Annotated in this window: 98 protein-coding genes, 3 tRNA genes and 1 other RNA gene (2 of these 102 only partly in view); 37 read left to right on the top strand and 65 right to left on the bottom strand. The window is 73.1% G+C overall.

Features of this window, described 5'->3' with window-relative positions:
• Nucleotides 1-1861 carry the 5' portion of a chromosome segregation protein SMC gene (gene smc, locus ABZK10_RS15475; RefSeq protein ID WP_353810181.1) on the bottom strand. 1643 nt of this gene lie to the left of the window's left edge, so 1861 of the gene's 3504 nt are visible here — the first part of the coding sequence; its start codon is at nt 1859-1861; its stop codon lies off the left edge, out of view.
• Between the two features lie 137 nt (nt 1862-1998).
• On the opposite strand from smc, the gene ABZK10_RS15480 reads away from it, so the two are divergent.
• Nucleotides 1999-3063 carry a GNAT family N-acetyltransferase gene (locus tag ABZK10_RS15480; protein WP_353810182.1) on the top strand — a complete coding sequence of 355 codons (1065 nt, stop codon included), beginning with the start codon at nt 1999-2001 and terminating at the stop codon, nt 3061-3063.
• On the opposite strand, the gene ABZK10_RS15485 is transcribed toward ABZK10_RS15480, so the two are convergent.
• The 12 genes from ABZK10_RS15485 to ABZK10_RS15540 form a co-directional block, all read right to left on the bottom strand.
• On the bottom strand, nt 3058-3864 hold the full coding sequence (locus ABZK10_RS15485; protein ID WP_353810183.1) for a hypothetical protein: 807 nt from the start codon (nt 3862-3864) through the stop codon (nt 3058-3060). The two genes, ABZK10_RS15480 and ABZK10_RS15485, sit on opposite strands and share 6 nt — an antisense overlap.
• 21 nt (nt 3865-3885) lie before the next feature.
• On the bottom strand, nt 3886-4896 hold the full coding sequence (locus tag ABZK10_RS15490; RefSeq protein ID WP_353810184.1) for an SDR family NAD(P)-dependent oxidoreductase: 1011 nt from the start codon (nt 4894-4896) through the stop codon (nt 3886-3888).
• Nucleotides 4897-4966: 70 nt separating this feature from the next.
• A complete protein-coding gene (mutM, locus tag ABZK10_RS15495; protein WP_353810185.1) occupies nt 4967-5881 on the bottom strand; it encodes a bifunctional DNA-formamidopyrimidine glycosylase/DNA-(apurinic or apyrimidinic site) lyase in 915 nt (304 codons plus the stop codon).
• A 2-nt stretch (nt 5882-5883) separates the two neighbouring features.
• Nucleotides 5884-6588: a ribonuclease III gene (rnc, locus tag ABZK10_RS15500; protein WP_353810186.1), complete on the bottom strand. Its 705-nt coding sequence runs from the start codon at nt 6586-6588 to the stop codon at nt 5884-5886.
• A gap of 34 nt (nt 6589-6622) precedes the next feature.
• Nucleotides 6623-6826 (bottom strand): 50S ribosomal protein L32, encoded by a 204-nt coding sequence (gene rpmF, locus ABZK10_RS15505; protein WP_281886190.1) that lies wholly within the window; start codon nt 6824-6826, stop codon nt 6623-6625.
• 9 nt (nt 6827-6835) lie between these two features.
• Nucleotides 6836-7399 carry a YceD family protein gene (locus ABZK10_RS15510; protein WP_353810187.1) on the bottom strand — a complete coding sequence of 188 codons (564 nt, stop codon included), beginning with the start codon at nt 7397-7399 and terminating at the stop codon, nt 6836-6838.
• Nucleotides 7400-7410: 11 nt separating this feature from the next.
• Nucleotides 7411-9741, bottom strand: coding sequence for a transglutaminase TgpA family protein (locus tag ABZK10_RS15515; RefSeq protein WP_353810188.1), 2331 nt, complete (start codon nt 9739-9741; stop codon nt 7411-7413).
• Nucleotides 9731-11080, bottom strand: coding sequence for a DUF58 domain-containing protein (locus tag ABZK10_RS15520; RefSeq protein WP_353810189.1), 1350 nt, complete (start codon nt 11078-11080; stop codon nt 9731-9733). Before ABZK10_RS15520 ends, ABZK10_RS15515 begins: the two co-directional genes overlap by 11 nt.
• 4 nt (nt 11081-11084) lie before the next feature.
• Nucleotides 11085-12059 (bottom strand): AAA family ATPase, encoded by a 975-nt coding sequence (locus ABZK10_RS15525; protein ID WP_353810562.1) that lies wholly within the window; start codon nt 12057-12059, stop codon nt 11085-11087.
• Nucleotides 12060-12097: 38 nt separating this feature from the next.
• The gene (gene coaD, locus ABZK10_RS15530) at nt 12098-12589 is read right to left on the bottom strand and encodes a pantetheine-phosphate adenylyltransferase (RefSeq protein ID WP_353810190.1); all 492 of its coding nucleotides are present in this window, start codon (nt 12587-12589) and stop codon (nt 12098-12100) included.
• A 52-nt stretch (nt 12590-12641) separates the two neighbouring features.
• On the bottom strand, nt 12642-14831 hold the full coding sequence (locus tag ABZK10_RS15535; protein WP_353810191.1) for an ATP-dependent DNA helicase RecG: 2190 nt from the start codon (nt 14829-14831) through the stop codon (nt 12642-12644).
• Nucleotides 14828-15754, bottom strand: coding sequence for a hypothetical protein (locus ABZK10_RS15540; RefSeq protein WP_353810192.1), 927 nt, complete (start codon nt 15752-15754; stop codon nt 14828-14830). The genes ABZK10_RS15535 and ABZK10_RS15540 overlap by 4 nt, the downstream gene beginning before the upstream one ends.
• Nucleotides 15755-15801: 47 nt before the next feature.
• Between ABZK10_RS15540 and rsmD the strand changes: the two genes are divergently transcribed.
• Nucleotides 15802-16428 carry a 16S rRNA (guanine(966)-N(2))-methyltransferase RsmD gene (gene rsmD, locus ABZK10_RS15545; RefSeq protein ID WP_353810193.1) on the top strand — a complete coding sequence of 209 codons (627 nt, stop codon included), beginning with the start codon at nt 15802-15804 and terminating at the stop codon, nt 16426-16428.
• Here rsmD and thiL read toward each other — a convergent pair.
• Entirely contained in the window at nt 16398-17408 is a 1011-nt protein-coding gene (gene thiL, locus ABZK10_RS15550; RefSeq protein ID WP_353810194.1) for a thiamine-phosphate kinase, read from the bottom strand. The two genes, rsmD and thiL, sit on opposite strands and share 31 nt — an antisense overlap.
• 23 nt (nt 17409-17431) lie before the next feature.
• Here thiL and ABZK10_RS15555 point away from each other — a divergent pair, with 23 nt between their 5' ends.
• Nucleotides 17432-17923, top strand: a complete 492-nt coding sequence (locus tag ABZK10_RS15555; RefSeq protein ID WP_353810195.1) for a DUF3515 family protein — start codon at nt 17432-17434, stop codon at nt 17921-17923.
• Between the two features lie 10 nt (nt 17924-17933).
• On the opposite strand, the gene ABZK10_RS15560 is transcribed toward ABZK10_RS15555, so the two are convergent.
• The 19 genes from ABZK10_RS15560 to ABZK10_RS15650 all read right to left on the bottom strand — a co-directional run bounded on the left by ABZK10_RS15560 (nt 17934) and on the right by ABZK10_RS15650 (nt 44646).
• Nucleotides 17934-18365, bottom strand: coding sequence for a pyridoxamine 5'-phosphate oxidase family protein (locus ABZK10_RS15560; protein WP_353810196.1), 432 nt, complete (start codon nt 18363-18365; stop codon nt 17934-17936).
• 60 nt (nt 18366-18425) lie between these two features.
• A complete protein-coding gene (locus tag ABZK10_RS15565) occupies nt 18426-19517 on the bottom strand; it encodes a D-alanine--D-alanine ligase family protein (protein WP_353810197.1) in 1092 nt (363 codons plus the stop codon).
• Nucleotides 19417-20559: an NAD(P)H-dependent glycerol-3-phosphate dehydrogenase gene (locus ABZK10_RS15570; protein ID WP_353810198.1), complete on the bottom strand. Its 1143-nt coding sequence runs from the start codon at nt 20557-20559 to the stop codon at nt 19417-19419. The genes ABZK10_RS15565 and ABZK10_RS15570 overlap by 101 nt, the downstream gene beginning before the upstream one ends.
• Nucleotides 20552-21223: a lysophospholipid acyltransferase family protein gene (locus ABZK10_RS15575; RefSeq protein WP_353810563.1), complete on the bottom strand. Its 672-nt coding sequence runs from the start codon at nt 21221-21223 to the stop codon at nt 20552-20554. Before ABZK10_RS15575 ends, ABZK10_RS15570 begins: the two co-directional genes overlap by 8 nt.
• 148 nt (nt 21224-21371) lie before the next feature.
• Complete coding sequence (gene murA / locus ABZK10_RS15580) at nt 21372-22742, bottom strand: UDP-N-acetylglucosamine 1-carboxyvinyltransferase (RefSeq protein ID WP_353810199.1); 1371 nt, start codon at nt 22740-22742, stop codon at nt 21372-21374.
• Nucleotides 22739-23359 carry a 3-isopropylmalate dehydratase small subunit gene (leuD, locus tag ABZK10_RS15585; protein WP_353810200.1) on the bottom strand — a complete coding sequence of 207 codons (621 nt, stop codon included), beginning with the start codon at nt 23357-23359 and terminating at the stop codon, nt 22739-22741. Before leuD ends, murA begins: the two co-directional genes overlap by 4 nt.
• Nucleotides 23360-23362: 3 nt before the next feature.
• Complete coding sequence (leuC, locus tag ABZK10_RS15590; protein ID WP_353810201.1) at nt 23363-24805, bottom strand: 3-isopropylmalate dehydratase large subunit; 1443 nt, start codon at nt 24803-24805, stop codon at nt 23363-23365.
• Between the two features lie 111 nt (nt 24806-24916).
• Nucleotides 24917-27274 (bottom strand): transglutaminase domain-containing protein, encoded by a 2358-nt coding sequence (locus ABZK10_RS15595; protein ID WP_353810202.1) that lies wholly within the window; start codon nt 27272-27274, stop codon nt 24917-24919.
• Entirely contained in the window at nt 27271-28566 is a 1296-nt protein-coding gene (locus tag ABZK10_RS15600) for a DUF58 domain-containing protein (RefSeq protein WP_353810203.1), read from the bottom strand. Before ABZK10_RS15600 ends, ABZK10_RS15595 begins: the two co-directional genes overlap by 4 nt.
• On the bottom strand, nt 28563-29531 hold the full coding sequence (locus tag ABZK10_RS15605; RefSeq protein ID WP_353810204.1) for an AAA family ATPase: 969 nt from the start codon (nt 29529-29531) through the stop codon (nt 28563-28565). The genes ABZK10_RS15600 and ABZK10_RS15605 overlap by 4 nt, the downstream gene beginning before the upstream one ends.
• Before the next feature lie 22 nt (nt 29532-29553).
• A complete protein-coding gene (locus ABZK10_RS15610) occupies nt 29554-34860 on the bottom strand; it encodes an Ig-like domain-containing protein (RefSeq protein WP_353810205.1) in 5307 nt (1768 codons plus the stop codon).
• 121 nt (nt 34861-34981) lie between these two features.
• On the bottom strand, nt 34982-35707 hold the full coding sequence (locus ABZK10_RS15615) for a hypothetical protein (RefSeq protein WP_436408538.1): 726 nt from the start codon (nt 35705-35707) through the stop codon (nt 34982-34984).
• Nucleotides 35695-37461 carry a serine/threonine-protein kinase gene (locus ABZK10_RS15620; RefSeq protein ID WP_353810207.1) on the bottom strand — a complete coding sequence of 589 codons (1767 nt, stop codon included), beginning with the start codon at nt 37459-37461 and terminating at the stop codon, nt 35695-35697. The genes ABZK10_RS15615 and ABZK10_RS15620 overlap by 13 nt, the downstream gene beginning before the upstream one ends.
• A complete protein-coding gene (locus ABZK10_RS15625; RefSeq protein ID WP_353810208.1) occupies nt 37458-38912 on the bottom strand; it encodes an FHA domain-containing protein in 1455 nt (484 codons plus the stop codon). The genes ABZK10_RS15620 and ABZK10_RS15625 overlap by 4 nt, the downstream gene beginning before the upstream one ends.
• Nucleotides 38893-39795, bottom strand: coding sequence for a PP2C family protein-serine/threonine phosphatase (locus ABZK10_RS15630; RefSeq protein WP_353810209.1), 903 nt, complete (start codon nt 39793-39795; stop codon nt 38893-38895). The genes ABZK10_RS15625 and ABZK10_RS15630 overlap by 20 nt, the downstream gene beginning before the upstream one ends.
• Before the next feature lie 51 nt (nt 39796-39846).
• Nucleotides 39847-40884, bottom strand: coding sequence for a TerC family protein (locus ABZK10_RS15635; RefSeq protein ID WP_353810210.1), 1038 nt, complete (start codon nt 40882-40884; stop codon nt 39847-39849).
• Nucleotides 40885-41142: 258 nt separating this feature from the next.
• Nucleotides 41143-41215: transfer RNA gene (locus ABZK10_RS15640), tRNA-Glu, on the bottom strand.
• A 127-nt stretch (nt 41216-41342) separates the two neighbouring features.
• On the bottom strand, nt 41343-42245 hold the full coding sequence (locus ABZK10_RS15645; RefSeq protein ID WP_353810211.1) for a diacylglycerol/lipid kinase family protein: 903 nt from the start codon (nt 42243-42245) through the stop codon (nt 41343-41345).
• 85 nt (nt 42246-42330) lie between these two features.
• The gene (locus tag ABZK10_RS15650) at nt 42331-44646 is read right to left on the bottom strand and encodes a transglycosylase domain-containing protein (RefSeq protein ID WP_353810212.1); all 2316 of its coding nucleotides are present in this window, start codon (nt 44644-44646) and stop codon (nt 42331-42333) included.
• Nucleotides 44647-44821: 175 nt separating this feature from the next.
• Between ABZK10_RS15650 and ABZK10_RS15655 the strand changes: the two genes are divergently transcribed.
• Nucleotides 44822-45460 carry an MBL fold metallo-hydrolase gene (locus ABZK10_RS15655; RefSeq protein WP_353810213.1) on the top strand — a complete coding sequence of 213 codons (639 nt, stop codon included), beginning with the start codon at nt 44822-44824 and terminating at the stop codon, nt 45458-45460.
• Between the two features lie 70 nt (nt 45461-45530).
• A complete protein-coding gene (locus tag ABZK10_RS15660) occupies nt 45531-46892 on the top strand; it encodes an MBL fold metallo-hydrolase RNA specificity domain-containing protein (protein WP_353810214.1) in 1362 nt (453 codons plus the stop codon).
• Nucleotides 46893-46925: 33 nt separating this feature from the next.
• On the opposite strand, the gene ABZK10_RS15665 is transcribed toward ABZK10_RS15660, so the two are convergent.
• Nucleotides 46926-47567, bottom strand: coding sequence for a response regulator (locus ABZK10_RS15665; protein ID WP_353810215.1), 642 nt, complete (start codon nt 47565-47567; stop codon nt 46926-46928).
• 13 nt (nt 47568-47580) lie between these two features.
• On the bottom strand, nt 47581-49302 hold the full coding sequence (locus ABZK10_RS15670; RefSeq protein ID WP_353810216.1) for a sensor histidine kinase: 1722 nt from the start codon (nt 49300-49302) through the stop codon (nt 47581-47583).
• A 157-nt stretch (nt 49303-49459) separates the two neighbouring features.
• Here ABZK10_RS15670 and ABZK10_RS15675 point away from each other — a divergent pair, with 157 nt between their 5' ends.
• The 13 genes from ABZK10_RS15675 (at nt 49460) to ABZK10_RS15735 (ending at nt 61607) form a co-directional block, all read left to right on the top strand.
• Nucleotides 49460-50311 carry a universal stress protein gene (locus tag ABZK10_RS15675; protein ID WP_353810217.1) on the top strand — a complete coding sequence of 284 codons (852 nt, stop codon included), beginning with the start codon at nt 49460-49462 and terminating at the stop codon, nt 50309-50311.
• Nucleotides 50312-50395: 84 nt separating this feature from the next.
• Nucleotides 50396-50836, top strand: a complete 441-nt coding sequence (locus tag ABZK10_RS15680) for a universal stress protein (protein ID WP_353810218.1) — start codon at nt 50396-50398, stop codon at nt 50834-50836.
• A 24-nt stretch (nt 50837-50860) separates the two neighbouring features.
• Nucleotides 50861-51607 (top strand): SDR family NAD(P)-dependent oxidoreductase, encoded by a 747-nt coding sequence (locus ABZK10_RS15685; protein ID WP_353810219.1) that lies wholly within the window; start codon nt 50861-50863, stop codon nt 51605-51607.
• 100 nt (nt 51608-51707) lie between these two features.
• Nucleotides 51708-52271: a universal stress protein gene (locus ABZK10_RS15690; RefSeq protein WP_353810220.1), complete on the top strand. Its 564-nt coding sequence runs from the start codon at nt 51708-51710 to the stop codon at nt 52269-52271.
• Entirely contained in the window at nt 52268-52951 is a 684-nt protein-coding gene (locus tag ABZK10_RS15695) for a BON domain-containing protein (RefSeq protein WP_353810221.1), read from the top strand. Before ABZK10_RS15690 ends, ABZK10_RS15695 begins: the two co-directional genes overlap by 4 nt.
• Complete coding sequence (locus ABZK10_RS15700; protein WP_353810222.1) at nt 52948-53382, top strand: Hsp20/alpha crystallin family protein; 435 nt, start codon at nt 52948-52950, stop codon at nt 53380-53382. The genes ABZK10_RS15695 and ABZK10_RS15700 overlap by 4 nt, the downstream gene beginning before the upstream one ends.
• Before the next feature lie 64 nt (nt 53383-53446).
• On the top strand, nt 53447-54778 hold the full coding sequence (locus ABZK10_RS15705; protein ID WP_353810223.1) for a phosphoribosyltransferase family protein: 1332 nt from the start codon (nt 53447-53449) through the stop codon (nt 54776-54778).
• Entirely contained in the window at nt 54775-56085 is a 1311-nt protein-coding gene (locus tag ABZK10_RS15710; RefSeq protein WP_353810224.1) for an erythromycin esterase family protein, read from the top strand. The genes ABZK10_RS15705 and ABZK10_RS15710 overlap by 4 nt, the downstream gene beginning before the upstream one ends.
• 4 nt (nt 56086-56089) lie before the next feature.
• On the top strand, nt 56090-57895 hold the full coding sequence (gene acsA, locus ABZK10_RS15715; protein WP_353810225.1) for an acetate--CoA ligase: 1806 nt from the start codon (nt 56090-56092) through the stop codon (nt 57893-57895).
• Complete coding sequence (gene pdhA / locus ABZK10_RS15720; protein WP_353810226.1) at nt 57892-58893, top strand: pyruvate dehydrogenase (acetyl-transferring) E1 component subunit alpha; 1002 nt, start codon at nt 57892-57894, stop codon at nt 58891-58893. The genes acsA and pdhA overlap by 4 nt, the downstream gene beginning before the upstream one ends.
• A complete protein-coding gene (locus ABZK10_RS15725) occupies nt 58890-59870 on the top strand; it encodes an alpha-ketoacid dehydrogenase subunit beta (protein ID WP_353810227.1) in 981 nt (326 codons plus the stop codon). Before pdhA ends, ABZK10_RS15725 begins: the two co-directional genes overlap by 4 nt.
• Nucleotides 59863-61368, top strand: coding sequence for a dihydrolipoamide acetyltransferase family protein (locus tag ABZK10_RS15730; RefSeq protein ID WP_353810228.1), 1506 nt, complete (start codon nt 59863-59865; stop codon nt 61366-61368). The genes ABZK10_RS15725 and ABZK10_RS15730 overlap by 8 nt, the downstream gene beginning before the upstream one ends.
• A complete protein-coding gene (locus tag ABZK10_RS15735; protein ID WP_353810229.1) occupies nt 61365-61607 on the top strand; it encodes a phosphopantetheine-binding protein in 243 nt (80 codons plus the stop codon). The genes ABZK10_RS15730 and ABZK10_RS15735 overlap by 4 nt, the downstream gene beginning before the upstream one ends.
• Nucleotides 61608-61841: 234 nt before the next feature.
• On the opposite strand, the gene ABZK10_RS15740 is transcribed toward ABZK10_RS15735, so the two are convergent.
• The 3 genes from ABZK10_RS15740 to ABZK10_RS15750 all read right to left on the bottom strand — a co-directional run bounded on the left by ABZK10_RS15740 (nt 61842) and on the right by ABZK10_RS15750 (nt 63238).
• The gene (locus ABZK10_RS15740; protein ID WP_353810230.1) at nt 61842-62219 is read right to left on the bottom strand and encodes a hypothetical protein; all 378 of its coding nucleotides are present in this window, start codon (nt 62217-62219) and stop codon (nt 61842-61844) included.
• 285 nt (nt 62220-62504) lie between these two features.
• On the bottom strand, nt 62505-62801 hold the full coding sequence (locus tag ABZK10_RS15745) for an antibiotic biosynthesis monooxygenase family protein (RefSeq protein WP_353810231.1): 297 nt from the start codon (nt 62799-62801) through the stop codon (nt 62505-62507).
• Nucleotides 62802-62872: 71 nt separating this feature from the next.
• Complete coding sequence (locus ABZK10_RS15750) at nt 62873-63238, bottom strand: hypothetical protein (protein WP_353810232.1); 366 nt, start codon at nt 63236-63238, stop codon at nt 62873-62875.
• 275 nt (nt 63239-63513) lie between these two features.
• Here ABZK10_RS15750 and ABZK10_RS15755 point away from each other — a divergent pair, with 275 nt between their 5' ends.
• Nucleotides 63514-63783 (top strand): hypothetical protein, encoded by a 270-nt coding sequence (locus tag ABZK10_RS15755; protein WP_353810233.1) that lies wholly within the window; start codon nt 63514-63516, stop codon nt 63781-63783.
• 109 nt (nt 63784-63892) lie between these two features.
• Here ABZK10_RS15755 and ABZK10_RS15760 read toward each other — a convergent pair.
• The 5 genes from ABZK10_RS15760 to ABZK10_RS15780 form a co-directional block, all read right to left on the bottom strand.
• Nucleotides 63893-63964: transfer RNA gene (locus ABZK10_RS15760), tRNA-Gln, on the bottom strand.
• Between the two features lie 144 nt (nt 63965-64108).
• Complete coding sequence (gltX, locus tag ABZK10_RS15765; RefSeq protein ID WP_353810234.1) at nt 64109-65626, bottom strand: glutamate--tRNA ligase; 1518 nt, start codon at nt 65624-65626, stop codon at nt 64109-64111.
• A gap of 64 nt (nt 65627-65690) precedes the next feature.
• Nucleotides 65691-66464 (bottom strand): fumarylacetoacetate hydrolase family protein, encoded by a 774-nt coding sequence (locus ABZK10_RS15770; RefSeq protein WP_353810235.1) that lies wholly within the window; start codon nt 66462-66464, stop codon nt 65691-65693.
• Between the two features lie 68 nt (nt 66465-66532).
• Nucleotides 66533-67654, bottom strand: coding sequence for a branched-chain amino acid aminotransferase (locus tag ABZK10_RS15775; RefSeq protein ID WP_353810236.1), 1122 nt, complete (start codon nt 67652-67654; stop codon nt 66533-66535).
• A gap of 30 nt (nt 67655-67684) precedes the next feature.
• Complete coding sequence (locus ABZK10_RS15780) at nt 67685-68743, bottom strand: 3-isopropylmalate dehydrogenase (protein WP_353810237.1); 1059 nt, start codon at nt 68741-68743, stop codon at nt 67685-67687.
• Nucleotides 68744-68892: 149 nt separating this feature from the next.
• Between ABZK10_RS15780 and ABZK10_RS15785 the strand changes: the two genes are divergently transcribed.
• Nucleotides 68893-69153, top strand: coding sequence for a DUF6458 family protein (locus tag ABZK10_RS15785; RefSeq protein ID WP_353810238.1), 261 nt, complete (start codon nt 68893-68895; stop codon nt 69151-69153).
• Nucleotides 69154-69228: 75 nt separating this feature from the next.
• On the opposite strand, the gene ABZK10_RS15790 is transcribed toward ABZK10_RS15785, so the two are convergent.
• Nucleotides 69229-70815, bottom strand: a complete 1587-nt coding sequence (locus ABZK10_RS15790; RefSeq protein WP_353810239.1) for an MFS transporter — start codon at nt 70813-70815, stop codon at nt 69229-69231.
• Nucleotides 70816-70895: 80 nt separating this feature from the next.
• On the opposite strand from ABZK10_RS15790, the gene ABZK10_RS15795 reads away from it, so the two are divergent.
• Nucleotides 70896-71438: a TetR/AcrR family transcriptional regulator gene (locus ABZK10_RS15795; protein ID WP_353810240.1), complete on the top strand. Its 543-nt coding sequence runs from the start codon at nt 70896-70898 to the stop codon at nt 71436-71438.
• 64 nt (nt 71439-71502) lie between these two features.
• On the opposite strand, the gene serA is transcribed toward ABZK10_RS15795, so the two are convergent.
• The 4 genes from serA to ABZK10_RS15815 form a co-directional block, all read right to left on the bottom strand.
• Nucleotides 71503-73092: a phosphoglycerate dehydrogenase gene (gene serA, locus ABZK10_RS15800; protein WP_353810241.1), complete on the bottom strand. Its 1590-nt coding sequence runs from the start codon at nt 73090-73092 to the stop codon at nt 71503-71505.
• 190 nt (nt 73093-73282) lie between these two features.
• Nucleotides 73283-73735 carry a hypothetical protein gene (locus tag ABZK10_RS15805; RefSeq protein WP_353810242.1) on the bottom strand — a complete coding sequence of 151 codons (453 nt, stop codon included), beginning with the start codon at nt 73733-73735 and terminating at the stop codon, nt 73283-73285.
• Complete coding sequence (locus ABZK10_RS15810) at nt 73732-74142, bottom strand: hypothetical protein (protein WP_353810243.1); 411 nt, start codon at nt 74140-74142, stop codon at nt 73732-73734. The genes ABZK10_RS15805 and ABZK10_RS15810 overlap by 4 nt, the downstream gene beginning before the upstream one ends.
• A gap of 114 nt (nt 74143-74256) precedes the next feature.
• Nucleotides 74257-74526 carry a hypothetical protein gene (locus ABZK10_RS15815; RefSeq protein WP_353810244.1) on the bottom strand — a complete coding sequence of 90 codons (270 nt, stop codon included), beginning with the start codon at nt 74524-74526 and terminating at the stop codon, nt 74257-74259.
• Nucleotides 74527-74658: 132 nt separating this feature from the next.
• On the opposite strand from ABZK10_RS15815, the gene ABZK10_RS15820 reads away from it, so the two are divergent.
• A complete protein-coding gene (locus ABZK10_RS15820) occupies nt 74659-78918 on the top strand; it encodes an nSTAND1 domain-containing NTPase (RefSeq protein WP_353810245.1) in 4260 nt (1419 codons plus the stop codon).
• Between the two features lie 77 nt (nt 78919-78995).
• On the opposite strand, the gene ABZK10_RS15825 is transcribed toward ABZK10_RS15820, so the two are convergent.
• Complete coding sequence (locus ABZK10_RS15825) at nt 78996-79418, bottom strand: hypothetical protein (RefSeq protein ID WP_353810247.1); 423 nt, start codon at nt 79416-79418, stop codon at nt 78996-78998.
• Nucleotides 79419-79564: 146 nt separating this feature from the next.
• Here ABZK10_RS15825 and ABZK10_RS15830 point away from each other — a divergent pair, with 146 nt between their 5' ends.
• The gene (locus tag ABZK10_RS15830; protein WP_353810248.1) at nt 79565-83812 is read left to right on the top strand and encodes an nSTAND1 domain-containing NTPase; all 4248 of its coding nucleotides are present in this window, start codon (nt 79565-79567) and stop codon (nt 83810-83812) included.
• A 7-nt stretch (nt 83813-83819) separates the two neighbouring features.
• On the opposite strand, the gene ABZK10_RS15835 is transcribed toward ABZK10_RS15830, so the two are convergent.
• The 7 genes from ABZK10_RS15835 to ABZK10_RS15865 form a co-directional block, all read right to left on the bottom strand.
• The gene (locus ABZK10_RS15835; protein WP_353810249.1) at nt 83820-84092 is read right to left on the bottom strand and encodes a hypothetical protein; all 273 of its coding nucleotides are present in this window, start codon (nt 84090-84092) and stop codon (nt 83820-83822) included.
• A 108-nt stretch (nt 84093-84200) separates the two neighbouring features.
• Nucleotides 84201-84530 (bottom strand): hypothetical protein, encoded by a 330-nt coding sequence (locus ABZK10_RS15840; RefSeq protein WP_353810250.1) that lies wholly within the window; start codon nt 84528-84530, stop codon nt 84201-84203.
• Nucleotides 84531-84632: 102 nt separating this feature from the next.
• Entirely contained in the window at nt 84633-85661 is a 1029-nt protein-coding gene (gene ilvC, locus ABZK10_RS15845) for a ketol-acid reductoisomerase (RefSeq protein ID WP_353810251.1), read from the bottom strand.
• Nucleotides 85662-85715: 54 nt separating this feature from the next.
• Nucleotides 85716-86222 (bottom strand): acetolactate synthase small subunit, encoded by a 507-nt coding sequence (gene ilvN, locus ABZK10_RS15850; protein ID WP_353810252.1) that lies wholly within the window; start codon nt 86220-86222, stop codon nt 85716-85718.
• Nucleotides 86223-86225: 3 nt separating this feature from the next.
• The gene (locus tag ABZK10_RS15855; protein ID WP_353810253.1) at nt 86226-88022 is read right to left on the bottom strand and encodes an acetolactate synthase large subunit; all 1797 of its coding nucleotides are present in this window, start codon (nt 88020-88022) and stop codon (nt 86226-86228) included.
• 44 nt (nt 88023-88066) lie between these two features.
• Nucleotides 88067-89761 (bottom strand): dihydroxy-acid dehydratase, encoded by a 1695-nt coding sequence (ilvD, locus tag ABZK10_RS15860; protein ID WP_353810254.1) that lies wholly within the window; start codon nt 89759-89761, stop codon nt 88067-88069.
• Between the two features lie 98 nt (nt 89762-89859).
• The gene (locus ABZK10_RS15865; protein WP_436408544.1) at nt 89860-92028 is read right to left on the bottom strand and encodes a bifunctional alpha,alpha-trehalose-phosphate synthase (UDP-forming)/trehalose-phosphatase; all 2169 of its coding nucleotides are present in this window, start codon (nt 92026-92028) and stop codon (nt 89860-89862) included.
• Between the two features lie 186 nt (nt 92029-92214).
• Between ABZK10_RS15865 and ABZK10_RS15870 the strand changes: the two genes are divergently transcribed.
• Entirely contained in the window at nt 92215-93042 is an 828-nt protein-coding gene (locus ABZK10_RS15870) for a sugar phosphate isomerase/epimerase family protein (protein WP_353810256.1), read from the top strand.
• Between the two features lie 35 nt (nt 93043-93077).
• Here ABZK10_RS15870 and ABZK10_RS15875 read toward each other — a convergent pair whose 3' ends face one another.
• From ABZK10_RS15875 to ABZK10_RS15885, 3 genes are read right to left on the bottom strand one after another with little or no spacing between them, the layout of a single operon-like run.
• Nucleotides 93078-95306 carry a YhgE/Pip family protein gene (locus ABZK10_RS15875; protein WP_353810257.1) on the bottom strand — a complete coding sequence of 743 codons (2229 nt, stop codon included), beginning with the start codon at nt 95304-95306 and terminating at the stop codon, nt 93078-93080.
• Complete coding sequence (locus ABZK10_RS15880; protein ID WP_353810258.1) at nt 95303-98176, bottom strand: MMPL family transporter; 2874 nt, start codon at nt 98174-98176, stop codon at nt 95303-95305. Before ABZK10_RS15880 ends, ABZK10_RS15875 begins: the two co-directional genes overlap by 4 nt.
• Before the next feature lie 9 nt (nt 98177-98185).
• The gene (locus ABZK10_RS15885) at nt 98186-98776 is read right to left on the bottom strand and encodes a TetR/AcrR family transcriptional regulator (protein ID WP_353810259.1); all 591 of its coding nucleotides are present in this window, start codon (nt 98774-98776) and stop codon (nt 98186-98188) included.
• A gap of 99 nt (nt 98777-98875) precedes the next feature.
• Between ABZK10_RS15885 and ABZK10_RS15890 the strand changes: the two genes are divergently transcribed.
• From ABZK10_RS15890 to ABZK10_RS15920, 7 genes are all read left to right on the top strand, one after another.
• Nucleotides 98876-99064 (top strand): hypothetical protein, encoded by a 189-nt coding sequence (locus ABZK10_RS15890; RefSeq protein ID WP_353810260.1) that lies wholly within the window; start codon nt 98876-98878, stop codon nt 99062-99064.
• A gap of 106 nt (nt 99065-99170) precedes the next feature.
• On the top strand, nt 99171-99596 hold the full coding sequence (locus tag ABZK10_RS15895; RefSeq protein WP_353810261.1) for a hypothetical protein: 426 nt from the start codon (nt 99171-99173) through the stop codon (nt 99594-99596).
• A 123-nt stretch (nt 99597-99719) separates the two neighbouring features.
• Nucleotides 99720-100400 carry a biotin transporter BioY gene (locus ABZK10_RS15900; RefSeq protein WP_353810262.1) on the top strand — a complete coding sequence of 227 codons (681 nt, stop codon included), beginning with the start codon at nt 99720-99722 and terminating at the stop codon, nt 100398-100400.
• Complete coding sequence (locus ABZK10_RS15905; RefSeq protein ID WP_353810263.1) at nt 100397-101077, top strand: energy-coupling factor ABC transporter ATP-binding protein; 681 nt, start codon at nt 100397-100399, stop codon at nt 101075-101077. Before ABZK10_RS15900 ends, ABZK10_RS15905 begins: the two co-directional genes overlap by 4 nt.
• Nucleotides 101074-101664, top strand: a complete 591-nt coding sequence (locus ABZK10_RS15910) for an energy-coupling factor transporter transmembrane component T family protein (protein ID WP_353810264.1) — start codon at nt 101074-101076, stop codon at nt 101662-101664. The genes ABZK10_RS15905 and ABZK10_RS15910 overlap by 4 nt, the downstream gene beginning before the upstream one ends.
• 137 nt (nt 101665-101801) lie before the next feature.
• On the top strand, nt 101802-102209 hold the full coding sequence (locus tag ABZK10_RS15915; RefSeq protein ID WP_353810265.1) for a YciI family protein: 408 nt from the start codon (nt 101802-101804) through the stop codon (nt 102207-102209).
• Entirely contained in the window at nt 102206-103372 is a 1167-nt protein-coding gene (locus ABZK10_RS15920) for an RNA polymerase sigma factor (RefSeq protein WP_353810266.1), read from the top strand. Before ABZK10_RS15915 ends, ABZK10_RS15920 begins: the two co-directional genes overlap by 4 nt.
• Here ABZK10_RS15920 and ABZK10_RS15925 read toward each other — a convergent pair.
• The gene (locus ABZK10_RS15925; RefSeq protein ID WP_353810267.1) at nt 103369-105201 is read right to left on the bottom strand and encodes a DEAD/DEAH box helicase; all 1833 of its coding nucleotides are present in this window, start codon (nt 105199-105201) and stop codon (nt 103369-103371) included. The two genes, ABZK10_RS15920 and ABZK10_RS15925, sit on opposite strands and share 4 nt — an antisense overlap.
• Before the next feature lie 227 nt (nt 105202-105428).
• Between ABZK10_RS15925 and ABZK10_RS15930 the strand changes: the two genes are divergently transcribed.
• Complete coding sequence (locus ABZK10_RS15930) at nt 105429-105947, top strand: hypothetical protein (RefSeq protein ID WP_353810268.1); 519 nt, start codon at nt 105429-105431, stop codon at nt 105945-105947.
• A 78-nt stretch (nt 105948-106025) separates the two neighbouring features.
• Here the strand turns inward: ABZK10_RS15930 and ABZK10_RS15935 are convergent.
• Nucleotides 106026-106101: transfer RNA gene (locus tag ABZK10_RS15935), tRNA-Lys, on the bottom strand.
• Nucleotides 106102-106240: 139 nt separating this feature from the next.
• On the opposite strand from ABZK10_RS15935, the gene ABZK10_RS15940 reads away from it, so the two are divergent.
• Both ABZK10_RS15940 and ABZK10_RS15945 read left to right on the top strand, forming a co-directional pair.
• The gene (locus ABZK10_RS15940; RefSeq protein WP_353810269.1) at nt 106241-107083 is read left to right on the top strand and encodes an inositol monophosphatase family protein; all 843 of its coding nucleotides are present in this window, start codon (nt 106241-106243) and stop codon (nt 107081-107083) included.
• A 70-nt stretch (nt 107084-107153) separates the two neighbouring features.
• Entirely contained in the window at nt 107154-108077 is a 924-nt protein-coding gene (locus ABZK10_RS15945) for an LLM class F420-dependent oxidoreductase (protein ID WP_353810270.1), read from the top strand.
• A 66-nt stretch (nt 108078-108143) separates the two neighbouring features.
• Here the strand turns inward: ABZK10_RS15945 and ABZK10_RS15950 are convergent, their stop codons facing one another.
• Nucleotides 108144-109934 (bottom strand): pyruvate kinase, encoded by a 1791-nt coding sequence (locus ABZK10_RS15950; RefSeq protein ID WP_353810271.1) that lies wholly within the window; start codon nt 109932-109934, stop codon nt 108144-108146.
• A 64-nt stretch (nt 109935-109998) separates the two neighbouring features.
• Nucleotides 109999-110193 carry a hypothetical protein gene (locus ABZK10_RS15955; protein ID WP_353810272.1) on the bottom strand — a complete coding sequence of 65 codons (195 nt, stop codon included), beginning with the start codon at nt 110191-110193 and terminating at the stop codon, nt 109999-110001.
• 387 nt (nt 110194-110580) lie between these two features.
• On the opposite strand from ABZK10_RS15955, the gene ABZK10_RS15960 reads away from it, so the two are divergent.
• A complete protein-coding gene (locus ABZK10_RS15960; RefSeq protein WP_353810273.1) occupies nt 110581-110727 on the top strand; it encodes a hypothetical protein in 147 nt (48 codons plus the stop codon).
• Nucleotides 110728-110779: 52 nt separating this feature from the next.
• On the opposite strand, the gene ssrA is transcribed toward ABZK10_RS15960, so the two are convergent.
• Nucleotides 110780-111148, bottom strand: a transfer-messenger RNA (tmRNA) gene (gene ssrA, locus ABZK10_RS15965).
• 211 nt (nt 111149-111359) lie between these two features.
• Here ssrA and ABZK10_RS15970 point away from each other — a divergent pair.
• Nucleotides 111360-113618, top strand: coding sequence for a glycoside hydrolase domain-containing protein (locus tag ABZK10_RS15970; RefSeq protein ID WP_353810274.1), 2259 nt, complete (start codon nt 111360-111362; stop codon nt 113616-113618).
• Between the two features lie 101 nt (nt 113619-113719).
• On the top strand, nt 113720-115012 hold the full coding sequence (locus ABZK10_RS15975; RefSeq protein ID WP_353810275.1) for a glycosyltransferase: 1293 nt from the start codon (nt 113720-113722) through the stop codon (nt 115010-115012).
• Between the two features lie 66 nt (nt 115013-115078).
• On the opposite strand, the gene ABZK10_RS15980 is transcribed toward ABZK10_RS15975, so the two are convergent.
• Nucleotides 115079-115343, bottom strand: the 3' portion of a protein-coding gene (locus ABZK10_RS15980; RefSeq protein ID WP_353810276.1) for a tyrosine-protein phosphatase. It continues 473 nt past the right edge of the window; the window shows 265 of its 738 coding nt (coding positions 474-738); its start codon lies beyond the right edge, outside the window — the gene reads right to left on this strand; it ends in the stop codon at nt 115079-115081.

The raw sequence follows: 115343 nt of genomic DNA on the forward strand, positions 1-115343 counted from the left end.
TGACGTCGTCGGCGTCGAGGGCCGCCGACGCCGCCCGCACCGCGTCGACGTCGTCGGCGATGACCGTGCGGGCGAGCAGCGCCGCGACGCCGGGCGGGCCGGTGACGACGGATGCCGCGGGGGTGAGCCCGTCCACGTCGGCGACCGCGGGCGCCGTGGTCGCCTCGGCGAGCGCGAGCTCGACGCGCCCGAGGTCGTTGCCGCGCGCGTGGGCGAGGGCGTCCAGCGCCGCATCGCGATCGTCGACGAGCACCGCGTCGGTGAGGGTGCCGAGCGCGGCGGCGATCGCCGCCTCGAAGCCGGGTTGCACCTGCACGTGCTCGGCGAGGAGGCCGCGCACGCCGGGCCGGCCCGCCGCCACCAGCGCCGCCGAGCCGTCGCGCTGGTCGAGCGCCAGCGAGAGCGCGCCGACCTTCGCGGTCAGCGCGTCGCGCTCGCGCTCGCGCACGTGCAGTGCCTCGCGGATGCGCTCGATCTCGCCCTCGGCCTCGAACACGGCCGCCTGGGCCAGCTCGTACGCCTCGTCGAGGTCGGTCTCGCCGTCCTGGCTGAGTGGGGCGTTCTGCTCCAGCTCGGCGAGCGCGGTCGTCGCGATCGCGGCGCGGTCGGACGCCGCGGCGAGCGCGTTCTCCTGGCGGAGCACCTCGCCGCGCACGGTCGCGAGACGCGAGGCGGCGGTGTCGGCGCGCCCCGAGAGGGCCGCGAGCTCGAGGTCGTAGCGGGAGACGGCGGCGCTCTGCGCGGCGACGTCCTCGTCGGTGGCGTCCAGTGCGTGGCGCGCCGCGACGGTGGCGCGCTGGGCGTCCTCGAGGCCGGTCGCCGCGGCCTGGACGGCGGCGCGCACCTGCTCGAGCTCGGCCCGCGCGTCGTCGATGGCCGCCTGCGAGACGGTCGGGGCGGCATCCGGCTCCTCGGCGTCGCGGCCGAGCAGGGCGAGGCGCTGGTTCGCCAGCGTGTGCAGCCCGCGCAGGCGCTCCTGCGCCGACTCGAGCGTGAACCCGACGCGGCGCGCGTCGTCGACGGCGACCGACTGCTGCGCCTGCTCCAGGCGGGCGACGCGCGCCTGCCGCTGCTCGAGCTGGTCCTGCAGCACGAGCCGCTCCGAGTGCCGCTCCGCCTCGGTGCGGGAGTGGGCGTCGAGGGTGCGGCGGAGGCCCACCACCTCGTCGGCGAGCAGCCGCGCACGGGCGTCGCGCACGATCGCCGCGATCGATTGCGCCTGGCGCGCCACCTCGGCCTGACGTCCGAGCGGCTTCAGCTGCCGGCGGATCTCGCCCGCCAGGTCGGAGAGGCGGGTCAGGTTCGCCTGCATCGCATCGAGCTTGCGGAGCGTCTTCTCCTTGCGCCGCCGGTGCTTCAGGATGCCGGCGGCCTCCTCGATGAAGCCGCGCCGGTCGTCCGCGCTCGCGTGCAGCACGTTGTCGAGCTGGCCCTGGCCGACGATGACGTGCATCTCGCGGCCGAGCCCGGAGTCGCTGAGGAGCTCCTGCACGTCGAGCAGGCGGCACGCCTCGCCGTTGATGGCGTACTCGCTCGTGCCGTTGCGGAACAGGGTGCGGCTGATCTGCACCTCGGTGTACTCGATCGGCAGCGCGCCGTCGCTGTTGTCGATCGTGAGCGACACCTCGGCACGCCCGAGCGGCCCGCGGCTGGAGGTGCCGGCGAAGATGACGTCCTCCATCTTGCCGCCGCGGAGGGTCTTGGCGCCCTGCTCGCCCATGACCCAGGCGAGGGCGTCGACGACGTTCGACTTGCCGGAGCCGTTCGGGCCCACGACGCAGGTCACGCCGGGCTCGAAGGCGAAGACGGTGGGCTGTGCGAAGGACTTGAACCCCTTGAGGGTCAGGCTCTTCAGGTACACGTGCTTCCCCCGGTTGACGAACCGCGACCCGTCCGGCCGGCGGATCGCCCGCGACTACGGTACCGGACTCTTCCCCGCGATCCGCGCAGGCGATAAGCTCGTCGGCTGCGCGGTCGCGCGGCGGGACGGAGCGGTCGATGCGGATCGAGCGGGTGCACGTGCCCGAGCGGCTGGGCACGGCGGATGCGGCGGGCTTCGAGCGGTACGTCGCGCTGATGCGCGACGTCGAGGCCGAGCTCTGGGGGCACGACGACCTCACGCAGGACGCGCGCACGGTACTCCCCCGCTATCGCTCCGAGTACGTGCGGCGCGTGCCGCTGCTCGCGCTCGACGGCGACGACGCACTCGGTGCCGCCGTCGTGGAGTGGGAGCCGGGCGAGGACGCCGAGACAGCGATCCTCTACGGCCTGGTTCCGTCGGCGGAGCGGCGCCGGGGCATCGGCTCCTGGTTGCTCGCCGAGTGCGAGCGCATCGCGCTGGAGGCGGGTCGCCGCGTGCTCATCAGCTGGAGCGACCACCCCGCCGCCACGCTCGACGTGGACGGGCCGCGCCTCGGGGCATCCGTCGGCGACGCGGTCGTGCCCGCCGCCGACCCGCGCGCGGCCTTCTTCACCCGCCACGGCTACAAGCTGGGGCAGGTCGAGCGCATGAGCGTGCTCGACGTCGGGGCCGGCGACGTGCCGGAACCCGAGCCCGCCGCGGGGTACCGCCTGGTCACGTGGTCGGGGCACGCGCCCGACGAGCTCGTCGACGCGTACGCGGCGGCGAAGACCCGGATGGCGCTCGACGTGCCTGCAGCGGACCTCACGATCGACCCCGAGCACTGGGACGCCGACCGGGTGCGCACCTTCGAGGGCCAGCGCGCCGAGAGCGGCGACGGGCTGCTGGTCGCGGCCGCGGTGGCCGAGGACGGCGCGGTCGCCGGGTACACCGAGCTCGAGCTGCCCCACGACAAGTCCTGCGCCTACCAGGGCGACACGCTCGTGGTCGCCGCCCACCGCGGCCGAGGCCTCGGCCTGCGGGTCAAGCAGGCGAACCATCGCGCGCTGGCCGAGACCGCGCCGGAGCGGACGCGCGTCTACACCTGGAACGCCGACGAGAACGCGCACATGCTCGCCATCAACATCGCGCTCGGGTTCCGCACGGCCGCGTACTCGGCGGCGTGGCAGCGTCGGGTCGACGACGGGGCCCCGGGGCTATGACCCGGAGAACATCCAGCGGGCACTGCTCCGCTCCGCGACCGCGCGAAGCGACGCTCCGAGGGTGCCGACGACCGTGACCTCGGCGTCCGAGATGCGGGCCAGCGGATCGATCTCGTCCATTCCACGGCAGTGGAGGATCCCCAACTCGCGGATCGGCAGCGCCGGCAGCGTCGCGACGCCCTGGACCAGTCCGACCCGCGCGAGCGACACGATCCGCAGTTCGGACAGGTCGCGGAGCGAACCGAGATCGAAGCGCCGAGCGCCCTCGATCACGAGTTCCGACAGGCGGGATTCGGGGCCGTCGACTGCGATGGACGACACGTTGCGGGCAGCGGTCAGGGTCAACGACGTGAGCGAGGCAGGAAGCCTGGGGAGGGAGCCGCGCCAGGTCTCGGCGAACGACGCGTGCGCGAGCGCCGGGGCGTCGAGCACGGACTCGAAGCCCTGCAGGAGCCCCGAGTAGCGCTCCAAGTGCGGCAACGACGACAGATCGGTCTCGGGCGCTCCCGGCACGGTGAGTTCGAGATCGCGCAGCGAACCGAGACCGGAGACCGACCGGGTGTCGAGATCCACGCCGACGATGCCGAGGCTCGTGAGGCCATGGAAGTCGCGGAGGAACTCCAGCCCCGCGGCTTCGCGGGGAACCGAGACGAGGTGCACTCCGAGTCCCGTCGCGAGGATCTGTCTCCGCTCCCGCGACGTGGGAACGCGGCCCTCGAACACCGCGACGGGAACGCGATCCGCGGGAGCCTCGCGGATGACGAGGTCGCCGCGGCGGTGGAAGAAGGGCAGACCGAGCACGTCGACGGGATCCCGGAGCCGTCAGGCGACCCTGTCGCCGCCGAAGAAGTCCGCCACGCCGGTGGTGCTCGAGCTGACGTCCCAGAGGAGCCGCTCGCCGTCGGGGTCGCGCTCCGGCGGCAGCAGGACGGCGGGGCCGGGCTCGCCCCGCCCGGCGGGACCGAAGAACTGCCCGCCATCGACGCCCGGTTCGAAGGACGCGCGGAGGATGCCCATCGTGCCGTCCTCGACCGAGTGGGCGACCCGGAGCGTGCGTCGCAGGATCGCGCGGTCGAGGAGGCGCGTGCCGCCCGCGCCAGCGGCCTTCGCCTGCAGGCCCGAGTCCGTCGGCCCCGGATGGGCGCAGACCGACTTCATGCCACGCAGGCGGTCGGCCTCGGGCATGCGGTCGGAGAGCGCGTAGGTGAAGAGCAGGTTCGCGAGCTTCGACTGCTGGTACCTCCGCCACTTCCCGAACCCGGGGAACCCGTCGCCGCCGAGGTCACCGCCCCGGGGTTCCAGGTACTCGGCGCGCAGCGGCGCCCCGCGGCGTGCACCGCTCGAGTGGTTGACGACGCGGGCCTCCCCCCGTGCCTCGGCCGCCGCGGCGAGCAGCGGCCAGAGCAGGGACGTCAGCAGGAAGTGCGAGAGGTGGTTGGTCTGCATCTGCACGTCGCATCCGTCTGCCGTGGCGACGTCGGCGAGCCCCATCACGCCGGCGTTGTTGCAGAGCACGTCGATGCCGTCGGGCACCGACTCCGCCACCTCGGCGGCGGCCCGGCGCACGCTCTCGAAACGCTGCAGGTCGCACGCGATCGGCACGACCTCCGCACCGGCCACCTCCAGCGACGCGGCGGACGCGGCCGCCCGCGGCGACGGGCGGTTCAGCAGCACCACGCGCGCGCCGAGGGACGCCGCCGTCGACGCGAAGACCGCGCCCGTACCGCTCGTGGTACCGGTGACCGCCACGGTGCGGCCCTCCAGGCGTGGGAGCCCGGCCACGACGTCCGCGAAGTGCTCGGGCTCGTGAGTCGGGTGCTCGGGTGGGGTCATCTCGGTTCCGTCCCGGTGGTGTGCGGAGCGCTGCAGGGTCGAACGCCTGCGATGCTACCCGCTGCCGCGGTCAGCGCCTGCGCTGGCAGCGCGGGCAGCGGTGCGACGACCGGTTCATGAACTGCTCGCGCACGATCGGGGTGCCGCAGCGCGGGCACGGGCGGCCCTGCTGCCCGTAGGCGTTCAGCGAGTGGGCGAAGTAGCCGGATGCCCCGTTGACGTTGACGTACTGGGCGTCGAAGCTCGTGCCGCCCTCGGCCAGCGCGCGCTCGAACACCTCGCGCACGGCCGCGAGCAGGCGTCGTGAACGCACCGGCCCGACGGCCGATGCCTGCTCGTCGTAGTGCACGCGCGCCGACCAGAGCGCCTCGTCGGCGTAGATGTTGCCGATGCCGCTGACCAGGTTCTGGTCGAGCAGCGCGCGCTTGACACCCGTGCGCCGCGTGGCGAGGGCGGCGAGGAACCTGCGGTCGTCGAACGCCGGATCGAGCGGGTCGCGGGCGATGTGGGCGACGGGCACCGGGAGGCGCGTGCGCCACGCGGCATCCGCCTCGCCCGCATCACCCGAGTACCCGGCCGGAGCACCGTCGTCGGTCTCCACGAGGCGCTCGACCGCGAGGGAGCCGAAGATGCGCTGGTCGACGAAGTCGATCGCGAGGTCGCCGTGCCGCGGGGACGAGACGTGCAGGCGCGCGCGCAGCAGGGGCACGAGCGGCGCATCGGGCGTGCGCAGCAGCAGTTGGCCGCTCATGCCGAGGTGCGCGAGCAGGGCACGGCCGGTGTCGAGGGGCATCCAGAGGAACTTGCCGCGCCGCACGGCCGCCTCGATGCGGGCGCCGGTGAGCAGCTCGTCGAAGGGGCCCGACGCCGGGTCGTGGCGCCGCAGCGACCGGGGTTCGAACACCTCGACGCCGAGGACTCGTGAGCCGGTGACGGCCGGCGCGAGGCCCGCCCGGACGACCTCGACCTCGGGCAGCTCCGGCATGCTCAGTCGGCCGTGATGCGCGTCCAGGCGTCGAGCGCGGCGGCCATCTCGGCCTGCTTCTTGCTCGTGCCCGACCCGGTGCCGGTGACCAGGTCGCCGACGGCGACCGTCGCGGCGAAGACCTTGTTGTGGTCGGGGCCCGACTCGGTGACCGTGTACGCCGGCGCCGTGGCGCCGCGGCGTGCCGCGATCTCCTGCAGGCTCGTCTTGGGGTCCATGGCCGCGCCGAAGCGATCGGGATCGGCCATCAACGGGCCGACGAGCCGGAGCACCAGGTCGGTGGCCGCATCCGGACCCGCGTCGAGGAAGGTCGCGCCGATGATCGCCTCCACCGTGTCGGCCAGGATCGACGCCTTGTCGTGGCCGCCGGTCATCGATTCCCCGCGACCGAGTCGGATGTGCGGGCCGAGGCCGATGGTGCGCGCCACCTCCGCGAGCGCGACGCTCGAGACGAGGCTGGCGCGACGCTTCGCGAGGTCGCCCTCGTCGAGGTCGGGGTGATCGCGGTAGAGCGACACCGTGACGGCCTGCCCGAGGATCGAGTCGCCCAGGAACTCCAGGCGCTCGTTCGTCGGGATGCCGCCGTGCTCGTACGCGAACGACCGGTGCGTGAGGGCGAGCAGCAGGAGATCGGGGTCGAGCTCGACCTGCAGCGTGCGCTGCAGCGCGTCGAGACTCGCCGTCTCCTCGGGGCTCCGCTCCGTCACCACCGGTCGTTCGTCGTCAGCGAGCAGTTGCCGATCAGACGTCGGCGACCTTGCGGCCCTTGTACTCCAGGAACAGCGGCGTACCGGCCGAGTCCTCCACGACCTTCGCGCGGTGCGGGAGGCTGTAGGTGACCTTGCCGTTCTCGACGGTCTTCACGAGCGCAGGGGCCTGCGCCTTCCACTGCGAGCGGCGCGCGTGGGTGTTGGCGCGCGACTTCTTCCGCTTGGGAACAGCCATGACTCTCTCTCAATCTCTCTGCTGGTCGGCATCGGAGGACGTGTCCGTGCCAGGGTCCGTGGAAGCCTCGAAGTCCGCGAGCGCGTCCCACCGCGGGTCGCGGTGTTCTCTCGCGGCGAGTTCCGGGTGTTCCTCCAGCCGAAGCCCGGTCTCTGGGTCGAGACCCGGGCAATCCGGCCGGCACACCGGCTGGAACGGCAGTGCAAGGACCACCGCATCGCGGATGAGCGGTTCAAGATCCACGTGGTCGTCTTGAACCTCATACTCGAAAGCTTCACCGGAATGATACGCGAAAAGCTCCTGGAACTCGACTTCGACCGGCAGGGAGATGTCGCGCAGGCATCGTCCGCACTGTCCGGTGGCCGTCGTGTCGACCTCCGCGGTCGCGAGGATGCCCTCGTGGACGGACTCCAGCCGCGCGTCGATCGTGATCGGATCGCCCGCCCCGACCGAGACCAGGCCCTCGCCCAGCGCCTCCGGCGCGAACGCCTCGATGCGCTGCTCGCGCATCTGGCCGGGACGCCCGGTCAGGTCGCGGATGTCGATGCGGTAGGGGGTGCTCGTGGATGCCACGAGCCCAGAGTCTACGCGTCCGCCGGGCGCTCGCGGCCGCGCATCGGCGATTCGCGGCGCTGCATCAGGGAGACGGGCACGGCGGCGGCGCGGAACCGCTCGGCGGGCTGCACGCCGTGCTCGAGGGCGCGCACCACGGTGTCGAGGTCGCGCGTGAGCGGATGGTCCGGCCGGACCGCCTGCCGCCCGAACCGGTGCCGCTCGACCGCCCCGAGGAGCGTCTCGAGCGCCGCACGCGCCTGCGCGTCGTCGCGGAGTCCGTCGCGAGCGGCCAGGCGCGCCGCGAACCCGCGCGGCGACTCCGTGACGAGCGGTGGGTCGCCGAGGTCGGTCGCGGTCGCCTCCACCTCGGACCACGCCGCCGCAGCGGCATCCGTGCCGTCCCAGGCCCGACGACGACGCCACGCGCGCACCGCACGTCGGGCGACCGCCGGGATCGAGAGCAGGAGCGCCACGATGAGCACGCCGAGGCCCAGTCGCGCGAGGGGCGCGGCGCGATCGGCCGCCGCGCCCGCCGCGGAGCCGTTCGTCGGGTCGTCGGGGATCGCCGGGCCGGCCTCGGTCGCGGGTGCGGACGCGCCCGGCGTCGGCGCCGTCGTCGCCCCGGGATCGCCGAGCACCGAGACGCGCGAGTAGTCCGGCACGGAGCCGCGCCCGGGCGTCGGCTCGAACGGCATCCACCCGATGCCCTCGAAGTACAGCTCGGGCCACGCGTGCAGGTCGTGGGTGTCGACGTCGTAGCGCGCCTCGCCGGCCAGCGCGCCGGTGCCGCGCGTGCCGCCCGTGTACCCGAGCGAGATGCGCGACGGGATGCCGGCCTCCCGGGCCATCACCGCCATCGTCGAGGCGAAGTGCACGCAGTAGCCCTCCTTGACCTCGAGGAACTCGGCGATGACGTCGAAGCTGCCGCCGTCGTAGCCCTCCTCGACCGGCGACTCGGTGGAGTACGAGAACTCCGAGCTGCGCAGGTAGCGCTGGATGAGCACGGCCGCGTCGTACGGCGATCCCGCCGACGCGGTCACCTCGGCGGTCGTCTCGCCGATGATGTCGGGCACCCCGCCGGGCAGCTCGAGGAACCGCTCCATCTCGTCGGGCAGCGCCCGGCTGGCCGTGCGGAGCTGTTCGGGCGTCGGGTCGAGGTCGAGGTGGGTCACGACGTAGCGCTGGCCTGCGGTGTCGTCGTCGGCGCTCGCCACCGCGAGCGACTCCGCGTCCCAGAACCAGGAGCCCTGCAGTCCCTGCACGGAGCGCGCCGGGTAGGGCACGGGGAGCCAGGTCGTCACGACCGAGTCGACGACGACCGTGGTGCGCACGAGGCTGCGCGCCACCCCGAGGTCGAGGCCGGGCGGGGACGGGAAGTCGTCGACCGTCTGGTCCTCCACGAGCGGCGCCTGGGTCGCCGACCACACGTCGCCCTCGAACCGGTCGAGCGTGAGCAGGGTGAAGTACGGCCGCTCGCCGCCCGTCGTCGAGTAGTGCAGCGCGGCGAGCGGCTCCGGCCGGCGCAGGTCCTGCCCGAGGTCGATGAACGGGTTCACGCCGCGGGAGAACAGCGGCCCCCGGTCGCCGGTGCCGAACAGGTACGGGTTGGTGATGCTCGGGGTGGCCTGGGCGAGCACGGCCGCGACCAGGAGGCCGACGCCCGCCAGCCCGAGGGTGGCGCCGACGGTCGACGAGCCCGGGGTGCGGTGCGGTGCGGTGACGCGCGGCGCGGCGACGTCGTCGGGGTCGACCGCGAGCTCGCCCCGGCGCCGCACCGCCACGTCGACGCGCAGCAGCAGCAGGTAGGTCGCACCGGTGAGCAGCACGGTCCAGAAGTCGGTACCGCCCTCGACGATGAATCCGGGCACCGCGACCGGCAGCAGCGCGGGGATCGCGGCCATCGCCGGGACGCGGAGGGAGATGACGACGATGTCCGCGACGACCGCCACCAGTCCCGTGGCGAGCGACAGCACGAACAGGATGCCCGGCACGGCGATCGCGGGCGTCGACTGCTGCACGATCGAGGCCTGCCCGGCGGACGCGAGTTCGCCGAAGTGCGCGAAGGTCGCGCCCGTGGGCACGATGCCCGCGATGGCGGTGCCGGCGCCGAAGAGCACCGTGAGCACCACCACGAGCACCACGATCTGCAGCACCGGCACGAGCGACGCGGGGGTGCGGAGGATGCGCAGGCCGAGCCCCGAGGCGAACACGCTCGCCGCGACGAGTGCGCAGAGCCACCACCAGGCGCTCCCGGCCAGCAGCGGTCCGAGCGCGGTCAGCGCGACCGCGGTCAGCCCGAAGGCCGACGCGACCAGTGCCGCGGACTGCAGCACGGTCAGGGGCGGGGTCTCAGGCCGCATCGCCCGCTCCCTGCTCGGGGGCCACCGCATGCCACGCCGTGGGGATGTCCTGCGCCGAGCGGACCGGGATGCAGCGCCACCCGGCGTCCTCGAGGTCGCCGACGAGGGTGCCCCGGACCGTCTCCAGCACGAACGCCACGGCAGGCTCGAACGCCGGGCGCATGACGGCGAGCGCGGCGGCCTCGTCGGGGGCGATGTCGACCAGCACGGCGAACGCGGGTCGCCGGGCCCGGCCGCCGACGCGACGCGGGTCGTCGTGGGGCGCGCCGGACCGGTCCCCCGTCGCCGTGCGCGTGCCCGGGCTCGCGAGGTGCGCGAGCCCCTCCAGCAGCGCCCGTTCGCCGGTGCCGCCCTGGTACTCGACGGGCGCGTCCCCGAACAGCCCGCCCGCGCGACGACGCGGGCCGGGCTCCAGCTGGCTCGGCCCGGTCTCCGAGACGGTGACGCGGAATCCGCCGCGGAGCAGGTGGACGCCCACCGACGCGGCGATCTCCACCCCGAGCTCGAACGGGTGGTGGTACCGGTCCTCGCCGACCGCGAACGACGTGCGGCCGCGGCCGTGCAGGGCGGTGTCGACGATGATCCGGGCATCCGGATCGCTGCGCTGCTCCTCCTGGCGCACCATGATCTCGCCGTGACGGGCCGTCGCCGGCCAGTTCACGCGTCGCAGCGGGTCGCCGTGGCGGTACTCGCGCGCGATGAGCTCGTCGGCGTTCGGGTGGGACTGCCGCTGGAGCTCGAGGAGCACCCCGTCGAGGCTGGCGGGGCCGCCGGCGGATGCACCGAGCGAGGTCACCCGGGGGGTCGCGACGAGGTCGTGGGAGCGCCCGTAGCCGCGCTCGATGCGGGCGAGGCCGAACGGATCGGACAGCGACACCCGCAACGGACCGGCCGCGAACACGCCGCGCCGCGGCAGCCGCAGCGTGTACTCCAGCCGCACGGTGTCGCCGCCGCCCGCCGGTCCGCCCTCCCAGCGTCCGAGCGGCGGCAGCACCGACTCGGCCGGCGTCTCCAGGTGCGCCGCCTGGTCGCGCCAGCGGGCGCCGTCGAGGGTGCGCCGCCCGCGGTTGCGCACCGTCGCCGACGCGGTCGTCGTGCCGCCCGCCGCGACCACCCCGGGCACGAAGCTGCGGGTGACGTCGAGCCGCGGCACGCGCCAGGCCACGAAGGCGAGCGCGACCGCCGGGACGGCGATGCCGATGAGGCCGAACAGGATGAAGTCGCGCCGATCGAGCACGAGCGCGTTCAGGAAGACGATGACGCCGGCCGCGATCAGCACGGCTCCGCGGCGGGTGGGCCTCGGCCAGTCGGCCAGGCGCGCTCCGGAACCGCCCGTCATGGGGTCACTTCCCCGCGGACGCCCCGAGGGGGATCGGGGTCGCCTGCACGATGCGCTCGACGATCTCCGCGACCAGCAGCTCGGCGTCGTTGTGGTGCTGGCCGAGCGCCCGGCTCGTCGGCACGAGGCGGTGCCCCAGCACGGGCCCGGCCAGCGCATCGACGTCGTCGGGCAGTGCGAAGTCGCGCCCGTGCATCGCCGCACGCGCCTTGGCCGCGCGCACCAGCTGGAGGGTCGCGCGCGGGCTCGCCCCGAGCCGCAGCTCGCGGTCGTCGCGGGTCGCTCGTACGATCGCGACGGCGTACTCCTTGACGGGCATCGACACGAACACGTTGCGCACCGCGACGATCATCGCCCGGAGGTCGGCGTCGGACACCACGGCCTCGACCGCGTCCAGCGGGCTGGAGGTCTCGCGCGTGCCGAGCATCTCGAGCTCGCTCGCGTGGTCGGGGTAGCCCATCGAGATGCGCGCCATGAACCGGTCGCGCTGCGCCTCGGGCAGGGCGTACGTGCCCTCCATCTCGATCGGGTTCTGGGTGGCGACCACGGTGAACGGCTCGGGCAGCGGATAGGTCACGCCGTCGACCGTGACCTGGTGCTCCTCCATGCACTCCAGCAGCGCCGACTGGGTCTTCGGGCTCGCCCGGTTGATCTCGTCGCCGATGACGATGTTCGCGAACACCGGCCCCGGCTTGAAGGCGAACTCGCGGTTCGCCTGGTCGAACACGGAGACGCCCGTGACATCGGACGGCAGCAGGTCGGGCGTGAACTGGACGCGGCTCACCGAGCAGTCCACCGACCGCGCCAGCGCCTTCGCGAGCACGGTCTTGCCCACGCCGGGCACGTCCTCGATGAGGAGGTGCCCCTCGGCCAGCAGCACCGTGAGCGCCTGGGTGACGGCCTCGTGCTTGCCGTCGATGACGGCCTCGACGTTGGCGACGATGCGCTGGGCGGACTCGCCGACCGAGTCGGCCGGCATCCGGGGGCCGGCGACCGTCGCGTGCATCCCGTCGCCGCTCATGCCCGCGACGCTCCCTGGAGGTACTCCGCCACCACCGGCGGCACGTACGGCGCGACGTCGCCGCCGAGCGCGGAGACCTGGCGCACGAGCGAGCTCGAGACGTGCGCGTTGCCGGGGTCGGGCAGCAGGAACACGGTCTCGACCGCCGCGAGATTGCGGTTCACGATCGCCATCGGCGTCTCGTAGGCCACGTCGACCTGCGAGCGGATGCCCTTGACGAGCACCGAGGCGCCCACGTCGGTGCAGTAGTCGACGAGCAGGCCCACGCTCCAGGACGCCACGACGACCTCGCCGGCGATGTCGGCGTCGGCGATGGCCTGCTCGAGCAGCGACACGCGCTGCGCGATCGGCAGCAGGGCGGACTTGTCGGGGTTGTGCACCACGACGACGTGCACCTCGTCCCAGAGCCCGGCGGCCCGTTCGATCACGTCGAGGTGGCCGAGCGTGATGGGATCGAACGACCCGGGAACCACGGCGATCCTGCGCATGTCCTCCACACTAATGCGCGCCGGGCCGCCGCGAAGGGCCCCGTGGACAGGTTCAGGCCTTGTTCAGGAACTCCGACTCCGCGGCGTCGAGCCGATGGCGCACGGCCGCCGCGAGTTCCGGGTGCGCCGCGAGCGTCGGGTCGTCGTCGAGCACCTCCTGCGCGAGGCCGCGCGCCTCGACGATGAGGTCGCCGTCGCGGGCCACGCGCAGCAGCTTCAGCGACGACCGCCCGCCGGACTGGCTGCTGCCGAGCACGTCGCCCTCCTGGCGGAGCTCGAGGTCGATGCGGGCCAGCTCGAAGCCGTCCGTCGTGCCGGCGACCGCGTCGACGCGCTCCCTGGCGACGGTGCCCTCCGGTGCGTTGGTCACGAGCAGGCAGAGCCCCGGCACCGTGCCGCGGCCCACGCGCCCGCGCAGCTGGTGCAGCTGCGAGACGCCGAACCGCTCCGCGTCGAGCACCACCATCGTGGAGGCGTCCGGCACGTCGACGCCCACCTCGATCACCGTCGTCGCGACGACGACGTCGAGCCGCCCCTCGGCGAAGTCGCGCATGGTGGCCTCCTTCTCGTCGGCCGAGAGCCGCCCGTGCAGGGGCGCGATGCGCAGGCCGGCGACCTCCGGCGCCTCCCCGAGTCGCCGGACGACGTCGAGCACCGAGGCCAGCGGCACCGGTGCGGCGCCCTCGGGGACCGGTGCGTCCCCGGCATCCACCCCGTCGTCCTCCTCGACCTGCTTCGCCTCGATCGCCGGGCACACGACGAACGCCCGGTGGCCCTTCCCGACCTCCTCCGCGACCCGCGCCCAGACCCGTCCGAACCAGCCCGGCCGCTCGGCGAGCGGGACCACGAACGAGGAGATGCCCGGCCGCCCCGCGGGCAGCTCGCGGATGGTGCTCACGTCGAGGTCGCCGAACACGGTCATCGCGACCGTGCGCGGGATCGGCGTCGCCGTGAGCACGAGCACGTGCGGCGGCGCGGTGCCCTTCACCCGCAGCGCCTCCCGCTGGTCGACGCCGAAGCGGTGCTGCTCGTCGACCACGACCAGGCCCAGGTCGGCGAACGTGACGGTGTCGCCCAGCAGCGCGTGGGTGCCCACGACGATGCGGGCCTGGCCCGACGCCGCACGCAGGAGCGCCCGCTTGCGGTCGGCGGCCGGGAGCTGGCCCGTGACGAGCGTCGGCATGAGCTCGGCCGAGAGCTCGGGGCCGAGCGCGCGCGAGATGGAGCGCAGGTGCTGCGCGGCGAGCACCTCGGTCGGGGCCAGCAGCGCGGTCTGCCCGCCGGACTCCGCGACCGCGACCATGGCGCGCAGTGCGACGAGGGTCTTGCCGGAGCCGACCTCGCCCTGCACCAGCCGGTTCATCGGGACGCCCGAGTCGAGGTCGGCGGTGATCTCCGCGCCGACGGATCGCTGGTCGCCCGTGAGCGCGAACGGCAGCGCCGCGTCGAAGCGCTCGAGCAGGCCGCCCGCGTGCGCCTCGCGGCGCACCGTCTCGTGCGCGCGGCGCTCGGCACGCGTGGCGAGCAGCGCCGACTGCAGCACGAACGCCTCCTGGAACCGCAGCGCCGCGCGGGCGCGCGACCAGTCGCGCTCGTGCTCCGGACGGTGGATCGCCTCGAGCGCGGCGCGATGGCCGAGCAGCCCGCGTCGCTCGCGCACGTCCGGCGGCACGGGGTCGGCCACCTCCCCGAGTGCGTCGAGCACCAGGCCGATCGCCTTCTGCACCTGCCAGCTCGCGACCGTCGACGTCGCCGGGTAGATGGGGATGGGCGTCTCGGCCCAGCGCTTCGCGTCGGGGTCCTCGCCCGACGCCTCGAAGAGCTCGTAGTCGGGATGCGCGAGCTGGCGCGCACCGCGATACGACGTCACCTTCCCGGCGAACACGCCGCGCGCGCCCGGCACCAGCTCGGCGGCCCGCCACTTCTGGTTGAAGAACGTCAGCGTCAGCACCCCCGTACCGTCGGAGATCGTCACCTCGACGATGCTCCCCCGACGCTGGCGCATGCTCCGCTCGCGCACCTCGAGCACCTGCGCGACGATCGTGACGTTCTCCTCGAGCGGCAGCTCGGCGAGAGCCGTGAGCTCGCCGCGCCGGGCGTAGCGCCGCGGGTAGTGCCCGAGCAGGTCACCCGCGGTGACGTGCCCGAAGGCGCGCCGCAGTGCCCCCGACGTGCGGCCCCCGAGCAACCCGTCGAGCTTCGTGTCGAGACCGGCCCGCCCCGGGGCATCCGCTGCGCTCATGCCCCGGCCGTCGGCTCCGTCCCGGTGAGCGCGGCGATCTCGTCCTGCACGAACGTGTCGTCGGGGCGCTGCTCGGCGAGCTCCCGCTGGATCTGCAGCGCCTCGTCGGTGCGGCCGAGCGTGCGCAGGCACCGGCCGACGGCCCATCGGGCCACGTGCCGCTGCTCGGCCGACCCGTAGGCGTTGGCGAACTCCAGCGCCGACGCGAACTGCGCGAGCGCCCCGTCGGCGTCGCCCGCCTCGTGCAGCGTCCAGCCCAGGTTGTTGTGCAGGGCCACGCCCCAGCGCTTCAGGCGTCGGTCGCCGCTGCGGTCGACGAGCGCGAGCCCCTCCTCGGCCCACTCGCGCTCATGGCCCGTGTCGGCGATCGCGAGCATGTGCAGCGCGTCGAGCACCAGGAACGTGGTGTCGGCGGCGGCGGCCTCGCGCACCGCGCGGGTGAAGTGCCCGATCGCGTCGGCCGGGGCGCCGCGGGTGACCCGGAGCCGACCGCGCTCGAGCGCGATGCGTGCGCGGATCTCGCCCGCCTCGCGCGCGCGCCGCGCGGCCGTCGCCGCCTCGTCGTCATGGGGCTCGCCGTCAGGCCCGCCCTGCGGCTCGACGTCCGGCTCGACGTCCGGCTCGTCGCCAGTGTCGCCCGTGTCGCCCCCGGCGTCCGCCACGGCGGCGTGCGCGCCGCCGGCGGGCTCGACACCGGTCTCCGCCAGCGCGTCGAGCACGGCGTCGGCCTCGTCGAACTTCGACTGCAGTCCCAGCGCGCGGGCGAGCTGGGTCGCCATCACGGCACGCTGGTGCGCGTCGTACGAGTCGTCGTCCGACGCATCGCGGAACCGTTCCTCCGACACCTCCGGCGAACCGAAGTCCCACATCGCATCGAGCAGCTGCTGGTCCGCGGCACGGGTCCGGGCGGTCTCGTCATCCACGCCTCCATCATGGCAGCGCGCGGGCGCCGATCGGTAAGCTCGCCGCGATGACGCGCATCGTCGCCGGGTTCGCCGGCTCCCTCTCACTCACGGTTCCCCGGTCGGGCACCCGGCCGACGAGCGACCGCGTGCGCGAGGCGATCTTCTCCGCCCTCGAGGCCCGCGACGCGCTCGACGGCGCGCACGTGCTCGACCTCTACGCCGGTTCCGGGGCCCTCGGCCTCGAGGCGGCCAGCCGGGGCGCGGCGTCCGTCGTGCTGGTCGAGCGCGACCGGCAGGCCGCCGGCGTCTGCCGTCGCAACGCCGACGCGCTGCTCCGTGCGGCACGCGACCGCCGCCCGCCTCGGGTGTCGGTCGTCACCCGCGCGGTGCGCGGCCACCTGGAGCACGACACGACGGGCGGGTACGACGTTGTCTTCTCCGACCCGCCGTACGACCTCGGCGAACGGGAGCTGGCCGACGACCTCGCGGCGCTCGCCCCGCTGCTCGCGCCGGGCGCGATCGTGGTCGTCGAGCGCAGCGCGCGCAGCCCGGAGCCCGCGTGGCCGTTCGGCATCGAGCGCGACCGGCGCCGCGACTACGGCGAGACGACGGTCTGGTGGGCGGATGCCGCGGGCGATCCTCCCGCGGTCGACGTCGACGCTCAGCCGGCGCCGCCGTCCCAGTCCTCGTAGGGGTCCCAGCCCACCGGCTCGATGGGCCCGCCGTCGACGGACACCGTGCCCGCGGCAGCCGTCACCCGCCCGATCACGTCGAACGCGTCGGGCAGGTCGGCATCGGCCGGGAACGTCGCGAGCAGGCCGTGGTCCTCGGCGCCGAAGACGACCGGGCCGCCGGTGGCCCCGAGCGCGGCGGCGTCGAGGTCGATGCCCACGCCGCTCGCGTCCGCGATGCGCGCGGCGTCGCGCGCCAGCCCGTCGGAGACGTCGAGCATGGCCGTCGCCCCGGCCAGCGCGGCCGCGACGCCCGCGGCGACCGGCGGCTCGGGGCGCAGCTGCGCGGCCACGAGCGCCGGGTGCGCGGCCCGCACGGCCTCGGCGCGCCCGGGCTCCGGCTCGCCGTCGTCGTCGACCCCCTCGGCGAACAGCAGGGCGAGGCCCCGCGCCGCCTCGCCGCGACGGCCCGCGTGCGCGACCAGGTCGCCGGGGCGCGCTCCCGAGCGCAGCACCGGTGCGCGGCCGCCCAGGTCGCCGAACGCGGTCACCGCGATCGTGAGCGTCGCCGACACCGACAGGTCGCCGCCGACCACCCCGCACCCGGGCGCGAGCGCCGCGCACGCCTCGCGGAGCCCGTCGGCGATGCCCTCGAGCACCGACACCGGCGTATCGGCGGGAGCGGCGAGCGCCACGACCAGGGCCGTGGGCCGCGCCCCCATGGCCGCCACGTCCGAGAGGTTGGTCGCGGCCGCCTTCCAGCCGAGGTCGGCCGGGCGCGACCACGCGAGCCGGAAGTCGGGCCCGTGCACCATGAGGTCGGTCGTCACGACGAAGCGGCCGTCGGGGCTCGCGACCACCGCCGCGTCGTCGCCCGGACCCACGTGCGCCGCGTCGACCGCGGGCAGGCGCGCGACGACGCGCGCGAGCACCGCCGCCTCGGCGAGCTCGCCGACCGTCAAGGCGCCCGCGCCGGACGAGGGCTGGGAGGTCTGCGGCATGCACTCACGGTAGCCTGAACGGGATGCCTTCCTCCCCCTCGAGGCCCGCCGCGGCCCTCGTCGCCGCGCTGCTCGGGCTCCCCCTCGCCCTCGCCCTCGCGGGGTGCACCCGCACCGTCGCGCTGGAGCCCGCGGACGACGCGATCGACACCGGATGCGCCGACATCGTCGTGCGCCTGCCCGACGAGGTGGCGGGCCAGCCGCAGCGCCCGACCGACGCGCAGGGAACCGGCGCCTGGGGCGACCCCGCCGCGGTGCTGCTGCGCTGCGGGGTGGAGCCGCCCGCTCCGACGACGCTCGAGTGCGTCGACGTCAACGGCGTCGACTGGATCATCGACGACGCCGACGCGCCGCGCTACGTGTTCACCACCTACGGGCGGGTCCCGGCGACCGAGGTGATCGTCGACTCCGACCTCGCGTCGGGCACGTCGGCGCTGACCGACCTGGCGCTGGCGGTCTCGTCCGTGCCGGCCGAGCGCGCATGCGTCGGGGCGGACGAACTGCTCGACGAGTGACCCGCGCCGCTCAGATCGTGTAGTCGGGCTCCGGCTCGGCGCCGAAGCGCACCCGGCGCCCCGTGAGCTCGTCGATCTCGATGCGCACGAAGTTGCGCTTGACGGTCGCGATCCACGGCGTGAGCGGTTCCTGCTCCGCCGCGGCGATCTCGTCCTCGTGCTCGAGCGTGCGGGCGTTGCCCTTCGCGACCACGCTCCACCCCTCGTGCTCGCTGCGATCGTCGATCTCGAAGGCGACCCGGTGGTTGACCGTCACCCCGAACAGCTTCGTGCCCTCGGCGGTGCGGATCAGGATGCCGCCGTCGGCGGCGGCGTAGTTCACCGGGAAGATCTCGGGCTGGTCGGCGATCGACACCGCCAATCGCCCGAGTTCGTTCTCGACCAGGAGCGCCCAGCACTCCTCGGCGCTCAGTTCGACGATCGGTCCTCCGTTGTCGGCCATACCCCAATCTTGGCACGCGGGGCAGGGCGGGTCGAGTGACCTCCGGCATGTCCTGCGGGGCTAGCGCGGACCGCGCTCCGCACCGGTCTCGATGAGCTCCGTGATCAGCTCGGGGTAGGTCATGCCGGTGTGCTGCCAGCAGGTCGGGAACATCGAGATCGGCGTGAAGCCGGGCATCGTGTTCACCTCGTTGACGACGTACCCCTCGCCGGTCAGGAACACGTCGACGCGCGCGAGCCCCTCGCCGCCGATCGCCGCGAACGCGCGCTGCGCCACGCGCTGCAGCTCGTCGGACTCCCCCTCGCCGAGATCGGCGGGACAGACCAGGTCGATGCCCGGCGCGTCCAGGTACTTCGCCTCGAAGTCGTAGAACTCGCGGCCGGTGACGACGATCTCGCCCGCGACGCTCACGCGCGCCGGCTGCCCGTCGCGGCCCTCGAGCACGCCGCACTCGATCTCGCGGCCGGTCATCGCCTCCTCGACCAGCACGGTGCGGTCTTCCGCGAACGCCACGTCGAGCGCCGCGTCGAGCGCGGACCAGTCGGAGACCTTCGTCACGCCCACCGACGAGCCGGCACGCGCGGGCTTGACGAAGGCCGGGAGCCCGAGCGCGCGGATGCGCCGCTCCCACAGTCCGCGATCGGCCGCGAGAGCGGCGCGGGTCACGGTCACCCACGGCGCCACCGGGATGCCGGCGCCCTCGAGCACGGTCTTCGCGACGTGCTTGTCCATGGCGATGGCCGACGCGAGCACGCCGTTGCCCACGTACGGCACACCGCACAGCTCGAGCAGGCCCTGCACGGTGCCGTCCTCGCCGAACCGCCCATGCAGGATCGGGAATACGACGTCGACCTCGCCGAGCGAACGCTCGCCGGAGGCATCCGTCACCCGCAGTTCGCGCGACGACGTGCTCTCGGGCCAACGCACCCGGGTGCCGTTGTCGACCACCTCGGGCAGGTGGGCGGGGTCGAGGGCGAACCGGTCGGGATCGTCGGCCTCCAGCACGAACGCGCCGTCCCGCGTGATCCCCACCGGGATCACGTCGTAGCGGTCACGATCGATCGCCCGGAGCACGCCTCCCGCCGTCGCGCAGCTGATCGAGTGCTCGCTGGAACGTCCTCCGAAGAGCACCGCCACCCTGCGCCTGTCCATGCGTGTTCCTTTCGCCCTTCGGGTCGTCGTCGGGGTCGGTCGTCAGGTGCGGCGCGATGTCCTTGGGCTCGAGTTCGCCCGCGAGCACCTGGCGCACCTGCTCGACGATGGGCATCTCCACGCCGCGCGCCGCCGCCAGTTCGAGCACCGGCCCGACCGAGGCGAGACCCTCCGTGGTCTGCTGCATCTGCTTGACCACGTCGGCGAGCCGATACCCCTGACCGAGGAGCCTACCGGCCGTATTGTTACGGGAAAGTGGCGACTGACAGGTCGCGATGAGGTCGCCCAGTCCCGCGAGGCCCGACAGCGTCTCCGCCTGGGCACCGGATGCCACGGCGAAGTCGGTCATCTCGACCAGCCCGCGCGTGATGATCGAGGCCTTCGTGTTCTCGCCGTAGCCGACGCCGTCGACGATGCCGATCGCCACGGCGATGAGGTTCTTCAGCACGCCGCCGAACTCGGTGCCGATCACGTCGGTGTTCACGAACGAGCGGAAGTAGCGGTTGCTCGCGATGCGGGCGACCGCCTGCGCGGTCTCCAGGCTCGCCGAGGAGACGACGGCGGCGGTCGGCTGCTCCTTCGCGATCTCGAGCGCGAGGTTCGGCCCGGAGATGACGGCGATCTGCTCCGGGGGCAGTCGCAGCACGTCGGCGACGACCTCGCTCATGCGCAGGCCGGTGGTCTTCTCGACGCCCTTCATGAGCGACACCACGGTGGCGCGCGAGCCGAGGTGGGGCTGGGCGGCGACGAGGTTCTCGCGCAGCGCCTGGCTTGGCACCGACACGAACACGTGCTCGGCGCCCGCGAGCGCGAGGTCGAGGCGCGACGTCGCGCGCAGCGAGTTCGGCAGCTCGACGCCGGGCAGGTAGGCGGAGTTGCGGTGCTCGTCCTGGATCTCCTTCGCGAGCTCGGGGCGACGGGCCCAGAGCATCACGTCGGCCCCGCCGTCGGCGAGGATCTTGGCGAAGGTCGTGCCCCAGTTCCCCGCGCCGAGCACGGCGACGCGGGTGCGGTGGCGGAAGGCGCGTCGGTCCCTAGCCATCGAAGCGCCCCGTCTCGTTCTGGCGGTGCGCGGCCGGGTCCCAGCGCGCGACCGGCGCGGGCTCGCCGCGCAGGCCGGCGAGCAGTTCGGCGATCTCGTCCATCACGACGGCGGTCGCCGCGGTGAGCGTCGCCTGGTCGAGCGGGCCCTCGGCGTAGGCGGACAGGTCGAGCGGCTTCCCGACGGCGACGTGGATCGTCTTGCGCGGGAACGGGTGCAGCCGCTTGCCGTATCGCGGCATGAGCTCCTGCGTGCCCCAGTGGGCGACGGGGATCAGCGGGATGCCGCGCTCGAGCGCGAGGCGCACCGCGCCGGTCTTGCCGCGCATCGGCCAGAGGTCGGGATCGCGCGTGAGGGAGCCCTCGGGGTAGACGATGACCATGCGGCCCTTGTCGACCAGGTCCTGGGCGGCGCGCAGCGCGGCATGGCTGCGGGAGCCCGCGCGCTCGACGGGGATCTGGCCGCTGGTGCGGAGGAACCAGCCGACCACGGGCACCGTGAACAGCGACGCCTTCGCGAGGAAGCGCGGCAGCCGCCCGAGGTGCCAGGTGGCGACGCCCATGACGACCGGGTCGATCTCGCTGTAGTGGTTCGGCGCGAGCACGAACGCGCCCTGGGCCGGCAGCTTCTCGCCGTGGAAGCGGAGCCGCATCATCGCCGACATCGGCGGGAGGAGGAGCCCGGCGAGCAGCCAGAAGAACGAGGGCCTGCTGCGCTCCGAACGCTCGTTCGCACCGGAGTCGGGGGTCGACGCTTGCTGTTGCACCGACCCATTATCCCTGACGGTGCATGCCGGCCCCCGCACCCGGTGGCTAGGCGAGCAGGCGGAAGTCCGCGCCGAGCTGGCGCAGCTTGCCGATGAAGTCCTCGTACCCGCGGGAGATGATGCCCACGTTGCTGACCGTCGACCGGCCCTCGGCGCTCAGCGCGGCGATGAGGTGGCTGAACCCGCCGCGCAGGTCGGGCACCTCGATGTCGGCGCCGCGCAGGTGCGAGGGGCCGGAGATGACCGCCGAGTGCTTGAAGTTGCGCTGGCCGAAGCGGCAGCGCAGGCCGCCGAGGCACTCCTTGTGCACCTCGATGGACGCGCCCATCTCGACGAGCGCGTCGACGAAGCCGAAACGCTGCTCGTAGACGGTCTCGTGCACGATCGAGACGCCGTTGGCCTTCGTCAGGGCGACCACCAGCGGCTGCTGCCAGTCGGTCATGAAGCCCGGGTGCACGTCGGTCTCGATGATCGCCGGCTTCAGCTCGCCGCCGGGGTGGTAGAACCGGATCGCGTCGTCCTGGATCTCGAATGCGCCGCCGACCTTGCGGAAGACGTTGAGGAACGTGAGCATCTCCGACTGGTGGGCGCCGCCGACGACGATGTCGCCGTCGGTCGCGAGCGCGGCCGCGGCCCAGCTCGCCGCCTCGTTGCGGTCGAAGAGGGCGCGGTGGGTGTACCCGTCGAGCCGCTCGACCCCCTCGATGCGGATGACCCGGTCGGTGTCGACCGAGATGATCGCGCCCATCTTCTGGAGGATGTTGATGAGATCCATGATCTCGGGCTCGATCGCCGCACCGGAGAGCTCGGTGATGCCGTCTGCGCGCACGGCCGTCAGTAGCACCTGCTCGGTCGCGCCCACGCTCGGGTACGGCAGCGACACCTTGGCGCCGCGCAGCCCGTCGGGCGCCGACATGCGGATGCCGCTCGGGAGCTTCTCGACGAGCGCACCGAAGTTGCGCAGCACCTCGAGGTGGTAGTCGATCGGACGGTCGCCGATGCGGCAGCCGCCGAGGTCGGGGATGAACGCCTCGCCGAGGCGGTGCAGCAGCGGTCCGCAGAAGAGGATCGGGATGCGGCTGGAGCCGGCGTGCGCGTCGATGTCGGCGAAGTGCGCCGACTCGACGTCGGCCGGGTCGAGCAGCAGCCCGTCGCCGTCCTCCGCCTCGCGCACGCGCACGCCGTGGACCTCGAGGAGGCCGCGCACGATGCGCACGTCGGAGATGTCGGGCACGTTCCGCAGCAGGCTCGGCGTGTCGCCGAGGATGGCCGCGACCATCGCCTTGGTGACGAGGTTCTTGGCGCCCTTCAGCTCGATGCGCCCGCGGAGCGGCTTGCCCCCGTCGATCTCGATCCGGTCGCCGGTGAGCCCGACGGCCGTGCCATGCTGCTTCGCGTCGTCCACGAGTGTGTTCACGGTGTTCCTGATCCTGCCGGCTCCCGAGCTGGGAGCGTCTTCGGCTTCCATGCCGGCCGAGTCTCCTCGAACCGGGCGATGGCCCCCTCGTCCCGAAGGGTCAACGAGATGTCGTCGAGCCCCTCGAGCAGTCGCCACCGAGTGTAGTCGTCGATGTCGAAGGGCACGGTGAGGTCGGCGACGCTCACCGTACGGGCAACGAGGTCGACCGTCACCGGTATTCCCGGCTCGGCCTCGATGGCCTCCCAGATGCGCTCGATGTCCTCGTACGCGACCTGCGCGGCGAGCAGCCCCTGCTTGCCCGAGTTGCCGCGGAAGATGTCGCCGAACCGCGACGAGATGACCACCTTGAACCCGTAGTCGCGCAGCGCCCAGACGGCGTGCTCGCGACTGGAGCCGGTGCCGAAGTCGGGCCCGGCGACCAGCACGCTGCCCTCCTTGTAGTGCGGGTGGTGCAGCACGAACTCGGGGTCCTTGCGCCACTCGGCGAAGAGCGCGTCGTGGAAGCCGGTCTTCGTGACCCGCTTCAGGTACACGGCGGGGATGATCTGGTCGGTGTCGACGTTGGAGCGCCGCAGCGGGACGCCGACGCCGATCACGGTGTCGAACTTCTCCATGGCCTAGGCCCCTTCCTGCTCGAGGTCCCACGGGCTCGAGAGCGTGCCGCGCACCGCCGTGGCGGCCGCGACGAGCGGCGAGACGAGGTGGGTGCGCCCGCCCTTGCCCTGCCGGCCCTCGAAGTTGCGGTTGGAGGTGGACGCGCAGCGCTCCCCCGGCGCGAGCTGGTCGGGGTTCATGCCGAGGCACATCGAGCACCCCGCGAAGCGCCACTCCGCGCCGAAGTCGGTGAAGACCTTGTCGAGCCCCTCGGCCTCGGCCTCGAGCCGCACGCGGGCGGAGCCGGGCACGACCATGACGCGCACGCCGTCGGCCTTCGTTCGGCCCTGGATGATCGACGCGAAGGCGCGCAGGTCCTCGATGCGGCTGTTCGTGCACGAGCCCATGAACACCGCGTCGACCGCGATGTCCTTCAGCGGCGTGCCCGCCTCGAGGTCCATGTACTGCAGGGCGCGCTCGGCCGCGGCGCGGTCGTGCTGGTCGGCGATCGACGCCGGGTCGGGCACGCGATCGCTGAGCGACACGCCCTGGCCCGGGTTGGTGCCCCAGGTGACGAACGGCTCGAGCGCGTCCGCGTCGATGAACACCTCGGCGTCGAACCGGGCGCCCTCGTCGGTCGGCAGGGTCTTCCAGTACTCGACCGCCGCGTCCCAGTCCTCGCCCCGCGGGGCGTGGGCGCGACCTTCGAGGTAGGCGAACGTCGTCTCGTCGGGGGCGACCATGCCGGCGCGCGCACCGGCCTCGATCGACATGTTGCAGATCGTCATGCGGCCGTCCATCGACAGTGCGCGGATGGCACTGCCGCGGTACTCGAGCACGTAGCCCTGGCCGCCGCCGGTGCCGATCTTCGCGATGACGGCGAGGATGATGTCCTTGGCGGTCACGCCCGGTCGCAGCGTGCCCTCGACGTTGATCGCCATCGTCTTGAACGGCTTGAGCGGCAGGGTCTGGGTCGCCAGCACGTGCTCGACCTCGCTCGTGCCGATGCCGAACGCCATGGCGCCGAACGCGCCGTGGGTCGAGGTGTGCGAGTCGCCGCAGACGACGGTGATGCCCGGCATGGTGAGGCCGAGCTGCGGACCCACGACGTGCACGATGCCCTGCTCGACGTCGCCGAGCGAATGCAGGCGGATGCCGAACTCCTTCGCGTTCGTGCGCAGGGTCTCGATCTGGGTGCGGCTCGTGAGGTCGGCGATGGGCTTGTCGATCGCGAGCGTCGGGGTGTTGTGGTCCTCGGTCGCGATCGTGAGGTCGGGCCGGCGCACGGGGCGGCCGGCCATGCGGAGCCCGTCGAAGGCCTGCGGGCTGGTGACCTCGTGCACCAGGTGCAGGTCGATGTAGATCAGGTCGGGCGAGTCGCCCTCGCCCTGCTGCACCAGGTGCGCGGCCCAGACCTTCTCGGCCAGGGTGCGCGGGCGCGACTCGGTGGGGGGTGCTGCTGTCATGTTCGTCTTCCTCGATGGGGATGGTCAGCCGACGACGGACTCCGCGACGGGGAAGGCCTTAGGACGAGGACCCGTCGCGGCAACGAAGGAGAAGCCGAACGTGCTGCACCACTACAGGCTAGCACCGCCTCGGGGACCCGTCGGCGGCGCCTGCGGGCCGGAGCGGGCGACCGTGCTCCAGTCGCGACCGGATCGGATGCGATAGCGGCTGAGCAGTCGGGCCGACCGACCGGATGCCCGTCGGGCAGCGTCCAGCTCGCCGTCGGCGCGCGCCCACAGGCCGTGGACGCGCGCATCGTCGATCGGTGCATCGGAGAACACGGCGGCGTCCACGTCCGCCGCGATCGGGGCGAGCCGGGCGGCCGCGTCGGGCGCGCCCGCGCCCGCGAGGTCGGCCGCCACCTGGGTGCGGGTGCCGCGTCGCGGCACGTCGTACCCGAGCTCGGCGTACCCGTCGGCGAGCTCTTCCCAGGCGCCGGCGGCGCGGCGATCGCCGAGCGGGTGCCGGCGGCGGCGGCGCCGACGACGCGCCTTCAGCAGCGCCACCACGGCGAGCGGCACCAGCAGCAGCACCAGCGGCGCGCCGACGACGCCGACGACGACCCAGACCCACGCCGGCACGACGAACGGGTCGTCGCGCTCCTCGTCGTCGGTGTCGTCGATCTCCACGGTGCTCAGCAGGTCGTCGTCGCGCTCCTCCGCCCGCGGGGGCTGGCGCACCTGCGGCTGCGGCTCGGCCGCCGGTCGCGGCGTCTGCTCCTGCGGCACGTCGGTGTCGTCGGGCGTCGGGTGGAACGGCACCCAGCCGATGCCCTCGAACGGCACCTCCACCCACGCGGTCACGTCGGCGCCCACGACGTCGACCGACGCCGCATCCGCCGCCGCTCCGGGCGCGAAGCCCATGACCACCCGCGCCGGGTAACCGAGGTGGCGCACCATGAGTGCCATCGCCGAGGCGTACTGCTCCTCGTCGCCGACCATCTGCGAGCGCGTGAAGAGGTCGACCATGCGGTCGGCGCCGTGGCCGGCGCGCGAGGCGACCGCGTCGGAGGCGAGCCCGTGGCTCAGGAACCCCTCGGTGCGCAGGCCCGTCTCGATCGCGCGCAGCTGCTCGATGGGGGCGACGGCGTCGCCGACGTACTGGTCGGCGCGCGCCACGAGCACGTCGGGCACGGCGTCGACCGGCGGGAGCGGCGCGCGGGCGATCGGCACGTCGACGAGCGCGGCGTCGTCGGGCAGGGCGGCGTCGCGGACCGCGAGCACGTAGGCGTCGCCCGCGGCGACGCCGCCCGTGAGCACGGCGGTCGCGGACTCGGCGTCGTAGCGGAGCTCGTCGGCGCGCGCGGCCGCGGCGCCCTCGAGCACGAGGCCCGACGGCAGGCCCACGCTCGGCAGCCAGACGTCGTCGTACGCGGTGATGCGCACGGACACCTCGTGCGCATCCGCCGACGGCGTGCCGAGCGACGGATCGGGCAGCTCGCCGCCCACCAGGGCGAAGCCTGCGGCACCGCCGGCGTCGTCGGGGCCGGCCGCGTTCCAGAGCCTGCCGTCGTACGTGTCGAGCGACGCGAGGCGCACGACCTCGCCCTCCCGGAGGCCCTCCACCGTGAAGAGCGGCGTCTCGGCGAGGTCCTTCGTGTACGCGCGGAAGCCCGCGAGCGGGCTGTCGAACTCGAGCGGGTCGAACGGCGGGACGACCGCGTCGCGGAGCACGTAGCGCTCGGGCTGCACCGGAGCGAGCAGGGTCGCCGCCAGGCCGCCCGCCGCGACCGCGCCGACCACCACCACGATCGTGCCCGTGACGCGCGATCGGGCCAGCCGGCGGCTGCCCGCGGGGTCGGCCGATGCGTCGGGCACCACCCGGTCGCGCCGTCGCCGTCCGAGCCAGGCGAGCGCGATCGCCGCGAAGAGCACGCCGCGGAGCGGCCCGAGGAACGTCTCGTCGGTGCCCAGCAGGATGGATGCGACGACGAGCAGCACCGGGCCCGCGAGCAGCAGCGCCGCACGCCGGGCGGTGCGTCGCCGGGGCAGCCGGCGCGTCGCCAGGAGCGCGCCGACGAGCCCGACGAGCCACCCCGCGAAGTACGGCACGACGGTCAGGTACGCCGGCGCCTCGACCGGCGCCCGCAGGGTCACGATGTCCGCCCAGCCCCAGACGGCGCCGACGGCGAGGCCGGCGAGGGTCTCCGGCGTCGGCAGGACGAACCAGAGCGCCTGCTCGGGCATCGCGAGCGCGCTGCCGCACAGGACGTACGCCAGCATGCCGCCGAGCACCGCGTTCAGCAGGCCGAGGCCGAGGCGGTGCGCCGCGAGGCCCGCGACGGTGCCGACGACGAGGCCGCCGAGGCCGGCCAGCAGGTAGCCGCGGTCGCCGAACGCGGTCGCGAACCCGAGCAGGGCGAGCACCGCGAGCACGCCCGGGACGACGATGTCGACCCACGTTCCTGCGGGCAGGCGGCGGGCGGTCATCCGCGCACCTCCCGGACGACGCCCGGCAGCTCGTCGAGCCGGCCGACGGTGAGCACGGTGAGCCCGCCGACCGAGCGGATGCCCGCCGATGCGCCCTCCTCGGCCCGGAATGCGAGCGTCTGCGTGTCCGTGCCGAACAGGCGCTGCACGCTCCGGAACTCCGAGACCGGCAGGCGCGAGCCCGCGATCATCAGCACGACGCTCGGCGCGGCCAGTCGCGAGGTCTGCGCGCGGGCGAGGTCGCGCAGGCCCGCGTGCACGCCCGACACCGGCTCGACGCGGGCGCAGTCGTCGAGCAGCGCGGTGGGCGTGGCGGTGCGCAGCCGCAGTTCGTCGGTGACGACGTGCATCGTCGTGCCGTCGCGCACGACCTGCACCCCGAGCGACGCCATGATCGAGACGCCGAGCTCGAACTCGTCGTCGGAGGCGTAGTCGGCGGCGTCCGTCGAGTGCACGATGATCAGCTCGCTGCGCCGCGTCTCCTCGAACTGGCGCACCATGAGCGTGCCCGTACGGGCCGTCGTGCGCCAGTGCACGTTGCGCAGCGGGTCGCCGGGCTCGTATGCGCGGAGCGCGTGGAACGAGATGTCGTTGTCGGTGACCACGCGGGTCACCTCGCCCTCGAGGTCGCGCACGAGCCCTGCGGCCGACGGCTGGAGCCGCACCGTGACCGGGTGCACGAAGAGCTCGATCACCTCGGTCCAGCGCACCGTGCGGCGCAGGAGCCCGAGCTGGTCACCGCGCACCGAGATGGCCGGCCCCGCCGGAATGACCGCGCGTCGCGCGGTCGGCACCGCGAACAGTTCCTCGTGCTCGGCGCCGGGCGCGAGCGACGGAAGGGCGAACTCCGCCGCGCCGGCGCCCACGGGCAGCTCCATGCGCGCCGGGCTCGCGGGACGCGCCGCGACGTTGGCCACCAGCATCCGCCCCATCGCCCGCTCCCCCGCGACCACCCGGATCGGCTCGAGCGCGATGCCGACCCGGTACTGCGCACGGCCGAAGACGAACGCGATCGCGATCAGGACGGCGGCGAGCAGCGTGGCGCCGAGGAAGGTGAACTCGATCCAGCCGAACACGCCCGCGAGCACGAACGAGAGGGCCGCTGCGGCGAGCACCAGGCCGCCGGTCGCGGTCACGACCCCCGTCACCGGTGCCACCGCGTCGCGGGCGCGCGCCAGCACGGCACCCGCGATGCGGGAGCCGTTCGCGAGGCCGGAGCGGATGCCCGTGGCGGCGCCCCGCCAGGCGGAGACGCGCCCGCGCGGCGCGCCGGCGGGACCGGTCGGCGTCATGCCGCGCGGTAGGCGGGCGGGTCGACCTCGGCGAGGCATCCGCCCACGACCTGCTCGGCGGTCGCCCCGCGGAACGCGGACTCGGGGTCGACGATGATGCGGTGCGCCAGCACGGGCTCCGCCAGCTCGCGCACGTCGTCGGGTGTCGCGTAGGTGCGGCCCTGCGAGATCGCCCACGTCTTGACGGCGCGAGCGAGCGCGAGCGCGCCGCGCATCGAGACCCCGAGGGTGGTGTCGGCGTGCGCGCGGGTGGCCGCGACGATGCGGTGCAGGTAGTCCACCACCGCGGCATCGACGTGCACCTGCGACGCGAGCTCCGCCATCGCCGTGATCGAGGCGGGCGCGATGAGCGGCGACACCCCCTCCGAGCGCGAGCGGTTCGACGCGTCGAGCAGCAGCGCGACCGCCGTCTGGTGGTCGGGGTAGCCGAGCGAGGTCTTGATGAGGAAGCGGTCGAGCTGCGCCTCGGGCAGCGTGTACGTGCCCGCCTGCTCCACGGGGTTCTGGGTGGCGATGACCATGAACGGCCGCCCCACGTCGTGGGCGACGCCGTCGACGGTGACGCGTCCCTCCTCCATCACCTCGAGCAGCGCCGACTGGGTCTTCGGGCTGGCGCGGTTGATCTCGTCGGCGAGCACGACCGACGCGAAGATCGGGCCGCGGTGGAACTCGAACGCGCCCTTGTGCTGGTCGTAGATCGTGACGCCGGTCACGTCGGACGGCAGCAGGTCGGGCGTGAACTGGATGCGCGAGCTCGACCCGTCGAGGGTGTTCGCCAGCGCCTTCGCGAGCTGCGTCTTGCCCGTGCCGGGGACGTCCTCGAGCAGGACGTGGCCCTCGGTGAGCATCGCCGCCACGACGAGCCGGATCACGTCGCGCTTGCCCATGATCGCCCGGTCGACGTTGCCGACCAGGCGGGTGAAGGCGTCGTGGAACCAGTCGGCCTGTTCCTGCGTCACGGTCATGCGATCTCCTCGGGGTGGTTCGTCACGGGGTGCCCCCGCGAGCGGGGAGCGAGTCCCAGTTGGTGATGGGGTCCGACCAGTACACGGCGCCGTTGCCGACGCGCGTGAAGCGCACCTGGATGCGGTCGTCGTTGCGGATGCCCAGGCTGTTCCAGATCACGATCGAGCCGTTCGTGCCCATCGAGTAGGTGTTCTCGGTGAGTCCGCCGTTGCTGCCGTTGATGAACGTCGTGATGCGGTACGACCCGGACGGGAAGTCGTGGTAGTCGATGCCGACGTACCGGCAGCCCGAGCACGACGTGGGCGAGATGCTGCCCTTGAAGATCGTGCCGCCGGGTTCGGGCGGCGGCGGAGCCGTCGGCGTGTCGCGGTTCGAGGCCGCCCACGGACCGCAGCCGCGCGCGTTGCACGCGCGCACCTCGTAGCGGTAGCGGGTGCCGTTGCTGCCCGTGATGGCGTCGCTGCGGCTCGTGGTGGTGCCGGAGGCGCCGGACCCCTCGGTGAACCGCCAGCGGTACTCCGTGACGGCGCGGCCGCCGTTGTCGGCCGGTGCCGCCCACGACATGTTGAGGCGGCCGTTGCCGGTGTCGGACGCGGTGAGCGTGACGTTGCGCGGCGCGGTCGGCACGCCGAAGGGTACGACGGCGGTGCTCTTGGGCGACGCGGCGGACGTGCCGATCGCGTTCGTCGCGGTCACCCAGAACTGGTACGACGAGCCGTTCGACAGGCCGCCGATCGCCTGGTCCGTGCCTGCCGCACCCGCGCCGAACGCCTTCGACCCGCCGCCGGTCCAGTGCAGGGTGTAGCCCGTGATCGGGGAGTTGTTCGTCGCCGGGGCCTGCCAGCGCACGGTCGCGCCGCCGTCGCCCGGTGCGGCGGTGGGCGCCGCCGGGGCGTCGGGCGCGTCGCGCACGACGACCGTCAGGCGCCCCTGCGTCTCGCGCGCGGGGTCGCCCGTGGCGTCCTGGATGCGGTAGACGACGCTCAGCGTGCCGGTGAACGACGCGCCGGTCGTCACCTGCACGCTCGACTCGGTGAACGTCGCGGAGGCGTTGCTGCCGACGCTCGCCTGGTCGATCTGCGCATCGACGATGCGCAGCGGCTCCGGGGCGAAGGGATTGAAGTCGTTGGCGAGCACGTCGACCTGGCGACCCTGCGAGCGGGTCATCTCGACCTGGTCGTCGACGGCCTCCGGCTTCGGGCGCGACGACGACACGACGATGACGTCGACCGAACCCGGCACCTGGAACTCGTCGTAGCCGACCGTGAACGAGATCGTCGCGGCCGCGCCCGGCTGCACGCCGAGCGGTGCCGCGAGGGTGAGGATGCTGCCGTCGAGCTGCGCGGTGACCTCGTCGGTCGCGCCCGAGAGGCCGCCGTACCCGAGGCGCGCCAGCACGTCGGGGTTCGGATGCGCGCTGGAGTCGCGCAGGTCGACCTGCACGGGCTCCTCCCCCGCCTCGATCTCCACCGTGCGCGGGGTGAAGGTCGGCGGCACGTCGGTGAAGTCGGCGGCGCCGACCGTGACCGGGATCGTGAGGAACGCGGTGCGCTCGTCCTGGGCGTCGGTGCCGGCCGCATCCGTCACGCGGAACGTGACCGACGCCTGCCCGCGGTAGTCGGGCGCAGGCGCGTAGGCGAGCGTCGCGGGATCGACGAGCACCGGCCCGGCGGCCGCGTTCGTCGCCTCGGCCGACAGCACCTCGACGGGCCGGCCGCTCGGCACGACGACCACGTCGCCCAGGCTCCACGAGATGCTGCCGTTCATGCGCACGAACTGCTCGCCGATGTCGGCGAGGTACGGCAGCGGGAACTGCTCCTCCTCCGGTTCGTCCTCGGCGGCGAGGGCGTCGGGGTCGGGCACCGGCGGCACGATCACGAACGCCATGGCCGACAGGTCGTCGATCTCGTTCGTGAGCCGGTACGCCACGGCCTGCCGCCGGTCGGTCGGCGTCACCCGGATCGCGCCGTTCGGCAGCACCGTGCCGCTGCCCGCGTTCGGCCCCTCGAGGGTCACGACGAGGTCGTCCACGAGTCCGCCGGGGTTCTGCGCATCGTCGAGCGGGTGCACGGTGACGGTGTCGACGTCGAGCACCTGCTCCGGCTCGATCACCTGGTCCTCGGCCGACGGCGGTTCGATGCGGGCGTCCTCGCTCACCTTCACCTGCACGTACGCCGCGTCGGCGCCGCCGTGGCCGTTGGTGACCTCGTAGCGCAGCGAGAAGCCGCCCTCCTGCTCGCCAGCGGTGACGACGACGCGGTTCGCCCGCACCTCGGCCTCGAGTGCCGGGTCGACGTTCGCCAGCTGCTCGTCGACGCGGATCGGGTACCCGCTCGGGTCGGAGTCGTTCGCGAGCACGTCGATCGACGCGGTGCGACCGGGTCGCAGCTCCACGACGTCGTCGACCGCGTTCGGCGGCGGGGTCACGTCGGGCCGCCCGATGACGCCGATGCGCACCGTGCCGGTCGCGACCGCGCCGGAGGTGTCGACGATCTCGTAGTCGAACGCGTCGGTGCCGGTGGAGCCCGCGAACGCCTCGTAGGTGAAGCTCGTGCTGGTCGAGTCGACGACCCGGCCGAGCGACGGCGGCGAGGTCACGCCGCGCAGCAGCACCGAGTCGCCGTCGGGGTCGATGCCGTCGAGCGGCACCTCGACCTCGACGGTCGACCCGGCGAACGTGCGCGCGGTCAGCGGCGACGGGATCGGCGCGCTGCTGTCGCCACCGGGGGTCACCGTGAACGTCACCGAGGTCGTGGCCGTCTCGCCGAACTCGTCCTCGATCGTGTACCAGACCCGGTGCGTGCCGGGCTCGTCGGGGGCCTGGTAGCGCACGGTGTCGCCCGTGACGAACGCGAGGCCCCCGGCGTCGGACGTCTCGGCGAGTTCCGCCGCCACGTGGAACGGCGCCGAGTCGGGGTGCACGTCGTTGTCGGTCACCGCGACGGTCGCGATGTCGCCCGCGCGCACGGTGGCGCTGTCGGGCACGGCCACCGGCGGCTGGTGCGTGACCAGCGGCGGCACCGGCACGACGGCGACGGATGCCTCGGCGGACGCGGCCCCGTCGGAGACCGTGTAGCCGAACTGGAGGGGCTCGGTGACGGCCTCCGACGCCGTGATGCGGAGCACCGCGTTGCCCAGCAGCTCGACCGTCACGAGGTCGCCGACCTCGCCGAGGTCGACGGACTCCACGGCCAGCACGCGGCCGTTCGGCGAGCTGTCGTTCGCCAGCACGGCCACCGTCGTGGGCTCGCCCGCACGGAGGTACGCGGTGTCGGTCACGGCGATCGGCGGCAGCTGCGCCTCCGGCTGCTCGAGCACGTCGACGCGGATGAGCCCCACGCTCACCGCGTCGCCCGCCGCGAGGTCGTACGTGAACAGGTGGCTGCCGACCTCGTTCGCCGAGAAGGCCACGGTGCCGAGCTCGGTGTTGGCCACCACGTCGGCGCCGTCGACCTCCGCGACGCCGAGCAGCGAGAGCGGAGAGCCCGACGGGCTGAGGTCGTTGGCGAGGGGTTCGAGCAGCACCTGCTCGCCGGCGAACACCTGCGCGTGGTCGGGCGTGCCCACGGGGTTCAGGCTGCCCGTCGGCCGCACGTCGACCGTGAGCGTGCCGGTCGCCGTCGCGGTGCCGTCGGAGACGACGAACTGCACCTCCTTCAGGCCGATCTCGCCGGTGCGGTGCACGAAGGTCACGTACCCGTCGGGGCCGAACCGCACCGCGTCGCCGCTGGTCGGGGACGCGTTCACTAGGAACAGGTCGTCGCCGTCGGGGTCGTTCCAGTCGCCGAGCACGTTGTAGGTGATCGAGCGGCCCTGCTCGACGCTCACGGCCGCCTCGCGGTGCGCGACGGGCGGCAGGTTCTCGCCGAACGGCCGCACGGCGAGGTCGACCTGCGCCTCGGCCACGCCGAGCCGGCCGTCGTCGACCGTGTACCGGAACGACACCGTGCCCGACGCGCCCGGCGCCGGGGTGAACTGCAGCGCGCGGGCGCCGTCGACGAACTCGAGCCGGCCCGCCGATTCGGGGATCTCGCTCGTGCCCGAGATCGTCAGCACGTCGCCGTCGGGATCGGTGTCGTTCTCGAGCACCTCGAGGATCGTCGCGCGGCCCGGCCGCACGCCCAGCTCGTCGTCGCGCGCGGTCGGCGGACGGTTCACGTCGGTGCGTTCGGCGAGGGTGTCCTCGAAGGACTGCGTCGAGCTCTTCTCGTCGCCCACCTCGTCGTCGTACTCGACCGGCGGGGTCACCTCGTCCCAGTTGTCGACGAGGCGCATGTCGGCGTCGACCAGCCAGGTGTCGCCGTTCGAGAGGTTGTTCAGGGCGAGCACGTCGCGGTTGCGGCGGAACTCGAGCTCCGATCCCGCCGTCGGCTGCTCGATGCGGTATCGCTCCGCCTCGCCGCCGTCGCAGGCGAACAGGTAGGCCTGCGCGAGGGCCCACGCCCCGTGGGCGCACCCGTCGAGTCGCACCGGAGCGGACGCCTCCGCAGGCGTCGACGCGGGCACGTCGAGGCCGGCGTCGAGGGCCGTCGCCGCCCCGCCGTCGAGCGGCACGTCGACGAGGCCGGTCGTGGTCGCGACCAGGACGCCGTCGTCGGCGTCGCCGGGCTGCTGGATGCGGAGCGCGGTCTCGTCGAGCGCGCGCGCCGCGCCGTCGACGACGATCGCGTTGGCGTCGCGGTCGAGCACGACCGGCACGTCGCCGACGGCGGTGAGCTCGTGGTCGCCCAGGGCGGGCAGCCGCGTCGCCGACGCCTCCGCGTCGCCCTGGTCGATGCGCACCAGCGTGCGCTGCTCCGGCGAGGTCGCGAACACGGTGCCGTCGCGGGACACGACCACACGGGCGCCCTCGCCGAGCGCGGCCACCGGTTCGGCGTCGGCGGTCGAGAGCGCGAGGTCGCCCGCGGCATCCGTCACCCACAGCTCTCCCGCGGGCGACAGCACCGCGAGCGTGCGCCCGCCGAACCGCACCTGCGAGCCGGGCGGCACGTCGACCCGCTGGCCGAGCGTCGTGAATGCCGGGTCGACCCGCTCGACGGCGCCGACGGACTCGTCGTAGAGGAAGACGTCCTCGCCGTCCTGCAGCACGTCGAACGCGTTCGAGGCGGCGTTCACCGCGCCGTCCAGTTCCTCGATCTGGCGGTTCAGCCGCCCCGCGAGGAGCTGCTCGCCGTTCGTGACCCAGACCTCGCGTGCCGTCAGGTCGACGTCGGCGACGGGGAATCCGCGGTGCAGGACCGCCGCGCCCAGGGTGCCGCTGGCGAGCACCGAGAGGATCACCGTCGTGGCCGTGCCGCGACGCGCACGGAGCCAGGAGGTGATCGTCATGCGTGCGTCCTCGGTCCTCTCTCCGGTCGTGTCGCGCGCCGGCACGCACCCGCGCCGCGCACGCTCGGCACCGATGCCGTGAGGAAACCTAACATGCCGGACGCCCGGATCCGGATGGGCATCAGTCCCCATCCACAGGCGCCGCCTCGGCGGCCGCCCGGTCGAGCAGCGGGAGGTCGTCCCGGCTCACCAGCCGGGTCGCCACCGCGTACTCCACGAGGCGCGCCCGACGGTTCACCGCGAGCTTGCCGCGCCCGCCGCGGAGACCCGACACGCCGATCTTGTCGAGCTTGTCGCACACGTTGTCGAGCTTGCGGTTGAACGTCGTCATGCTCCAGCCGAGCCGGTCGGCGGCCTGCGCCGACGACGGGATCTCGCCGCGACCCGGGATCGACTGCGTGAGCACCCCCTCGGCCAGCGCGACGATGAGCTGCCGCTGGCTCGTCGTCAGGGTCACGGGCAGCACGGTCGTGCCGCCGACCTCGGCCTGCGCCGAGACCGACGTGCGGAAGAAGTCGCCGCCCGCCTCGATGGTCAGGTCGTAGGTCGTGGAACCGGCACTGAACATGACGTGGAGGGTCTCGAACACGACCGGGATGCGCGCGCCCGGCGCGAGCCACGCCTGCACCGCGCCGGTGGCATCGGTCACGGTGGCGGTCAGCAGGTGCCCCGCGTTCGCGAGCCACCAGAGGCCGAACTCGTCGGAGAGCGTGAGGAACGTGCGGTGCAGGTAGGGGTTCTCGTCGATCACGAGGTCGCCCTCGCGACCCATGCGGAACCGGGTGCCCGGCTCCACGACGTACTCCTCGCCGCAGAACTCCACCCGCAGCGGTCTCACGGGGTGCACCCGCGGACGGGATCGGACAGCCTGCCACCGCGCTGCACCTGCACGTCGATGCAGGTGGTGACGCCGTCGACGACGGATGCGACGACGACGCGGTCGACCCCGGGCTCGAGCACGGCCGGCGCGCCGGACCCGTCGGCCGGCGCCCAGCGGAAGCGGTCGCCCTCGACCGCGTCGGTGTTGGCGAGCGTGAACACGGCGTCGCCGTCGACGACCTCCGCGGTCACCTCGGGCGCGGGCACCGCGACGCCCGCGACCGCGCTGCCGGACGAACCGGGCGCGGCGTCGTCGCCCGCCGGGGCGAGCCCCTCGCCGAGCAGCACCGCAGCGGCGATCGACGCGCCGACCACGAGGACGGATGCCGCCGCGATCCAGGCGCCGACGCCCGCGCGCCGTCGCGCTGCGGCGGCGGGGCGCGTCGGAAGCTCGTCGGTGGTGCGGTCGTGTGCCTCGGTGCCGGCGCGGGTCGCGCCACGCAGGACCGTGCCGTCATCGATGACCGCGTCGGAGTCGGCCTGCCGGGCGCCCGCGGCGTAGCGCCGGGTCTGGGCGGCGACGGAGCGGACCTCGCGCACGCGGGTCGCATCGTCCTGCTCGGCCGGGCGTGCGGCGGGCGCCGGCGGCGGCGGCGCGATCGCCGACGCGGGCGCGGGCGGCGCGACCGCGGCCGGCGGCTGGGCGATCACGGGCGTGACCGCGCGTGCCCGTGTCGCGTCCTCGTCGCCGAGCGGCTGGGCGATCACGGGCGTGACCGATCGGGCGCGGGTGGGATCGTCCTCGTCCCCCGCCGTCACGGGCGACGCACCCGGACCGGGGCGCTCGTCGACGACGCCCGCGGCGCGCGGGACGTCGATCGGGGTCGGCGCGTAGCCGAGCTCGAGTTCGACCCGCTGCAGCGCGCGGGCGAACTCGACCGCGCCCCGGTAGCGCTGCGAACGTCGCGTCGCCATGCCGCGGGCGAGCACCGCGATGAGCGACGCGGGCACGTCGTCGCGCTCGATCGGCGTGATCGCGCCGCGTTCGATGCGCCCGATGAGGTCGAGCGTGCCGTTCGGCCGCCCGACGATCTCGAACGGGGTGCGGCCTGCGAGGAGCGTGTGCACCGTCGCCGCAAGGGAGAACACGTCGCTGCGGGCATCCGGTCGGGGCACGTCCTCGAACATCTCGGGCGGCGACCACGGCACCGACATCCCGACCGCCGACCGCGTGCCCGACGTGCCGTCGCCCGACGACGGCACGCTCGTGGTGGTGTGCACCGGCAGCTCGTCGTCGAGGGCCGAGGAGATGCCGAAGTCGGTGAGCGCGGGCCAGCCGTACCCGTTGGTGAGCACGTTCGCCGGCTTGATGTCGCGGTGCAGGATGCCGGCGGCGTGCGCGGTCGCCACCGCGCCGGCGATGCGGATGCCCGTGCGCAGCGCGTCGTCGACCGCGAACCGCTCGCGCTTGTAGCGCTCGGCGAGGCTCGGGCCCTCGCAGTACTCCATGACGAAGTAGGGCCGCCCGTCGGGCGCGACGTCGGCGTGGTGGATCGTCACGATGTACGGGTGGGCCGACAGCTGCGCCATGACGTTCGCCTCGGCGACGAAGTCGGCCCGGACGTCGCCGTCGAGCGAGTCGGTGAGCAGGACCTTCACCGCGACGCGGCGGCGTGGCAGGTGCTGCTCGTAGAGGTGCACGTCGGAGAACCCGCCGGAGCCGAGCACGCGGGTGAAGGTGAGGCCGGGCAGGTCGGGTGCGGCCGCGGGCGCGCGCCTCACGACTGCTCGACCACGGTCAGCTCGTGTCCCCCGCCGAGGTCGATGACCGTGCCGGCGATCACCGGGGTCGGCTCGCCGCCGCGAAGCTTCAGGGGTGCGCGTCCCGGCAGCCGCACCACGGTGCCGTTGCGGGACTCGAGGTCGGTGACCACCACGGTGCCGCCCTCGACGGCGACGCGGAAGTGGCTGCGCGAGATGTCGGGATCGCCTCGGCCGACGAGCACCGCGCGCGACGGCCGCGCCGCCGCGTGGCGGTCGACGGCCGGCGCCCGGCCGACCAGGAGGCCCTCGCCGACGGCCTCGACCACGCCGTCGGGCAGCCGGAGGGCGAAGGTGCCGCCGGCGGCCACGACCGATGCGGCTGGCGGTCCGACCGATGCGGCAGGCGGTCCGACCGATGCGGCAGGCGGTCCGACCGGCGCCGCGGCGCCCGCCGCGAGCCGGGCGGCCCGCACGTCGGCGCCGAGGACGGTCATGCCGTCGTGGTCGGTGTCGGCGGGCCCGCGTTCGGGCGTGGGCGCCGTCGCGGACCGTGGTCGCTCGGGCCGGTCGCCGCTCACGAAGGCCGGCACCTCGATCGTCGTGCCGGAGCCGGAGATGGAGCCGGCGCGTGCCGTCGGCCGCGTCGCACCCGCGACCGGCGGCAGTGGCGCAGGAGCGGCCGGCACGCCGATCGGCGCCGCTGCGCCGCGGAGCGCGGTCGGGGCGGGCTCGGGCGCACCAGCGGCGCGGACGGCCGTCGCGTCGTCGACCGATGCGGGGTCGTCGACCGATGCGGGGTCGTCGATCGGTGCGGCCGCGTCCGGGCGCCCGTCGGCATCGGCGTCGTCGGGCCGGGCGGCACCGTCCTCCGGCTCGGGGACGACGGTGCGTTCGGGGACGACGGTGCGTTCGGGGATGACGGTCTGCTCGGACGCGAGCGCACCGGCGCCGGGGGCGTCCGTCTCGTCGCCGTCCGAGGCGGGCGCCTCCGCGCCGTCCCGGGCGCGCGCGCCCGGGGGCATCCCCTCGCCTTCCGGGGTCCATGTCACCGCGCGGGCCGGCACGATGCCCGCGACCACCGGCAGTCCGTGCTCGACCGGGTCGTCGTCGGTGCCGGCGAGGTGCGCCCGGACGCCGTTCGCATGCGGCACCACGCGTTCGGCCCACGTGGAGACCCCGGCGCCGTCGCAGTCGACGTCGCCGTCCGCGGTCGCGACCCGCGCAGCGGCCCCGCGCGCGATGACGCGGATCACCGGGACGCCTGCCTGCTCCTCCGCGGCGGCGAGCAGGAACGGCGGGGTCGCGCCCAGGCCGCCGGCCGTGAGCGCCTCGAGCACGGCCGGGAGCGCCGCATCCGCACCGGCGAGGGAGCGCAGCAGCTCGCGCGCGCCCGCGCCGTGCACGGCGAGCAGGCGAGCGTCGTCGACGGCGACGAGCCAGCCCCCGGCGTCAGGCAGGTAGTGCTGCATCCCGGCCCCCGTCCCTGGGCGTGGTGGTCTCCTCGACGTCGGACGTGTCGAGCCGGTCGCGCGTGGCCTCGGGGTCGTCGTCGTCGCCGTCGACGAACGACTCGACGACGACCGCCGTCACGTTGTCGCGTCCGCCGTGCTCGAGGGCGGCGTCGACGAGGCGCTGCGCCAGGTCGGTGGCATCGGGCGCGGTCGCGAGGACCTCGGCGATCGAGGCGTCGTCCACCTCCTTGCTGAGGCCGTCGCTGCAGACGAGGTAGGTCTGGTGCCCTGCGACGGGGATCAGCCAGGCATCGATCTCGACCGTGTCGTGGGCACCCACGGCACGGGTGATCACATTGCGATCGGGGTGCGACTCGGCCTCCTCGGGCAGGATCAGCCCCGAGTCGATGAGCTCCTGCACGGCCGAGTGGTCGACGCTGACCTGCTCGAGCGTGCGCCCGTTCCAGCTGTAGACGCGCGAGTCGCCGACGTTGAACGCCATCCAGTTCAGGCCGGACGCCTCCCCCGCGTCGACGAGCGCGACGCCGGTGAGCGTGGTGCCCGCCATGGCGAGACCCTCGTCCCCCGGGGTCAGCTCGCGGACCGCCCGGTTCGCGGTGTGGACGGCGTCGAGGATGCGCTCGGGCGTCGAGACCTCCCCCGCGGCGATGTGGGCGGCGAACGTCTCGACGACCGCGCGGCTCGCCGCGTCGCCGCGCGCGTGCCCGCCCATGCCGTCGGCGACGAGGAACACGGGCGGCTCGGCCAGCAGGGAGTCCTCGTTCACGCGACGGACCGCGCCGACGTCGGTGGCAGCGCTGTACTGCAGGCGCACCGCGCCGTCGGCCGTCGCCAGCTCGCGCTCGCCGTTCACCGCCACGTCACTCCGGGTTCGATCCATCGGGCGCCCCGGTCGCGGCGCCGGCATCCCACGCTAGCAAGTCATGCGGACCTACTCGTCCCCGGGGCGACCTTCGGTGAAATGCGGGACCTCCTCCATGAGCGAGTGGCCGCGCTTGCGGGCGTCCACCCGGGCCTTGACGAGGCTCGCCACGGTCGCCACGATCATCGCGACGACGATCACCGCGAGCGAGGTCCAGGTGGAGATCTCGGGTGCCCACTCGATGGGCTGCCCGCCGTTGATGAACGGCAGCTCGTTGACGTGCGCGGCGTGCAGGAACAGCTTCACCCCGATGAAGGCGAGGATGAACGCGATGCCGTACTTCAGGTACTCGAGGCGCTCGAGCAGGCCGCCGAGGAGGAAGTAGAGCTGGCGCAGGCCCATCAGTGCGAAGACGTTCGCCGTGAACACGATGAACGGGCTCTGGGTGATGCCGAAGATCGCCGGGATCGAGTCGAGCGCGAAGATCAGGTCGGTCGTGCCGATCGCGATGAACACGATCAGCATCGGCGTGAACACCTTCGCGCCGTCGATCTGCGTGCGCAGCTTCACCCCGTCGTACTCCGACGTGATGCTGAGGCGCCGGCGGAGCATCCGGATCAGCCCCGTCTCCTCGCCCTCGTCCTCGTGGTCGCCGAACGCCTGCCCCCAGGCCGTGTAGAGGAGGAAGGCGCCGAACACGTAGAAGATCCAGCTGAAGTTCTCGATGAGCTGGGCGCCGAGCAGGATGAAGATGCCGCGGAGGATGAGCGCCAGGATGATGCCCACCATGAGCACCTCCTGCTGGTACTTCCGAGGCACGGCGAACCGGCTCATGATGATGACGAACACGAACAGGTTGTCGATCGAGAGGCTGTACTCGGTGAGCCAGCCGGCGAGGAACTGCCCGCCGTGCTCGGCATCGCCGAGCAGGAACATCAGGCCCGCGAAGATCAGCGCGAGCACCACGTAGAACACCACCCAGGCGGTCGCCTCACGGAACGACGGCACGTGCGGACGCTTCAGCACGATGAGCAGGTCGGCGACGAGGATCAGCGTCAGCACGACGAGCGAGCCGATCTCGAACCAGGCGGGGAGGGCGAGTTCCACGGAGGGCCTTTCGGGGAGTGGGGTCGATGCAGGACCGAACGTCTCTCCCCCACCGCACGGTGGTCCACGCCCGGAGCGGCGACGGCGGCGCTCGTACTGACGATCGTGGTCCGGGACGACACGCCCCGCGGGATACTCCCCTTCGTGCTGGCGAGTCTAATCGACGCAGGGCGACCGCGGCGCGACGGGCGGGCGCGACGCCCGGACGACGAAACGCTCCCGGTCCGCATGACGGACCGGGAGCGTTCCTCGGTGTTGTGACCCCAGCGGGATTTGAACCCGCGCTACCGCCGTGAGAGGGCGGCGTCCTAGGCCGCTAAACGATGGGGCCGAATCGACAACTTGAAGAGTATGTCACACACCCGGGGCGCGGTACAAATCGAGGCGGGACCCTTCGCCGGTCGCGCTTCCCGACGGCTCGTCGTGCTGCGGATGCCTCCCGGCGACGCCCGCACCGGTCAGGCGAAGACCCGCAGCGCCCCCGGTCGCGCGGTCACCTCCACCGGCAGCGCCCCCAGTCGCTCGCCGTCCGCGTAGGCCGTCACGCCGGATGCCTCGATGCGCACCGAGCGCGCCCGCAGCAGCTCGACCGCGGGGTGGTCGACGTGGGTTCCCGAGTAGACGCGCGGGAAGACCCGCACGAGTCCGAGGCGGCTCAGGGGGTGCACGATGAACACGTCGAGGAGCCCGTCGTCGAGGGCGGCGTCCGGGGCGATCCGCATCCCGCCGCCCAGCGAGGGGGTGTTCGCGACGGACACGAGCATGGCCCGCTGGGTGCGCACCTCGCCGTCGATGGTCAGCACGTACTCGCGCGGGTGGAAGGTCGCGAGCTCCCGTGCGAGGGCGATCGCGTACCGGCTCGGGCCACGGGGACGGGTCATGCGGTTCGCCCGGTCGTTCACGATCGCGTCGAAGCCGGCGGAGAGCACGCACGCGAACCAGGTCGTGAGCTCCCCGTGCCGCACGGTCGCCGCGTCGATCGTGCGCGGCGGGCGGCCGAGCGACCGGACGAGCGCCTCGATCGCCGCCTGCGGGTCGTCGAACGGCAGGCCGAGCGCCCGCGCGAGATCGTTGCCGGTGCCCGCGCCGACGACGCCCATCGGCACGTCGGTCTCGGCGACGACGTTCACGCCGAGCGACACCATGCCGTCGCCGCCGACGACGACGAGCGCATCGGTGCCCGCCGCCACCTCCGACTCGGTCTCGCGCCGCAGGAGCTCGAAGTTCGGCTCGCGCAGCATCGCCACCTCGTACCCGGCTGCCTCCAGCCGCTCCGCGGTGCGCGGGCCCACGTCGCGGTTGCGCCCGAACGCGGCGTTCGGGTTGATCGCCAGGACGATGCGCCCGCGTGCCGGTGTCATGTGGCGATTATGGCGGGAGAAGCGCGCCGTGCGCGCCGGACACGGTGGCGGGTGTGGAGCGCGCGCCCACCGGCGGCCGACGGTGTCAGCCTCGTCCGCCCCGACCGTTGCCGTTGCCGTTGCCCCGGCCCGGCTGCTGCCCGCCGCCGGAGTCGTCGCCGGCGGGCTGGCTGCCGCCGTCGCCGCTCTCGGACCCTCCGCCGGAGTCCTCGTCGGGGATGATGCTGCCGTCGGGCGACGACCCCGGCCCGGTCACCGGGCCCATCCCCGCCATGGTGAACGACCCGCCGCCGTACTTCGCCGCTGCGACCGACATCACCATCGGCCACATCCGGTGCCGCGCCTCCGCGGCGCGGCCGGTGGCGAAGTACAGTCCGCGCTGGTTGGCGTCGCCGTTCACGCTCACCACCGCGGCCGCGGTCGCGACCTTCGTGCTCGCGCCCACCATCCAGGTGTCCTTCGCGCCGTCCGTCGTTCCCGTCTTGCCGATGAGCGGCACGTGCGGCACCGTGGCGGCGTTCGAGGCGACCGCCGTGCCGCCCGTCATGACCGCGTTCATCGCCGTGTGCATCGCCGCGGCCACCTCGGGCGCGACCGAGCGCGTGCACTCCGACTTCGGCGGGTCGATCTCCTCGCCGTCGCGCCCGACGATGCGCTCGATCGCGATGGGCGTGCAGGTCACGCCGTCGTTGGCGACGCCGGCGAACGCGATGGCCATGCTGAGCGGTGCGACCTCGTTCGTGCCGATGACCGACGACGGGCCCTGCGCGAGCGGGTCGCCGTCGGCGCGGTGCACGCCGAACGCCTCCGCCCGCATGCGGATGTCGCAGAGGTCGAGCTGCTTCGCCATGCCGATGAAGCCGGTGTTGATCGACCCGATGGTGGACTCCATCGCACTGTAGTTCGCGCCCGACTCCCCCGCGTCGTTCTTGGGGTTCCAGGAGCCGGCGGACACCGCGCCGTTGCAGTGGTCCTGGAAGATGCCCCAGTTGCTCTTGACCCTGCTGTCGACCCGCCCGGCGAGCCCGTGACCGGTGCTCAGCCACTCGGCCAGCGTGAAGATCTTGTACGACGATCCCGGCTGGAAGCCGCGGGAGCCGCCGTAGTCGAAGTCGGTGTTGTAGTTGATGCTCGTGTACTGCGGGCCCTTCTTCAGCACCGCCGGGTCCTGGCTGTAGGTGCGGTTCTGCGCCATCGCCAGCACGCGCCCCGTGCCCACCTCCACCGAGGAGATCACGCCGCCGACGTCCCATCCCGGGAACGTCGCGGGCACGTGGGCGGCGATGGCCTCGTTCGCGGCCTTCTGCAGGTCGAGGTCGAGCGTGGTGTACACGTCGTACCCGCCGCGCCGGAAGTTCAGCAGCCGGGTCTCGGCGTCCTCGCCGAAGGTCGGGTCGTTGCGCAGGATGTGCGTGACGTAGTCGCAGAAGTACGCGGCGCCCCGGGCGGTCTGGCACCCCGTGCTCGGCTCGTGGATGTCGGGGGCGACCGGCTCCGCGAGCGCGGTGTCGAACTCCTCCTGGGTGATCTTCCCCTCGTCGAACATCTGCCGCAGGATGTAGTTGCGCCGGCCGAAGTTGGCGGCGTACCCGTTGTCGGCGCCGTTGGTGGTGCTCTCGGGCAGGTCGAGCCGGAACTTCCCCGGGTTGTTCACGATCGCCACGAGCGCGGCCGCCTGTGCGAGGCTCAGCTTCGAGGCGGTGGTGCCGAAGTAGTAGTTCGCCGCCGCCTCGATGCCGTAGACCCTGCCGCCGAAGCCGGCGATGTTCAGGTACCCGAGCAGGATCTCGCTCTTGGTGTAGCGCTTCTCCACGCCGATGGCGAGGCGCATCTCCTTGAGCTTGCGATCGATGGTGGTCTCGGTCACGGCGCCGTAGCAGGCGTCCCGCTCCTCCGACGTCGTCGCCTCGTTCTCGCAGACCTGCACGCGCACGTTCTTCACGTACTGCTGCGCGATCGACGAGCCGCCCTGCGTGTCGCGGCCGGTCGCCGTCGTGGCGGCAGCGCGGATGGTGCCCTGCAGGTCGATGCCGCCGTGCTCGTAGAACCGCGGGTCCTCGCCGGCCACCGCGGCATCCTTCACGTACTGGCTGATCTGCTCCCAGCCGACCTCGACGCGGTTCTGGTCGTAGAACGAGGCGAGCAGCACGTCGCTGCCGTCGTCGCGCGTGGCGTAGATGTCGCTCTTCTGCGACAGCTCGCCGATCTCGAGGTAGCCGGGAAGGTTCTCGAACATCGAGATCGTGCTCGTCGCCGCAACGCCCACGGCGCCCAGCGCGGGCGTCACCGACACCGTCACCAGGGCGCCGACCGCGGCGCTCGCCGCCACGAACCCGACGAACCCGCCGATGCCGCCGACGACGCGCTTCACGCCGTCGCCACGCGTCCTGCGCTGCTCCACTCGACGCCTCCCGATCGCGGACCGACCGCCCCCCGCGGTGCCCCCTTCCATGGAACCGCCTGCGAGGGGTGCGTGTAAAGCGGGTGACGGTATCGGTCGTGTCTCGAACCCCGCGTGGCGACCACCGCCGTCAAGCCCGTTGCGGGAGACCGCCGCCCGGGTGTTGGCTCGTGGCATGCGACTGACGAAGCTGGAACATGCCGCGCTGGTGATCGAGGACTCCGGGGAGAAGCTGTACGTGGACCCGGGAACCTTCACGACGCCGATCACCGAGTCCCGCGGGGCGGTCGCGGTCGTGCTCACGCACGAGCACCCCGACCACTGGACGCCCGAGCAGCTGCGGCGCATCGTCGACGCCAACCCGGACGTGCGCATCCTGGGCCCGGAGGGCGTGGCCGCGGCCGCATCCGACTTCGACGTGGAGGTCGTGCACGCCGGCGACGAGGTCGAGGTCGGCCCGTTCCACCTGCGGTTCTTCGGCGGCGCGCACGCGGTCATCCACCCGTCCATCCCGGTCGTCGACAACGTCGGCGTGCTGGTGAACGGCACGCTCTACTACGGGGGCGACTCGTTCACGGTGCCCGAGGGCGTCGAGGTCGAGGTGCAGGCCGTGCCCGCGGGGGCGCCCTGGCTGAAGATCAGCGAGGTCATGGACTACGTCATGGCGGTCGGCGCGCGGCGCACGTTCCCGACCCACGAGATGGGGCTGTCGCGCGCCGGGAAGGCGATGTCGAACCAGCGCATCGCCTGGGCCACCGAGCAGGGCGGCGGCGAGTTCGCCGCACTGGAGCCGGGCGACACGCTCGACTTCTGACCCCGTCGGCGCGCCGAGTGCCGGGACCAAGTGCCCGGCGCGCACCACCCCCGTCGGACACGCTGGGGCCATGGACGCGACACTGCGGTTCCTCGGAGCGGCCGACACCGTCACTGGCTCGCGCACCCTGGTCGAGGCCGGCGACGCGCGCATCCTCGTCGACTGCGGGCTGTTCCAGGGGTACAAGGTGCTGCGCGACCGCAACCGCGCGCGATTCCCCGTTCCGCCGGACTCGATCGACGCGGTCGTGCTGAGCCACGCGCACCTCGACCACACCGGGTACCTCCCCGCGCTCGTGCGCGACGGGTTCCGCGGACCGGTCTACGCGACATCCGGCACGGTCGACCTCTGCGGCGTCATGCTGCCCGACAGCGGGTACCTCCAGGAGGAGGAGGCGCGGCACGCGGCACGCGGCGGCTGGTCGAAGCACGCGCATCCGAAGCCCCTGTACACCACCGCCGACGCCGAGGCGTCGCTCGAGCGCCTGCGGCCCGTCCCCGTCGACGAGGAGATCCCGCTCGCCGACGGCGTCTCGGCCACGCTCGTGCCGGCGGGGCACATCCTCGGCGCCGCATCGGTGCGGGTCGCGGTCGGCGGGCGCATCGCGCACTTCACCGGCGACCTCGGTCGTCCGAACGACCCGCTGATGCGTGCCCCGCGACCGCTCGCGCCCGCATCCGTGCTCGTCACCGAGTCGACGTACGGCGACCGGCGCCACGGTGCCGACGACCCGGAGTCCGCCCTCGGCGAGGTCATCGAGCGGGTCGTCCGCCGTGGCGGTGTGGTCCTGATCCCCGCGTTCGCCGTCGGCCGCACCGAGACGATCCTGCTGCACCTGTCGCGGCTGCGCGACCGGGGGCGGCTCCCCGAGGTCCCCGTCTACCTCAACAGCCCCATGGCGGTGGACGTCACGGGCATCTACCGACGCCATGCCGACGAGCACCGCATGGCGCCCGACGAGATCGAGCGCATGTACGCCATCGCGACGCCCGTGCACGAGGTCGACGACTCGAAGCTGCTGAACCTGCGCGGCGGGCCGATGGTCATCGTCTCGGCGAGCGGCATGCTCACGGGCGGCCGGATCCTGCACCACCTCGCGGCGTACGGCCCCGACCCGCGCAACGCCGTGGTCCTCACCGGGTTCCAGGCCGGCGGCACCCGCGGGTCGGCGCTCCTCGGGGGCGCAGCCACGCTGCGGATCTTCGGCGAAGACGTCCCGATCCGCGCCGAGGTGGTCGACATCGGCACGATGTCGGCGCACGCCGACGCCGACGAGCTGATCGCGTGGATGCGCGCGACGAGCGCGCCGCCCGAGCGCGTCTACGTCACGCACGGCGAGCCCGCCGCCGCGGACGCCCTGCGCGTGCGGATCACGCGGGAGCTCGGCTGGAGCGCGCGCGTCCCCGAGCAGGGCGAGCGGGTCGCGCTCTGAGCCCGGTGCGCCCGCGCGGGAGCCGCGTCCGGTTCACTCGTGCGGCTTCCGGTGCTCCAACTGGAACACCGCCGCCTGCGTGCGCCGCTCCACCCCGAGCTTGCGCAGCAGCCCCGACACGTAGTTCTTCACGGTCTTCTCGGCGAGCGAGAGGCGTTCGCCGATCTGCCGGTTCGTGAGCCCCTCCGCGATCAGCGTCAGCACCTGCCGCTCGCGCAGGTTCAGCGACCCGAAGCGGGGGTCCTCCCGGTCGTCGCCCGGCTCGGGCGGCGGGCGCAGCCGATCCGCGAGCGCGGGCGCGAGGAGCGAGCGGCCCGCCGCGGCCGTGCGGATCGCCTCGACGAGCCGATTGCCGGTGACCGACTTCAGCACGTAGCCGGACGCCCCGGCGAGCACCGCCGCCGTCGCCGCCTCGTCGTCGTCGAACGCGGTGAGGATGAGGCACCGGACCTCGGGCACGAGGGAGCGGATCTCCCGGCACAGCGTCACGCCGTCCACGTCGGGCAACCGGAGGTCGAGCACCGCGACTTCGGGTGCCACGGCGGGGATGCGGGCGAGGGCCCGCGCGGCATCCGGCGCCTCGCCCACGACATCGAGGTCGTGCTCGCGGCCGAGCAGCTCGGCCAGGCCGCGCCGCACGATCTCGTGGTCGTCGACCAGGAACACCGTGGTCATGCGCGCCCCCTCCTCATCCGCTGTCCCCCGCGGTCATCGGGGCGGTCCACTCGGCTCGGGTCCGGCCGTCGCCGGAGTCGAGCCGGAAGGACCCGCCGCGTGCCTCCGCCCGCTCCGAGAGGTTGGCGAGCCCGCTGCGCCGGCCGTGCGGCGCGATGCCGCCGCCGCCGTCGGCGACGACCACGCGCACGTTGCGCCCCGCTGCGGACACCTCGAGCGTGACCCCCGTGCCTCCCGCGTGCTTCGCCGCATTCGAGAGCAGTTCCCGCACCACGGCGGCGACGTCGTCCGCGAGTCCGCCGCCCACCATCAGGTCGACCGGGCCGGAGAAGCGCACCGCGACGGGGTCGGGGAACCCGGAGGCGCACTCGGCGACGATGTCCAGGAGCCGGTGCCGGATCGACTCGCCGGTCGCACCACGCGGGCTCATCGCGAAGATCACGGCGCGGATCTGGGCGATGCTGTCGTCGAGCGTGGCGATCGCGGCGCGCAGCCGCGCCGACACCTCGTCGCCGATTCCGGAGTCGGCGATCGCCTCGAGTGCGAGGCCCGTGCCGAACAGCTGCTGGATCACCTGGTCGTGCAGGTCTCGGGCGATGCGTGCGCGTTCCTCGACGAGCATCGCGTGCTGATGGTGCTCGCGCGCACGCGCGAGCTCCACCGCCACGGCGACGCGGCTCGCCAGGTCGTCGGCCATGTCGGCCTCGCTGGCGCTGAACGCCGACCTGCCGGGATTCCTGGCCACCGCGAGCACGCCCCACGTGGTCGAATCCGAGCGCAGCGGGAGGAACATCGCCGAGCCGACCTCGCCGCCCTGCCCGACGATCGCCAGTGCATCGGGCGCCGGGTCGTGACGCGCCCCTGGGCGGGTGCGCGTCTCGCCGTCCTCGAAGACCACGGAGGCGGTCGTGGACATCGCCGGAAGGACCCGCCCCGCGAACTCCGCCGCACGGTCGCCGCGGGCCTCCGTCACGCGCACCGAGAGCGGCTCCTCCGCGGGCAGGACCAGGCAGACCCGGTCCGCGGTGGTCCGGGCGATCAGCTCGTCGGCGAGCAGCGGCAACGGGTCGGTGCTCGTGGCCTCGAGCATCGACGACGCGATGTGCGCGGAGGTCGCCGCCCACTCCTGTCGCAGGCGGGACTCCTCGTACTGGCGGGCGTTCGCGATGACGAAGCCCGCCGTCGACGCCAGCGCCGTGACCAGCTGCTCGTCCTCCTCCGTGAACTCGCCGCCGGCCGGATCGGCCAGGTAGAGGTTGCCGAAGACCTCGTCGCGCACCCGGATCGGCACGCCCAGGAAGGCGCCCATGCGCGGATGCCCCGCCGGGAAGCCGACCGAGCGGGGGTGGTCCTCGATGTGGCGCAGGCGGATGGGTCGCGGATCATCGATGAGCGCGCCGAGCACCCCCTGACCCTCGGGAAGGTGCCCGACGGCCGCGACGGCGTCTGCGGGCATGCCCGTATGGACGAACTCCTCCAACCCGTCGCCGTCGGCGTCGATCACCCCGAGCGCGCCGTATCGGGCGTCCACGAGCGCGACCGCGGCCTGCACGATGCGCTCCAGCACCACCGGGAGCTCCACGAACTCGACCACCGCCCGGGTGGCCCGCAGGAGGGCGCGCAGCCGGCCCTGGGCGTGCAGCACCTCGTCCGCGCGCCCGACCAGTTCGCGAAGCGCGCGGTCCAACTCGGTCCTCGGTTCGTCGGCGAACGGCAACAGCGGCTGATCCGTCATGGCACCTCCGCGGTGATGCCCGAAGGCTACCACCGCCCCGGGCGGGCGCGGGTGCCCCCATTCGTGGGACGAACGGCCCTCGTGCCGGCCGCCACCGGGGCGAGCATGTCAGCGTCGTCGTCCGGTCGTCGCGACCGGCCGCGGGAAGAGGAGTCTCGTGACGTCGTACGTTCTGGTGGGGATCGACGGCTCGATCGCGAGTCGCGCAGCGGTCGTCTGGGCTCTCGAGCGCGCCCGCGCGACGGGTGCCGCGGTCGCGCTGCGGATGATCGTCGACGACGAATGGGGCACGATCGGCACGCGCATGCTCGCGGAGCTGCGCGCCGACGCCGGTGCACGCGCCGAACGGGAACTGGAGTTCGCCCGCGCGCGGGCGGGCGGCGTCCAGGTCGATGCGGACATCTCGGTGGGCTCGCCGATGCTCGACCTCGCCGCCGCGGCCGCCGTCGCCGAGCTCGTCGCGATCGGCACCCACAAGACGGGCTCGTTCCACGGATTCGCGCTCGGTTCCCGAGCGCCGCAGCTGGCGGCCATGTCCCCCGTGCCGACCGCGGTCGTGCCGACCTCCACGGGCGGCGCGCGCAGCGGGGTGGTCGTCGGCGTCGGCGGCACGGCGGGCGAGGGCACCGTCGTGCGCTTCGCCGCGCGCGAGGCCGACCGGCTCGGGGAGCCGCTCGTCGTGCTGCGTGCCGACGGCGCCCCGCCGGGGCTCAGCGACCGGGCGGTCGAGCGCGCCGTGCGGCAGGCGTCCGCCATCGGCGTCGCATCGGGCGTGATCAGTCGCCGGTCGAGCCCGCCGGCGGGGAAGGCGCTCGCCAACCGGTCCGGCACGGCGGTGCTCACCGTCGTGGGACGCCCGACCGCTCCGGGCGCACGCGGATTCCGGCCCCTGGGGCGCGCGGGCACCGACCTGCTGATGAACCTCGGCGGTCCGGCCGTCGTCGTGCCGTTCACCGCGACCGCGGTGCGCGCGCCCGCCACCGTCGCGAACGACGGCGCGTCCGGCTGACGCAGCACGCGCCGTCGCGCAGGCCGGCGTCGCGTGTGACCTTCGTCCCGTCGCCGCCCTGCGCGCGCGGGGAGAGTGGGAGGCATGGACGGGACACGCATCCTCGTGGGCGTCGACGGCTCGGCGCAGTCGATCGAGGCCCTCCGGTACGCCGCGCAGCTGGCCGGAGCACTCGACGGCCCGCTCGAAGCGGTGACGACCTGGACGTTCCCGCCCGTGATGGGCGCCTACGTCATTGACGGCTGGACGCCGGACGAGGACGCGCGGAGCCTCCTCGACGACGCGATCGACGAGGCGTTCGACGGCGCACCGCCCGAAGGCCTCGTCCGCACCGTGCTGGCCGGCCCCGCCGCGGGCACCCTCATCGAGGAGAGCAGGAGGGCGCGGATGCTGGTGCTCGGCAGCCGCGGACACGGCGGCTTCGCCGGCCTGCTGCTGGGGTCGGTCAGCGCCGCCTGCGCGGCGCACGCCCACTGCCCGGTGCTGATCCTGCACGGCGGCGACTCCGCGGCATCCGAGCGCTGAACCCACCCGGAGGAGGGGTCTCCCATGTCGGCATCGCGATTCGACGCCCGCACCGTCATCGTCACCGGCGCCGGTTCGGGCATCGGCCGGGCGACGGCGGAACGGCTGGTGGCGGAGGGGGCGCGCGTCGTCGCCGCCGACGTGTCGGCCGAACGGCTCCGGGACCTCGCGGCGGAGCTCGGCGACCGGGTCGCCACGATCGACGGCGACCTCGTCGAGCAGGAGGTCGTGGACCGCGTCGTCGCGGCGGCGGGCCCGCGGATCGACGGCCTGGCGAACGTCGCCGGCATCATGGACGGCTTCGAGCCCACCGCCGAGATCGACGACGGGACGTGGGACCGGGTGCTCGCGGTCAACCTCACGGCGATGATGCGTCTCACCCGGGCGGTATTGCCCGTCATGCTCGACCAGGGCAGCGGGGCGATCGTGAACGTCGGCTCCGAGGCGGGCCAGCGCGGCTCCGCGGCGGGCACCCCGTACACTGCCTCGAAGCACGCGGTGAACGGGTTCACGCTGAGCACCGCGTTCTACTACACGCCCAAGGGCATCCGCTGCAACGCGGTCGCGCCGGGGCCGGTCGCGACGAACATCGAGGCGCCGTTCCGCTCGCCGTGGGCGCAGGAGCGCATCGGGCCGCTCCTGCAGGCGAACCTGCCGCCGGTGGCCCAGCCGGAGTCGCAGGCGGCCGCGATCTGCTGGCTGCTGAGCGACGACGCCTCCGACGTGTCCGCGGCCATCCTCAGCGTCGACGGGGGCTGGGCCGCGATCTGAACCCGGCGCGCGCCGCGTCGCGACGGCGTGGGCGTCGCACCATGGCCCGTGTGACTTCCGTCCCGTCGACGAACGGCCCAGCACGGGCAGACTCGGCGCCATGTTCACCCGCATCGTGGTCGGCTGGAACGACACCCGGGCATCGCACCTGGCGCTCTCCTGGGCGCTCCGCCGGGACTGGAACGCCCGCATCGTGGTCGTGCACGCCGCCGGCGGGGACGCGCAGCCGGGGACGCCGGGGGCGACCCAGCGCGCCGGCGCGGTGATCGAGCCGTTCCAGCGCTACGCACGACGGGAGATCGAGGTGCGTGTCGTCGACGGGCCCGCGGAGGAGGTCCTGGCGGCGTTCCTCGAACCCGGCACCCTCGTGGTCGTGGGCGCTCCGCCGCGGGGCGGAGCCGCCGGAAGCCTCGGCGCCCGCCTCGCCGGGCGTGCGGCGGAGGCCGGGAAGCTCGCGGCGCCGGCGGATCCGGCCTCGCGTCCCGCCGTCGTCCTCGAGATCGACGGCGCCCCGGAGCGCCGCCACGGACCGCGCGGCGATGATGCCGGAGCACGGAGCGGTCCCTCAGCGCGGGCGGACGGGACCAATGGCACTTCCGACGCGGTCGCGGTGGGCGTGGACTCGACAGTGGGCGCCGACGCCGGTCGAGGGGAGCACGCATGACGACCATCGCATCCACGGACAGGGCCGTCCGGACGGCGGTGCAGGAGGAGCTGGACTGGTCGCCCGACGTCGACTCCACGCGGATCGGCGTCGCGGTCGACGAGGGCGTCGTCACCGTCTCGGGCCAGGTCGACACGTACGCGGAGCGGATGGCCGCACTGCGGGCCGTGCACCGGGTCCGCGGGGTCCGCGCCGTCGTAGACGACGTCGCGGTCCAGCCGAGCGGGCGCTCGGCGGCATCGGAGCTGGACGTCGCCAGGGAGGTGGAGCACGCGCTCGACTGGGCGAGCGACGTGCCGGCGGAGGTCCGTGCGGAGATCCGCGGGCACGACGTCACGCTGACGGGCGAGGTCGACTGGGAGTTCCAGCGACTGGCCGCGAAGCGGGCGATCGAGCACCTCAGGGGTATCCGCAACGTCACCAATCGCATCACCCTGCGTGCGCGACCGTCGGCCGCCGACACGCAGGAGCACATCCGGCGCGCCCTGACCCGCAACGCCCAGCTCGACGCCGAGGGCATCGACGTCAGCGTCTCCGACTGCACGGTGACCCTGACCGGCACCGTGCAGTCGTGGGCCGAGAAGCAGCAGGCGAACCACGCGGCCTGGGCATCGCCGCACGTGGCCGAGGTCATCGACCGCATCGTCGTGCACGACCAGGGAGAGGAAGGCACATCATGAAGAGCGACCTCGCACGCTTCGACCCGTTCGCCGGGCTGGAGTCGTTCGGCAGGGACCTGTTCGACGGGGGGATGTTCCGTTCGATGCGCGGGCGCGCGCCGTCGACCGACGTCTACACGACCGAGGACGACCGCACGCTGGTACTCGAGGCGCACCTGCCCGGGTTCGCCGAGGACGACATCTCGGTCACGGTCGATCGCGGCGCGCTCGTCGTGCAGGCGGAACGGCACGAGACCGAGGAGGACAAGAAGAAGAAGTACGTCGTCCGCGAGTCCAGCACCAGCTTCTACCGGAGCCTGGACCTGCCGGATCGCGCCGACGACCAGGCGATCAGCGCGTCCTTCGACCAGGGCGTGCTGACGGTCACCGTCCCGCTCACGGCGGCCGGCGGCGAGCGCAAGATCGCCATCGGATCGGGCGCCGCGGGCTGAGCAGGCTCGCCTCGCGCACGACGGGGTCCGTCCGTGCGCGAGGCGATGCGTGCCGGGGCATGCGATGTTCGACGATCGGATCGACGCGGGAGCGCGTCTCGCCGCCGCCCTCCGCGGGCGGGCCGCCGGCGAGGCGACCGTGCTGGGCCTGCCGCGCGGGGGCGTCCCGGTCGCGGCCGTCGTGGCCGAGGAGCTCGGGATGCCGCTCGACGTCATCGTCGTGCGCAAGCTCGGCCTGCCGACGCAGCCGGAGCTCGCGATGGGCGCGATCGCCGAGGAGGGCGTCCGCGTGATCGACCAGGGACTGCTCAACCAACTGGGCGTCCCGGTCGCGGGCGTCGCCGTGGTCGAGACGCGCGAACGACGCGTGCTCGACGCGCGGCACGCGCTGCTCCGGCGCGGACGCGAGGCCGAGTCGCTCCGCGGCCGCACGGCGATCGTCGTCGACGACGGCCTGGCGACCGGGGCGACCGCAGAGGCCGCGTGCCGCGCGGCCCGCGCACGCGGCGCCGCGCGCGTGGTGTTCGCCGCGCCCGTCGGCCCGCAGGACGGCGCCCGCCGGGTGCCCTCGGCCCACGAGGTGGTGATCGTCGAGACGCCCGAGCGCTTCGCGGCCGTCGGGCAGGCGTACCGCGACTTCTCCCCCACCTCCGAGGAGGAGGTGATCCTCCTGCTCGACGACGCACGCCTGCGCACCTCCGGCGCGCCACGGCGGCGCACGCTCGCGATGCGGTCCTCCGACGTCACCGTGACGACCCGGACCGGGGGGCTCCGGGGCATCCTGACCGTTCCCGACGAGCCCGCCGGCACCGTGCTCTTCGCGCACGGCAGCGGCAGCTCGCGCCGCAGCCCCCGCAACCGGATCGTCGCGGAGACCCTGCAGCGCGCCGGATACGCCACGCTCATGCTCGACCTCCTGTCGGAGGCCGAGGAGCAGCACCGGGAGCGCGTCTTCGACATCCCGCTGCTCGGATCGCGGCTGATCGGCGCGCAGGAGTGGCTGCACCGCCGGCCGGAGACGAGCCGGCTGCCGATCGGCCTGTTCGGGGCGAGCACCGGCGCCGGCGCGGCGCTCTGGGCGGCCGGCGACGCCGGCAGCACGGTGCGGACGGTCGTGTCGCGCGGCGGACGACCGGACCTGGCCGGCCCGCGCCTGGGCAGCGTGCACGCATCGGTGCTCCTGATCGTCGGCGGCGCGGACGCCCCGACCCTCGAGCTGAACCGCGCGGCGGAGCACGTGCTCGGCGAACGCTGCCGACTGGTGGTCGTGCCGGACGCGACGCACCTCTTCGAGGAGCCGGGAACGCTCGCGGAGGTCGCGATGCTCGCACGCGACTGGTTCGGGCGGCACCTCGCACCCGCACAGCCGGACGCGCGCCTCGCGGGGGCGTCGTGAACGAGATCGGCGCGGCGATCGCCCGCATCCGCTCGCTCGCGCGCCCGCTCGCTGCCGACGCCGACCTCGACGGCCTGGTCGCCGAGGCGAGCCGTGCGCGGATCGTCGCGCTCGGGGAGGCGTCGCACGGCACCCACGAGTTCTACGAGCGGCGAGGCGCGATCAGCAGGCGGCTCATCGAGGAGCACGGGTACCGGTGGATCGGCGTCGAGGGCGACTGGCCCGACTGCTGGCGCATCAACGAGTGGCTCCTCGGAGCGCACGACGACCACCGGTCGGCCGCCGAGGTCCTCGGAGGGTTCGAGCGCTGGCCGACCTGGATGTGGGCGAACCGCGAGGTCGCCGACTTCCTCGACTGGCTGCACGGGTACAACGCCGCGCACCCGCGCGCGGAACGCGTCGGGTTCCACGGGCTGGACGTCTACTCCCTCTGGGAGTCGCTGGCGGAGACCATGGCGTGGCTGCGCGAGCGCCGGCCCGACGCGCTGCCCGCCGCGCTCGTGGCCTGGAAGTGCTTCCTGCCGTTCGAGAACGACCCGCAGCGCTACGCCTGGAGCACCCGCCTGGTGCCGGAGGACTGCGAGGACGAGGTGGTCGACCTCCTCGTCGCGGTGCGAGAGCAGGCGCATCGTGCGGACGACCCCGACGACGCCTTCTCGGTGCTGCAGAACGCCGAGGTCGTGGCGGCCGCGGAGCGCTACTACCGGGCGATGGTGCGCGGCGACCGGGAGTCGTGGAACCTCCGGGACCTGCACATGACCGACACCGTCGACCGCATCGTGCTGGACCGCACCCGGAGGGGACGCGAGTCGCGCGGACTGGTGTGGGCGCACAACACCCACGTCGGCGACGCCCGCGCCACCGAGATGACGCGCGGCGGCATGTGGAACCTGGGCGAGCTGCTCCGCCGGAGGTATGCGGGCGGCGACGTGTACCTCATCGGGTTCGCGGGCTTCGACGGCACGGTCGTCGCCGCCGACGCCTGGGGCGGGACGGACGACGTGCTGGTGGTTCCCGAGCCGCCGGCGAACTCGCACGAATGGCTCCTCCACGCGGCGCTCGGCCAGCCCTCGGTGCTGACCTTCGGCCCCTACCGCTTCGGGGCGTGGCTCGGCGAGCAGCTCGGGCACCGCGCCATCGGCGTCGTGTACGACCCCGCGCGCGACGCCGGCAACTTCGTCGCCACCGTCATGGGCGAACGCTACGACGCCCTCGTATGGTGCGAGCGCACCCGCGCGCTGACGCCGCTGCACCGCGAGCAGCGGCCGATCGAACCCGAACTCGAGACCGAACCGACGGGACTGTGAGCGCATGAGCACGACATCGACCCCCACGCCGACGCGCCGGCCGGTCATCGAGAAGGACGTCGGGCGGCTCGCCGTCGCCCCCAACCTCGTCGACTACGAGCGCGCCTGCGCCGAGTTCAGCTGGGAGACCGAGCGGCATCGCCTCGCGGGGCTGCCGGACGGCGGCGTGAACATCGCCTTCGAGGCGGTCGACCGGCACGCCGCCGGGTCCGGTGCGTCCCGGGACGCACTCCGCTTCGTGCGCGCCGACGGCGGCGTGCGGGCGCTCACGTACGCCGACCTCGCACGGGAGACCGATCGCTTCGCCGGTCTCCTGCGCACGCTCGGCGTGCGCCGCGGCGAGCGCGTGTTCTCGCTGCTCGGCAGGCGGCCGGAGCTCTACGTCGCGGCCCTGGGGACGCTCAAGCACGGGGCGGTGTACTGCCCGCTCTTCTCGGCCTTCGGCCCCGAGCCGATCCGGCAGCGCATGACGATCGGCGGCGGCGCGGTGCTCGTCACGACGCGGGCGCTCTACCGCAAGCGCATCGCCCCGCAGCGCGACGAGCTCCCGGCCCTGCGCCACGTGCTGCTCGTGGACGCCGACGGCGCACCCGAGCCCGGCACGCTCGACCTGGCCGAGGTCCTGGCGAACGTGCGGGCGGCCGGTGCGATCGCCCCGACCCGCGCGGAGGACATGGCGCTGCTGCACTTCACCAGCGGGACCACGGGTCGCCCCAAGGGTGCCGTGCACGTGCACGACGCGGTCACCGCGCATGCGGCGACGGGCCGGCTCGCCCTCGACCTGCACCCGGACGACGTGTTCTGGTGCACCGCCGACCCGGGGTGGGTCACGGGCACCTCGTACGGCATCATCGCGCCGCTCGTGCAGGGCGTGACCGCCGTGGTCGACGAGGAGGAGATGGAGCCCGAGCGCTGGTATCGCATCCTCGCCGAGCAGCACGTCTCGGTCTGGTACACCGCGCCGACGGCGCTGCGCATGCTGATGCGCGCCGGGGCCGAACGGGCCCGGGCGCACGACCTCTCGACACTGCGCTACGTCGCGAGCGTCGGCGAGCCGCTGAATCCCGAGGTCGTCGTCTGGGGGCAGGAGGCACTCGGACTCCCCGTGCACGACAACTGGTGGCAGACGGAGACGGGCGGGATCATGATCTCGAACTACCCCGCGATGGACATCCGCCCCGGGTCGATGGGCCGTCCCCTCCCCGGGATCGAGGCCGCCGTGGTCGCCCGGGACGACGCGGGCGCGCCCGTGCAGCGCGACGGCGAGGTGGTGCTCGTCGACGATCCCGACGCGGTGGGCGAGCTCGCGCTCCGCCCCGGCTGGCCATCGATGTTCCGCGGCTACCTCGACGAGGAGGAGCGCTATCGCCGCTGCTTCGTGGGCGGCTGGTACCTCACCGGCGACCTGGTCCGTCGCGACGCCGACGGGTACTTCTGGTTCGTCGGCCGCGGCGACGACGTCATCAAGTCGTCGGGACACCTGATCGGCCCCTTCGAGGTCGAGAGCGCCCTGCTGGAGCACGAGGCCGTCGCGGAGGCGGCGGTCATCGGCCTGCCCGACGAGGTGGCCGGTGAGCTCGTCACCGCGTTCGTCGAGCTGCAGGCCGGCGTCGAGGCATCCGATGCCCTGCGCCGGGAGCTGATCGGCTTCGCCCGCCGGCGACTGGGTGCCGCAGTGGCTCCCCGGCGCATCGAATTCACCGCGGCGCTGCCGAAGACCCGCAGCGGGAAGATCCTGCGGCGCCTGCTCAAGGCCCGCGAGCTGGGCCTTCCCGAGGGCGACACCTCGACCCTGGAGTCGGGACGATGAGTGCCGAGGAGATGGCTGCGGCGGCCGCGCGCGACCCGGAGCGGGCGCGGCGCCTGCTGCGGCAGATGCTGCGGGTGCGCCGGTTCGAGGAGGCCTGCGTCGAGGCGTACAGCGCGACCCGCATCCGCGGGTTCATGCACGTCTACATCGGCGAGGAGGCGGTGGCAGCCGGCGTGATGTCGGTGGTCGAGCCGGACGACGCCGTCGTGGCGACCTATCGCGAGCACGGGCACGCGCTGCTCCGCGGCGTGCCGGCGACGGCGGTCATGGCCGAGATGTACGGGAAGGCCGAGGGATGCTGCCGCGGGCGCGGCGGCTCGATGCACCTGTTCGACGCTGCGACCCGGTTCTTCGGGGGCAACGCCATCGTCGCGGGCGGACTGCCCCTCGCCGTGGGCCTCGCGCTCGCCGACCGCATGTCGGGGCGCGACCGCGTCACCGTGTGCTTCTTCGGCGAGGGCGCGATGGCCGAGGGCGAGTTCCACGAGAGCATGAACCTCGCCGCCCTCTGGGACCTGCCGGTGCTGTTCTGCTGCGAGAACAACCTCTACGCGATGGGCACGGCGCTCGACCGGTCGGAGTCGCAGACCGACCTCGCGCTGAAGGCCTCCGCCTACGCCGTCTCGGCCTGGGCGGTCGACGGCATGGACGTGCTCGAGGTGGCGGCGGCGGCGCGCCGGGCGATCGACGCGGTGCGCGCGGGCGGCGGACCGCACTTCCTCGAGCTGCGCACCTACCGGTTCCGGGCCCACTCGATGTTCGACCCCGAGCGGTACCGGTCACGCGACGAGGTCGAGCACTGGATGGAGCGCGACCCGATCACGCTGCTGCGCACGGCGCTCGAATCGGCCGGGGAACTCGATGCCGATGCCCGGCAGGCCATGGAGGCCGAGGTCGACGAGGAGGTGCGCGCGGCCGCCGCCTTCGCGGACGCGGGCACGCTCGAACCGGTCGAGGACCTCCTGCGGTTCGTCACGAGCGAGCGGACGGGATCATGAAGACCACCTATCGCGAGGCGATCCGCGCGTCGATCGACGAGGCGCTGCGACGCGACGAGCGCGTCTTCCTGATGGGCGAGGACGTCGGGCGCTACGGCGGCGGGTTCGCAGTCAGCCTCGGCCTGCTCGAGGAGTTCGGGCCGGAGCGGATCCGCGACACGCCCCTGTCGGAGGCCGGGTTCGTCGGCGCGGGCATCGGCGCCGCGCTCGGCGGCATGCGCCCGATCGTCGAGATCATGACCGTGAACTTCAGCCTGCTCGCGCTCGACCAGATCGTGAACTCCGCGGCGACGCTGCTGCACATGTCGGGCGGGCAACTGAACGTGCCCGTCGTGATCCGCATGACCACCGGCGGCGGCCGACAGCTCGCGGCCCAGCACTCGCACAGCCTCGAGGGCTGGCTCGCACACATCCCGGGCCTGCGGGTGCTCGCGCCGGCGACGCTGGAGGACGCGCGGGGCATGCTCCAGCCGGCGCTCGACGACCCCGACCCCGTGCTGATCTTCGAGCACGGCTCGCTCTACAACGTGTCGGGCGAGCTCGCCGACGACGCCGGCCCGGTCGACATCGACCACGCGGCGGTGCGCCGCGCCGGATCGGACGTCTCGATCATCACCTACGGCGGCACGCTGCCCACCGCCCTCGAGGCCGCCGAGACGCTGGCCGACGATGGCGTCGAGGCCGAGGTGCTCGACCTGCGCACCCTGCGTCCGCTCGACGACGACGCGATCCTCGCCACGGTCGGCCGCACCCACCGCGCCGTCGTGGTCGACGAGGGCTGGCGCAGCGGCAGCATCTCCGCCGAGATCAGCGCCCGCATCACCGAGCAGGCGTTCTACGAGCTCGACGCGCCGGTCGCACGCGTCTGCAGCGCGGAGGTGCCGGTGCCGTACCCGCGCCACCTCGAGCAGGCCGCCCTGCCCTCGGTCGCACGCGTCGTCGCCGCGGCACGAGAGGCGGTGGGCGCACGTGGGTGAGTTCCTGATGCCCTCGCTCGGCGCCGACATGGAGCACGGGAAGGTGACCGAATGGCTCGTGCACCCGGGCGACTACGTGCACCGCGGCGACCTCATCGCCGAGGTCGACACCGAGAAGACCGTGATGGAGATCGAGTCGTTCCAGGACGGCGTCGTCGCGGAGTTCCTCGTCGACGTCGGCGAGACCGTGCCGGTCGGCACCCCCATCGCACGCATCACCGGAACGCCCGCCGACGTGGCCCCGGCCGCACCGGAGGCGCACGCCGGGGCCGCCTCGGGCGACGTGGCCCCCGCGACGGCGCCTCCGGCAGCGGCCGGTGGTCCCCCGCCCGCGGCCCCGCACCGCCCCGAGCCTCCGCCGGAGCAGACGGCCGACCTGCACGCGACCCCGCCGGTGCGACGTCTCGCGCACGAGCTCGGCGTCGACCTGGCGGCCGTCCGCGGCACGGGGAAGCACGGGGCGATCACCCGGGCCGACGTCGAGGCGGCCCGGTCGAGCGCGACACAGGTCGCATCCGCTCCCGCAGCTCCCGCAGCGCCCGCACCGCCGTCGCCGACCCCGCCGGAGGCGGCCTCCGGTCGGGTGCGCTCCTCCCCTCGCGCTCGCCTGCTCGCGGCCGACCTGGGGCTCGACCCGGCGGCGATCACGGGCACCGGCCCCGGCGGCGCGGTCACGGTCGACGACGTGAGGCGAGCGGATGCCGCGCGTGCGGCGCCGTCCGACGACAGCACGCCGTCCGAGGCATCCGCTCCCACCCCGCCGGCGGGCGCCGACGCCCCTGACGCCGCATCCGCGCCGAGCTCGCGCACGACACCGGCGACGGGCGCGGACCGCGTCGCCCAGCTGCACCGCGCGGTCGGTGCGCTCATGGCGCGCTCGAAGCGCGAGATTCCCCACTACTACCTGAGCACGACCGTCGACCTCGGCGCCGCCATGGACTGGATGCGGCACGCCAACGAGGGACGCCCGGTCGGCGGCCGCATCGTCGCGTCGGCGATGCTGCTGACGGCCGCGGCGCGCGCCGCATCGCAGGTGCCCGACGTGAACGGGTTCTACGTCGACGGCGCGTTCGCGCCGAGCGCGGACGTGCACCTGGGCGTCGCGGTGGCCCTCCGCGGCGGCGGGCTGGTCGCGCCCGCGATCCACCACGCCGACGCGCTGTCGGTCGACGAGCTCATGGAGCGCCTGCGCGACCTGGTCGCGCGGGCACGGTCGGGCAAGCTGCGTCGCGACGAGATGGCCGACCCGACGATCACGGTCACGAACCTCGGCGAGCTCGGCGTCGAGTCGATCTTCGGCGTGATCCACCCACCGCAGGTCGCCCTCATCGGCTTCGGTCGGGTTCTCGAGCAGCCGGTCGCCCGCGACGGGCTGATCGGCGTGCGGCCGACCGTCACCGCCACCCTGTCGGCGGATCACCGCGTCAGCGACGGCCTGACAGGCAGCCGCCTGCTCGCCCGCATCGACGAGCTCCTGCAGCAACCGGAGGAACTGTGAACGCAACCGACGCACGCACCGCCGTGCTGGCCGCCATCGACGAGGTCGCGCCCGACGTCGACACCGAGGCGATCGACCCCGGGTCGCGCCTGCGGCAGGACCTCGAGCTCGACTCCCTCGACTTCCTGCGACTGCTCGAGCTGCTCACCGAGTCGACCGGGGTCGACACGCGGGAGGAGGACTACCCGGACCTCGTGACGGTGCAGCAGCTCATCGACCACGTCGCCGCACGCGGCTGAGGCCGGGCGGCACCTCCGGTCGACGCCGGAAACCTGAGGGACCTTCGACCCTCGCCACACCCTCTCCCTGCCGCACAGTGGACTCAGGTCCAGGCGTCCCGTCTTCGCACGTCCTGGCCAGGTCGCCACGGTGGGGGAACCGTGGCGACCACCTCTGTCGCCCGGGGGTGCCGCGCACACGCGGCGCCCCCGGAGCAGGCGGTGCGAGCCGGCGACGCGCGACGATCATGCAGGTCACACGGGCGCCGCACCCGCGGCGCCCGCTGCGGGGAAGTACTCACCGAAGTCGCTCAGCACCCACCGCCGCCCGCCGCGGTACAGCCGGTTGTAGCCGTCAGGGCGCTCGAGTCCTGCGCCACCGGGTGCATATGCAAGCACCGCCTCGATGCCGTGGAGGAATGCCTGGTCGGCTTCATCCGCATCGGCGAACTCCGCTCGCCCGATGCCTGCGACGACCTGCGCCACGACGCTCCAGCCGAACACGCGGATCGTCGTCTCGAAGAATACCCCGCCCTCGTCTCGGCGTTCGTCGCGCACGTACTCGAGCGGGATCGGCCGACCGCGCCAGGTCAGGCATGCAACCGTGACGTAGCCCTGTTCGTATCTCGTCACCGTCTGGAAGTGAAGCTCCCGTTCGATGTCCGAGAGTTCGTACTCGCCTCGCCCCCGTGTGAACACCCCATCACTCTGGCACGCCGTGCCACGGTCGCCGCGTTGCATGTGGATGCGCCGCGCTGCGTGTCAGACGGTCGGCCATCGTCGCCGGATGGCCCGGGACAGCCTGGCCGCCAGGACCGGGCTTGACCTCGACACGGTGTCAGGGTCTTGGCTGGAATGTGCCGTATCGCGGCATGATGTCGCCGAACACCTCGTCGCCGACGGTGAAGTCCGTCACGTTCAGGCCCGGTGCACCTCGACGAAGTGCTCGACCGTGGGGAACGGGTCGTAGAACCCGTGCAGCAGTTCACGCCAGCGCGCGTACTCGGGCGACCCACGGAAGCCGACCTCATGCGCCTCGACCGACTCCCAGTGCACGAGCAGCAGGTACGCGTTCGGCGTCTCGATCGAGCGCGACAGGCGCAGGTCGACGAATCCGGGCATCGACGAGATGATGCCGGATGCCTCGGCGAACGCCGCCTCGAACGCGGCCTCCCGACCGGCGACGACGGAGAGGACGGCGTGCTCCAGGAACATCCGGTCAGACTAGCCGCGATGCGATCGAGAGCGCAGCGCTTACGGGACCCTGCGGTCCGACCTGCGGGCGCTCAGTATGGTCGATCGCACTCGAGTGGACGCGTCTGCCACCCAATCTCGGCAACCGTGAGCGATTCGCAGATCTCGGGCCCGAGATACGCAACGTCGTAGAGTGCATCCGCCTCGTCGGGCTCGATGCCGATCGTGCGTACCGTGACCGGGATCGGCACGATGGCCTCCAGGCCATCGCTCAGTACCCGGAATGCAAGCTCGACCTCGCAACTCCGCACCTCGGCCGGGTCGTCGGTGTAGCCCGGCTCGAGAGCGATGACGATCACGACCTCCTCGTCTTGCGCGAGCGAAATGGTCCTGTCCGGGAAGTACGGGTGCTCGTCCGGCCCGTCGAAGACGAACGGCTCCGGGTTCGCGTCCTCCACCCGTATGTTCATCCGCTCGGAGTCGCCACCGCCCCCCCCCCCTGCCGTACGCCATGCGAATCATGGTGCCGCGATCCGCCTCGCCGCACTCGCTCTTCGTGTCGACTCCCACGATCCTTACCGGATCGGGGCACTCACCGCGAACGATCACGGTGAGCATGCGCGAGCCCGCGACGAACCCTCCCGCATGCTCCTCGAGCCACGCCGAAGCGAATCGACGATCCATTTCGAACAACCCGGCCAGTTCCTCGGACGTGAGGATCCGATCGGCCGGGATGCTCACGTCATCGTGGGCGGTCTCCAGCCTGACATCCATGGTGATGAGCTCTTCGCCGGCCAAGGCCCGGTCGATCAACTCGCCTGCGGGCTCGCTGATCCTCGGCACGATGATGGTGGTCGCGATGCCGATCACGATCGCCGTTGCCGCGGCGACGAACGTCGTCTTCGCCCACACCTCCGCACGCCGCTCACGCGGGGAGTCGGTTTCGGTTGACTTGCGCGCTGGATCCTCGGCCATCGCGAGCGCCTCTCGATTGTTGCGCTGATGTTAGACCGACATGCATCCGGACTCAAGAACCCGTTCGGGGGCGGGCTCGACGGGGAGATACTCGACAGAAACACGAAAACCCCCGCCTGAGCGGGGGTTCTTCACTGCTGGGGTACCTGGACTCGAACCAAGAACAACTGAACCAGAATCAGCCGTGTTGCCAATTACACCATACCCCAATGGCCCAGACCACAGCCCGAGCCCGACTCGAACCGAAGCCCGAACCGACATGCAACTCTAGCCCAGACCACGGCCTCGGGCAAAACCGAGCGAGCACGCTGGGCGCGCCGCGCCCGCGGTCAGCCGGCGCGCCGCGCCCGCGGTCACCCGGCGAGCTGCGCCCGCAGCCGCTCGATGCGCGCGAGCGAGTCGTCGCGGCCGAGGATCTGCATCGACTCGAACAGCGGCGGTGACACCCGCCGGCCCGAGATCGCGGTGCGCACCGCGCCGAACGCGAGGCGGGGCTTCAGGCCCAGTCCCTCGACCAGGGCGCCGCGCAGCGCCTGCTCGATCTGGTCGTGCGTCCAGTCGGCCGCGGGAATGCGCACGAGCGCCTCCCGCGCCGCCGCCAGCGTCGCCGGTGCGTCGTCCTTCAGGCCACCGAGCGCGTCGGCGTCGTACGCCAGCCCCGCGGCATCCGTGAACAGGAAGCCCAGCATGCCCGGCGCCTCGCCCAAGAGCCCGATGCGCTCCTGCACGAGGGGCGCGGCCTCGGCGAGCACCGCCTCCTGCGCGGGCGTGATCGGGGTCTCCACGAGGCCCGCGGCCTGCAGGTATGGCACGGTGCGCGCGGCGAAGTCGGCCACGGGCAGGGCGCGCAGGTGGTCGCCATTGATCGCCTCGGCCTTCTTCAGGTCGAAGCGCGCGGGGCTCGGGTTCACGTCGTGCACGTCGAACGCCTCGACCAGCTCGGCGCGGCTGAACACGTCGCGATCGGCCGAGAAGCCCCAGCCGAGCAGCGCCAGGTAGTTCACGAGACCCTCGGGAATGAACCCGCGGTCGCGGTGGTGGAACAGGTTCGACTCGGGGTCGCGCTTGGAGAGCTTCTTGTTGCCGTCGCCCATGACGTAGGGCAGGTGGCCGAACTGGGGCACGAACGAGGTCACGCCGATGTCGATGAGCGCGTGGTACAGCGCGATCTGGCGGGGCGTCGAGGAGAGCAGGTCCTCGCCGCGCAGCACGTGCGTGATGCCCATGAGGGCGTCGTCGATGGGGTTCACGAGCGTGTACAGCGGCGCGCCGTTGGGGCGCACGACCACGAAGTCGATGGTCGAGCCGGCGGGGAACGAGATGTCGCCGCGCACGAGGTCGGTGAACGACAGGTCGGCGTCGGGCACGCGCAGGCGCAGCGCGGGCGAGCGGCCCTCGGCGCGGAAGGCGGCGCGCTGGTCGTCGGTGAGGTCGCGGTCGAAGTTGTCGTATCCGAGCTGCTTCGGGCGACCGTTGGCCGCGTTGCGCGCGTCGATCTCCTCGGCGTTCGAGTAGCTCTCGTAGAGGTGACCGGAAGCGAGCAGGCGGTCGACGATCTCGCGGTAGACCTCCCCGCGCTGCGACTGGCGGTACGGGCCGTGCGGGCCGCCGGTCTCGACGCCCTCGTCCCAGTCGAGGCCGAGCCAGGTCAGCGCGTCGATGAGCTGGCCGTAGCTCTCCTCGCTGTCGCGGGCGGCGTCGGTGTCCTCGATGCGGAACACGAAGGTGCCGCCGGTGTGGCGCGCGTACGCCCAGTTGAACAGCGCGGTGCGCACGAGGCCCACGTGGGGCGTGCCGGTCGGCGAGGGGCAGAACCGCACGCGCACGTCGGAGCCGGTGGCGGTCGAGAAGGGGTGGGAGGTGTCGCTCATCGCCCTCCATGTTAGGGCGCGCGGCCCGGCACCGAGAACGGCGAGCGGATGCCCCCTGGGCGACTCAGCCCGCGCTGCGGACCGGGTTGCCGAGCGTGCCGATGCCCGGCACCTTCACCTCGACGCGATCGCCGTCGACGATCGGGCCGACGCCGGCGGGCGTGCCCGTGAGCACGAGGTCGCCGGGCAGCAGCGTGAACGCGGCCGACGCGTAGGCGATCACGTCGGCGATGGAGTGCACCATCAGGTCGAACGTGCCGTGCTGCTTCCGCTCGCCGTTCACGAGCGTCTCGATCTCGCCGGCGGCCACGTCGAACTCGGTCTCGATGACCGGCCCGACCGGGCAGAACGTGTCGAAGCCCTTCGCGCGGGCCCACTGCCCGTCGGTCTTCTGCAGGTCGCGGGCGGTCACGTCGTTCGCGACCGTGTAGCCGAAGATCACGTCGTCCGCGTCCTCGGCGGCCACGTTCCGGGCGATGCGCCCGATCACCACCGCGAGCTCGCCCTCGAAGTCGACGCGCTCGCTCTGCGGCGGCAGCACGATCGCGTCGCCAGGGCCGATCACCGACGTGTTCGGCTTGAAGAACAGCAGGGGTTCGCTCGGCGCCTCGTTGCCGAACTCGGCCGCGTGCTCGTGGTAGTTGCGGCCCACGGCGACGACCTTCGACCGCGGGATCACGGGCGCCAGCAGCGCCACCTCGCCGAGCGGCACACGCTCGCCGGTCGGGTCGTACCCGGCGAACATCGGGTCGCCCTTGAGGACCACGAGCTCGCGCTCCTCCTCGTCGACGATCCCGAAGGTGATGGCTCCACCGTGGCTGAAACGCGCGATCTTCACGTCTTCACCCTACAAGCGGGGAGACGGGGGCGAGCGGATGCCCCGGGGCATCCGCTCGCCGTCTGCATTCAGGCGTCGCGCCCTCGGGCGTCGAGGCGCAGCATCCAGCCGTGGCGGTCCTCGCGGCGCCCGTACTGGATGTCGGTGAGCTCCTCCCGGAGCGACATGGTGAGCTCGCCCGCGGCAGCCGACGGCGACCCGATGGTGAAGTCCTCGGCCACGATCTGCCCGATCGGCGTGATCACCGCGGCGGTGCCGCACGCGAACGACTCGACGATCTCGCCGGATGCCGCGCCCTCGCGCCACTCGTCGATGGTGACCTTGCGGCGCTCCACGACGTGGCCGCGGTCTTCCGCGAGCTGCAGCACCGAGTCTCGCGTGATGCCCTCGAGGATCGAGTCGGACTCGGGCGTGACGAGCGTGCCGTCCTTGTACACGAGCACCACGTTCATGCCGCCGAGCTCCTCGACGTAGGTGCCGTCGCGGAGGAACAGCACCTGCTGGCAGCCCTTCTCGGCGGCCTCGGCCTGCGGCAGCAGGCTCGAGGCGTAGTTGCCGCCGGTCTTGGCCGCACCGGTGCCGCCCCGGCCCGCGCGGGCGTAGTTCGTCGACAGCCAGATCGACACCGGTGCGATGCCGCCGTGGAAGTACGCACCGGCGGGACTTGCGATGAGGTAGTACGCCACCTTGTGCGCGGGCCGCACGCCGAGGAACGCCTCCTTGGCGAACATGAACGGGCGCAGGTAGAGGCTCGTCTCCGGCGCGCTCGGCACCCACGCGCCGTCGACCGCGATCATCTGCTTGAGCGACTCGATGAAGTACTCGGTCGGCAGCTCCGGCAGTGCGAGGCGACGGGCCGATCGCTGCATGCGCGCGGCGTTCTCGGCCGGGCGGAAGCTGTGGATCGAGCCGTCGGCGTGCCGGTAGGCCTTCAGCCCCTCGAAGATCTCCTGGCCGTAGTGCAGCACGGCGGCCGCCGGGTCGAGCTGGATCGGGCCGTAGGCCTGGACGCGCGGGCGGTGCCAGCCGCCCTTCTCCGACCAGCAGATGTCGACCATGTGGTCGGTGAACTGCTGGCCGAAGCCGGGAGCGGCGAGGATCGCCTCGCGCTCGGCGTCCGACTTGGCGTGGTCGCTCGGCGTCACCTGGAACTGGAGTCCCTGGTCGGCCATGGGCAGGTGGATCGTCATCGCGGGTTCCTTCGAGAGAGGGTGGCGTGTCTAGTGTGCGCCGATTCGACCGAGGATGGCATCCCCCACCTCGGAGGTGGAGCGCGACGCCCCGGTGCGATCGGCGATATCGGCGGCGACCGCCCGCTGCACGCGACCCGCGGCGTCCGGCAGACCGAGGTGATCGAGCAGGAGGGCCACGGAGAGGATGGCGGCGGTCGGGTCGGCGATGCCCTTCCCGGCGATGTCCGGAGCCGAACCGTGCACCGGCTCGAACATGCTGGGATACCGCCCGTCGGGGTTGATGTTGCCCGAGGCGGCGAGGCCGATGCCGCCGCTGATCGCGGCGGCGAGATCCGTGAGGATGTCGCCGAAGAGGTTGTCCGTGACGATGACGTCGAATCTAGCAGGATCCGTGACCAGGAAGATCGTCGCCGCGTCGACGTGCAGGTAGTCCACGGCGATCTCGGGGAACTCCTCGGCCACGCGGTCGACGGTGCGCTTCCAGAGCGAGCCGGCGAAGACCAGCACGTTGGTCTTGTGCACGAAGGTGAGCCGCTTGCGAGTGCGGGCGGATGCCACCTGGAAGGCGTGCCGCACGACGCGCTCGACGCCGTAGGCGGTGTTCACCGACACCTCGTTGGCGACCTCGGCGGGCGTGCCGACGCGGATCGCGCCGCCGTTACCGACGTACGGCCCCTCCGTGCCCTCGCGCACGACGACGAAGTCGACGTCGCCCGGGTCGGCGAGCGGGCTCGCCACGCCCGGGTAGAGCACCGACGGGCGCAGGTTCACGTAGTGGTCGAGCGAGAAGCGCAGGCGCAGCAGGAGGCCGCGCTCGATGTTCGCGCCGGCCAGGCGCGGGTCGCCCGGGGTGCCGCCGACGGCGCCCAGCAGGATGGCGTCGTGGCCGGCGATCGCGGTGAGGTCCTCGTCGGTGAGGACGTCGCCGGTCTCGAGGTATCGGGCGGCGCCGAGGGAGAACTCGGTGCGTGCGATCTCGATGTCCTCGGCGGCGGTCGCGGCGTCCAGCGCGCGCAGCGCCTGCTCGACGACTTCGGGGCCGATTCCATCGCCCGGGATGACGGCGAGCCTGACGGTGCGGGGCATGGTACTCCTTCTCGGTCGGTGATTTCCAGCGTACTGTCCGAATCGGCTCGACTCGCTAGAGTGACGTGTCGTCGCGATCCCCACCCCGGATCGCCGGCAGGTCACGGCCGAAATGCGGCTGCGGCCACGAAGAGAGGAGCACGCTGCACATGAGCATCGGACTCGGAATCGTCCTGTTCGCCATCGGGGCCATCCTGGCCTTCGCGCTGAACGTCGCCGTCGACTGGATCAACCTCGGCATGGTCGGGATCATCCTCATGGTCGCCGGCGCCGTCGTCGTGATCATCGGCATCATCCTGATGGCGCGCCGGCGCACCGCGTCGTCGACCTCCAGCACCTCGGTCGACCCCGCGACGGGCAACAAGGTGACTCGGACGGAGCACACGGCTCCCGGACCCGACGAGGTCTGACCCCACTTCTCGAGCGACGGGCCGGGCGGCGTGCCGCCCGGCCCGTCGTCGTCTCCGCGGGAGGTGCGCGCCCGATCAGCCGTCGGTGTCACGCAGGGTCGTCGCCGCGACCAGCAGGGCCGCCAGCATCAGCGCGACCCCGATCGACGCCGTGACCGCGATACCCGACTCGAAGGCATGGGCTGCGGATGCCGCGAGGGCCGCGCCGACCTCCCCGCCCGCCCGTTCGGCCTCGCCCATCGCTCCGGCGAGCGTCTCGCGCGCCGCACCCGCGGCCGACGGGTCGAGCCCCGGCAGGGCCACGAGCACCTGGCGGTAGTGCGCGGTGAGGATGCTGCCGAGCACGGCGGTGCCGAGCACCGCGCCGAGCTCGTACGCCGTCTCGGAGACCGCCGACGCGGCGCCCGCGCGGTCTGCCGGCGCCGTGCTCAGGATGAGTTCGTTCGAGACGGTCTCGGCCGCGCCGATGCCGACGCCCAGCAGCACGAACGCGATCATGATCGCGGGCACCGAGCGCGTCTCGGCGGTCAGTGCGACGACCAGGTATCCCGTCGCCGAGAGTGCGAGGCCGGCGGGCACGACGATGCGCGGGCGCACGCGGCGCGCGATCGGCACGACGACCAGGCCCGCGACGATCATCGCCGCGAGGCCCGGCACGAGCACGAGGGCCGCCGCGACCGGCTCGAGGCCGATCACGAGCTGCAACTGCTGCGACACGAAGTAGAGGAACCCGACGAGCGCGATCACGCTCAGCAGGTTCACCACCACGGCGCCGCCGAACGCGCCACGACGGAACAGGCGCACGTCGAGCATGGGGTCGCGCGCCGCGAGCATGCGGCGCACGAACCAGGCGCCGGCCGCGACGCCGACGGCGAGCAGCGCGAACGCGAGCGGGCCGGGGCCGTCGGTCGCGAGCAGCTTGATGCCCGCCACGACCGGCAGCATCGCCGCGAGCGAGAGCACGATCGCGAGCAGGTCGACCGGGCCGGGCGTCGGGTCGCGGCTCTCGTCGATCAGGATCGGCGCGAGCACCAGCAGCGGCACGAGCACCGGGATCGCGATGAGGAACACCGAGCCCCACCAGAAGTGCTCGACCAGGAGCCCGCCCACGATCGGGCCGAGCGCGGCGCCGGCGGCGAACCCCGAGGCCCAGATCGCGATCGCGAGGCGGCGCTCCTCGCGCACGGTGAACGTCGAGCGCAGCAGGCTGAGGGTCGACGGCATGAGCATGGCGCCGAAGAAGCCGAGGGCCGCGCGCGCGGCGATGAGCGCCTCGGCCGTCGGCGCGAACGCCGCGACGACGGAGACGAGCGCGAACCCGGTCGAGCCGATGAGCAGCAGCCGACGGCGGCCGACGCGGTCGCCGATGCCGCCCATGGCGACCAGGAGCCCCGCGAGCACCAGCGGGTAGGCGTCGATGATCCAGAGCTGACCGGCCGCGGTCGGTGCGAGCGCGGCCGAGATCTGCGGCAGCGCGAATCCCAGCACCGTGTTGTCGATCGACACGAGCAGCACGGGCAGCATGAGCACGACCAGCGCGGCCCAGCGCCGTGCCCGGCCGCGCGTCGGCCCGATCCCGTGCGCCTCGCGCGGCGCATCCGCCCCGTGTTCGCCGCGCCCCGTGCGCACCACGGCGATCGCCCCGGTCATCGCCCCCGTCATCGCCCGTCTCCGTTCGTTTACCGTCCAGCCGGTATAGTATCATCCTCCGACGACGGATGCTCCCCGCTAGCATCGTGCTCATGGCACGTCCGCCCAGCGCACGCGAAGCCGTCCTCGACGCATTCGAGCGGATCCTCATCGACGACGGCGAACGCTCGGCGACGCTCGACGCCACCGCGCGCGAGGCCGGCGTCTCCAAGGGCGGACTGCTCTACCACTTCGGCACCAAGGAGGCACTCGTCGAGGGCCTCGTGGTGCGCCTCGACCGGCTCGTCGACGACGACGTGACCGCCATCGCGCACGCGCCCGAGGGCGCCGTCGCGCACTTCCTGCGCACCTCGGTCGCCACCGACAGCCCGCTCGATCGCGCCATCGTCGCGACCGCCCGCCTCGCACAGGGCGGGCACCCGGCCGCGCAGGCCGCACTGCGGCAGACCCGCGAGCGCTGGCTCGCGTCACTCGAACCCCACGTGGCCGACCCGACGCTCGCGCTCGCGATCTCCCTCATCGGCGACGGGCTGTACTACAACTCCGCGCTCGCGGGCGAGGCGGCCGACGACCCGGTCGGGCGCGCCCAGGTCGACGAGATCATCGCCCTGATGGAGCGGCTCGCGGCCGACTGACGCGTCGGCACGGGGCATCCGCTGCCCGACGTGCCGGGCGGATGCCCCGAGGGCGGCGTTCGCGCTACTCGGTGATCTCGATGGCGACGAGCGCGTCGGCGTCGATCGCGGTGCGCACCCGGTCGATGACCTCGGCGGGCACCGGCGAGTCGACGGTCAGGACGCTCAGCGCCTGGCCACCCGCCTCGTGACGCGCGATCTGCATGCCCGCGATGTTGATGCCCGACTCGCCGAACTCGCGGCCGTACACCGCGACGATGCCCGGACGATCGGTGTAGAGCATCACGATCAGGTTCTCCGCGAGCGGCACCTCGACTTCGTAGCCGTTGATGCCGACGATCTTCTCGATCTGCTTCGTGCCCGTCAGGGTGCCGGACACCGAGACCTGGGTGCCGTCGGCCAGCGCGCCGCGGATCGTGATGACGTTGCGGTACTCCGGGCTGTCGGCCTCAGTGATGAGGCGCACCGCGATGCCGCGCTGCTCGGCGAGCAGCGGCGCGTTCACGTACGACACCGTCTCGCTGACCACGTTCGTGAAGATGCCCTTGAGCGCGGCGAGCTTCAGCACGCTCACGTCGTAGTCCACCAGCTCGCCGCGCACCTCGACGTCGACCGCGGTGAGCGACCCGGTCGCGAGCCCCGAGAAGATCTGGCCGAGCTTCTCGACGAGCGGGATGCCCGGGCGCACGTACGGGTCGATGACGCCGCCGGCGACGTTCACCGCGTCGGGGACGAGCTCGCCCGCGAGCGCGAGGCGCACCGACTTGGCGACGGAGACGCCGGCCTTCTCCTGGGCCTCACCGGTCGACGCACCGAGGTGCGGCGTGACCACCACGTTCGGCAGCGCGAGCAGCGGCGACTCGCGCGGCGGCTCGCTGACGAACACGTCGAGGCCGGCACCCGCGATGGTGCCGTCGACGAGGGCGTCGTGCAGCGCCTGCTCGTCGATGAGGCCGCCGCGGGCGACGTTCACGATGTACGCCGTCGGCTTCATGAGGGCGAGCTGCTCGGTGCCGATCATGCCCGTGGTCTCGGGCGTCTTCGGCATGTGGATGGTGATGAAGTCGCTGCGCTCGAGCAGTTCCTCGAGCGACACGGTCTGCACGCCGAGCTGCTGCGCGCGCGCCGCCGTGATGTACGGGTCGTACGCGATGACCTCGACGCCGAACGCCTGCAGGCGTGCCGTGATCAGCGCGCCGATGCGGCCCAGGCCGATGATGCCGACCGTCTTCTCGTAGAGCTCGGTGCCCGAGTACGCCGAGCGCTTCCACTGGCCGTCGGCGAGCGCCGCGTGCGCGGCGGGGATGTGCCGGGCCAGGCTCAGGATGTGGCCGACCGTGAGCTCGGCGGCCGAGATGATGTTCGACGTCGGCGCGTTCACGACCATCACGCCCGCGGTCGTCGCGGCCTTGATGTCGACGTTGTCGAGGCCCACGCCCGCGCGAGCGACGACCTTGAGGTTCGGTGCGGCCGCGATGGCCTCCGCGTCGACCTTCGTGGCCGAGCGCACGAGGATGGCGTTCGCGTCGGCGAGCGCGGCGAGCAGCGCGGGGCGGTCGGTGCCGTCCACGGACCGGATCTCGAAGTCGGGCCCCAGGGCGTCGACGGTGGCGGGCGAGAGTTCTTCGGCGATCAGGACGACCGGTTGTGACACGGGTGGATCCTTCGTGGTGAGGTGAGGCAGACGCGAGAGACGGCTGGCGTCGCTCGGCGGCGGCCGGCCAGCATCACTCTAGCGGAGGGCGCATACCGCCCCGAATCCGATGACGGCACACCTCCGCGCGACCGTCACGGCGCCGTCAGTGCTCTGGCGCGGCCGGGTCGGGCGCGGTTCGGGGCCGAGGTCAGGCAGACCCGAGGTCGAGCCCGCCGAGGCCGAACAGCACCTCCAGGTCGAGCTGCACGACCTGCACGACCGCCCACGCGGTGAGGAACAGCAGGAACACCGCGAGCGGCCCGCGGTGGCGGGCGAGCCAGAACGCGAGCGCGTACGCGAGCACCGGTGCGACCAGGCCGATCACGAGCACCGTGATGCCCCACGTGGTCAGGCCGATGCCGAGCGCGGCGACCTGCTCGCCGACGCCGACGAAGTTGCCCACGCCCTCCCACAGGTCGTAGGCGATGAGCATTCCGAAGACGCCCGCGACGATCGCGAACACCCACCGGGACGTGGCCGGGCGAGCGGATGCCTGCTCGGCAGGTGCGCCCTCGGACATCGCCTCCGAGGCATCCGTCGACCTGGGGGCATCCGTCGACTCGGGGGCATCCGCCGCCTCGTACTCCTTCGACGCGCTCATACGGTGCCTCCGCCCATCAGGAACGGCAGCGGGACCAGCACGACGACGCCTGCGAGCAGCCACCACAGCCGCGCACGACCGCGGGCCAGCAGCAGCACCCCGGCGAACCAGAGCGGTGCGGCCAGCACCGCGAGCCAGCGGCCGATGTCGTACATGACGAGCGCGACCGGGTCTGCGAGCGCGGGGCCCGCGTCGAGCGCCGCGAGCGCCCACCCCGCCGAGAACAGCAGGTACACGCCGGCGAACACGCCGAACAGCACGAGCGCCGCGGCGCCGACCGACGACTCCTCGGGCTCTTCGGGCGCGGGAGGCACGAGCGAGGGCTCGCCCACGGGCGTCCAGCCGGGCGCGAGGTCGGCGTCGTCGTCGCCGGCCCAGCGCAGGGCGTCGTCGTCGGATCGGGTCATGCAGACGACGATAGCGGGCGCCCGACCCGCCCCGAGGTGCGAGACCCGTCGATTACCTGCGCTCTGAGCCACCAGAGCGCAGGTTCTTGACGGGTCTCGGCGCGACGACGCGGGTCAGCGGCAGGCGTCGTCGATGAGGTGCGCCGCCGAGTCGGCCGTCACGACCGGGTGCGCGGCGAGTGCGTCCTGGGCGCAGTCGTCGGCCACCTGCGCACGACGCTCCAGGGCGTCGGCCGTGGCCCGGCTCCCTGCTGCGGGCGCCGCGGCCTCGCTGCCGGCGCCCCCGGTCGCCTCGCCGGCGCAACCGGTGAGGGCGGCGCCCGCGAGGACGAGCACGGTGGCGCCGATCGCGGCGCGGATGCGGTGGTTCGCTGTGGTGTCCATGAGGTGCTCCGTTCCCACGAGTCCAGGCTCGCGCGCAGCGGTATGCGCATCGCCCGATGCCGGTATGCGTCGGGCATGCGCTCGGTGCGGGCACCGTTGACAACATGAGGAACCCTCCGAAACCATGGCCGCGTGGCCATCGACGTGATCGGCCCCATGCGGACGGACGGTGCAGCGCTCCGCCCCCGCGAACGCCTCGTGCTCGCGGCGCTCGTGGTCCGGCTGGGCGAGTCGCTCCGGGTCGACGAGATCGCCGAGGCGATCTGGCCGGACGGCGAACGCCCGTCCACGTGGGTCAAGCAGGTGCAGGCGGACATCGGACGCGTGCGCCGGGCGATCGGTGCGTCCCGCATCCGCACGAGCGGGTCGGGGTACGCGCTCGACGTCGACCCGGACGAGGTCGACGCGGTGCGGTTCGAGCGCCTCGTCGACGCCGCACGCACGCATCGCGAGTCGGGCGACCCGGAACGCGCGATCGAGGGGTACCGGCGCGCCCTCGCGCTCTGGCGCGGTGCGCCGTTCCAAGACGTCGCCGACTGGCCCGACGGCACCGTGGCCGCCGCCCGCCTGGAGCGCATCCGCCAGGAGGCCGAAGAAGGCCTCGGGCGCGCACGCCTCGACGCCGGCGAGACGTCGAGCGTGGTTCCCGACCTCGAACGACTCGTCGCCGGCGCGCCGCTGCGGGAGGCCCCGCGAGCGCTGCTCGCCACCGCGCTCTACCGCTCGGGCCGGCAGGCCGACGCGCTCGCGCTGCTGCGCGCGACGCGACGCACGCTGCTCGACGAGCTCGGCATCGAGCCCGGACGCGAGCTGGCGGAGCTCGAGCAGGCCGTGCTGCGGCAGGAGCACGCGCTCGACGGCTCGCAGGACGCGCAGACCGTGCGCGGCGACTGCCCGTACCGCGGCCTCCACGCCTACGACGCGGACGACGCGGACGACTTCCGCGGGCGCGAGCCGGAGATCGCGACCATCGTCGACCGCCTGGACGCCGACGCGGTCGTCACCGTCACCGGACCGTCGGGCTCCGGCAAGTCGTCCATCGTGCGCGCCGGCGTCGTGCCGGCGCTCCGCCGTCGCGGGCGCACGGTCGCGGTGCTCGAACCCGGGCCCGGCTTCGAGCGGGAGCTTCGCTCCGCGGTCGAGGCGCGACGGCCGCAGGTCGTCGTCGTCGACCAGCTCGAGGAGCTCGCCGCCGGGCCCACGACGCCGGTGCCGGAACCGATCGGCGAGCTCCTCGCGCGGCAGGCGTTCCGCGGCGGCGTCATCGTGACCGTGCGATCCGACTACCTCGACGTCGTCGCGGCCGACGCACGGCTCGGCCCCGCGCTCACCAGGTCGGTGCTCGTGGTGACCCCGCTCGGCCCCGACGCGCTCCGACGCGCGATCGAGGAGCCCGCCCTGCGCTCCGGCCTCCGCCTCGAGCAGGGGCTCGTCGAACTCGTCCTGCGCGACGCCGACGGCGCCCCGGGCGTGCTCCCCCACCTCTCCTACGCGCTCGCCGAGACCTGGCGCCGCCGCGAGGGACGCACCCTGACGGTCGACGGGTACCTCGACGCGGGCGGCATCCCCGGTGCGATCGCCCAGGCCGCCGAGCGTGCGTACGACGCCCTCGACGGGCCCGAGCGCCGGGTCTGCCACGCGATGATGCTCCGCCTGCTCGCACCGAGTTCCGACGGCACGCCCATCCGTCGTCGCATCGACCTGCACGCGCTGCGGGAGGACGCCGAGTGGTCCGGCGCGGTGGACGCCCTCGCCGACTCGCGCCTGGTCAGCGTCGAGGGCGACACCGTGGTCGTCGCCCACGAGTCGCTCGCCCGCGCGTGGCCGCGGCTGGCGGCCTGGCTGGCGGACGGGCGGGACGACCTCCGCGTGATGGCCGCGGTCAGCGCGGGAGCCGACGAGTGGGACGCCGCCGGTCGCAGCGACGACGACCTGCTGCACGGGGCCCGGCTCGAGGCGGCGTCCGAGTGGCGCGAGCGCACCGGGCCCGACCTCACCGCCCGGGAGCGGGCGTTCCTCGACCGTTCGGGCACCCGGGCGCGCGACGAGCGCGCCGCCCTGCGGGCCGACTCCCTCCGCCGGGCGCGGCAGAACCGTCGGCTGCGGCTCGCCGTGGCCGCCATCGGGGTGCTGCTGGTCGGTGCGATCGGCGCCGCCGGGCTCGCGGCCGGCAACGCCCGGCGGGCCGAGACGAACGCGGGCCTCGCCGAGGACGCACTCGAGGACGCCCGCGTCGAGGCGATCGCGAACACCGCCCGCGCGCTTCGCGACTCGGACCGCGACCTGGCCGCACTGCTCGCCGCGGTCGCGTTCCGACGTTGGCCGGATGATCCGCGGACGCGCTCGGCACTGCTCGCCACGCTCTCGGCGCCGGAGGGCCTCGTGCAGTCCGCGAGCCTGCCTGAGGCCGGCACCCTGCTGGGGGCGGCGGTCGTGCCCGGCACCGACCGGCTCGTCGTCGCGGGCGTCGGGCGCGACGTGGAGGTGCGCGACCTCGAGACGGGCGCACACCTCGAGTCGAGTCCGGCGTTCACGTACGCGCTGCCCGACGTGATCGCCCGCCCCGTCGTGCGCGTGAGCGCCGACGGCCGCATCGCCGCGATCGCGACGCTGAGCGATGTGACCGCCGACGGCGTCGCAATCGACCCCGGGTGGTCGCAGCCCGGCATCAGCGCCGCGCTCGACGTCGTCGACCTCGAGACGGGCTCGCTGCTGACCGAGCACCTCAACACCGAGTCGTGGATCACCGACCTCGCGGTCGGACCCGACGGGACCCGGGTCGCCTGGGTCGATCGCGCAACCGGCGACGTCGTCGTGCGCGACACGGCCGGCGACGAGGTGCGTCGGGTGCCGGGACTCGTCGCGGCCGGGGCATCCGACCCCGAGCATCGCGGGACGCTCGGCTTCGCCGACGCCACCACCCTGGTCGTGGCCGGCGCCGGCGGCGCCGTGACCTGGATCGACGAGCCGACGGGGGCGGTGCTGCATCGAACGACGCTCGCCGCGGCCTCCGGTGAGCTGCGCGTGCTCCCGATCGGGAACGGCCGCGCACTGGTCACCGGCGCACGCGGCGTCGCGGCGCTCGCCCCCGACGGCACCGTCGACTGGCAGCAGCCCGCGACACGCGCCGCGTGTGACCCGATCGCGGCCGCACCGGCGCGCGCCAGGTACTTCTGCGGCAGCCCGGGGGGCGCCATCACCGAGTTCGACCTCGCCGACGGCACGCCGACCGGTCGCAGCGTCGACGCGCAGGTCGGCGCCGTCCGCGACCTCTGGTGGTCGGATGCCGCCGGCGAGGTGCGGTTCCTCACCCTCGGCGAGTCGCGCGTCGGGCGCTGGCACGTCGACGGCGCCGGCGGGGCGGCGGACCTCGTCGCACGCGGTCAGGAGCTGGTCGCGGGGTTCGCGCCCGGAGGCGAGCACCTCATCGTCGGCCGGGGAACCGCCGACGGCGCGATCCACGACCTCGCCGTCTGGGACCCGATCGCCGATGCGAAGGTGCTCAGCCTGCCCACAGACGTCGTCGAAGCCGTCTGGGCGGGCGACGGCCTCCTCCGCATGCGTGCGGCCGACGGCGCCTGGCGCCTGATGGACGTCGCCGATCGCGAGGAGCGACCGGTCTTCGGGACCGCGTCGACGCTGTTCGCACCGGTCCACGACGACGTGCAGTATCAGCTCGACCCGACCACGCGCACGGTCTGGGCACGCGATCTCGCCACCTGGGAGCGCACCGGCCACGGCATCACGGTGGAGGGCATGCCGTCACGCGTGACCGACACCGCCGACGGGAGGACGGTGCTCGTGTCGTCCACCCTCACCTCGGTGCCGGGCTCCGAGACGGAGTCGGCCGTGCGCACGTTCGACGTCATCTCGCTGGTCGACCGCGCGTCGGGCGAGGTGCTCGACCGGCGCATCGGCTTCGGGCCGGCCGCGGTGATCTCCGGGCCGGACGAGGTCATCGCCGCCGGCCCCGGGAGCCTGACCCGGCTCGACTTCGACCTGGAGGCCGTCGGCACCCTGCCCGCGCCACGCGGCCGTCCCGACGAGATGACCCTGACCGACGACGGCGCGATGCTCCTCGTCACCACGGAGGGACGCTCCGGCACGCTGTACGACCTCGCCGACGGCACCGTCGTCGGCGACCACCTGCGTGCCGCCGACGGCGGTGGCGCGCCGTTCGCCCTGCACCACTCCGGTGCGTGGCTGTTCATGGCGGCGGACGACGGCATCGCGCGCTGGAGCCTCGCCGCCGACGACTGGTACGCGGCGGTGTGCTCGATCCCCGGTCGCATCCTCCAGCCGGCCGAGTGGGAGACGCACCTCGGCTACCTGGGCGAGTACGTCGACCCCTGCACCGGCTGGACGCTGCCGTTCGAGAAGGAGCAGCACTGAGCGATCGGCCGACGTGGGCGCGCGACGGCGCCCACGTCCGCGTGGACGTGGGCGCCGTCGCGCGTCCGGTACCGGGGTCAGCTGCAGGCACCTCCGACGAGGCGCTCCGCGGTGTCCGCCGTGAACAGCGGGCGCTGCGCCAGCGCGAGGGCCGCGCACTCGACGACGGAGCGGGCGGTCCGGCCCTCCGCCGTGGCGGCGGCGACCCGCTGCTCGATGCGGTCCGCGGGCAGGCCCGAGTACTCCTCGGCGAGCGACGCACGGTACTCGACCTCCTGGCGGATCGCCTCCGCCAGTCGATCCGCCGGCTCGAGGTGGGCCGCGGTGGCGACGCTGCCGGCGGTGGTCGCGCCGACCTGGAACGGCCCCGGGGCGAGCGGCGGCTCGACGGCCGTCGCCGGAACAGCGCAGGCGACCGTCAGGCCGGCCCCGGCTGCGAGTGCGATTCCGACCGAGGCGCGAACGATGCGACCACGGCGGCTTCCGATGCGAGTGTTCATGATGCTCCCTTCGGCCGGAACCGTTCCGGCGACACCTTCACGCTCGCAATCGCGGATATCGGTGGACGATCGGTCGATATCCGTGCGATATCCGTGCGGACACGGCAGCATTGACGAACACCTGACGATTTCTCGACACTGCAGGCATGAGCATGCGCATTCTGGGACCGATGGACACCGGCGGGCCATCGCTGAGCCCGCGGGAACGCACCATCCTGACCGCGCTCATCGTGCGGCGCGATGCGGCGGTCTCCCCCGACGAGCTCGCCGAGGCGTGCTGGGGCGACGAACCGCCTGCCACCTGGGCGCAGCAGGTGCGGAACGCGGTCGCGAAGATCCGGTCGAAGCTCGGCGCGGAGGCGGTGCGCACGGTCGGCGTCGACTACCGGCTCGGCCTGGACGCGGACGCGCTCGACGCGGTGCAGTTCGAGCAGGCGGTCGCGCAGGCGCGGCGTCAGGCGCTCCAGGGCGCGCATGACCGTGCCGCTGCCGGGTTCGAGAAGGCACTCGCGCTCTGGCGGGGAGCCCCGTTGACGGATGCAGCCGACTGGCCGCCCGCCGCGATCGAGGCCGCCCGCCTGGTCGAGGTGCGCCGGAGCGCCGAGGAGGAGCTGCTCGACGCCAGGCTCGCCGCCGGCGAGCGCGGCGCCGTGATCGCCGACGCCGAGCGTCTCGTGCGCGAGGAGCCGCTGCGCGAGCACCGCTGGGCGATCCTCGCGCTCGCGAACTATCGCGCCGACCGGCAGGCGGAGGCGATGGCGGTCATCCGCGGCGCACGCGAACGGCTGTCGAACGACCTGGGCATCGACCCGAGCCGCAGCCTCGTCGACCTCGAGACCGCGATGCTGCGCCAGGACCCGGAGCTCGAGGCGCCGGCGGTCGCGCTCGCCGAGCGGGAGGTCTCCGACGCATGCCCCTACCGAGGGCTCGCGGCGTACGGCGACGACGACCGCGCGTGGTTCTTCGGCCGCGACACCGACATCGAGGAGGTGCTCGCGCGCTGCGGCCGCCAATCGGTGGTGACGGTCGTGGGGCCGAGCGGTTCGGGCAAGTCTTCCCTCGTCCGCGCCGGCGTCGTGCCGCGCCTGCGCGACCAGAGCCGCGAGGTCGTGATCGTGACGCCGGGCGCCACCGGCGCCGAGCAGCTGCGGGCGGCGTTCTCGGGCCCGGCGGCGGTCGTCTGCATCGACCAGGCCGAGGAGTTCCGGATGCTGCCGGACGACGAGCTCCGCGACATCGGCGCGCGGTCCGCGGCATGGGTCGAGCACGGCGGATGCCTCGTGCTGGCGCTCCGCTCCGACTTCCTCGACGGCGCGACCGCCATCCCGTCGCTCGGGTCGCTCATCGGGCGCGGGCTCTACGCCCTTCCACCGCTCGGGCCGGACGGCCTGCGCGAGGCGATCACACGACCCGCCGAGGCCGCGGGGCTCGAGCTCGAGTCCGGGCTGGTCGAAGTCATCCTCCGCGACGCCGGAGACCGACCGGGCATCCTCCCTCCGCTCTCGCACGCGCTGGTCGCCACCTGGACCAGACGCGAGGGCGCGACGCTCACGGTCGACGGCTACGAGACGTCGGGCGGCATCGCCGGCGCGATCGCGCAGTCGGCGGAGCAGGTGTTCCAGGGGCTCTCCCCCGCCCGACAGGACGTGTGCCGATCGCTCATGATGCGCCTGGTCGAGCGCACCCCGGAGGGGATGACGGTGCGCCGGCGGGTGCCGCTGGCCACGCTCAGCACGAACCCGCAGCGCCGCGCCGTCGTCGAGGGGCTCGTGCACGCGCGCCTGGTGACGATCGACGGCGACGCCGCGATCATCGCGCACGAGGCGGTGGGGACGACGTGGCCGCGCCTCGACGGCTGGCTGACCGAGGACGCCGCGAACGCACGCATCCTCCGGCAGATCGAAGTCGCCGCAGCGGCGTGGGACACCGCGGGGCGGCCCGCCGACGACCTGCTGCGCGGCGCCCGCCTGCACGGCGCGACCGAGTGGCGCGACGCCGCGAACCCCGACCTCACCCCGGTGGAGGCGGCGTACGTCGATGCGTCGATCGAGCGGAACGAGGCGGAACTCCGCGAGCTCGAGGCGCGATCGGTGCGCGACCGCACGCGCAACCGCTGGCTGCGCAGCGCGCTCGCCGCAGCCGCGGTGCTGCTGCTCGTCGCCGTGGTCTCCGGTGGCATCGCGGTCGTGCGCGGCTCCGAGGCATCCGCCGCCGCCGAGGACGCGACCATCGAGGCGCTCGCCGCCACCTCGCTCGCGATCCGCGGCAGCGATCGCGACGTCGCCGCGCTGCTCGCCGTCGAGCTGCAGCGACGCTGGCCCGAGGACGCACGAGCACGATCGGCCCTGCTCGGCAACCTGACCGGCGGCGACGGCCTGATCGCTCGCCACTGGATCGGCGAGGGGACGCGCGCATTCGGCGCCGGCGTGCCGGGCACGCGCACCGCCCTCATCGTGGAGGACGAGCTGACCGACGCGGCGACGGCGGAGGGTCCGACCGAGCCCGCGTCGGTGCGCGTGATCGACCTCGACACCGGCGAGACGCTTCGCGAGTTCGACGTGGAGCTGCCACCCGTGAACTTCTACTTCGAGCGGGACGTGTTCGTGAGCGGCGACGGGTCCACGGCACTCATCCAGACCGGCGAGATGCGGCGGCCGAATGAGGAGAGCTGCTGCAAGAACCACTTCGTCGTCATCGATCTCGCGACCGGGACGCAGCCGTTCCCGACCGTCACCTACGACGACCGCACCGGGCAGATCCCCGTGCTCACGGAGGACGGCTCGCGCGCGTACTTCAACCACCCGATCACCGGCGACCCGGGCTGGATCGACTTGGCGACCGGGGAGATCACCCAGCTGGTCGAGCACGACCCCGACGAGTTCGAGGCCGCCGTCCTCCGCACGAACGGCGTCGCGCTGGTCGGCGATCGGCTCTACACCACGGGAGAGGCAGGTATCGGCATCTACGACGCGGAGACGCTCGAACCGATCGGCATGCTCGGGGACGTGCCGAGCGGATACGCCGATCTCACCCTCGTTCCCGACGGCGACGGCGGACTCATCGCAAGCGGCGACGAGGGGGTCGTGAAGGTCGACCTCGGGACCGGCGAGGAGCTCTGGCGACGCCAGGCGAGCGAGATGCGCTGCGTGAACGCTGCGGTCGTCCCGGACGACCTGCTCGTCTGCATCAACGGCGTTGGACTCGTGCGGGCGTTCGACCTCGCGACCGGCCTGCCGACCGGCGCGGAGTTGGACACGCTCTCCGACTGGAACCGCGGCGTCGACGTCGTGGGCGACGGGGGCGAGATCGTGACGTTCACCTCCCGGTCCCCGGCCGCCGCCCTCGTCTGGCGGGTCGACGGCCGGCCATCGATCACGCGGCCGATCGCGGAGGACCGGATCGTGATCGGCGGGTTCGGCATGGACGACACGATGCTGATCACCGCGCCCGCTCCCCCGCCGCTCGTGGAGACCGTGGACGACATGCAGCTGTGGGACATCGCCGCCGACGAGGGGGTCGGGGCGCAGGTGTTCGAGATGACCTGGGTCACCGATGCAACCATCGCCGTGTCCGAGACGGGCATCGGCGACCCCGTGCTGCAGGACGTCGGCTCCGACGAGACCCGTGAGATCGACATGCCCGACTCGGCCGGCGGAGGATGGTGGATCCCGGCGGAGCGCGGCGGACCGCACGTCTTCGCGGTCACGCAGGGAGGCATGATGGTGATCGACCCGGAGACGGGTGCGACGGGACCGCTCATCGAGACCGAGGTCAATCCACTCATCGATGCGATGGACCACGCCGAACTCGGCGACAGCGGTCGCATGACGCTCACGTGGTGGGACGAGTCGCTGGGCCGATCCTTCACCTCGGTCTACGACATCGCGACCGGCGAGGAACTCGCGCGCGGCCTGGAGGACGACGTCGACGTGGTCGGGCTGCCGAACGGCGACGCGCTGAGCGCGAGCGCGTCACGGCTGAACCGCAGCACGGGTGACCTCGAGCCGCTGCACTCCCTGCCGAAGTCGGGTGTCGCACCGCTCCACATGGAGGTCAGTGCCGACGGCCGCACGCTGCTCTCCTCGGGGTGGGACCAGTCGATCACGCTCTACGACCTCGACGATGCGCGCCGACTCGGCGACGAGATCCAGATGCCCGGCGCCCCGAACGTCTGGTGGCCGTCGGGCTTCATCAGCCAGGACGGCACGACGCTCGCCACGAACGCCGCCGAGGGCGTCCTCCTCTGGGACATCGGGGCCGACGCCATGCGCGACGCCGCCTGCCGCATGGTCGGCCGCGACCTCACCGAGCTCGAGTGGTCGACCTACTTCGGCGACGAGCCGTACGTCGCGACCTGCACCGGCACGGGCCCGGCGGTCGAGGCATCCGACTGACCCGTCGTCACTCGCCCGGCAGCCCGTCGCCGCCCTCGACCGGAACGCACTCGATCGAGCGCGAGGCCGTCCTGACCTCGTAGTACTCCCGACAGCGCTGCATCCACTCGTGCACGGTCACCCACGTGCCGTCGTCCCGTTCGGACGTCGTGTCGCCCGGGGTCACCGCCCGTCCGATCGGTGACGCGGGCTCGGGCGCGACGTCCGGCCCGGGCGCCTCGACGAGGTCGCCTCCCACGACCAGCCCGACCCCGCACAGCACCGCGACCGCCGCGAGCATCACCCATCCGAACCGCCGTTCGCCCGCGCCGCGGACGGAGGGTGCGACTGACGGCCGTATCGGTGCGGACGTGCGGACCACCCGTGGTTCGTCTGCCATGAGGACCCCTCAGTCGGACGCGAGGAACGCCTCCGTGATCGGCACGCACTCGATCGTCGTCGTGCCGGTCGAATAGGAGTAGTGCTCGCGGCAGCACATGAGGGAGACGTCGGTCCCGTCCTCCGCGCCCGCCGCCTGCTCCGGCTCCGACCCGCCGCTCGTGAAGATCCCGACGGGTGCGATCTCCGCGTCGGGCGGCGGGTCGTGCGCTCCCGCTCCTCCCACCAGGGTCGGGCCCAGCACGATCGCGCTGCCGCACAGGAGCACCCCACCGGCGAGCACCGCCCAGCCGGCCCGCCGATTCGCGTCCTCACGAACCCCGGCCGCATGGCGGTCCATGCCCCGAGGGTACCACCGGGCCGATTCCGGGCCCCGCCCCGAAACGACGAGGGCGCCCCCGCACGCGATGTGCGGGGACGCCCTCGTGAGCGGATGCGTCGACTAGCGCGCGACCTCACCATCCACGTAGTCGTCCTCGTCGACCTGGGTCCACGAGAAGAGCTTGCGCAGCTCGCGACCAGTGGTCTCGATGGGGTGACCCTCGCCCTTGGCGCGGAGCTCGAGGAACTCCGTGCCGCCGTTGTCCTGGTCGTCGATGAAGCGCTTCGCGAACGCGCCCGACTGGATGTCGGCGAGCACGGCCTGCATGTTCTCCTTGACGTGCGGGTCGATGACGCGCGGGCCCGAGACGTAGTCGCCGTACTCGGCGGTGTCGGAGACGCTCCAGCGCTGCTTGGAGATGCCGCCCTCCCACATGAGGTCGACGATGAGCTTCAGCTCGTGGAGCACCTCGAAGTAGGCGATCTCCGGCTGGTAGCCGGCCTCGGTGAGGGTCTCGAAGCCGTACTGCACGAGCTGCGAGACGCCGCCGCAGAGCACGGACTGCTCGCCGAACAGGTCGGTCTCGGTCTCCTCGGTGAAGGTCGTCTTGATGACGCCCGCGCGGGTGCCGCCGATGGCCTTCGCGTACGACTTGGCGAGGTCCCAGGCGGTGCCCGACGCGTCCTGCTCGACGGCGATGATGTCGGGGATGCCGCGGCCGGCGACGAACTCGCGGCGCACGGTGTGGCCGGGGGCCTTCGGGGCGACGAGGATCACGTCGACCCCCTCGGGGGCCTCGATGTAGCCGAAGCGCACGTTGAAGCCGTGGCCGAAGACGAGGGTGTCGCCCTGCTTCAGGTTGTCCTTGACCGACTCGGCGTAGATGTGGCGCTGGAACTGGTCGGGCGCGAGGATGACGATCACGTCGGCGCTCGCGGCGGCATCCGCCACGCTCAGCACCTCGAAGCCCGCCTCCTGTGCCTTCGGGGCCGACTTCGAGCCCTCCTTGAGCCCGATGACGACCTCGACACCGGAGTCGCGGAGGTTCTGCGCGTGCGCGTGGCCCTGCGAGCCGTAGCCGATGACGGCGACCTTCTTGGCCTGGATGAGCGAGAGGTCGGCGTCCTTGTCGTAGTAGATCTCAGCCATGATGCTGTTTCTTTCTCCTTGATCGGGGTATGGGTGTCCGGCGACGATCGCCGGCTAGTTCTTGAAGACGCGATCGGTGATCGACTTCGAGCCGCGCCCGATGGCGAGCAGGCCCGACTGGGCGATCTCCTTGATGCCGTACGGCTCGAGCACGCGCAGGAACGCGTTCGTCTTGCCCGAGTCGCCGGTCACCTCGATGACGAGCGCGTCGGTGGCCACGTCGACCACGCGCGCCCGGAACAGGTTCACGGCCTCGAGCACCTGCGACCGGGTGGTGTTGTCGACGCGCACCTTGATCAGCAGGTGCTCGCGGTGCACCGACTGCGTCGGGTCGAGCTCGACGATCTTGATCACGTTCACCAGCTTGTTGAGCTGCTTGGTGACCTGCTCGAGCGGGAGGTCCTCGACGTCCACCACGACGGTGATGCGCGAGAGCCCCTCGATCTCGGAGTGGCCGACCGCGAGCGACTCGATGTTGAACCCGCGGCGGGCGAACAGGCCCGCGACGCGGGTCAGCAGGCCGGGCTTGTCCTCGACGAGGAGGGAGAGCACGTGAGACATGGGCTAGTCCTCCTCGTTGAAGGCCGGGCTGTGGTCGCGTGCGTACTGCACGAAGGAGTTGGAGACGCCCTGCGGCACCATCGGCCACACCATGGCGTCGGCGCTCACGACGAAGTCGATCACGACCGGGCGGTCGTTGGTCTCGAGGGCAAGCTTGATCGCGTCGTCCACCTCCTCCTCCGTCGTCACGCGGATGCCGAGGGCGCCGTACGCCTCGGCCAGCGCCACGAAGTCGGGCACGCGACGGGTGTCGTGTCCCGTGTTGAGGTCGGTGTTCGAGTACCGGCCGTCGTAGAACAGCGTCTGCCACTGGCGCACCATGCCGAGCGACGAGTTGTTGATGACCGCGACCTTGATCGGGATGTCGTTCAGGGCGCAGGTCGCGAGCTCCTGGTTCGTCATCTGGAAGCATCCGTCGCCGTCGATCGCCCAGACGACCCGCTCGGGCTCGGCCACCTTGGCGCCCATGGCGGCGGGCACGGAGTACCCCATGGTGCCGGCGCCGCCGGAGTTCAGCCAGGAGTTCGGCCGTTCGTACTTGATGAACTGCGCGGCCCACATCTGGTGCTGGCCGACGCCGGCGGCGTAGACGGCCTCGGGGCCGGTCAGCTCGCCGATGCGCTGGATCACGTACTGCGGGGCGAGCAGGCCGTCGCTCGTCGGGGTGTACCCGAGCGGGAACTCGTCGCGGAGCCCGTCGAGGTAGGTCCACCACTCGGTCACGTCGGCGTCGGATGCCGCTGCCGAGTACGCCGCGGTCAGCTCGCCGATGACCTCCTTGACGTCGCCGACGATCGGCACGTCGGCCGTGCGGATCTTGGAGATCTCGGCCGGGTCGATGTCGACGTGCACGACCTTCGCGTTCGGGGCGAACAGCGCGGCCTTGCCGGTCACGCGGTCGTCGAAGCGGGCGCCGAGCGCGATGAGCAGGTCGGCCTCCTGCAGCGCGAGCACTGCGGGCACCGTGCCGTGCATGCCGGGCATGCCGAGGTGCTGCGGGTGCGAGTCGGGGAACGCGCCGCGCGCCATGAGCGTCGTCACGACGGGAGCGTGCGTCGTCTCGGCGAGCGTGATCAGCTCCTCCGAGGCGCGGCCGCGGATCACGCCGCCGCCGACGTACAGCACCGGCTTCTTCGCCTCGGCGAGCAGCTGCGCCGCAGCCTGCACCTGCTTGCCGTGCGCCTTGGTGATCGGGCGGTAGCCGGGCAGGTCGATCTTCGGCGGCCAGCTGAACTGCAGCGTGTCCTGCTGGGCGTCCTTCGTGATGTCCACGAGCACCGGTCCCGGGCGGCCGGTCGAGGCGATGTGGTACGCCGCCGCGATGGTCGACGGGATCTCCTCGGCGCGCTTGACCAGGAACGAGTGCTTGGTCACGGGCATGGTGATGCCGACGATGTCGGCCTCCTGGAAGGCATCCGTGCCCATCAGGTTCGAGAAGACCTGCCCGGTGATCGCCAGCAGCGGCACCGAGTCCATGTGCGCGTCGGCGATCGCGGTGACGAGGTTCGTCGCGCCGGGGCCGGAGGTGGCGATCGCGACGCCGACCTTGCCGGTCGCCGAGGCGTAGCCCTCGGCTGCGTGGCCGGCGCCCTGCTCGTGGCGCACGAGGATGTGGTTGATGTCGGGCGCGTCGAGGAGCGGGTCGTAGACGGGGAGGATCGCCCCGCCGGGCAGGCCGAAGACGTCGCGGATGCCGAGCATCTCGAGCGAGCGGACGACGGCCTGGGCTCCGGTCAGGGTCTCCGGCGCCGATGGGCGCGCGGCAGCGGGCGTGGGCACGGTGGTCGAGTCCGTGGACATGCGGTTCCTGTTCTGGTGCGAAAGCGTGCGGATGCGTGCGAGCCTCAGCCCGTGGTCGCGCCTTCTGCGGCCGAGCGCACGAGCTTCGAGTACTTCGCGAGGACGCCACGGGTATAGCGCGGGGGAAGCGGTGCCCAGCCGTCGCGGCGGGCTGCCAGCTCTGCGTCGTCGACCAGTAGGTCGATGCTGCGAGCTGCGATATCGACCCGTATCAGATCACCATCGCGCACGAAGGCGATCGGACCTGCGTCGACCGCTTCGGGTGCTACGTGGCCGATGCACAGGCCGGTTGTGCCGCCTGAGAATCGACCGTCCGTCAAGAGTAGTACATCTTTTCCGAGCCCGGCGCCCTTGATGGCCGCCGTGATGGCGAGCATCTCGCGCATGCCCGGCCCGCCCTTCGGGCCCTCGTAGCGGATGACCACCACGTCGCCCGCGGCGATCTCGCCGTTCGTGAGCGCGTCCATCGCGGCCCGCTCGCGCTCGAACACGCGCGCGGGGCCCTCGAAGGTCGCCGCGTCGAAGCCGGCCGTCTTCACGACCGCGCCGTCGGGCGCCATGGAGCCGTGCAGGATCGTCAGGCCGCCGGTCTCGTGGATCGGGTCGTCGAGCGAGCGGAGCACCTCGCCGTCGAGCGGCTCGATATCCATCTCGGCGAGGTTCTCGGCGAGGGTCTTCCCGGTGACCGTGAGCGCGTCGCCGTGCATGAGGCCCGCGTCGAGCAGGGCCTTCATGAGCACGGGCAGGCCGCCACGACGGTCGACGTCGTTCATGACGTACTTGCCGAACGGCTTGAGGTCGCCGATGTGCGGCACCTTCGAGCCGATGCGGTTGAAGTCGGCGAGGGTGAGCTCGACGTCCGCCTCGCGGGCGATCGCGAGCAGGTGCAGCACGATGTTCGTCGAGCCGCCGAGCGCCATGCCCACCGCGATGGCGTTCTCGAACGCCTCCTTGGTGAGGATCTGCCGGGCGGTGATGCCCTGCTTCAGCATCTCGACCACGGCCTCGCCCGAGCGGTGCGCGAAGTAGTCGCGACGGCGGTCGGCCGAGGGCGGCGACGCCGAGCCGGGCAGGCTCAGCCCGAGCGCCTCGGCGACGGAGGCCATCGTGTTGGCGGTGTACATGCCGCCGCAGGCGCCCTCGCCCGGGGCGAACGCGCACTCGATGCGCTTGGCGTCGGCCTCGCTCATCTTGCCCGCCTTGACCGCTCCCACGGCCTCGAACGAGTCGATGATCGTGATGTCCTTCTCGGTGCCGTCAGACAGGCGCACCCACCCGGGTGCGATCGATCCGGCGTAGAGGAACACCGAAGCCAGGTCGAGGCGCGCCGCGGCCATGAGCATGCCGGGGATCGACTTGTCGCAGCCCGCGAGCAGCACCGAGCCGTCGAGGCGCTCCGCCTCCATGACGACCTCGACCGAGTCGGCGATGACCTCGCGCGAGACGAGCGAGAAGTGCATCCCCTCGTGCCCCATCGAGATGCCGTCGGAGACGGAGACCGTGCCGAACTGCAGGGGGTACCCGCCGCCGGCGTGCACGCCCTCCTTCGCGGCCTGCGCGAGGCGGCCGAGCGAGAGGTTGCAGGGCGTGATCTCGTTCCACGAGCTCGCGATGCCGATCTGCGGCTTGTCCCAGTCCGCATCCCCCATGCCGACCGCCCGGAGCATGCCCCGGGAGGTGGTGGCTTCGATGCCGTCGGTGACGACGCGACTACGCGGTTTGGGATCGAACTGGGGCATGCCTGCAGTCTATTGCCAAGCGGATGCCTCGGTCGGCGCACGCCCGCTGGGCAGGGTGCTCGGCCGTGGCCGCGCCCGCCGGGCCGCCTGCGGCGCGATCAGCGCGCCGCGCGGAGCTCGGCGAGGAGCTCCAGCATGCGATCGACGTCGTCGGTGCCGCGCACGCGGTAGCGCGCGAACGTGCGGCCCTGGCCGACCTTCACGCCGACGTCGCCGGGCTCGAGCGCCGCGAAGCCGTCCTCGTCGGTCACGTCGTCGCCGACGTAGAGCACGGCCGTGGCGCCGGTGTGCTGGCGCAGGCGTGCGACGGCGTCGCCCTTGGTGCTCGACCGCACGGCGAACTCGAGCACGTTCTTGCCCTCGCGGAGCGTCAGGTCGGGCAGCGCCTGGGTGACCTTCGCGCGCGCCGAGCGTTGCGCCTTGTCGCCGGCCGACGCGCTGAGCTTGCGCGTGTGCAGCGCGAGGCCCGCGGGCTTCTCCTCGATCCAGGCGCCCGGCGCCTTCTCGACGACGCCCTCGAGGATCTCCGCGAGCGTGCGCAGGTCGGAGATCTCCGACTGGTGCAGGTCGAGCGCGCCCTCGCCGCCGGCGAACTGCAGCTCGACGCCGTGCGAACCGGCGAGCAGGACGTCGTCGTGCGGGTCGGAGACGTGGCGGAGGCTGTCGATCGCCCGCCCCGAGACGAACGCGACCGCGGTGTCGGGGGCGCCCAGGAGCCGCTCGATCGAACGCCTCGCGCCGTCGGAGGCGCGCGCGTCGTCGGGCACGTCGACGTGCGGGGCGAGGGTGCCGTCGAAGTCGAGCGCCACGAGGAGCCGCTCGGTCGTGGCGAGCCGTTCGAGCGCCTTGCCGAGTTCATCCCGGATGCCCGGGCGGATCGTCGCGTTGCCCGTGAGCGTTTCGAGGAAGTCGGCCGACCAGCGGGCGACGTCGTAGTCGCGCACGCGACGGCGGAGCGCGCGCATGCGGCGGGCGCGTTCCTTGCGCGGCATGTGCGCGGCCTCGACCATGCGGTCCTTCAGGCCCTCGATGTCGTGCGGGTTCACCAGCACCGACTGGCGCAGCTCGTCGGCGGCACCCGCGAACTCGCTGAGGAGGAGCACGCCGTCCTCGTCGAACCGGGAGGCGACGTACTCCTTGGCGACGAGGTTCATGCCGTCCCGCAGCGCGGTCACGAGCATCACGTCGGCGGCGAGGTACAGCGCGGCCATCTCCTCGCGCGGGTAGCCGTGGTGCAGGTAGGCGATGGCCTGGTGGCTGATCGTCGAGTAGTCGCCGTTCAGCCGTCCGACGGTGAGCTCGATCTCGTCGCGCAGCTGGCGGTACGTCTCGACGCGCTCGCGCGACGGGCTCGCGACCTGCACCAGCGAGGCATCCGCCACGCTCAGCCGCCCGTCGCGCAGCAGCTCGCCGAACGCCTTCAGCCGGTGCCGGATGCCCTTGGTGTAGTCGAGCCGGTCGACGCCGAGCATCACGGTCTTCGGGTTGCCGAGCCCCTCGCGGATCTCCTTCGCGCGCGCCTGCACGTCGGGACGGCGCGCGAGCTGCTCGAAGCCCTCGGCGTCGATCGAGATCGGGAAGTGGCGGGCGATCACGCGGCGCACCTCGCCGCCCTGCTCGGGCACCTCGACGACCGCGCCCCGGGTCGTGTACCCGTACAGGCGCCGCACGGCGCGCTGGAAGTTGCCCGCGTCGGCCTGGCGCTGGAACCCGATGACGTCGGCGCCGAGCAGCCCCTCGATGACCTGGCGACGCCAGGGCAACTGCGAGTAGATGCCGTATGCCGGGAACGGGATGTGGTTGAAGAAGCCGATCACGAGGTCGGGGCGCGCCTCGCGCAGCATCTTCGGCACGAGCTGCAGCTGGTAGTCCTGCACCCACACGGTCGCACCCTCGTCGGCGGCACGCGCCGCGGCCTCCGCGAAACGGCGGTTGACCCGCACGTACGCGTCCCACCACTCGCGGTGGTACGTGGGCGGTGCGATCACGTCGTGGTAGAGCGGCCAGAGCGTGTCGTTCGAGAAGCCCTCGTAGTACTCCTGGATCTCGTCCTCGCCGAGCGGCACGGGGATGATCGAGATGCCGTCGTTCTCGAACGGCGCGAACTCGCGGTCGGCGACGCCGGCCCAGCCGACCCAGGCGCCGTCGGCGGCCCGCATGATGGGCTCCAGCGCGGTCACGAGCCCGCCGGGCGACGTCCTCCACCCCGGCGATCCGTCGGGCTGCTCGTCGTAGTCGACCGGCAGCCGGTTCGACACGATCACCATCGAGTACACGTCGTCGGAATGGGGCTTGTCGGACTGCTGGTTCACGCAGGTGTTCCTTCCGCGCGGCTCGAGGAGCCGCATCGTGACATCGCCCACAGGCTAACAGTCGGCCCGCGCGGAGGGGTTCTCCGAGGATGCTCCCCGTCGTCATCCGCCGTTCACACGAGCCGTCCTAGACTTCGGCTGATGATCCCGATCGGCATGAGCACGACGTGCGTCTACCCCCTCCCGCCCGCGGACGCGTTCCGCGAGGCCGCGGAGGTCGGCTTCGACGGCGTCGAGGTGATGGTGACGCAGGAGGAGACGACGCAGGACGCCTCGGCGCTGCTCGCGCTCGCCGACCGGCACGGGCTGCCGGTGCTGTCGATCCACGCGCCGGTGCTGCTGCTCACGCACTTCGTGTGGGGCCGCGACCCGCGCGTCAAGCTCGAGCGCACGGCCGCGCTGGCGCGCGACACCGGGGCGGACACCGTGGTGGTGCATCCGCCGTTCCGCTGGCAGGCGGGGTACGCCGAGCAGTTCCTCGACATCGTGCGCGAGATCTCCGGCGAATACGGCGTGCACATCGCCGTGGAGAACATGTTCCCGTGGCGGGTCGCCGGCCGGAACATGAAGGCCTACGCGCCCGGGCCCGACCCGCGCGCGATGGACTGCGACGCGGTCACGCTCGACTTCTCGCACGCAGCGCTGTCGGGCGTCGACGGGCGCGAGTTCGCACGTGAGGTCGGCGGGCGCCTGCGGCACATCCACCTCTGCGACGGATCGGGCAGCAGCGACGACGGCCGCATCTTCGACGAGCACCTGCTGCCCGGTCGTGGCACGCAGCCGGTCGCCGAGACCCTGCGCGACCTCGCCGACGCCGGCTGGGACGGCCAGGTCGCCGCGGAGGTCAACACCCGCAAGGCGCGCACCGAGGACGAGCGCCTCGAACTGCTGCGCGAGACCCTCGACTTCGCGCGCCTGCACACGGCGCCGCGCCCGGTCGCCTCCCCGGTGGCCGACGAGCCCGACTGACCCGTCCCCGCCTCACGCCGCCGCGGCGGGCGCGGTCAGCGACCGGCGAGCGACGCCGACGCGAAGCCGAACGCGCGCGCGCCGCGGCGGCGTGCCACGAGCAGCGCCGTGCCCAGCGCGCCGAACACCCCGAACGCCGCGAGCACGAGCGCCGGGCCCGCGACGGCCGAGCCGCCGACGCCGGCCACGATCGCCTGCATGCCCGCGACCGCCCAGGTCAGCGGCAGGAACGGGCTGATCGCCTGGAACGGGGCGCTCAGGATCTCGACCGGGAAGAGGCCGCCGGCCGCCAGCAGCTGCACGGCGAGCAGCACGAGCGAGACGACCATGCCGAGCCGGCCGAGCCACGTCGCGAGGAACGCGTGCAGCGCCATGAAGACCAGCGCGACGAGCCCGGCGAACGCGAGCGTCTGCGGCAGCATCGACCAGCCGACGCCGAGCGACACGTGCAGCAGCACGGTCGCCACGGCCGCCTGCGCGAGGCCGACGACGCCGGCGCGCGCGAGCCCGCGGAACACGATGCGCCCGGTCGGCGCGGTGCTGCGCAGCTCCGCGGGCGTCACCGGGCGGAAGAAGAGGAACAGGGCGAGCGCGCCGACCCAGAGGCCGACCGGCAGGAAGAACATGCCGACCGCGCCGCCGATGGTCGGGATGGGGTTCGCGCGCTCGGCGGTCATCGCCACGGGCTCCGCGATCACCGCGGCCGTCGCATCCGGGTCGATCTCGGCGAACGCGCTCGCCTCGTCGGCGCCGGAGACGAGCCCGTCGGCGAGCGCATCGGCGCCGGTCGACAGCTCCCCGGCACCGGATGCCGCGCCGGACGTGCCGTCCGCGAGCTGACGCGTGCCGTCGGCGAGCTGCGAGGCGCCGCCGGCCAGCTGGTCGGCGCCGCCCGCGAGCTGCCATGCCCCGTCGGCGAGCTGCACGGCACCGCCGGCCGCACCGCTCGACGCCGACGACAGCTGCGCGAGGCCGCCGGCGAGCGCGTCGAGGCCCGACGCGAGCTCGTCGGCGCCGCCGCGCACGTCGCCGGATCCGGCCGCGACCTGCGCAGCGCCGTCGGCGAGGTCGGCCGCGCCCGCCTGGGTGGCGTCGACCGCGGCGGTGACGCTCGGCACGAGTCCGGGCTGCGTGGGCGTGCCGGTCTCCCCCGCGACGGCGAGCGCCTGCAGGCCCTGGCTCGTCGCGGTCGGGGTGCCGAGCAGCTGCGCCGCACCCGGGACGCCGGCGGCGTCGGCCGCCGCGAGCACCTGCTCGAGCTGCGGCGCGAGCTGCGCGAACTGGTCGGAGGCGGTACGCACGCCGCCCACGTAGTCGGTGACGCCGACCGTGAGCGCGTCGAGTCCCTGCGCGGGGTCCGACACGCCGGCGGAGAACGCCGCGGCGCCGGATGCCACCTGGTCGACGCCGTCGGCGTACAGGCCGACCCCGTCGGCGTATGCGTGGGCGCCCGCCGCGGCATCCGCAGCGCCCGTCGCCGAGGCGGACACGCCACCGGCCAGCTGGTCGAGCCCGGAGGCGAGCCCATCGACCCCGCCTGCGATCTCCCCTGCACCGGCGGCGGTCGCGGCCGCACCTCCGGCCGTCGCGGCGACGCCGTCGGCGGTGGCATCCGCCCCGCTCGCCAGCCCGTCGAGCCCCGAGGCGAGCCCGTCGACCCCGTCGGCGAGCTGCGTGGCACCGTCCGCCGCGTCGCCGAGCGAACCGGCGGTCGTCTGCAGCCCGCCGTAGAGCCCGGCGAGCACCTGCTCGGTGATCGCGCGGCCGAAGGCGTTCGACATGGCGTCGCCGACCGACTGCGCGACCGAGCCCGTCAGGTACGCGTGTGCGTCGTCGGTGCGGATCGTGAGGCCCGCCTGCGTCGGGTCGGTACCCGACACCGAGGAGATCGACGCCGAGAAGTCCTCCGGAATGGTCAGCACGGCGTAGGCGCTGCCGTCGGCGAGCGCGTCGGCGGCCTCCTCGTCGTTCGAGATCGTCCAGTCGAAGCCCGCCATGTCGGGCCCGGTGAGCTCGGTCACGAGCAGGCGCCCGGCGAGCACGACCTGTTCCTCGCCGGCGTCGTCGGTGGTGGTCACCATCTCGTCGTTGTTCACTACGATCGCGGGGATCGCCTCGAGCTGGTCGTCGCCGCCGGCGATGGCGGCGGTGACGATGCCCGCGACGGCGAGCGGCACGGCGACGATCGCGGCGATCACGATCGCGAGCCGGGTGCGGCGGCGGGCGGCGGAGCGTCCGCCGGCCTGGTCGAGTGCGGTGGTCATCGGAGGCGGGCCTTCCGGTCGAGCGTGAGGGGGGCGAGGTCGAGGGTGCGGCGCTCCCGTCGGGTGGGCAGTGCGTCCGCGGTGTCGTCGGCACCGCCGACGACGAGGGTCACGGCGCCGGGAACGAGGCGGTCGAGCAGGGCGGCCCAGTCGGCGTGGCGTGCCGCGGGCACGGCGTCGTCGAGCTCGACGACGAGCAGGTCGGGATGCTCCGCGAGGGCGGCCGTCACCTGCACGGCGGCACGCGCGACGGGGTCGAGCGTGCCCAGCGGGCGCTCCGGGTCGACCTCGACGCCGCTGGCGTGCAGGCGGTCGAGTGCCCGGTCGGTGGCGGCGGATGCCCCGGCGAGCCGCCACCAGGCGGCGGCCGCGTCGGCCCGCTCGGCGACGACCTCGCGCACGGTGCGGTGACCGTCCGCGGCGGCGCCGGGCAGGTCGACGATCGCGACGCGACGCAGGACGCGCGGTGCGTCGGACGGGAGCGGCGAGCCGAGCACGTGCAGGCGCCCGGCGACGGGGTCGAGGCGCCCGGCGAGCGTCGCGCCGACGATGCGCCGGGCCGCGGGCGCGCCCGTCACGTGCAGCACTCCGCCGGCGGGCACGGCGACATCGACCGGGCCGATCGGCTCGTCCGCCAGGCCGAACACCGCTGCCTCGGCCCCGATCGCCCCGCCGTCGCGGGCCGCCCAGTTCGCGTCGTCGAGGTGGTGGCGCAGCCCCTCGCCCTCGATGTCGACGTCGGGCAGCAGCTTCGCGAGCGGCACAGGCAGCCACCAGGCGGCGCGTCCGGCGAGTGCCATCGCGGCGGGCACGAGGGTCATGCGCACGAGGAACGCGTCGAACGCCACGCCCACGGCGAGCGCGAACGCGATGCCCTTGATGACGCCCGACCCTTCGGGCACGAACGCGAAGAAGACGAAGAACATGATGAGCGCGGCGGCGGTCACCACGCGCGCGGCGTGCTGGAAGCCGTGCACGACCGACTGCCGCGGCCGGCCGGTGCGCACGTACTCCTCGCGCATGCCGGAGACGAGGAACACCTGGTAGTCCATCGCGAGGCCGAACAGCACCGCCATGAGGATGATCGGCAGGAAGCTGAGGATCGGCCCGGGCTCGACGTGCAGGAGGTCGGCGAACCAGCCCCACTGGAAGATCGCCACGGTGGCGCCGATCGCGGCGAACGCCGACAGCAGGAAGCCGAGCGCCGCGGTGAGGGGCACGTAGAGCGACCGGAACACGACCATGAGCAGCAGCACCGAGAGCCCGACCACGATGAGCGCGAACGGGATGAGCGCGTCGGAGAGCCGGTTGGAGATGTCGATCGAGATCGCGGTGTACCCGGTGACGGCGATCGGGGTGCCGAACTCGTCGGCGATCTCGGGTTCGAGCTCGCGGATCGACTCGACGAGCGCCTTGGTCTGCGGGTCGTCGGGCGCGGTCTCGGGGATGACGCGGATGATCGCGGTGTCGACCGTGGCGTTCGGGATGCCGTCGGCGACGTACTCGACGCCGTCGAGCTGGGCGATGCGGGCGCCGATCGCGTCGAGGTCGTCGAACACGTCGGTCGTCTGGGTGATGTCGACCGTGATGACGAGCGGCCCGTTGTAGCCGGGGCCGAAGCCCTCCGCCATGAGGTCGTAGGCCTCGCGGGTCGGCGTCCCCTCGGGCTCGGAGCCGCTCGTCGGCAGGTTGAGGTCGAGGCTCAGCGCCGGCACCGCGGCGACGCCGAGCACCCCGACGACGGCGAGGGCGGCCACGATCGGCGCCTTCAGCACGCCGTCGACCCAGCGGCGGCCGAGCGGACGCGAGCCGCCCTCGTCGGCGGCGAGCGCGCGGCGCGCGGTGCGTCCGCCGGGCTTCGGCGCGAGGCGCCCCTTGGCCAGCCCCATGACCGCAGGCAGCAGCGTGGTGGCGCAGAGCACCGCCACGAGCACCGCGAGCGCGGCCGACAGGCCCATCACCGACAGGAACGGGATGCCGACCACGAGCAGTCCGAGCAGCGCGATGATCACAGTGAGCCCGGCGAAGACCACGGCGCCACCGGCCGTCGCCACCGCTTCGGCGGCCGAGTCCTCGGGGTCGGCGCCGCGCGCGAGCTGGGTGCGATGGCGCGACAGGATGAACAGCGCGTAGTCGATGCCGACCGCGAGCCCGATCATGACGGCGAGCATGGGGGCGGTGCTCGACACGGTCGTGAACGCGGCGGCGATGGAGATGCCGCCGAACGCGACGCCCACGCCCACGAGCGCGCCGAGCAGCGGCATGCCGGCGGCGAGCAGCGAGCCGAACGTGATGACGAGCACGACGGCGGCGAAGATCACGCCGAACGCCTCGGTGATGGTGAGGCCGAACTCGGTCTCCTGGAACACGTCGCCGCCGAACGCGACCAGCAGGCCGGCATCCTCGCCGACGGCCGCCGTGTCGGTGACGGCCTCGATCTGCGCGTCGGTCACGTCGGTGACCTGCCCGTCGAACTGCACCTGGATATAGGCGGTGCGCCCGTCGCCGGAGACCGCGTTGCCGGCGTACTCGTCGAACGGGCTGGTGGCGGATGCCACGCCGTCGACGCCCTCCAGCTCGTCGGTCATCTCCTCGATGGCCGACCGGTACGGCTCCGACTCGACGATGCCGCCCTCGGGCGCCTGCACGATGGCGTTGGCCGATGCCCCGGCGGTCTGCGGGAAGACGGCTTCGAGCGTGTCGAGCGCGTCCTGCGACTCGGTGCCGGGAATCGCGTACGACTCCTGGAGCTGGCCGCCGAGGGCGACCCCGCCGCCCACGAGCGCGCCGAGCACGACGACCCAGCCGACGATGACGAGCCAGGCGCGCCGGTACGAGAACCGGCCGATCCGGTGCAGGAGCAGTGCCACGGGAGTTCCTTATCGCTGTGCGGTGACGGGTTGGAGCAGTTCGCCGACGATGCGGTTGAGCGCCGGCCGGACCACGTCGTCCTGGGCGAACTCGGTCTCGCCGCGGTACGTCATGCCGGAGGCCAGGGCGTAGGCGGCGCCGCCGAGCGCGATGCCGAAGCGCAGCCGGTCCTCGGCGTTGGGACGCTGGGCGAAGATGAGGTCGGTGAGCCGCCGGATGACGGCGTCGGTGCGATCGCACAGCGGGATGCCGACGAGCGAGGTGCGGTGGTTGATGAAGGTGAACAGCTCGAGCCGGTGCGCGAGCAGCACGTCGATGAACCGTTCGCGGAACCGCACCCAGGCGTCGGCGTCGAGGTCGGATGCCTCGAGCTCGCCGACGACCGAGTCGAGCGCCTCGAGGGCGGGCGCGACGGCCGCCTCGAGCAGCGCCTCCTTCGACCCGAAGTGGTACAGCACGCTCGACTTCGCGTAGCCCGCGTCGTCGGCGATCTGCTGGAGCGAGGCGCCGCCGAAGCCGCTCGCCGCGAAGTGCCGCAGGGCGGCCAGGCGCAGTTCGTCGCTCGGGCGCGTGCGGCCCGCGGGCGTCGTCGTGGTCACCACAGCAGCGTAGGCTGACCGATCGGTCAGGAACTGTCCGATCGGTCGGATTCGAAGGTTGCTCTCAGGCTCGCGTCACATGGCGGTAGCGTGGGGCGCATGCGCAAGTACCTCTTCAGCGGTGCAGTGATCAGTTCGCTCGTGAGCGGCGTCGGCGTGATCCGCGCGACGGCCAGCGGGCCGAGGGACTGGCGGCTGGCGCTGATGTGGGTCGCCTGGGCGGCGAGCCTCGCGGTCGCGATCGGCACGGTCGCCGACGAGTACGCGCTGGAGGAGCTCGAGGACTGAGGTCCGGCCTCGCCGCCGTCCACAGGGGCGGCGTGTCGGGGATGCGGGAGCGCGGCGGCATACGACACTGGTTGCAGCAGTCGTACCACTCCCGGAAGGGGCCCGCATGTTCCGCCGCCGTCGGCGCCGCAAGGCGCGAGCCGCCGCAGCCGCCGAGGCGACGCCGAAGCAGATCACCCTGACCGGCGAGCAGGTGTTCGACCTGCTGAACGCGCGGCTCGCGGAGTTCATCGGCGCGTCGGGCACCTGGACGCTGGTGCGCCGCACCGAGGACGACACCGACGGCATCTTCCGGGCCATGGTCACGCACCAGATCGCGGCCGAGCTGACCCGCGACATCCTCGCCACCCAGGCCGATGCGCACGCGGAGGGCGACGCCGCGCACGCGGCGCACATCAGCGAGATGGCGCTCAGCTGGACGCCGGAGCCGCTGGTCGTGTGGGCCGACCCGACGGATGCCCCGGAGCCGGCCAGCGCGCTCGACATCTCGCCGGCCCCGGCCGACGAGCTCGAGACCGCCGACGCGGCCTAGCGAACGCGCAGAAGCCCCGGGTGAAAATTCCGGGCCCCGTTATTGTACGGCCATGCGAGCGGCGCGCACCCCGCGCTGCCTAACGTGAGAACCGCCGATCCACTCGACCGACAGGACCTCCTCATGCGTGCACGATCCACCGTCCGCGATCTCGCCCAGATCGCGGTGTTCGCCGCCCTCATCGCCGGCCTCAGCCTGCCGGGCGCGATCCCCATCGGGTCGCTCGGCGTGCCGATCACCCTCCAGACCCTCGGCGTCATGCTCGCCGGCGCGATCCTGGGGGCCCGCAAGGGCACCCTGGCCGTCACGACGTACGTCGTGCTCGCCCTCATCGGCCTGCCGATCCTGCCGGGCGGCCGCGGCGGCCTGGCGGTCTTCGTCGGCCCGACGGGCGGCTACCTGCTCGGGTTCATCCTGGGCGCCTTCGTCATCGGCTGGGGCACCGCGCGCCTCCTCCCCCGCTACCGCATCCTGCCCGCGCTCCTCGTGACCGCGCTCGGCGGCATCGTCGCGATCTACCTGGTCGGCGTGCCGTGGACCGCGGTCTCGGTCGGCATCCCGGTCGACGCCGCCGCGCTCGGCGCGCTCGCGTTCATCCCGGGCGACGTCATCAAGGTCGTCGTGACGGTGCTCGTCGCCGCAGCCGTGCACCGCGCCTGGCCGGGCATCATCGAGCCGAAGCCCTGGCCGTGGGCGACCGCGGCCACGGAAGCGGATGCCGCGGGCGGGGCCACGCCCGCAGCAGCATCCGGCGACGCCGCCTACGCCCCTCCCGCCGAGCGGGACGACCGCCCGTCGGCATGACCGAGATCGTCTTCGAGCAGGTCCGGCACCGCTTCGGCGACGTGCCGGTGCTCGATGACGTCTCGCTGCGCCTGACCGAGCGCCGCATCGGCATCGTCGGGGCCAACGGCTCGGGCAAGTCGACCCTGGCGCGCATGGTCAACGGGCTCGTGCAGCCCACGTCGGGCCGGGTGCTCGTCGACGGGCTCGACGTGGCGCGGCAGGGGCGCGAGGTGCGCCGCCGGGTGGGCTTCGTCTTCACCGATCCCGACAACCAGATCGTCATGCCGACGGTGCGCGAGGACGTCGCGTTCACCCTGCGCCGCCACCGGCTGCCGACCGCCGAGGCGGCCGCGCGGGTCGACGAGGCGCTCGACGCCTTCGGTCTGACCGACCTGGCCGACCGGCCGGCGCATCGCCTCTCGGGTGGCCAGAAGCAGCTGCTCGCGCTCGCGTCGGTGCTGGTCGCCCGCCCGGAGGTGCTCGTGGCCGACGAGCCCACGACGCTGCTCGATGCGCGCAACGCGCGCATCGTCGGCGAGCACCTGGCGGCGCTCCCGCAACAGCTGCTGATGGTGACGCACCAGCTCGACGCGCTGCACGACTTCGACCGGGTGATCGTCGTCGAGGCCGGCCGCATCGTCGCCGACGACGCGCCTGCGGCGGCCCTCGACGCCTACCGGGAGCTGGTCGGGTGATCGGCACCGTCATCCCGGGCACCTCGGTGCTGCATCGGATGCGGCCGGGCGTGAAGCTCGTGCTGCTGGCCGCGACCGTGACCGTGCTGGCGGTGCTGCGCGACCCCGTGTGGCTCGGGGTCGCGTTCGCGCTGTCCTGCGGTCTCGTGCTGCTCGCGCGCCTGCCGGTGCGCGAGGCCGCGCGCCAGGTGGCCCCGGTGCTGTGGCTCCTGGCGATCGCGGTGCCGGTCGCGGCGTGGTTCGGCACCTGGACGGACGCCGCCGCGATGGGACTGCGCATCCTCACGGCGGTCACGCTCGCCGCGGTGTTCACCATGACCACGCGCGTCGAGGCGCTGCTCGACACGGTGCAGGCGGCCCTCCGCCGCGTGCCGTGGGTCGATGCGGAGCGGGTCGGCCTGGTGCTGGCGCTCACCATCCGCTGCGTGCCGCTGCTCGCGCAGATCGTGCGCGACGTGCTCGACGCGCGTCGTGCGCGCGGGGCCGGCAGGTCGCTCCGTGCGATCGCGGTGCCGATGATCGTGCGTTCGCTGCGCACGGCCGACGCGTTCGGCGAGGCCCTCGTCGCGCGCGGCTACGACGACTGAGCGAATGCGACGGCGCGGCGTGCCGCCCGGCGGGCCTCGACTCCCGACGCATCCGTCACCGGATGTCGAGAACGTCGCACCGGTTCCGTCTCCTCCCCGAAGCGGCCAGAATGGGCCGCACCGAACGGGAGGCAGACATGCCGAAGTACCTGATGCTCAAGCACTACCGCGGTGGGCGACCCGCCCTGAACCCCGCGCCGATGGATCAGCTCACCCCCGAGGAGTGGGCGGCGCACGTGGGGTACATGCACGACATGGAGCAGCGCCTCGTCGCCTCCGGTGAGCTGGTCTCGTCGGAGGGGCTCGCGATGGACGGCGCGTGGATCCGCTTCGACGGCGAGGGCCGGCCGCCCGTGGTGGACGGCCCGTTCGCGGAGACGAAGGACCTCATCGCGGGCTGGATGCTCGTCGAGGTCGACACGTACGACCGGGCCGTGGAACTGGCCGGCGAACTGTCCGCCGCGCCGTGGGCCGGCGGAGAGCCGCTCGGCGAGTGGCTCGAGGTGCGCGAGGTGATGAGCGCGCCGCCCGTCGACGCTCCATGACCGACGGGGTCGGATCGGCGCTCCGCCGAGCGATCCCCGAGGTCGTCGCCATCCTCGTCCGGCGCGGAGCCGACTTCGCGTCGGCCGAGGATGCCGTGCAGACCGCGCTCGTGCGCGCACTCGAGCGATCCGACCTCACGGAGGTGCGCGACCTGCGCGCGTGGCTCGTCACGACGGCCTGGCACGCGTTCATCGACCAGGTGCGCAGCGATCAGGCACGATCCTCGCGCGAGGAGCGGATCGCCCGGGAGCCCGAGCCCGGCCCGCCGGTCGGGCACGACGACACGCTCCGGCTCTACTTCCTCTGCGCGCACCCGGTGCTCACCCCGACAACGGCGATCGCCCTGACGCTGCGTGCGATCGCCGGGCTGACGACGCGACAGATCGCGGACGCCTTCCTCGTGCCCGAGGCGACGATGGCGCAGCGCATCGGCAGGGCGAAGCAGCACCTCGCGGGCCTCCCCCTCGATCAGCCGGGCGACCTGTCGCGGGTGCTGCGCGTGCTGTACCTGCTGTTCAACGAGGGCTACTCGGGCGACGTCGACCTCGCCGACGAGGCGATCCGGGTCACTCGCCAGCTCGCGCTCCTGACCGACGAGGCCGAGGTGCAGGGCCTGCTGAGCCTCATGCTGCTGCACCACTCGCGGCGGGCCGCCCGCGTCGTCGACGGGCGACTCGTGCCGCTCGCCGACCAGGACCGCGCGCGGTGGGATGCCGACGCGATCGGCGAGGGGATCGAGATCCTGCAGCGTGCGCTCGCGCGCGACCGCCTCGGGCAGTATCAGGCGCAGGCCGCGATCGCGGCGCTCCACGCGGATGCGCCGACCGCTGCGGAGACCGACTGGGTGCAGATCGTCGAGTGGTACGACGAGCTGGTCGGGCTCGCCGACTCCCCGGTCGTGCGACTCGGTCGCGCGATCGCCGTGGGCGAAGCCGACGGACCGCGCTCGGGCCTGGCCGCGCTCGGCGCGCTGGACCCGGACCTGCCGCGCGCCCATGCCGCGCGCGCCTACCTGCTGGAACGGGCCGGAGAGGTGGATGCCGCCGTGGTCGAGTACGACGAGGCCGCCCGCCGCGCAACCAGCGTGCTCGAGCAGGAGTACCTGCGTCGGCGCGCCGCAGAGCTCCGCGGGCCGACGCCCGGAGCGGCGTCGGCGGGCTAGCCCTTGTGGCGCGGCTTGCGGGCCGGCCGGTCGTCGCGCGAGCCGCGGTCGTCGCGGTCGCCGCGCGGCTTCCAGGAGCCGCGGTCCTCGCGCGCCCCACGCGGGCCGCGGTCGCCGTCTCGGCGGCCCTTCGGCCCACCGGTGTCGAGGCGCAGCTCGATGAGCCTGCCCGAGATGCGCGTGCCCGAGAGCCGGTCGAGCACGGCGTCGGGCAGGTCGGCGGGCAGTTCGACCAGCGAGAACGCCGGGAGGATCTGGATCGCGCCGAAGTCGTCGCGCTGCAGCCCGCCCTCGTTCGCGAGCGCGCCGACGATCTGTCGAGGCTCCACGCGGTGCCGCTTGCCGACCGCGATGCGATACGAGGCCATCGGCTTGCCGCTGCCACGACGGGGCCGGGGCCCGCGCTCGCCGCGGTCGTCGCGCTCGCGCGGCGGCCGGTCGTCGCGCTCGCGCCGCGGGCGCTCGGGCTCGGGCTCCATGAGCAGCGGCGAGTCGCCCTGCGCCACGACCGCGAGCGCGGCGGCGACGTCGGTCTCGGGCACGTCGTGGTGCTCGACGTAGTGGGCGATGATGTCGCGGAACCCGTCGATGCGCTCCGCCTGCTCGAGTGCCGCGGTGATGCGGTCGTCGAACCGGGCGAGGCGGGTGACGTTCACGTCGTCGACGCTGGGCAGCTGCATCTGCTCGATCGGCTGGCGGGTTGCCTTCTCGATGCGGTTCAGCAGGCCGCGCTCGCGCGGCGTCACGAAGCTGATCGCGTCGCCGGTGCGGCCGGCGCGCCCGGTGCGGCCGATGCGGTGCACGTACGGCTCGCTGTCGGTCGGGATGTCGAAGTTCACCACGTGGCTGATGCGCTCGACGTCGAGGCCGCGCGCCGCGACATCCGTCGCCACCAGGATGTCGAGCTTGCCCGACTTCAGCTGGTTGACCGTGCGCTCGCGCTGGGCCTGCGGCACGTCGCCGTTGATGGCCTGCGCCGAGTAGCCGCGGGCGCGGAGCTTCTCGGCGAGCTCCTCGGTGACGTTCTTGGTGCGGACGAAGATGATCATGCCCTCGAAGTTCTCGACCTCGAGGATGCGGGTGAGCGCATCGACCTTCTGGGCGTACGAGACGACCAGGTAGCGCTGGGTGATGTTCGCGGAGGTCTGGGTCTTCGCCTTGACCGTGATCTCCTCCGGGTCGTGGAGGTACTGCTTGGAGATGCGGCGGATCGCGGCGGGCATCGTCGCCGAGAACAGCGCGACCTGCTTGTCGTCGGGCGTGTCGGCGAGGATCGTCTCGACGTCCTCGGCGAAGCCCATCTTCAGCATCTCGTCGGCCTCGTCGAGCACGAGGTACTTCAGCTCCGACAGGTCGAGCGTGCCCTTGTCGAGGTGGTCCATGATGCGACCGGGCGTGCCGACGACGATGTGCACGCCGCGGCGGAGCGCCGAGAGCTGCACCCCGTAGCCCTGGCCGCCGTAGACGGGCAGGATGTGCACGCCGCGCAGCCGCGCGGCGTACTTCTCGAACGCCTCGCACACCTGCAGCGCCAGCTCGCGGGTCGGCGCGAGCACGAGCGCCTGCGGTTGCTTCTGGTCGAGGTCGAGCCGCGCGAGGATGGGCAGCGCGAACGCCGCCGTCTTGCCGGTGCCGGTCTGCGCGAGGCCGACCACGTCGCGCCCCGAGAGGAGCGTCGGGATGGTCGCGGCCTGGATCGCCGAGGGGGTCTCGTACCCCACGTCGTCGAGTGCCTTCAGCACCGCGCCGTCGAGTCCGAGGTCGGAGAAGGTGGTCGCGGCGGGCTCGGCGGGAGCCGCTGCCTCGACGGGGGCATCGGTGGAAGTCACAGTTCAGGGTAGTGCGGCAACCTGTGTGATCGTCGGACGCGCGCGGGCCCGGCGCCCACCCGCACCGAACGGACGCTGTCCTCCGAAATGACGACTTCCCCGACATCCGTCGACGTGTGAGCGTGGAAGCGGACGTCCAGTTCCACTGATCCATCACCGGCCTTGGGGGAGGCCATGACGGACCCTGCCCCGGCGCCGGTCGTGACGCTCCGAACGGAGGTCTCGACATGACGAGACCGTCCGGCGCCACCGTGCGCCAGAACACCCGGCCCATCGGCCCGAGCCGGCGCACCGTGCTGCGCGCCGCGACCTGGAGCACCCCGGTGATCGCCATCGCCGCTGCGGTGCCGCTCGCGGCGGCATCCGCCCCGCTCTGGCAGCTCTACCTGCGCAACGACGTGGGCAGGCAGCAGGCGAACGAGGTCGATACGATCCGCGTGATCCTCGGACTCGACCCGGCCGTCAACCCGAACGAGCCGTTCGGGCGGCTCGTCGCGGTCGTGTTCACGCTCGACCCCGACTACTACACCGGCGCGTGGACGGGGCAGAACGTGACTCCGACCTCGGGCCTCGAGGGCTCCCGCCACTCGGTGCAGGCCGGTCCACTGGCCGCCGCGGGCAGCAGCCTCGAGCTGACGCTCAACGCCACCGTGCTGCCGGAGCACCGGTACACGTTGCTGCCCGCCGGGATCGTCGACATCGCCGCGACCGCGACCGGCGCGGGCGGCGCACAGCTCTCGGTCTAGGCGAGCGGATGCCTCGGGGCGGACGAAGGCCCCCGGGAACGACGGAAGCCCGGTCGGACGTACCGACCGGGCTTCTGCTGGTGCACCCCCAGGGACTTGAACCCTGAACCCACTGATTAAGAGTCAGTTGCTCTGCCGATTGAGCTAGAGGTGCGTTCCGGTCCGACGTTTTCGCAACTCGAACCGAGGGATAACGGTAGCATCACGAACCGCCTTCGCGCCAATCGACGCCCACGGCGCGTCGCAGGCCGCCCTCGCGTGCACCGCCGACGGACGATGGATAGCCTGAACGGGTGACCGCACCGCACGCCGACGACCTCGCACTCGCCCTCGAACTCGCCGAGATCGCCGACCGGGTCTCGCTGGGCCGCTTCCGCGCCGTCGACCTCGACGTGCAGACCAAGCCCGACCGCTCCCCCGTCACCGAGGCCGACCTCGCGGTGGAGCGCGCGATCCGCGACCGGCTCGCCGAGGCGCGCCCCGACGACGGCGTGATCGGCGAGGAGTACGGCACCGAGGGGCCCGGCACCCGCCGCTGGATCATCGACCCCATCGACGGCACCGCGAACTTCCTGCGCGGCGTGCCCGTGTGGGCGACGCTCATCGCGCTCGCGATCGACGACGTGCCCGTGGTGGGCGTCGTCTCCTCGCCCGCGATGGGCCGCCGCTGGTGGGCCGCCGCCGGGTCGGGGGCCTGGACCGTGTCGTCCGACGCCGAGCGCGGGCACGCGGCGGACGCCGACCCCGGGGCATCCGCGTCGGGAGCCCCCCGCCGCATGCACGTCTCGCAGGTCGCCGACCTCGCCGACGCGTCGCTCAGCTTCCAGAGCCTCGCCCAGTGGCGCGACGCCGGGTACCTCGAGCGCCTGCTCGACCTGCAGGGCCGCGTCTGGCGCGACCGCGCGTACGGCGACATGTGGTCGTACATGCTGCTCGCCGACGGCCTCATCGACATCACGGGCGAGTTCGACGTGAAGGTCTACGACCTCGCTGCGCTCGTGCCGATCGTCGAGGAGGCCGGCGGGCGCTTCACGAGCATCGACGGCACGCCGGGCCCGTGGAGCGGGTCGTCGCTCGCGACCAACGGCCTGCTGCACGACGGCGTGCTCGACGTGCTGGGCCACGGCACCCGCTGAACCCGCCCGACCGAACTGAACGACCCGGTCGCGCACGGTCGCGCACGGGCATCCGAACCGAGAGGAATCCATGGAGTACTGCGTCTTCACCGAGCCCCAGCAGGGCGCGAGCTACGACACCCAGCTGGCCCACGCGCAGGCGGCCGAGCGGCTGGGCTTCGACGGCTGGTTCCGCTCCGACCACTATCTGGTCATGGGCCCGGGCGACGGCATGCCCGGGCCGACCGACGCCTGGACGACGCTCGCGGGCCTCGCACGCGAGACCGAGCGGGTGCGGCTCGGCACGCTGGTCTCGTCGGTGACCTACCGGTACCCGGGGCTGCTCGCGATCCAGGTCGCGCAGGTCGACGCCATGTCGGGCGGGCGGGCCGAGCTCGGCCTCGGCACCGGATGGTACGGCGCCGAGCACGCGGCCTACGGCCTGCCGTTCCCCGAGCGCCGCTTCGGCATGCTCGAGGAGCAGCTCGCGATCGTGACCGGCCTCTGGGGCACGCCCGTGGGCGAGCGGTTCGACTTCGACGGCGCGCACTACGCGCTCACGGACTCCCCCGCGCTGCCGAAGCCGGCGCAGGAGCGCGTGCCCGTCATCGTCGGCGGCGGCGGCCCGCGCAAGACGCCGCAGCTCGCGGCCCGGTACGCGACCGAGTTCAACCGCGGGTTCGTGAGCGAGGCGGAACTCGCCGAGAACTTCGCGCGGGTGCGCGAGGCGTGCGAGCAGGAGGGGCGCGACCCGGCCGACCTGAAGTACTCCGCGGCGCTGCCCACGGTCGTCGCCGAGTCCGACGCGGAGTACCGCCGCCGGGTGCTCGCCGTCGGCGGCGACCCCGAGACGTTCGCCGACGTCAACATCGCCGGCACCCCGCAGCAGGTCGTCGACAAGCTCGGCCGCCTGCGCGAGCTCGGCGCCGACCGCGTCTACCTGCAGACCATCGACATGACCGACCTCGACCACCTGGAGCTCATCGCGGCCGAGGTGCTGCCGAAGCTGGGCTGAGCCGGGCGCGGCCACGGGGCATCCGAGTCGAGCGGATGCCCCGCTGCGCCGGACGGAGACCGGGGCTCACCCGTCGCGCTGGAACGACCGCAGCCGGCGCAGCAGCGGGCGCTTCTTGTCGAGGTGCCCGTGCATGCGGGTGAGGATGTCGTCGAGCGTGCGGATCGCCTCGGGCATGTACGGCCCCTTGTTGAGCATGACGCACTCCGCGCGATCGCCGGCGGCCGCATCCGTGACCTCGGCACGCGTCGGCACGCCCGTGTCGGCGAGCGTGTCGAGCACCTCGGTCGCCCAGATGACCGGCACGCGCGCGGCCTCGCAGAGCCAGAGCATCTCCTCCTGCAGCTCGGCGAGGCGCTCGAACCCCGCCTCGACGCCGAGGTCGCCGCGCGCGATCATCACGCCCACACGGGGGCGGCGCATGAGTTCGAGGAGGATCTCGGGCAGCGCGGCGAAGCCCCGGGTGGTCTCGATCTTCACGACCACGCCGAGCCGGTCGGCACCGCGGACGTCGAGCTCGTCGGCGAGCTCGCGCACGTCGTTCTCGCGGCGCACGAACGACAACTGCACGAGGTCGGCGATCGCGACCACGTGATCGAGCGCGTGCCGGTCGTCGGCCGTGAGCGCCGAGACCGGCAGGTCGGTGTCGGGCAGGTTGATGCCCTTCTCCGCGCGCAGCTTCGTGCCGCCGGGAGCCGCGCGGGTGACCTCGACCTCGGCGGAGCGCTCCGCCACCTCCCGCACGACGCCGGTGATCGCCCCGTCGTCGAAGGCCACGCGCTGGCCGGGGCGCAGTACGACGAACACCTCGGGGAGCGTGCAGCCGATGCGGTGGTGCGGGCCCGCGGTCGGCTCCGCCGGCGCGAGGTCGGCGGTGAGCGTGATGGTGTCGCCCGCATGCACCCGATGCGCCTGGGCCCGTGCGGGCAGCACCCCGATCGTCGTGCGGGCGTCCTCGACGGCGAGCACCATGCCCGTCGCGAGGTACGACGTGCGATCGCCGCGCAGCAGCACTTCGTCGCCGACGCGCTCCTCGACGCGCAGGCGCCGGGAACGGCCGCGGGTGTCGGTGAGGCGCACCACGTCGCCGGGTGCGCGCCGGCGCAGCCAGCCCGCATCCGTCACCGGCACCGACGGCACCCCGGCGGCGAGGTCGGCGGCCGTGCCCGGCGCGGTCAGCCGCACGTGCGCGGGCGTCTCGACCCGACCGAGCTCGTCGCGGACCGGCTTGACCCTGACCACCCGGGGGCCCGCCGCGATCGGCCCGGTGCGGAGCTTCGGCCCGGCGAGGTCCATCGCGACCGGGATGCCCGGGCCCGCAGCGCGCACGTGGGCGGCCATGCGCCGCCACGCCTCGGGGCCGTCGTGCGCGCAGTTGATGCGTGCGAGGTCCATGCCGGCGGCGGCGAACGCGGCGACCTCGCCGGCGTCGTCGGCCGCGCTCGCGGGGAGCGTCACCATGATGCGCGTGCTGCGGTCGTCGGGCAGTCCGCCGAGGAGCGCGGCGGCGTTCTGGCGCAGGCGTGCGTCGTGCGGGTCGTCCTCGGCGAGATCGGCCACCGGCGCGCCGAGCACGTCGTCGAGCATGCGCAGCACGGCGTCCAGGTTGCGCACGACGCCCGCCTCCATGCGGCCGAGCGACGAGAGCCCCTCGGCGGTCAGGCGACCCTGCAGCGGGCGCAGGTCGCGGGCGCGCAGCGCGAGGTAGTGCACGAGGTTCGCCGCACCGTCGCGGTGGATCGGGTCGACCCGGGCGATGCGCTCGTCGGCCGCGCGCTCCGCCGCGAGCGCGGCGTCCCGCAAGCCCGCCACCTCCTCGCGCAGCGCGCGCAGGCGCTCCGCGCGTGACTCCCCCATGTCGGCCTCCCCGACCGACGATACCCATCACGGGCGGCCCGGTCAGCCCCGGGGCGCACCGGGCTCAGCCGGCCGGCGGGAAGTACCGCCACGTGCCCTCGGAGACCACGTCGACCTCGCCGTAGACCACGCGGAACGCGGTGGCGTCGTCGATCGCGTACGCGTGCCCGCCGAGCCGGCCTGTGGACAGGCTCCTCGCAGGTGCCGGCCGCGGATACGCTGCAGGCCCACCGCGAGATCGGAGCACCGGTGCCCGCACGACGTCCCCTCGTCAGCATGCTCGGGGCCCTCGCGCTGACCGGCGCCGCCGCGGCGATGCTCACCGGGTGCTCGATCATCGCCGACGCCTTCCGCCCGGGCGGCATCGTCGAGCTCCCCCCGACACCCGAACCGATCACCGAGTCGGGCGTGCGGACGGCGAGCGACATCCGCGTCGGCGACTGCGTGGGAGACGTCGGCCCGGAGGGCCTCATCGACGTGGTGCCAGTGATGCCGTGCTCGGATCCGCACCACGGCGAGGCGTTCCACGAGTTCGAACTGCAGACCGGCACGACGTCCCGCCCGTCGACCGAGGAGCTCTACCCGCTCACTCGAGGAGTGCGACGCGGCGTTCGCGACGTTCATCGGCGTCCCGTGGGAGGAGTCGATGCACTCCTGGTACAACTTCGCTCCGTCCGAGGGCAGCTGGGAGGACCAGCACGACCGCCGCGTGCTCTGCATCGCGTTCGACCCCGAGGGCCTCACGACGGGCACGCTCGCGGGCGTGGGCGAGGACCCGGCCACGGCCAACTGACGCCGGACCACGGCGTTCGAGGTACAGCCCCGCAGCGTGCGACGACGACCGGTGGTGGAGATGGGGGGAATTGAACCCCCGTCCATCGCTGAGATTCCACGCATTCTCCGGGCGCAGCCTGTGTGGCGTTCTGCTCGGCCCCGACCTTTGCCACAGGCATCCAAGTCGACAGGCCCAGCCTGAGTAAAGTCCCGCACGACGCTCAGGCGACGTCGTGCAGCGAGTTCCCTAGATGACGCCAGGGACCGGGGCGGGAACAGACCCGGACTGACGGACTAACGGGCTCGCTTAAGCAGCGAGGGCGTAGTCAGACTGCGGCTTATTGGCAGTTATTGGTTCGCAGAGGGCGTTTACGAGATAACTCTGCATCCTCGGCCCGCTTCTCGTGGGCACACAGGCAATGTCGAAACCGATCATCCCCATGAGCCGCCGAATGGCGGGTCGTCGTCGCACGCTGTGGAGTTGTCGTTTCCCGCGACCCCTCCGGGGTGCGCGGCCTTTCAGGATACAACCTCCCGCGCCGGTCCGCCATTCCGCCATGGCGCGTCGCACGGGCCCGAGGGCAGCGGATGCCTCGACGCCAGCCCGTCACACGTACGTAATGCGATCAACACATTGCGCACCTAGCGTCCATGCATGGGCACCACCGGAACCACCCGGCCGCAGCCGACGACGACGACGGGAGCAGCGGCATGATCGACCGCGTCGACCCGTTCATCGGAACCGAGGTCACCTCCCTCCCGGAGCAGACCGGACTCGCCGCGACCTGGTGGTGGGCGAAGCCCCAGGTGGGCAACACGCACCCCGGTGCGACCTACCCGCTCGGCATGGTGTCCGCCTGCGCGTACTCCGGCGCCTACCCCACGGGGTACGGGCGCTACGACCTCAACACGGAGGGCGTGCCCCGCACGATCCACGACGAGCCCGTGGCATCCGGCTTCACGCACTTCCAGCAGTCGGGCACGGGCGCGATCCGCAAGTACTACAACTACTTCCGCATCACGCCGATGCTGGAGCCCCTCGACGTGCTGGGCCGCACCTGGCGCATCGAGGACGAGGAGGCCGAGCCGGGGTACTACGCGGCGATGCTCGACTCGGGCGTGCGCTCGGAGACCACCGTCGGCCCCAAGAGCGCGGTGCACCGCTACACGTTCCCGCGGCACGACAACGCGCGCATCGTCATCGACTTCTCGCTGGGCGGGCTCTCGATCCCGTACGGCTCCACCATTCCGCTGCGCGCGCACCTCGAGACGGTGGCGCCCGGCATCGCCCAGGGCGAGATCGTCGTCGAGGGCACGCCGCTGTCGGTCTACATCGAGTGCGACGAGCACCTGTGGCGCCAGATGCTCTGGTACGACCGGCGGCTGATGCCCGGCGGCACACGCCTGGACTTCGACCACATCCGTCCGACGACGCTGCGCCCGTTCGGGCTCATGTGGGCGGGACCGAGCGAGGCGGGCCAGACCATCGAAATCCGCATCGGGTTCTCGCTGCGCGGCGTCGAGCAGGCCCGGGAGAACCTCCGTCGCGACTGCGGCTCGGGGGCGAACCGGTTCGGCTACCGCCGCGAGCGCACCCAGAAGGCGTGGCGCAAACAGCTGCGCTCGATCGCGATCGACACGCCGTCGGCCGAGCGGGAGACCGTGTTCAGCACGGCGCTGTACCACTCGCTGATCAAGCCGTGCCTCGCGCCGCAGGAGAGCCCGTTCTGGCCCACCGACGGACCGTTCGTGTTCGACCTCAGCACCATGTGGGACATCTACCGCACGCAGCTCCCGCTGATCACGGCACTCATGCCCGACCGTGCGGTCGAGCTCGGCAACGCCCTGCTGACCATCTGCGAGGAGGAGGGGAACTTCCCCATCGGGTACCGGATGGCGCGCGGCAGCGACCGGTTCTCCCGGCAGGGCAGCGCGCTCGCGCAGACCTTCCTCGCCGACCTCGCTCAGCTGAACCTGCCCGGCATCGACTGGGACTGGGCCCTCGTGCACATGCACAACGACCTCCGGCGCACCTACGGCGAGGACTTCCTGCTCCGCGGCGTCGCGCACCCCATCAGCCACACCCTCGACCTGGCGTTCGGGTACTGGTGCACCGCGAAGGTCGCGTCGAAGGTCGGCGACCGCGCGCTCGTGCGCGAGTTCGCCCCGCTCGCCGCGCAGTGGGTGAACGCGTTCGACGCGGCATCCGGCCTGCTCGTGGACTCGACGTTCTACGAGGGCAGCAAGCACAACTACTCGTTCCGGCTCGTGCACGACATGGCCGGCCGCATCGGGCTCGCGGGCGGCGACGACGCGTTCGTCGAGCTGCTGGACGCGTTCTTCGGGTACGGCGCCGACCCGGTGACCCAGCCGGGCGTCGACCCGGGCCCCGACGAGCTGGCCGCGGGCTACGCGCTCGGACGCTTCGAGGGGCTCAACAACGAGCCCGACATGGAGGCGCCCTGGTCGTACCACTACGCTGGGCGCCCCGACCGCACCGCCGAGGTCGTGCACGCGATCGTGCAGCAGCAGTTCGGCACCGGTCGCGGCGGACTGCCCGGCAACGACGACTCCGGCGGGCTCAGCTCCTGGTACGTCTGGGCGTCGCTCGGCGTGTTCCCCGTCGCCGGCCAGAACCGGTTCCTCGTCAACGCCCCGTCGTTCGCCGAGTCGGAGATCCGCATCGGCGGCGAGGAGTCGTTCTTCGTGCGCACCCGCGGGTTCCGCGAGCCCGAGCACGACGGGCCGCCGCAGTACGTGCAGTCGGCGACGCTCAACGGCGCGGCGCTCGAACGCACCTACCTGCGCGGCGACGAGCTCCATCGCGGCGGCGAGCTCGTGCTCGAGCTCGGCGACACGCCGTCGGCGTGGGGCACCCTCACCCGCCCGCCGTCCACCACCGTCCGCTGACCGAACCGCACCACCGCACGACCGCACCACCGCACCACCCGTCCACCGTCCGCACACAGCGAGCCCTCGCACCACCGCACCATCGAACACCGGAGGAAGCCATGGAGACCAAGCCCCGGAACCGTCTCGTCATCGTCAACCGCGCCGACCCCGTCATCTGCGGGCACTCGGTCGAGGGGCGGAATCTCGCCGAGACGGCCCGAGAACGCGGGTTCGACGAGGTGCGCATCGTGACATGGCCGATCGAGCGCCTGCAGGCGACGGGCCTGCCGCTGAAGCCCCTCGACGCGCTGCTGCCCTACGGCGACGGCATCTTCGTCGAGCGCCCCGAGCCGGTCGGCGACTACAAGGTGCCCGACGGCCGCTACCTCGCGGGCATCACCGGTCGCCTGATCGAGCTGTTCACCGACGGCGTGCCGACGGTGTGCCTGTCGCTGTACCTCAGCCCGCACACCGTGGCGGTCTCCGACGCGGTACGCGCGGCCTGGAGCACCGGCCTGCCGGTGAACGTGACGACCATCGCCGAGGCCGTCGGCTCGGACGTGACCAACGTCGTGCGCTCGTGCGTCGACAGCGGCCAGTTCGGGGCGGCCGCGCACATCCTGTCGAGCTACCTCAGCCAGGACCACTGCGTGGCGGTCTCGGAGTACACCCGCGACCTCATCGTCTCGTCGGCCGCGGAGATCGACGCGTTCCACGGCACCAAGTTCGCCGACCAGTGCCGCGAGCGCATCGAGATCTCCTACCCCGCGATCGACACCGACCAGTACCTCGACCTCGACGAGACCGAGCTCGACGCGCGTCTGGCCGCCCGCGGCCTGACCCGCGACGGGTACGTGCTGTTCCTGTCGCGCCTCACCAAGGCGAAGGGCGTCGACGACCTGATCGCGGGATTCGAGCGGAGCGCCGCGAGCACCAGCCAGCAGCTCGTGATCGCCGGCCGCGGACCGGAGGCGGAGGAGCTCCGCGCCATCGCCGCCGCGTCGCCGCTGGCCGACCGCATCCACTTCCTCGACGACGTCGACGACGCCGAGAAGCCGTTCCTCATGGCCGGCTGCTCGACCTACGTGCTGCCGAGCAAGCCGCGCCCGGAGTTCGTCGAGACCTTCGGCATCGCGCTGGCCGAGAAGATGCTCGCCGGCGGCGGCCCCGTCATCACGGCCGACACCGGCGGAATCCTGGAGGCCGTCGGCGACCACGCCACGATCATCCCGGTCGAGGACGCGGACGCGATCGCGCAGGCGATCGACGCGGCCGTCGTGGGCCTCAGCCCCGAGGACCGCCTCGCCCGCTCGCGCGCCGCGCGCGAGTACGCCCTCCAGTTCGACCGCAGGAACGTGTTCGACCGCCTGTTCACGGGTGCGGGCGCGCTGCCCGAGGTGCTGCCCGTCTGAGGCATCCGCCCCGCGTCCGGCCGGCGACCACCAGATCGCCGGCCGGACGCCTGCGGTCCGCCGCCGTCAGTCGCCGCGCACCAGCACGCGCTCGAGCGCGGCGAGCTCGTCGAGCGTGAGCCCGCCCGCGAGCAGGTACTCGCGCGTCGACCCGTGGCGGTGGTCGATCAGGTCGAGCGCCGAGGCGAGCGCCTCGCGCGGGCTGCCGCCCATGAGCATCCGCAGCCCCGGAGAGTCGGCGACCCCGTACTCCCCGAGCATCGCGACCATCTGCTCGAGCCACGGCCCGGCGAGGTACTGCTCCGTGCTCGCGTAGTCGTCGAGCACGAGG

Origin of the sequence: Agromyces sp. SYSU T00194 (assembly GCF_040496035.1) — a bacterium.
In the GTDB taxonomy this organism is placed as follows: Bacteria; Actinomycetota; Actinomycetes; order Actinomycetales; family Microbacteriaceae; genus Agromyces; species Agromyces chitinivorans.

Coding starts and splice junctions, on each gene's coding strand:
- ABZK10_RS15755 (WP_353810233.1), top strand. CDS start 63,514: ATGCTCACGTCATCGTGGGCGGTCTCCAGCCTGACATCCATGGTGATG.
- ABZK10_RS15600 (WP_353810203.1), bottom strand. CDS start 28,566: ATGACGCCGACCGGTCCCGCCGGCGCGCCGCGCGGGCGCGTCTCCGCC.
- pdhA (WP_353810226.1), top strand. CDS start 57,892: ATGAGTGCCGAGGAGATGGCTGCGGCGGCCGCGCGCGACCCGGAGCGG.
- ABZK10_RS15645 (WP_353810211.1), bottom strand. CDS start 42,245: ATGACACCGGCACGCGGGCGCATCGTCCTGGCGATCAACCCGAACGCC.
- ABZK10_RS15515 (WP_353810188.1), bottom strand. CDS start 9,741: ATGCGGCCTGAGACCCCGCCCCTGACCGTGCTGCAGTCCGCGGCACTG.
- ABZK10_RS15795 (WP_353810240.1), top strand. CDS start 70,896: ATGGCACGTCCGCCCAGCGCACGCGAAGCCGTCCTCGACGCATTCGAG.
- ABZK10_RS15960 (WP_353810273.1), top strand. CDS start 110,581: ATGCACTCCTGGTACAACTTCGCTCCGTCCGAGGGCAGCTGGGAGGAC.
- ilvC (WP_353810251.1), bottom strand. CDS start 85,661: ATGGCTGAGATCTACTACGACAAGGACGCCGACCTCTCGCTCATCCAG.
- ABZK10_RS15975 (WP_353810275.1), top strand. CDS start 113,720: ATGGAGACCAAGCCCCGGAACCGTCTCGTCATCGTCAACCGCGCCGAC.
- ABZK10_RS15700 (WP_353810222.1), top strand. CDS start 52,948: ATGAAGAGCGACCTCGCACGCTTCGACCCGTTCGCCGGGCTGGAGTCG.
- ABZK10_RS15610 (WP_353810205.1), bottom strand. CDS start 34,860: ATGACGATCACCTCCTGGCTCCGTGCGCGTCGCGGCACGGCCACGACG.
- ABZK10_RS15825 (WP_353810247.1), bottom strand. CDS start 79,418: ATGAACACTCGCATCGGAAGCCGCCGTGGTCGCATCGTTCGCGCCTCG.
- gltX (WP_353810234.1), bottom strand. CDS start 65,626: ATGAGCGACACCTCCCACCCCTTCTCGACCGCCACCGGCTCCGACGTG.
- acsA (WP_353810225.1), top strand. CDS start 56,090: ATGAGCACGACATCGACCCCCACGCCGACGCGCCGGCCGGTCATCGAG.
- ABZK10_RS15945 (WP_353810270.1), top strand. CDS start 107,154: ATGGAGTACTGCGTCTTCACCGAGCCCCAGCAGGGCGCGAGCTACGAC.
- ABZK10_RS15875 (WP_353810257.1), bottom strand. CDS start 95,306: ATGACCACCGCACTCGACCAGGCCGGCGGACGCTCCGCCGCCCGCCGC.
- ABZK10_RS15895 (WP_353810261.1), top strand. CDS start 99,171: ATGTTCCGCCGCCGTCGGCGCCGCAAGGCGCGAGCCGCCGCAGCCGCC.
- ABZK10_RS15840 (WP_353810250.1), bottom strand. CDS start 84,530: ATGGACCGCCATGCGGCCGGGGTTCGTGAGGACGCGAATCGGCGGGCC.
- ABZK10_RS15695 (WP_353810221.1), top strand. CDS start 52,268: ATGACGACCATCGCATCCACGGACAGGGCCGTCCGGACGGCGGTGCAG.
- coaD (WP_353810190.1), bottom strand. CDS start 12,589: ATGCGCAGGATCGCCGTGGTTCCCGGGTCGTTCGATCCCATCACGCTC.
- ABZK10_RS15685 (WP_353810219.1), top strand. CDS start 50,861: ATGTCGGCATCGCGATTCGACGCCCGCACCGTCATCGTCACCGGCGCC.
- thiL (WP_353810194.1), bottom strand. CDS start 17,408: ATGCCGCAGACCTCCCAGCCCTCGTCCGGCGCGGGCGCCTTGACGGTC.
- ABZK10_RS15790 (WP_353810239.1), bottom strand. CDS start 70,815: ATGACGGGGGCGATGACCGGGGCGATCGCCGTGGTGCGCACGGGGCGC.
- rsmD (WP_353810193.1), top strand. CDS start 15,802: ATGACGCGCATCGTCGCCGGGTTCGCCGGCTCCCTCTCACTCACGGTT.
- ABZK10_RS15630 (WP_353810209.1), bottom strand. CDS start 39,795: ATGGATCGAACCCGGAGTGACGTGGCGGTGAACGGCGAGCGCGAGCTG.
- ABZK10_RS15970 (WP_353810274.1), top strand. CDS start 111,360: ATGCATGGGCACCACCGGAACCACCCGGCCGCAGCCGACGACGACGAC.
- leuD (WP_353810200.1), bottom strand. CDS start 23,359: ATGGAGAAGTTCGACACCGTGATCGGCGTCGGCGTCCCGCTGCGGCGC.
- ABZK10_RS15520 (WP_353810189.1), bottom strand. CDS start 11,080: ATGACGGGCGGTTCCGGAGCGCGCCTGGCCGACTGGCCGAGGCCCACC.
- rpmF (WP_281886190.1), bottom strand. CDS start 6,826: ATGGCTGTTCCCAAGCGGAAGAAGTCGCGCGCCAACACCCACGCGCGC.
- ABZK10_RS15890 (WP_353810260.1), top strand. CDS start 98,876: ATGCGCAAGTACCTCTTCAGCGGTGCAGTGATCAGTTCGCTCGTGAGC.
- ABZK10_RS15705 (WP_353810223.1), top strand. CDS start 53,447: ATGTTCGACGATCGGATCGACGCGGGAGCGCGTCTCGCCGCCGCCCTC.
- ABZK10_RS15830 (WP_353810248.1), top strand. CDS start 79,565: ATGAGCATGCGCATTCTGGGACCGATGGACACCGGCGGGCCATCGCTG.
- ABZK10_RS15605 (WP_353810204.1), bottom strand. CDS start 29,531: ATGACCGTGACGCAGGAACAGGCCGACTGGTTCCACGACGCCTTCACC.
- ABZK10_RS15555 (WP_353810195.1), top strand. CDS start 17,432: ATGCCTTCCTCCCCCTCGAGGCCCGCCGCGGCCCTCGTCGCCGCGCTG.
- ABZK10_RS15690 (WP_353810220.1), top strand. CDS start 51,708: ATGTTCACCCGCATCGTGGTCGGCTGGAACGACACCCGGGCATCGCAC.
- ABZK10_RS15915 (WP_353810265.1), top strand. CDS start 101,802: ATGCCGAAGTACCTGATGCTCAAGCACTACCGCGGTGGGCGACCCGCC.
- ABZK10_RS15560 (WP_353810196.1), bottom strand. CDS start 18,365: ATGGCCGACAACGGAGGACCGATCGTCGAACTGAGCGCCGAGGAGTGC.
- ABZK10_RS15870 (WP_353810256.1), top strand. CDS start 92,215: ATGATCCCGATCGGCATGAGCACGACGTGCGTCTACCCCCTCCCGCCC.
- ABZK10_RS15805 (WP_353810242.1), bottom strand. CDS start 73,735: ATGAGCGCGTCGAAGGAGTACGAGGCGGCGGATGCCCCCGAGTCGACG.
- ABZK10_RS15900 (WP_353810262.1), top strand. CDS start 99,720: ATGCGTGCACGATCCACCGTCCGCGATCTCGCCCAGATCGCGGTGTTC.
- ABZK10_RS15855 (WP_353810253.1), bottom strand. CDS start 88,022: ATGTCCACGGACTCGACCACCGTGCCCACGCCCGCTGCCGCGCGCCCA.
- leuC (WP_353810201.1), bottom strand. CDS start 24,805: ATGACAGCAGCACCCCCCACCGAGTCGCGCCCGCGCACCCTGGCCGAG.
- mutM (WP_353810185.1), bottom strand. CDS start 5,881: ATGCCGGAGCTGCCCGAGGTCGAGGTCGTCCGGGCGGGCCTCGCGCCG.
- ABZK10_RS15950 (WP_353810271.1), bottom strand. CDS start 109,934: ATGGGGGAGTCACGCGCGGAGCGCCTGCGCGCGCTGCGCGAGGAGGTG.
- ABZK10_RS15745 (WP_353810231.1), bottom strand. CDS start 62,801: ATGTTCCTGGAGCACGCCGTCCTCTCCGTCGTCGCCGGTCGGGAGGCC.
- ABZK10_RS15725 (WP_353810227.1), top strand. CDS start 58,890: ATGAAGACCACCTATCGCGAGGCGATCCGCGCGTCGATCGACGAGGCG.
- ABZK10_RS15920 (WP_353810266.1), top strand. CDS start 102,206: ATGACCGACGGGGTCGGATCGGCGCTCCGCCGAGCGATCCCCGAGGTC.
- ABZK10_RS15575 (WP_353810563.1), bottom strand. CDS start 21,223: ATGTCGGCGATGATGCGGCTCCGCTTCCACGGCGAGAAGCTGCCGGCC.
- ABZK10_RS15570 (WP_353810198.1), bottom strand. CDS start 20,559: ATGGCTAGGGACCGACGCGCCTTCCGCCACCGCACCCGCGTCGCCGTG.
- ABZK10_RS15810 (WP_353810243.1), bottom strand. CDS start 74,142: ATGACCCGATCCGACGACGACGCCCTGCGCTGGGCCGGCGACGACGAC.
- ABZK10_RS15680 (WP_353810218.1), top strand. CDS start 50,396: ATGGACGGGACACGCATCCTCGTGGGCGTCGACGGCTCGGCGCAGTCG.
- ABZK10_RS15525 (WP_353810562.1), bottom strand. CDS start 12,059: ATGCCGGCCGACTCGGTCGGCGAGTCCGCCCAGCGCATCGTCGCCAAC.
- ABZK10_RS15785 (WP_353810238.1), top strand. CDS start 68,893: ATGAGCATCGGACTCGGAATCGTCCTGTTCGCCATCGGGGCCATCCTG.
- ABZK10_RS15775 (WP_353810236.1), bottom strand. CDS start 67,654: ATGACGATCCACCTGCCCATGGCCGACCAGGGACTCCAGTTCCAGGTG.
- ABZK10_RS15865 (WP_436408544.1), bottom strand. CDS start 92,028: ATGGTGATCGTGTCGAACCGGCTGCCGGTCGACTACGACGAGCAGCCC.
- ABZK10_RS15780 (WP_353810237.1), bottom strand. CDS start 68,743: ATGCCCCGCACCGTCAGGCTCGCCGTCATCCCGGGCGATGGAATCGGC.
- ABZK10_RS15535 (WP_353810191.1), bottom strand. CDS start 14,831: ATGAGCGCAGCGGATGCCCCGGGGCGGGCCGGTCTCGACACGAAGCTC.
- ABZK10_RS15835 (WP_353810249.1), bottom strand. CDS start 84,092: ATGCTCGCGGCGGTCGCGGTGCTGTGCGGGGTCGGGCTGGTCGTGGGA.
- ABZK10_RS15930 (WP_353810268.1), top strand. CDS start 105,429: ATGACGAGACCGTCCGGCGCCACCGTGCGCCAGAACACCCGGCCCATC.
- ABZK10_RS15490 (WP_353810184.1), bottom strand. CDS start 4,896: ATGACCCCACCCGAGCACCCGACTCACGAGCCCGAGCACTTCGCGGAC.
- ilvD (WP_353810254.1), bottom strand. CDS start 89,761: ATGCCCCAGTTCGATCCCAAACCGCGTAGTCGCGTCGTCACCGACGGC.
- ABZK10_RS15655 (WP_353810213.1), top strand. CDS start 44,822: ATGCGACTGACGAAGCTGGAACATGCCGCGCTGGTGATCGAGGACTCC.
- ABZK10_RS15595 (WP_353810202.1), bottom strand. CDS start 27,274: ATGACCGCCCGCCGCCTGCCCGCAGGAACGTGGGTCGACATCGTCGTC.
- ABZK10_RS15660 (WP_353810214.1), top strand. CDS start 45,531: ATGGACGCGACACTGCGGTTCCTCGGAGCGGCCGACACCGTCACTGGC.
- ABZK10_RS15565 (WP_353810197.1), bottom strand. CDS start 19,517: ATGGACAGGCGCAGGGTGGCGGTGCTCTTCGGAGGACGTTCCAGCGAG.
- ABZK10_RS15625 (WP_353810208.1), bottom strand. CDS start 38,912: ATGCAGCACTACCTGCCTGACGCCGGGGGCTGGCTCGTCGCCGTCGAC.
- ABZK10_RS15905 (WP_353810263.1), top strand. CDS start 100,397: ATGACCGAGATCGTCTTCGAGCAGGTCCGGCACCGCTTCGGCGACGTG.
- ilvN (WP_353810252.1), bottom strand. CDS start 86,222: ATGTCTCACGTGCTCTCCCTCCTCGTCGAGGACAAGCCCGGCCTGCTG.
- ABZK10_RS15670 (WP_353810216.1), bottom strand. CDS start 49,302: ATGACGGATCAGCCGCTGTTGCCGTTCGCCGACGAACCGAGGACCGAG.
- ABZK10_RS15815 (WP_353810244.1), bottom strand. CDS start 74,526: ATGGACACCACAGCGAACCACCGCATCCGCGCCGCGATCGGCGCCACC.
- ABZK10_RS15665 (WP_353810215.1), bottom strand. CDS start 47,567: ATGACCACGGTGTTCCTGGTCGACGACCACGAGATCGTGCGGCGCGGC.
- ABZK10_RS15480 (WP_353810182.1), top strand. CDS start 1,999: ATGCGGATCGAGCGGGTGCACGTGCCCGAGCGGCTGGGCACGGCGGAT.